The 115,343-nt window shown below is 45.6% G+C and carries 99 protein-coding genes and 1 pseudogene (1 of these 100 cut by a window edge); 31 read left to right on the forward strand and 69 right to left on the reverse strand.

The window, feature by feature from the left end; all coding sequences use genetic code 11:
- Positions 1 to 590, reverse strand: a 590-nt coding sequence (locus tag BM210_RS03460; RefSeq protein ID WP_177237623.1) for a hypothetical protein, incomplete at its 3' end; no start/stop codon positions are given.
- Positions 591 to 767: 177 nt separating this feature from the next.
- On the opposite strand from BM210_RS03460, the gene BM210_RS03465 reads away from it, so the two are divergent.
- Positions 768 to 995 (forward strand): DUF3951 domain-containing protein, encoded by a 228-nt coding sequence (locus BM210_RS03465; protein WP_091164381.1) that lies wholly within the window; start codon positions 768 to 770, stop codon positions 993 to 995.
- Positions 996 to 1,120: 125 nt separating this feature from the next.
- On the opposite strand, the gene BM210_RS03470 is transcribed toward BM210_RS03465, so the two are convergent.
- The 6 genes from BM210_RS03470 to BM210_RS03495 all read right to left on the reverse strand — a co-directional run bounded on the left by BM210_RS03470 (position 1,121) and on the right by BM210_RS03495 (position 9,044).
- Positions 1,121 to 2,008 carry a 5'-3' exonuclease gene (locus tag BM210_RS03470; RefSeq protein ID WP_256223219.1) on the reverse strand — a complete coding sequence of 296 codons (888 nt, stop codon included), beginning with the start codon at positions 2,006 to 2,008 and terminating at the stop codon, positions 1,121 to 1,123.
- 226 nt (positions 2,009 to 2,234) lie between these two features.
- Complete coding sequence (locus BM210_RS03475; protein ID WP_177237600.1) at positions 2,235 to 3,857, reverse strand: helix-turn-helix domain-containing protein; 1,623 nt, start codon at positions 3,855 to 3,857, stop codon at positions 2,235 to 2,237.
- Positions 3,835 to 5,649, reverse strand: a complete 1,815-nt coding sequence (locus BM210_RS03480; protein ID WP_091164386.1) for a cache domain-containing sensor histidine kinase — start codon at positions 5,647 to 5,649, stop codon at positions 3,835 to 3,837. The genes BM210_RS03475 and BM210_RS03480 overlap by 23 nt, the downstream gene beginning before the upstream one ends.
- Positions 5,650 to 5,772: 123 nt before the next feature.
- Entirely contained in the window at positions 5,773 to 7,107 is a 1,335-nt protein-coding gene (locus BM210_RS03485) for an ABC transporter substrate-binding protein (protein WP_177237601.1), read from the reverse strand.
- Positions 7,108 to 7,244: 137 nt separating this feature from the next.
- A complete protein-coding gene (locus tag BM210_RS03490) occupies positions 7,245 to 8,084 on the reverse strand; it encodes a carbohydrate ABC transporter permease (RefSeq protein ID WP_371263408.1) in 840 nt (279 codons plus the stop codon).
- 15 nt (positions 8,085 to 8,099) lie between these two features.
- A complete protein-coding gene (locus tag BM210_RS03495) occupies positions 8,100 to 9,044 on the reverse strand; it encodes a carbohydrate ABC transporter permease (RefSeq protein WP_091164393.1) in 945 nt (314 codons plus the stop codon).
- A 551-nt stretch (positions 9,045 to 9,595) separates the two neighbouring features.
- On the opposite strand from BM210_RS03495, the gene BM210_RS03500 reads away from it, so the two are divergent.
- The 3 genes from BM210_RS03500 to BM210_RS03510 all read left to right on the forward strand — a co-directional run bounded on the left by BM210_RS03500 (position 9,596) and on the right by BM210_RS03510 (position 12,578).
- Positions 9,596 to 10,651: an SIS domain-containing protein gene (locus BM210_RS03500; protein WP_091164395.1), complete on the forward strand. Its 1,056-nt coding sequence runs from the start codon at positions 9,596 to 9,598 to the stop codon at positions 10,649 to 10,651.
- Between the two features lie 90 nt (positions 10,652 to 10,741).
- Positions 10,742 to 11,608, forward strand: coding sequence for a class II fructose-1,6-bisphosphate aldolase (gene fba / locus BM210_RS03505; protein WP_091164397.1), 867 nt, complete (start codon positions 10,742 to 10,744; stop codon positions 11,606 to 11,608).
- 10 nt (positions 11,609 to 11,618) lie between these two features.
- Positions 11,619 to 12,578 (forward strand): 1-phosphofructokinase family hexose kinase, encoded by a 960-nt coding sequence (locus tag BM210_RS03510; protein WP_091164399.1) that lies wholly within the window; start codon positions 11,619 to 11,621, stop codon positions 12,576 to 12,578.
- Positions 12,579 to 12,610: 32 nt separating this feature from the next.
- Here the strand turns inward: BM210_RS03510 and BM210_RS03515 are convergent, their stop codons facing one another.
- The 12 genes from BM210_RS03515 to BM210_RS03570 form a co-directional block, all read right to left on the reverse strand.
- On the reverse strand, positions 12,611 to 13,618 hold the full coding sequence (locus tag BM210_RS03515; protein ID WP_091164401.1) for a LacI family DNA-binding transcriptional regulator: 1,008 nt from the start codon (positions 13,616 to 13,618) through the stop codon (positions 12,611 to 12,613).
- A 49-nt stretch (positions 13,619 to 13,667) separates the two neighbouring features.
- Positions 13,668 to 14,300, reverse strand: a complete 633-nt coding sequence (locus BM210_RS03520; RefSeq protein WP_091164402.1) for a hypothetical protein — start codon at positions 14,298 to 14,300, stop codon at positions 13,668 to 13,670.
- 143 nt (positions 14,301 to 14,443) lie between these two features.
- Positions 14,444 to 14,962, reverse strand: coding sequence for a hypothetical protein (locus tag BM210_RS03525; protein ID WP_091164404.1), 519 nt, complete (start codon positions 14,960 to 14,962; stop codon positions 14,444 to 14,446).
- A 24-nt stretch (positions 14,963 to 14,986) separates the two neighbouring features.
- The gene (locus tag BM210_RS03530; protein WP_091164406.1) at positions 14,987 to 16,126 is read right to left on the reverse strand and encodes an ATP-binding cassette domain-containing protein; all 1,140 of its coding nucleotides are present in this window, start codon (positions 16,124 to 16,126) and stop codon (positions 14,987 to 14,989) included.
- Positions 16,127 to 16,128: 2 nt separating this feature from the next.
- Complete coding sequence (locus BM210_RS03535) at positions 16,129 to 17,133, reverse strand: ABC transporter transmembrane domain-containing protein (RefSeq protein ID WP_091164409.1); 1,005 nt, start codon at positions 17,131 to 17,133, stop codon at positions 16,129 to 16,131.
- Between the two features lie 185 nt (positions 17,134 to 17,318).
- Positions 17,319 to 18,551, reverse strand: coding sequence for a Bcr/CflA family multidrug efflux MFS transporter (locus tag BM210_RS03540; protein WP_091164412.1), 1,233 nt, complete (start codon positions 18,549 to 18,551; stop codon positions 17,319 to 17,321).
- An 83-nt stretch (positions 18,552 to 18,634) separates the two neighbouring features.
- A complete protein-coding gene (locus tag BM210_RS03545) occupies positions 18,635 to 19,024 on the reverse strand; it encodes a hypothetical protein (RefSeq protein WP_091164413.1) in 390 nt (129 codons plus the stop codon).
- 172 nt (positions 19,025 to 19,196) lie between these two features.
- Entirely contained in the window at positions 19,197 to 21,257 is a 2,061-nt protein-coding gene (locus BM210_RS03550) for a glycoside hydrolase family 65 (protein WP_091164416.1), read from the reverse strand.
- Positions 21,258 to 21,370: 113 nt separating this feature from the next.
- On the reverse strand, positions 21,371 to 22,726 hold the full coding sequence (gudD, locus tag BM210_RS03555) for a glucarate dehydratase (RefSeq protein WP_091164418.1): 1,356 nt from the start codon (positions 22,724 to 22,726) through the stop codon (positions 21,371 to 21,373).
- 49 nt (positions 22,727 to 22,775) lie between these two features.
- A complete protein-coding gene (gene gucD / locus BM210_RS03560; protein ID WP_091164421.1) occupies positions 22,776 to 24,242 on the reverse strand; it encodes an alpha-ketoglutaric semialdehyde dehydrogenase GucD in 1,467 nt (488 codons plus the stop codon).
- 194 nt (positions 24,243 to 24,436) lie between these two features.
- Entirely contained in the window at positions 24,437 to 25,360 is a 924-nt protein-coding gene (gene kdgD, locus BM210_RS03565) for a 5-dehydro-4-deoxyglucarate dehydratase (RefSeq protein WP_091164423.1), read from the reverse strand.
- A 56-nt stretch (positions 25,361 to 25,416) separates the two neighbouring features.
- Entirely contained in the window at positions 25,417 to 26,115 is a 699-nt protein-coding gene (locus BM210_RS03570) for a FadR/GntR family transcriptional regulator (protein ID WP_091164426.1), read from the reverse strand.
- Between the two features lie 330 nt (positions 26,116 to 26,445).
- On the opposite strand from BM210_RS03570, the gene BM210_RS03575 reads away from it, so the two are divergent.
- Positions 26,446 to 26,940, forward strand: a complete 495-nt coding sequence (locus BM210_RS03575) for a class I SAM-dependent methyltransferase (protein WP_256223220.1) — start codon at positions 26,446 to 26,448, stop codon at positions 26,938 to 26,940.
- Complete coding sequence (locus BM210_RS35550; protein ID WP_256223221.1) at positions 26,940 to 27,173, forward strand: hypothetical protein; 234 nt, start codon at positions 26,940 to 26,942, stop codon at positions 27,171 to 27,173. Before BM210_RS03575 ends, BM210_RS35550 begins: the two co-directional genes overlap by 1 nt.
- A gap of 154 nt (positions 27,174 to 27,327) precedes the next feature.
- On the opposite strand, the gene BM210_RS03580 is transcribed toward BM210_RS35550, so the two are convergent.
- Entirely contained in the window at positions 27,328 to 29,277 is a 1,950-nt protein-coding gene (locus BM210_RS03580; protein ID WP_091164428.1) for an ABC transporter substrate-binding protein, read from the reverse strand.
- A gap of 136 nt (positions 29,278 to 29,413) precedes the next feature.
- Here BM210_RS03580 and BM210_RS03585 point away from each other — a divergent pair, with 136 nt between their 5' ends.
- A complete protein-coding gene (locus BM210_RS03585) occupies positions 29,414 to 30,424 on the forward strand; it encodes a DMT family transporter (RefSeq protein WP_256223222.1) in 1,011 nt (336 codons plus the stop codon).
- Positions 30,425 to 30,536: 112 nt separating this feature from the next.
- Here BM210_RS03585 and BM210_RS03590 read toward each other — a convergent pair whose 3' ends face one another.
- The 3 genes and pseudogenes from BM210_RS03590 to yqeK form a co-directional block, all read right to left on the reverse strand.
- Positions 30,537 to 31,517 (reverse strand): aldo/keto reductase, encoded by a 981-nt coding sequence (locus BM210_RS03590; RefSeq protein WP_091164430.1) that lies wholly within the window; start codon positions 31,515 to 31,517, stop codon positions 30,537 to 30,539.
- A gap of 144 nt (positions 31,518 to 31,661) precedes the next feature.
- Positions 31,662 to 32,201 (reverse strand): hypothetical protein, encoded by a 540-nt coding sequence (locus tag BM210_RS03595; protein WP_091164432.1) that lies wholly within the window; start codon positions 32,199 to 32,201, stop codon positions 31,662 to 31,664.
- Positions 32,202 to 32,289: 88 nt separating this feature from the next.
- Positions 32,290 to 32,910, reverse strand: a pseudogene (yqeK, locus tag BM210_RS03600) (bis(5'-nucleosyl)-tetraphosphatase (symmetrical) YqeK).
- A 528-nt stretch (positions 32,911 to 33,438) separates the two neighbouring features.
- Between yqeK and BM210_RS03605 the strand changes: the two are divergent.
- Positions 33,439 to 37,368, forward strand: coding sequence for an S-layer homology domain-containing protein (locus BM210_RS03605; protein ID WP_091164435.1), 3,930 nt, complete (start codon positions 33,439 to 33,441; stop codon positions 37,366 to 37,368).
- A 95-nt stretch (positions 37,369 to 37,463) separates the two neighbouring features.
- On the opposite strand, the gene BM210_RS03610 is transcribed toward BM210_RS03605, so the two are convergent.
- The 12 genes from BM210_RS03610 to BM210_RS03665 all read right to left on the reverse strand — a co-directional run bounded on the left by BM210_RS03610 (position 37,464) and on the right by BM210_RS03665 (position 53,665).
- Positions 37,464 to 38,312 carry an SDR family oxidoreductase gene (locus BM210_RS03610; protein WP_091164437.1) on the reverse strand — a complete coding sequence of 283 codons (849 nt, stop codon included), beginning with the start codon at positions 38,310 to 38,312 and terminating at the stop codon, positions 37,464 to 37,466.
- A complete protein-coding gene (gene uxuA / locus BM210_RS03615; RefSeq protein WP_091164438.1) occupies positions 38,309 to 39,385 on the reverse strand; it encodes a mannonate dehydratase in 1,077 nt (358 codons plus the stop codon). Before uxuA ends, BM210_RS03610 begins: the two co-directional genes overlap by 4 nt.
- Before the next feature lie 167 nt (positions 39,386 to 39,552).
- Positions 39,553 to 40,239, reverse strand: a complete 687-nt coding sequence (locus tag BM210_RS03620; protein WP_091164441.1) for a GntR family transcriptional regulator — start codon at positions 40,237 to 40,239, stop codon at positions 39,553 to 39,555.
- Positions 40,240 to 40,403: 164 nt separating this feature from the next.
- Entirely contained in the window at positions 40,404 to 42,479 is a 2,076-nt protein-coding gene (locus tag BM210_RS03625; RefSeq protein ID WP_091164443.1) for an alpha-glucuronidase family glycosyl hydrolase, read from the reverse strand.
- Positions 42,480 to 42,500: 21 nt separating this feature from the next.
- Positions 42,501 to 44,033 carry an extracellular solute-binding protein gene (locus tag BM210_RS03630; protein ID WP_091164445.1) on the reverse strand — a complete coding sequence of 511 codons (1,533 nt, stop codon included), beginning with the start codon at positions 44,031 to 44,033 and terminating at the stop codon, positions 42,501 to 42,503.
- A gap of 27 nt (positions 44,034 to 44,060) precedes the next feature.
- Entirely contained in the window at positions 44,061 to 44,909 is an 849-nt protein-coding gene (locus BM210_RS03635; protein ID WP_091164447.1) for a carbohydrate ABC transporter permease, read from the reverse strand.
- An 18-nt stretch (positions 44,910 to 44,927) separates the two neighbouring features.
- Complete coding sequence (locus BM210_RS03640; RefSeq protein WP_256223223.1) at positions 44,928 to 45,839, reverse strand: ABC transporter permease; 912 nt, start codon at positions 45,837 to 45,839, stop codon at positions 44,928 to 44,930.
- Positions 45,840 to 45,881: 42 nt separating this feature from the next.
- On the reverse strand, positions 45,882 to 46,970 hold the full coding sequence (locus BM210_RS03645; RefSeq protein ID WP_091164449.1) for a Gfo/Idh/MocA family protein: 1,089 nt from the start codon (positions 46,968 to 46,970) through the stop codon (positions 45,882 to 45,884).
- A 31-nt stretch (positions 46,971 to 47,001) separates the two neighbouring features.
- The gene (locus BM210_RS03650; RefSeq protein WP_091164451.1) at positions 47,002 to 48,576 is read right to left on the reverse strand and encodes a glycoside hydrolase family 43 protein; all 1,575 of its coding nucleotides are present in this window, start codon (positions 48,574 to 48,576) and stop codon (positions 47,002 to 47,004) included.
- Between the two features lie 19 nt (positions 48,577 to 48,595).
- Complete coding sequence (locus tag BM210_RS03655; protein ID WP_091164452.1) at positions 48,596 to 49,750, reverse strand: Gfo/Idh/MocA family protein; 1,155 nt, start codon at positions 49,748 to 49,750, stop codon at positions 48,596 to 48,598.
- Positions 49,751 to 49,956: 206 nt separating this feature from the next.
- A complete protein-coding gene (locus tag BM210_RS03660) occupies positions 49,957 to 52,083 on the reverse strand; it encodes a glycoside hydrolase family 52 protein (protein ID WP_091164455.1) in 2,127 nt (708 codons plus the stop codon).
- Positions 52,084 to 52,135: 52 nt separating this feature from the next.
- Entirely contained in the window at positions 52,136 to 53,665 is a 1,530-nt protein-coding gene (locus BM210_RS03665) for an extracellular solute-binding protein (RefSeq protein ID WP_091164457.1), read from the reverse strand.
- A 252-nt stretch (positions 53,666 to 53,917) separates the two neighbouring features.
- On the opposite strand from BM210_RS03665, the gene BM210_RS03670 reads away from it, so the two are divergent.
- A complete protein-coding gene (locus tag BM210_RS03670) occupies positions 53,918 to 54,835 on the forward strand; it encodes an AraC family transcriptional regulator (protein WP_091164459.1) in 918 nt (305 codons plus the stop codon).
- 107 nt (positions 54,836 to 54,942) lie between these two features.
- Here BM210_RS03670 and BM210_RS03675 read toward each other — a convergent pair whose 3' ends face one another.
- The gene (locus tag BM210_RS03675) at positions 54,943 to 55,137 is read right to left on the reverse strand and encodes a hypothetical protein (protein WP_091164462.1); all 195 of its coding nucleotides are present in this window, start codon (positions 55,135 to 55,137) and stop codon (positions 54,943 to 54,945) included.
- 302 nt (positions 55,138 to 55,439) lie between these two features.
- Here BM210_RS03675 and BM210_RS03680 point away from each other — a divergent pair, with 302 nt between their 5' ends.
- From BM210_RS03680 to BM210_RS03695, 5 genes are all read left to right on the forward strand, one after another.
- Positions 55,440 to 56,069 (forward strand): DUF1796 family putative cysteine peptidase, encoded by a 630-nt coding sequence (locus tag BM210_RS03680; RefSeq protein WP_091164465.1) that lies wholly within the window; start codon positions 55,440 to 55,442, stop codon positions 56,067 to 56,069.
- A gap of 224 nt (positions 56,070 to 56,293) precedes the next feature.
- Positions 56,294 to 56,530, forward strand: a complete 237-nt coding sequence (locus tag BM210_RS34215; RefSeq protein ID WP_143100984.1) for a hypothetical protein — start codon at positions 56,294 to 56,296, stop codon at positions 56,528 to 56,530.
- Between the two features lie 16 nt (positions 56,531 to 56,546).
- Positions 56,547 to 57,647, forward strand: coding sequence for a GerAB/ArcD/ProY family transporter (locus BM210_RS03685; RefSeq protein WP_177237602.1), 1,101 nt, complete (start codon positions 56,547 to 56,549; stop codon positions 57,645 to 57,647).
- Positions 57,648 to 57,680: 33 nt separating this feature from the next.
- The gene (locus BM210_RS03690) at positions 57,681 to 59,195 is read left to right on the forward strand and encodes a spore germination protein (protein ID WP_091164468.1); all 1,515 of its coding nucleotides are present in this window, start codon (positions 57,681 to 57,683) and stop codon (positions 59,193 to 59,195) included.
- A gap of 2 nt (positions 59,196 to 59,197) precedes the next feature.
- Positions 59,198 to 60,397: a Ger(x)C family spore germination protein gene (locus tag BM210_RS03695; RefSeq protein ID WP_177237603.1), complete on the forward strand. Its 1,200-nt coding sequence runs from the start codon at positions 59,198 to 59,200 to the stop codon at positions 60,395 to 60,397.
- Between the two features lie 108 nt (positions 60,398 to 60,505).
- Here BM210_RS03695 and BM210_RS34620 read toward each other — a convergent pair whose 3' ends face one another.
- The 6 genes from BM210_RS34620 to BM210_RS03710 all read right to left on the reverse strand — a co-directional run bounded on the left by BM210_RS34620 (position 60,506) and on the right by BM210_RS03710 (position 67,229).
- Positions 60,506 to 60,658 carry a hypothetical protein gene (locus BM210_RS34620; RefSeq protein WP_177237604.1) on the reverse strand — a complete coding sequence of 51 codons (153 nt, stop codon included), beginning with the start codon at positions 60,656 to 60,658 and terminating at the stop codon, positions 60,506 to 60,508.
- Positions 60,659 to 60,728: 70 nt separating this feature from the next.
- On the reverse strand, positions 60,729 to 61,931 hold the full coding sequence (locus tag BM210_RS35555; protein WP_256223224.1) for an Lhr family ATP-dependent helicase: 1,203 nt from the start codon (positions 61,929 to 61,931) through the stop codon (positions 60,729 to 60,731).
- Positions 61,865 to 65,128, reverse strand: a complete 3,264-nt coding sequence (locus BM210_RS03700) for a DEAD/DEAH box helicase (RefSeq protein WP_256223225.1) — start codon at positions 65,126 to 65,128, stop codon at positions 61,865 to 61,867. Before BM210_RS03700 ends, BM210_RS35555 begins: the two co-directional genes overlap by 67 nt.
- A gap of 15 nt (positions 65,129 to 65,143) precedes the next feature.
- Positions 65,144 to 65,317 carry a hypothetical protein gene (locus tag BM210_RS34625; RefSeq protein WP_177237605.1) on the reverse strand — a complete coding sequence of 58 codons (174 nt, stop codon included), beginning with the start codon at positions 65,315 to 65,317 and terminating at the stop codon, positions 65,144 to 65,146.
- 269 nt (positions 65,318 to 65,586) lie between these two features.
- A complete protein-coding gene (locus BM210_RS03705; protein WP_091164472.1) occupies positions 65,587 to 66,366 on the reverse strand; it encodes an SDR family NAD(P)-dependent oxidoreductase in 780 nt (259 codons plus the stop codon).
- Between the two features lie 59 nt (positions 66,367 to 66,425).
- On the reverse strand, positions 66,426 to 67,229 hold the full coding sequence (locus BM210_RS03710; RefSeq protein WP_218184887.1) for an aminoglycoside adenylyltransferase domain-containing protein: 804 nt from the start codon (positions 67,227 to 67,229) through the stop codon (positions 66,426 to 66,428).
- A gap of 215 nt (positions 67,230 to 67,444) precedes the next feature.
- Between BM210_RS03710 and BM210_RS34630 the strand changes: the two genes are divergently transcribed.
- Positions 67,445 to 67,618 (forward strand): hypothetical protein, encoded by a 174-nt coding sequence (locus BM210_RS34630; protein WP_177237606.1) that lies wholly within the window; start codon positions 67,445 to 67,447, stop codon positions 67,616 to 67,618.
- A gap of 511 nt (positions 67,619 to 68,129) precedes the next feature.
- Here BM210_RS34630 and BM210_RS03715 read toward each other — a convergent pair.
- The gene (locus BM210_RS03715) at positions 68,130 to 69,644 is read right to left on the reverse strand and encodes a hypothetical protein (RefSeq protein WP_091164478.1); all 1,515 of its coding nucleotides are present in this window, start codon (positions 69,642 to 69,644) and stop codon (positions 68,130 to 68,132) included.
- Positions 69,645 to 70,001: 357 nt separating this feature from the next.
- Positions 70,002 to 70,547, reverse strand: a complete 546-nt coding sequence (locus tag BM210_RS03720) for a TetR/AcrR family transcriptional regulator (RefSeq protein WP_091164480.1) — start codon at positions 70,545 to 70,547, stop codon at positions 70,002 to 70,004.
- Between the two features lie 315 nt (positions 70,548 to 70,862).
- Here BM210_RS03720 and BM210_RS03730 point away from each other — a divergent pair, with 315 nt between their 5' ends.
- Positions 70,863 to 72,032, forward strand: a complete 1,170-nt coding sequence (locus BM210_RS03730) for an MFS transporter (protein ID WP_091164484.1) — start codon at positions 70,863 to 70,865, stop codon at positions 72,030 to 72,032.
- A 76-nt stretch (positions 72,033 to 72,108) separates the two neighbouring features.
- Here BM210_RS03730 and BM210_RS03735 read toward each other — a convergent pair whose 3' ends face one another.
- Positions 72,109 to 73,272: a Gfo/Idh/MocA family protein gene (locus BM210_RS03735; protein WP_091164486.1), complete on the reverse strand. Its 1,164-nt coding sequence runs from the start codon at positions 73,270 to 73,272 to the stop codon at positions 72,109 to 72,111.
- Between the two features lie 147 nt (positions 73,273 to 73,419).
- Between BM210_RS03735 and BM210_RS03740 the strand changes: the two genes are divergently transcribed.
- Complete coding sequence (locus BM210_RS03740) at positions 73,420 to 74,274, forward strand: AraC family transcriptional regulator (RefSeq protein ID WP_091164488.1); 855 nt, start codon at positions 73,420 to 73,422, stop codon at positions 74,272 to 74,274.
- A 31-nt stretch (positions 74,275 to 74,305) separates the two neighbouring features.
- Here the strand turns inward: BM210_RS03740 and BM210_RS03745 are convergent, their stop codons facing one another.
- From BM210_RS03745 to rpiA, 8 genes are all read right to left on the reverse strand, one after another.
- Complete coding sequence (locus BM210_RS03745) at positions 74,306 to 75,031, reverse strand: SDR family NAD(P)-dependent oxidoreductase (protein ID WP_091164491.1); 726 nt, start codon at positions 75,029 to 75,031, stop codon at positions 74,306 to 74,308.
- Positions 75,032 to 75,739: a ThuA domain-containing protein gene (locus BM210_RS03750; protein WP_177237608.1), complete on the reverse strand. Its 708-nt coding sequence runs from the start codon at positions 75,737 to 75,739 to the stop codon at positions 75,032 to 75,034.
- Positions 75,740 to 75,819: 80 nt separating this feature from the next.
- Positions 75,820 to 77,349 carry an extracellular solute-binding protein gene (locus tag BM210_RS03755; RefSeq protein ID WP_091164495.1) on the reverse strand — a complete coding sequence of 510 codons (1,530 nt, stop codon included), beginning with the start codon at positions 77,347 to 77,349 and terminating at the stop codon, positions 75,820 to 75,822.
- A gap of 68 nt (positions 77,350 to 77,417) precedes the next feature.
- The gene (locus BM210_RS03760) at positions 77,418 to 78,296 is read right to left on the reverse strand and encodes a carbohydrate ABC transporter permease (protein ID WP_091164498.1); all 879 of its coding nucleotides are present in this window, start codon (positions 78,294 to 78,296) and stop codon (positions 77,418 to 77,420) included.
- A gap of 17 nt (positions 78,297 to 78,313) precedes the next feature.
- A complete protein-coding gene (locus BM210_RS03765) occupies positions 78,314 to 79,207 on the reverse strand; it encodes an ABC transporter permease (RefSeq protein WP_256223237.1) in 894 nt (297 codons plus the stop codon).
- Positions 79,208 to 79,717: 510 nt separating this feature from the next.
- Positions 79,718 to 81,268 carry a class I SAM-dependent methyltransferase gene (locus BM210_RS03770; RefSeq protein WP_091164501.1) on the reverse strand — a complete coding sequence of 517 codons (1,551 nt, stop codon included), beginning with the start codon at positions 81,266 to 81,268 and terminating at the stop codon, positions 79,718 to 79,720.
- A gap of 179 nt (positions 81,269 to 81,447) precedes the next feature.
- Positions 81,448 to 83,706 (reverse strand): helix-turn-helix domain-containing protein, encoded by a 2,259-nt coding sequence (locus BM210_RS03775; protein ID WP_218184888.1) that lies wholly within the window; start codon positions 83,704 to 83,706, stop codon positions 81,448 to 81,450.
- Positions 83,707 to 83,837: 131 nt separating this feature from the next.
- The gene (rpiA, locus tag BM210_RS03780) at positions 83,838 to 84,506 is read right to left on the reverse strand and encodes a ribose-5-phosphate isomerase RpiA (protein ID WP_091164505.1); all 669 of its coding nucleotides are present in this window, start codon (positions 84,504 to 84,506) and stop codon (positions 83,838 to 83,840) included.
- Between the two features lie 116 nt (positions 84,507 to 84,622).
- Between rpiA and BM210_RS03785 the strand changes: the two genes are divergently transcribed.
- Positions 84,623 to 85,270 carry a hypothetical protein gene (locus BM210_RS03785; protein ID WP_143100985.1) on the forward strand — a complete coding sequence of 216 codons (648 nt, stop codon included), beginning with the start codon at positions 84,623 to 84,625 and terminating at the stop codon, positions 85,268 to 85,270.
- Between the two features lie 3 nt (positions 85,271 to 85,273).
- Here the strand turns inward: BM210_RS03785 and BM210_RS03790 are convergent, their stop codons facing one another.
- Both BM210_RS03790 and BM210_RS03795 read right to left on the reverse strand, forming a co-directional pair.
- Complete coding sequence (locus BM210_RS03790) at positions 85,274 to 85,900, reverse strand: DUF2812 domain-containing protein (protein ID WP_091164511.1); 627 nt, start codon at positions 85,898 to 85,900, stop codon at positions 85,274 to 85,276.
- An 18-nt stretch (positions 85,901 to 85,918) separates the two neighbouring features.
- Complete coding sequence (locus BM210_RS03795; protein ID WP_091164513.1) at positions 85,919 to 86,230, reverse strand: PadR family transcriptional regulator; 312 nt, start codon at positions 86,228 to 86,230, stop codon at positions 85,919 to 85,921.
- A 248-nt stretch (positions 86,231 to 86,478) separates the two neighbouring features.
- Here BM210_RS03795 and BM210_RS03800 point away from each other — a divergent pair, with 248 nt between their 5' ends.
- From BM210_RS03800 to BM210_RS03830, 7 genes are all read left to right on the forward strand, one after another.
- Positions 86,479 to 87,147 (forward strand): response regulator transcription factor, encoded by a 669-nt coding sequence (locus BM210_RS03800; RefSeq protein ID WP_177237610.1) that lies wholly within the window; start codon positions 86,479 to 86,481, stop codon positions 87,145 to 87,147.
- 3 nt (positions 87,148 to 87,150) lie between these two features.
- Complete coding sequence (locus tag BM210_RS03805; protein ID WP_091164519.1) at positions 87,151 to 88,566, forward strand: sensor histidine kinase; 1,416 nt, start codon at positions 87,151 to 87,153, stop codon at positions 88,564 to 88,566.
- 62 nt (positions 88,567 to 88,628) lie between these two features.
- The gene (locus tag BM210_RS03810; RefSeq protein WP_091164522.1) at positions 88,629 to 89,414 is read left to right on the forward strand and encodes a DUF3919 family protein; all 786 of its coding nucleotides are present in this window, start codon (positions 88,629 to 88,631) and stop codon (positions 89,412 to 89,414) included.
- Positions 89,415 to 89,438: 24 nt separating this feature from the next.
- Complete coding sequence (locus BM210_RS03815) at positions 89,439 to 90,473, forward strand: ABC transporter substrate-binding protein (RefSeq protein WP_177237611.1); 1,035 nt, start codon at positions 89,439 to 89,441, stop codon at positions 90,471 to 90,473.
- A gap of 84 nt (positions 90,474 to 90,557) precedes the next feature.
- Entirely contained in the window at positions 90,558 to 92,216 is a 1,659-nt protein-coding gene (locus BM210_RS03820) for an ABC transporter permease (protein ID WP_177237612.1), read from the forward strand.
- An 18-nt stretch (positions 92,217 to 92,234) separates the two neighbouring features.
- Positions 92,235 to 93,317, forward strand: coding sequence for an ABC transporter ATP-binding protein (locus BM210_RS03825; protein WP_091164530.1), 1,083 nt, complete (start codon positions 92,235 to 92,237; stop codon positions 93,315 to 93,317).
- Between the two features lie 142 nt (positions 93,318 to 93,459).
- A complete protein-coding gene (locus BM210_RS03830; RefSeq protein ID WP_091164532.1) occupies positions 93,460 to 94,473 on the forward strand; it encodes an extracellular solute-binding protein in 1,014 nt (337 codons plus the stop codon).
- Between the two features lie 272 nt (positions 94,474 to 94,745).
- Here the strand turns inward: BM210_RS03830 and BM210_RS03835 are convergent, their stop codons facing one another.
- On the reverse strand, positions 94,746 to 95,633 hold the full coding sequence (locus BM210_RS03835; protein WP_091164534.1) for a putative protein N(5)-glutamine methyltransferase: 888 nt from the start codon (positions 95,631 to 95,633) through the stop codon (positions 94,746 to 94,748).
- 480 nt (positions 95,634 to 96,113) lie between these two features.
- On the opposite strand from BM210_RS03835, the gene BM210_RS03840 reads away from it, so the two are divergent.
- The gene (locus tag BM210_RS03840; protein WP_091164537.1) at positions 96,114 to 96,296 is read left to right on the forward strand and encodes an aldo/keto reductase; all 183 of its coding nucleotides are present in this window, start codon (positions 96,114 to 96,116) and stop codon (positions 96,294 to 96,296) included.
- Between the two features lie 297 nt (positions 96,297 to 96,593).
- On the opposite strand, the gene ytaF is transcribed toward BM210_RS03840, so the two are convergent.
- Positions 96,594 to 97,199 (reverse strand): sporulation membrane protein YtaF, encoded by a 606-nt coding sequence (ytaF, locus tag BM210_RS03845; RefSeq protein WP_091164539.1) that lies wholly within the window; start codon positions 97,197 to 97,199, stop codon positions 96,594 to 96,596.
- Positions 97,200 to 97,407: 208 nt separating this feature from the next.
- Between ytaF and BM210_RS03850 the strand changes: the two genes are divergently transcribed.
- Positions 97,408 to 98,541, forward strand: coding sequence for an FtsW/RodA/SpoVE family cell cycle protein (locus tag BM210_RS03850; protein WP_091164541.1), 1,134 nt, complete (start codon positions 97,408 to 97,410; stop codon positions 98,539 to 98,541).
- On the opposite strand, the gene BM210_RS03855 is transcribed toward BM210_RS03850, so the two are convergent.
- The 4 genes from BM210_RS03855 to BM210_RS03870 form a co-directional block, all read right to left on the reverse strand.
- Positions 98,529 to 100,760 (reverse strand): ATP-dependent helicase, encoded by a 2,232-nt coding sequence (locus BM210_RS03855; RefSeq protein ID WP_091164746.1) that lies wholly within the window; start codon positions 100,758 to 100,760, stop codon positions 98,529 to 98,531. The genes BM210_RS03850 and BM210_RS03855 overlap by 13 nt on opposite strands.
- A gap of 132 nt (positions 100,761 to 100,892) precedes the next feature.
- Positions 100,893 to 101,501, reverse strand: a complete 609-nt coding sequence (locus BM210_RS03860; RefSeq protein WP_091164543.1) for a hypothetical protein — start codon at positions 101,499 to 101,501, stop codon at positions 100,893 to 100,895.
- Positions 101,502 to 101,531: 30 nt separating this feature from the next.
- Complete coding sequence (locus BM210_RS03865) at positions 101,532 to 102,056, reverse strand: sugar phosphate isomerase/epimerase family protein (protein WP_143100986.1); 525 nt, start codon at positions 102,054 to 102,056, stop codon at positions 101,532 to 101,534.
- Positions 102,057 to 102,208: 152 nt separating this feature from the next.
- Complete coding sequence (locus tag BM210_RS03870) at positions 102,209 to 102,781, reverse strand: class I SAM-dependent methyltransferase (RefSeq protein ID WP_091164547.1); 573 nt, start codon at positions 102,779 to 102,781, stop codon at positions 102,209 to 102,211.
- A gap of 196 nt (positions 102,782 to 102,977) precedes the next feature.
- Here BM210_RS03870 and BM210_RS03875 point away from each other — a divergent pair, with 196 nt between their 5' ends.
- Positions 102,978 to 103,361, forward strand: coding sequence for a DoxX family protein (locus BM210_RS03875; protein WP_091164549.1), 384 nt, complete (start codon positions 102,978 to 102,980; stop codon positions 103,359 to 103,361).
- 97 nt (positions 103,362 to 103,458) lie between these two features.
- Here the strand turns inward: BM210_RS03875 and BM210_RS03880 are convergent, their stop codons facing one another.
- From BM210_RS03880 to BM210_RS03890, 3 genes are all read right to left on the reverse strand, one after another.
- Positions 103,459 to 103,923 (reverse strand): GNAT family N-acetyltransferase, encoded by a 465-nt coding sequence (locus BM210_RS03880; protein WP_091164550.1) that lies wholly within the window; start codon positions 103,921 to 103,923, stop codon positions 103,459 to 103,461.
- A 175-nt stretch (positions 103,924 to 104,098) separates the two neighbouring features.
- Entirely contained in the window at positions 104,099 to 104,674 is a 576-nt protein-coding gene (locus BM210_RS03885; protein ID WP_091164552.1) for a GNAT family N-acetyltransferase, read from the reverse strand.
- A 75-nt stretch (positions 104,675 to 104,749) separates the two neighbouring features.
- Positions 104,750 to 105,277, reverse strand: a complete 528-nt coding sequence (locus BM210_RS03890; protein ID WP_091164554.1) for a P-loop nucleotide/nucleoside kinase family protein — start codon at positions 105,275 to 105,277, stop codon at positions 104,750 to 104,752.
- 246 nt (positions 105,278 to 105,523) lie between these two features.
- On the opposite strand from BM210_RS03890, the gene BM210_RS03895 reads away from it, so the two are divergent.
- The 3 genes from BM210_RS03895 to BM210_RS03905 are packed head-to-tail and all read left to right on the forward strand — an operon-like array spanning position 105,524 to position 107,148.
- On the forward strand, positions 105,524 to 105,964 hold the full coding sequence (locus BM210_RS03895; RefSeq protein WP_091164555.1) for a MarR family transcriptional regulator: 441 nt from the start codon (positions 105,524 to 105,526) through the stop codon (positions 105,962 to 105,964).
- Between the two features lie 4 nt (positions 105,965 to 105,968).
- The gene (locus BM210_RS03900) at positions 105,969 to 106,412 is read left to right on the forward strand and encodes a pyridoxamine 5'-phosphate oxidase family protein (protein WP_091164558.1); all 444 of its coding nucleotides are present in this window, start codon (positions 105,969 to 105,971) and stop codon (positions 106,410 to 106,412) included.
- Between the two features lie 25 nt (positions 106,413 to 106,437).
- Entirely contained in the window at positions 106,438 to 107,148 is a 711-nt protein-coding gene (locus BM210_RS03905) for an alpha/beta fold hydrolase (protein ID WP_091164747.1), read from the forward strand.
- Positions 107,149 to 107,250: 102 nt separating this feature from the next.
- Here the strand turns inward: BM210_RS03905 and BM210_RS03910 are convergent, their stop codons facing one another.
- From BM210_RS03910 to BM210_RS03930, 5 genes are all read right to left on the reverse strand, one after another.
- Positions 107,251 to 108,984, reverse strand: coding sequence for an Ig-like domain repeat protein (locus tag BM210_RS03910; protein ID WP_177237614.1), 1,734 nt, complete (start codon positions 108,982 to 108,984; stop codon positions 107,251 to 107,253).
- Positions 108,985 to 109,422: 438 nt separating this feature from the next.
- On the reverse strand, positions 109,423 to 110,253 hold the full coding sequence (locus BM210_RS03915) for a sugar phosphate isomerase/epimerase family protein (protein WP_091164563.1): 831 nt from the start codon (positions 110,251 to 110,253) through the stop codon (positions 109,423 to 109,425).
- A 256-nt stretch (positions 110,254 to 110,509) separates the two neighbouring features.
- Positions 110,510 to 112,810, reverse strand: a complete 2,301-nt coding sequence (locus BM210_RS03920; RefSeq protein ID WP_177237615.1) for an S-layer homology domain-containing protein — start codon at positions 112,808 to 112,810, stop codon at positions 110,510 to 110,512.
- Positions 112,811 to 112,990: 180 nt separating this feature from the next.
- Positions 112,991 to 113,701, reverse strand: a complete 711-nt coding sequence (locus tag BM210_RS03925; protein WP_091164567.1) for an AAA family ATPase — start codon at positions 113,699 to 113,701, stop codon at positions 112,991 to 112,993.
- A gap of 526 nt (positions 113,702 to 114,227) precedes the next feature.
- Positions 114,228 to 115,343, reverse strand: the 3' portion of a protein-coding gene (locus BM210_RS03930) for a response regulator (protein WP_177237616.1). The gene runs 510 nt beyond the window's last position; 1,116 of the gene's 1,626 nt are visible here — the last part of the coding sequence; its start codon lies beyond the right edge, outside the window; its stop codon occupies positions 114,228 to 114,230.

A 115,343-nucleotide genomic window follows, 5' to 3' on the forward strand; every position in this document is an offset into this window, starting at 1 on the left:
CCCGTCACTCCCGTCGGACCTGTTGCTCCTGTCGCACCCGTGGCTCCTGTCACTCCAGTCGCACCCGTCGGCCCTGTCGCTCCCGTGGCTCCCGTCGCTCCCGTCGGTCCTGTCGCTCCCGTGGCTCCAGTCGGTCCTGTTGCTCCTGTCACTCCTGTCACTCCAGTCGCACCAGTGGCTCCCGTCGGTCCTGTCGCTCCCGTCGGTCCTGTCGCACCCGTGGCTCCTGTCGCTCCCGTCGCACCAGTGGCTCCCGTTGGCCCCCTGGCTCCCGTCACTCCTGTCGTACCCGTCGGCCCCGTGGCTCCCGTCGGCCCCGTCACTCCCGTCAGCCCTGTTGCTCCTGTCACTCCCGTCGTACCCGTCGGCCCCGTCACTCCCGTCAGCCCTGTTGCTCCTGTCACTCCCGTCGCACCCGTCAGCCCTGTTGCACCTGTCACTCCCGTCGCACCTGTTGCCCCTGTTGCTCCCGTCGGTCCTGTCGGCCCTGTCGGACAGCTCTTGCAGCATCCACAGTTGCTAGAACATGGACCATAAATAATTCCAGAATGATGAAATTGTTCACAATGAGTGTAAATTGGAGCTGCCATCCTCCTTCTCTCCTTTCCTTACACTGTAGCTTCCAATATTTGTTTTTCAATTTTTGCTAGCATAAGATATATAATGTGGACAGCTCATATTTTGATTGTACTTTGGCGTTAAAAAGACACATCACAGGGGAGTCGTCATGTTATTACAGCGACTAAATCAAACTAAGGAGATTTGATATGGAGGATTTTGGGCTATATGTCGTTCTCTCGCTCATTGTTCCTATTGTGGCCTTGCTGCTGATCATTACTTACAAAATAATAACCGGTAAAAAAATTCCGAATAGTGACTACACTCCACTTGACTACATTACCGGACAAACCACCGTTGAATTTCATGAAGAAAAAAAAGAAAAGGAACAAAAGGACCAGCAAGGCGATGATAAAGACAAGCATCCCATTACTTAAATCACATCTGTTCTTTTCTTACTTCACAGCGCCGCTAGATAGTTTGCAAGACATCAAAAACCCCTTGACCGTCGCAGCCATTATTTTCGGCAAGCGCACTTTCAAGAGGCTGTACTTTCTTTGTGTTAAATAACTATTTTAATCAGTCCGCCGAACTCAAGCTCATCAAACTTGCGAATCGTAGCTTCCTTCTGAATTCGCCATATGCATTGCTCCAGACTGCACGTTAGCGGCACATCCAGGCGGATCGTAGCCAAATCCTTGGATAACATCAGCATGTCTCTATCCGACTCGATTTTGGTACGAACACCTTTGGGCAATGATTCCAGAGCATCCAATACGCCTTCAACGGTTTGATATTCCTGAACTAATTTTAAAGCAGTCTTCTCACCGATTCCCCGAACGCCGGGATAATTATCGCTGGTATCGCCCATAAAGCTTTTCAACTCAATAATCTGATAGGGGTGCAGCTGTTTTTCCTCCCACAGAACCTGCAGATCATAGGTTAAGTAATTCAATTTGCCTTTTTTCATAATAATGACATGGATTCGCTCCGAAATCAGCTGCAGCATGTCATGATCTCCTGTCAAAATATAGACATGCGCTTCCTCGCTTATCGCTTTAGCCACCGTACCGATACAATCGTCTGCTTCATATCCCTGAACACCCAGATTGAGAATCCCCATCTCTGCGACAACTTCCTTCACCAGCTCGAATTGAGGAATCAACTCTTCAGGCGGGGCCTTTCGATTGGCCTTGTAGGAATCAAACAGCTCCGCGCGAATCGTAGTACCACCCAAATCCCAACAGCACACAACATGAGTAGGCTCGAAGGTCTTGACCGCATCAAACAAATATTGAATAAAACCATACACCGCATTGGTAGGCAAACCCGCACTGGTTTTTCGAATATATCCACTATAAGAAGTTGCATAAAAGGCTCTGAATAATAAAGCCATACCGTCGACAATTAATACTTTAGGGTTGATTGGTAAATCAGGTTTTGTTTCCACTTCGTACACTCCACTCTATCACAATCTGAACTAATATTTTTCTATTGTACCAGATTTGAGGTCATAAAGTGAACGGCTGCTATTTAGAGGGCGCCTCTTCTATACAATATCGATTTAACTTGGGATTTATTGGTGGCAATTATAGCATTGAATATGTTTCATACGTTTTCGAAAGCCGGTTGCCCTTGATCGCATTCAGCAATAAATGGGCAGTCGGATTCATTTGTTACCCCTTTAGGTGCGCAGCTCGGTAACCATTTGGCACAGTACCTGTGTGTGCTTTAAACAGCTTGCCAAAATAATTTTTATTGTCATAGCCAAGCATTTCAGCAATTTCCTCAACTGATTTGTCGGTGATCTCCAAAAATTCTTTCGCTTTTACCATTTTTATCCGGGTTACATATTCGACGAAATTCTCACCAGTTTCCCGTTTAAACAGCCGGCTCAAATAACTGGGATGAAGATGAAGGTGAGCTGCCGCGTCTTCCAGCGAAATTTTTTTGTCCAGATGGTTGTAAACAAAACGCTGGCATTCCACAATCTCTCGGTTATGGGATTCACGGTATACTTGTCCAGCCCATTGAATGGCCTCCCACAAATAATCCTTCAACCATAGCTCAAGTTCACGAACGGATGTCAATTCGAGCAAATCATGGTGCAGCAGCTCCGAGGAGAACGTTGAATTGTAGTGCTGCAGCGATTTGAGACGCAGACGTACATCAAGTATCATTTTTAGCAGCCATTCCTTTACTTCCATGGGACGGAACCGATGATATTGTATGAAATCAATCCACTTAGATACGTAGTCGTCGATCATCTCATTGCGCTCCTCAAAAATCGCACGACGAAACTCCTCCAGTGCCGGCATATATTGCTCCAGCAGCAGATTGCCTTCCCCAAAGCTTTCACTCACATGCTCCAACTTCATCACAGATGATTCAGGCAAGTAAAAGCGTGGATTTTTCGTTTCTACCATATGGAACAGTTGATCCTTGAGAGATCGGGCATCCTTCACCGGACTTCCTGTAAGAAAGGAGAAGGGGATTTTTGTATACTGAAGCAAGCAGCTCTGGATTTCTCTCAGCGTCTGAGCTACCTTCTGACTGTTATTTACATGAAGCTGCGAGTAGTGAGGGAATAGCAGAACGATTTCCCCCGTATCGTAAGTAAAGAATACCGTTTCTTCGTGATCGACCAGAAGTTCCTCCATAATATTCTCAATGGTATATACGAACAAATCTTTTGATTGAAATCGATTCACGGCCTCTTTGAGCTGATTCGCATAACCGAAAACAGGCAATACCGCACGTTGCCCCCACTTAATACCGAATTGTTCAGCCTTGCGATTCCACTCCACGATATCCAGAAGAGGATCATTAACCGTACTTCGGATAAAATGTCGCTTTGACGCGCTTCGGCTCAACTCAACCTCCCGCTCCATCTTTAGGCTCTTCGACAAAACACCAGCTTCCACATCCAACTGCTCCTTCAACTGTACGAGCACCTCAGAAATGATGCGTGCATTCATAGTTTCCTTTAGCACATACTCGCTTACCGACAGCTTGACTGCTGCTTGAGCATATTGAAAATCATCATGGCAGGATAAAATTACTGCTTTCAGCATGGAATGATTCTCTCGCAAGGCTCGGATCAAATCAAGTCCGTTCAGACCCGGCATACCGATATCGCTGATCAGCACATCTGTCTTGTCCTTACGTCCTGCCTCAAGTGCTTCTAGAGGATCGTGATAAGTTCCGGCAAGGCGGAATCCAAGTTCCTCCCATTTGATCGAAGCCTCCAAAAATTCAAGCACAGGTATATCATCATCAACGATCATAACCGAATACATCTTTTTCCCCCTTTTCTCCATTATCGGGAAAACGCAGCACGATACTCGTTCCCTGATCTGGCATGCTCTCGATGTCATATTCAAACCGATTGCCGTAAATCAACTTTAAGCGTTCAAATACATTATGGATTCCAATACCGGATAATAATCCTTTTCTGCCGTCTTCCGTATTGCCGAGTGATTTGGCCTCAAGGTGAGCTTTTAGGGTAGCAAGATTTTCTGCTGTCATGCCGATGCCTGAGTCTCGAATCTCCACCTGCAGCCGTCCATCCTCACACTTGCGCGATGCAATAATAATTTCCCCGGGCTTGCTCTTCAATCCGTGAATATAGGCATTTTCGATCAGCGGCTGGAGCATAAATCGCGGTACTTCTAGCATGAGCGTATCGGAAGCAGCCTCAATATGCAGCACCACTCGATCTCCATGGCGAGAGTTCAATAACCGAATATAATGTTCATTAATCTCGATCTCCTCATGCAGCATGATGAACTCATTGTTCCGATTGATCGTCATTCGCAGAACCGAGGATAGCGAGCTAATCAGCTCAGCATTTTCCTCATCACCCTTCATAATGATTTTCAGCCTGATCGAATTCAGCACATTGAATAAGAAATGCGGATTTATTTGGGCCTGCAGCATCGCAAGCTCCGCCTTACGCTTTAACTCCTGCTCGTGGAGATTTTCTTTAATCATCCGTTCAATACGGCCGATCATCCGGTCAAATACATAGCCAAGCCGTCCAACCTCGTCGCCTCCAGTTATATTGGAACGCTCACTGAGCTGCCCGGACTCGATTTGGACGACGGTCTGGACAAGCTTTGCAATCGGTTTAGTCAACGCACGCACCATATAAAGAAGAATAACTGCGAATAAAATCAGAAATAGCAGCTGAATCAGAAAATCCGTCTGTCGAAACGATTCTATTTTTTGAGCCGCCTTCTTATAAGGGCTTACACTTACGATCTGCCACTCCGGTGTTATTTGCTCGCTAAGCAAAATAAATTCTTCGCCCGCTACCTTCGGGAATGAAAAGCTATCGCTCGTCGGTAATTGTTCAAAATAAGGAAAAGGCGTCCCGATGGAGCTGTAATCCTTGTCAACCACTACACGGCCTTGACGGTCGATAATTACCATAACCTCATTAGCCTTATATTGATCAAACAATTGCTGGAAAGCATCCATCTCTGAACTGACTATAACATAACCGTAGGTGGATGCATTTGTGCGAAGTGGCTTGGCTGCAGTGAGCAAATAAGGTTTGTTGGGTATCTGAAGACCATCATTAGGCTCCGCTCCAACCCACATCACATTATAACCAGATACTTTGTCTATGTCCTGAAACCAGCTTTTATCGAAAATAGCCCGCGGATCATTACTAAACGTTGAATAAGATGCGACATACTCCTTGTTGGGCAACAGAATCGTCACATTCAAATGTCCGAGTGAATTAATGACCGTATCCAGTCTTTTAGAAATCTTTTGTTTGTGGTACAAAATATCTCCTTGAGTCGTCGACTCATTCATTCTCCCCAGTTCCCGAATCGATAGTTGCAATTCCTCGTCAAATTGAACAAAATTCATTACGTAAACCATGTTTTTAATTTGTCCCGCTGCAAACTGGTTGACAACTCTCATCGCTTCCTGAGAGTTCTCCGTCACCTGCGAACGAATGACATCTCTTGTAAACAGATTGGATACATTCACGGAAACAATTGATGGCAGAACGAGACAAACCAGAATGGTTAGCACCAGTTTATTGCTGAGTGATAAGGTACGAAGCCAATTCGGCACTGCAAACCGCCTGCCTTTCCTTTAGGATGAGAAAAAGAGGAGGCTTTCGCCTCCTCTTTTTATTATAACATTAGAATGCAAGATTATCAGCGCAGCTGATCCATTCTAATGTTTCAAGAATAATTATTTGTTGCTTTTCTTAATTTCTTCAATTTTGCTCTTTGAAGTCTGAATTGTTTTTTCTAGATCTTGCTTGCCGACCAGGTAGAGCTCTACTTGGTTCAAGAATTCTTTTTGTTGCTCTAATGCATAGGTCGGAGGTACAACCAGCTTAGTCGGTTTATTCACCTTAAGCGTGCTCATAAGCGAATCTCTATCGATCAAGCTGACCAGTTCCGGTTTGCCACTTTTCAGAATAGCGTCAACGTTTTGATTAATATCAGCTTTTTTCCATCCGGAGAAGAACAAGCCTTGTGTCATAATACCTTCAGTTGTATACCATTTAATAAAGTCATAAGCTTCCTGCTTATGCTTAGAGGATGCAGCCACGCCCAAGAAGTCAGCGCCAATTTCGGTTAAACCATTCGGGTCTTTAGCATCAAATTTTGGATAAGGTGCAAATGCCGTTTTGAATTTACCGCTCATGGAGAGCTCGCCAACCATCCAGTTTCCAGTTGCAAGCATTGCTGTTTTACCAGCAAAGTACACGTCACGGTAATTCATTTTTTGTGACATTACTTCAAAATAAGGTACGGAAGTCTTGTCTACATTCTCCATCTTGTTGCGCAGATCAAGAGAAAAACGAACTCTAGGGTTGTCGATATTCTCAGTACCGTCTGCTTTAATGAGATAAGGATTTTCTGGCTCGTTAATTAACGCGAGAGTAGCGTATTCCTTCCACGTATGGAAATACGAACCGTATGACTTGGAAGCACCATCGCCCTTGGTCAATTTTTTCGCATATTCAGCATAATCATTCCAAGTCCATTCTGTTGGAACCGGCAGCTTCGCTTCATCCAGCTTGTCCTTGTTCAGCATCACAAACCATTCGATCATTTTACCAGGCAAAGCGTAATATTTGCCGTTAACGATAGGATCGATTTTGTATTCGTCTTTAACGACAATGTTATCTTTCTTCAAATAATCATCAAGAGGCTCCAAAATTCCTGCGCCAACGCGCTGAGCGAAATCCGTCGGACTGGAGTACATCACTACGTCCATTTGATCGCCGGAAGCTGCCAGAAGGTCCATCTTTTTCATACCTTCTTGGGAATCACCCTTCTCAGACATACTTTCGTAAACCACTTTAACGTTCGGATGAGTCTTATTGTAAGCTTCAACCGTGGCATTCCAGTTTCCTTGAGCTTCGGTATACCAGGATTGTACCTTGATCGTCACTGGCTCCTTGGATCCTCCAGCACCAGCTGTTGATCCAGCGTTATCAACTTTCGCTCCACATCCTGCAAGTGCTGTTGTAGTCAATAGAACACCGCTAAGCGCTAACAAACTCTTTTTCATATTATACCCCTCCATATATGAATTTTTTTTATGAAAACCATTACATTCCTGATATTAGCAGATGCAAGAATTGATCATAAGTCAATTTCTTAACCTATTTGACTCTTATTTTGACATCTTCATACTGCATTAATTTATTATCCCTTGACTCCGCCCATCGAAATACCTTCGATTACATGTTTTTGACCGATGATAAAAATAATCAGCAACGGCAAAATGGCAGACACCGCTCCGGCCATAATAAGCGAATACAAAGCTCCATTCAATGTTGCAAAAGATTGGATACCGAGCTGAATCGTAAACAATTCTTTTGTTTTCAGAAAAATAAGCGGATTTTGATAGTCGTTCCACGTCCAGATAAAACGCAGGATGGCATAAGTCGCGATCGCGGGACGAACAAGAGGCGTACATATCGAGAAGAAAATACGGATATGCCCTGCTCCGTCCATTTTGGCCGATTCAATGTATTCATCATGAATCCCCAGGTAAAATTGCCGAAGCATGAACGTTCCCAGTACGCTGAATGAACCCAGTAATATTAGACCCAAATGGCTGTCGAACAGGCCAATCCAACGAAATATCAAAAACTGAGGAACCAGTATCGCTTGATGCGGAATCAGATAGATGGCCAATATAATCATAAAAAACAAAGCACTGCCGCGGAACTTGATTTTGGCAAAGGCATACGCCGACATGCAAGCAAGCGTTACGGATAATAAAGTCGTTCCCACTGTAACCTTGATCGAGTTCCAGTAATAAAGCGGGAACTTCGTTGTAGTCCACACCGTCGTATAATTCTCAACCAAATTCCAATGCTTCGGAATCCACTCGATCGGGAACGTAAACACATCTATTTCCGGCTTCATCGATGCGGAAATCATCCATAGGAATGGAGACATGAACACGAGGCCCAACATAAACATAATCGCTGTCAAAATGACTCTTCTAGTAACATTCCAATTGTTCATTGAGCTCATTCATCCTTTCCCAAATTAATAATTGACCCATTTACGTTGACCATACCACTGCACAAGAGTGATAAGCAGAACGAATACCAAAAGTACTATAGCCATTGCAGACGCATAGCCTGATTGCAAATTAATGAAGGCTGTCTCATATAGTCGATACACGACCACAGTTGTGGAATTGGCCGGTCCACCGCCGGTAAGCACCGCGATAACATCGAACACCTTAAATGAACCGATGATGCCGGTAACGAGTAGAAAAAATGTAGTTGGCGACAATAGCGGCACCGTAATGCTGATAAACTGTTTCAACTTCGAGGCGCCATCAATGTCCGCGGCCTCATAAAGATCATTAGGTATGGATTGCAGCCCTGCCATGAATACAATCATGTTATAGCCGATATTGACCCACACCATCAATCCCATTACACAATATAAAGCCACATCAGGGTCGGCTATCCATTTGGGTGGATCTGTAAATCCAAGTGACATTAGCATCTGATTAATCGGACCGTAGCTCGGGTGGAACAACACCTGAAACACAATCGCAACGGCGACAATACTCGAGATGTACGGAATGAAGTAAATAAGCTTGAATAGATCCTTAAAGTAAATTTTCTTATCAATGATAACTGCCAACACCAAGGACAGTATCAAGGTAATAGGTACAACGAACAGCAAAATAAGATTGTTCTTGAGTGATAGCAAAAATATACTATCGTGTGCGAGCTTAATAAAGTTGTCGAAGCCTAAGAACTTCATTTTGGAAAAACCCGCGACAAAATTCCAGTTCGTGAAGCTCAGAATAAAGGACGCAATGATTGGAAAAAGTGTCAATATAAACAGGCCGATTAACAACGGACCAATAAATAAGTACCCGGCCAAATCCTCACGCCATTGTTCTTTGGAGCTTTTCCGTTTTTTTTGTGCCTTTTGCAGATGGTTTGAGTGTGTTTGTGATTCGGTTGCCATGAAGTTCACCCCAAGTTCTCGTTTTTATTTATTCTACCTTCCCAAAACCTTGAACGTAAGAAATTATATTGACTCATTCAAGTAAAGTTTTGACCTTAAGCTTCCCCATTCATTAACCTCACCTATTTTATTAGCATCTGCATGGCCATGTTTAATCGCGGAATGGATAATCCATTACATGTATCAATTTTTCTCTATCTTGTCATTTCCTAATCATACCTATAATTGGTTGCAGCTTTCAGCTTTGATATTTAGCTGTTCGGTTCCCCTTCAATGACCATAAAAATATCTCCTTCAAGTTCCTCGGACATTGTATTTTTCAAACCCCTGCCCGACACTACAAACTTATGTTTGCACACACGGTCAAATGGTGCTTCATTTGGCTTGGCACACAGCAAGCTCTGAGGAGAAACTTGTGTAAAAACTAAAATCTTTGAAGGTGCCTCTGTTAATGTCGTACCTTAAGGGTATCGATTTATGGCACCAAATAAATGATTGAATAAATCAAAATTATGAATTATAATTTCATTATAACGAAAGGAGCTGTGAAAATGTCGACAGTAGGACAACACACCTATTCAGAAATTAACGCACAAGCCGAAGCAATTACAGCGGCATGGAACCAATTGGAGCTTCAACAGGATTGGATTGAACGTTACTTGAATAACGCTGCCTATGAAGAGATCGTATTTATCGGATCCGGCTCTTCTTATTATCAGGCACTCACAATGGCTGCAACCTGCAGAGCATGGCTTGGAAAAAGCGCAACGGCCTATCCTTCATCAGATCTGCTGCTGTTCCGTGAACAAACAGCTCCCTCTCATCGCAACTACCTGGTTATCGGGGTTTCCCGTTCAGGTGAATCGACTGAGGTTGTATTAGCGCTGGAGTCCGTACAATCGCTTTCCAACTGGACGATCGCGGGGATCACCTGTTATGAAGAAAGCTCGATGGCCAAGCTGGCGGAATGCCTCGTCTCCCCACTTGGAAAAGAAACGAGCACCGTTATGACGAAATCACTCAGCAGCATGACATTTTTGATGCAAGCAGCGATTGCCAAAGCCGCAGGCCGCACCGACCTGTTAGAGGAGTTAGCCGAAGTTGTGAAGCAGGATGGAGCAACCGTTCTGGAAGCAAAGCCTTTTATTGATACTTTAGTGCGTGAGCAATCTTTCAATAAATATGTATATTTGGGTATGGGAGCGCTGTACGGGCTTTCACTGGAAGCTTGTTTGAAAATCAAGGAAATGTCCTATGTATGGACAGAAGCCTATGGAACACTGGAGTTCCGTCATGGTCCCAAATCGATCGTTGAGCCCGGTACGCTTGTCTGCCTGCTTTTGTCAGAGCAAGCCCGAGATTATGAATTGAAGGTTGCGCGCGAAATGCAGGAGTATGGGGCCTTTGTACTGCTATTGACAGCCAAAAAAGGTGAGGATACCTCATTCGCAGATGCTGTATTTGTTGTCGGTGGCAGCGAAATTTCGGATGAAGCCAGAAGTGTGCTCTACTTGCCTGCCTTGCAATTTTTAGGTTATTACACAGCTTTAAACCGTAATGTTGATCCGGATTCGCCGCGCAATTTGACACAGGTAGTGAAAATATAACTACGCTTACGAAGTCAGTTTTGCCAAGGCAAAACCGAGCTTATGCTTACGAAGTAAGTTTTCCACGAAAACTTTTAGGAGGAGTCATCCATGCCGTTAGTTTCATCGACAGCCTTATTACAAGTTGCCCGCAGCCGAGGCTATGGGATCGGCGCTTTTAACGTACACACCCTAGAAATGCTGCAGGCCGTCGTAGATGCTGCGGAGGAAACGAATTCACCGCTCATTTTGCAATCGACAGTTGGGACGGTCAAGCATCTTGGGGCAGATTATTTGGTTGCTGCCGCGACCACTGCCGCCAATCGTTCCAGCGTGCCCATCGCGCTTCATCTGGACCACTGTACGGACTTTGACATGATCATTCATTGTATCCGTGCAGGCTACACCTCTGTAATGATTGATGCGTCCATGTATGCTTTTGAGGAAAATGTGGCTCAAACCAAACGAATCGTGGACATCGCCCGCGCTGCTGGTGTGAATGTCGAAGCCGAGCTTGGAAAGGTTGGGGGCGTTGAGGACGATATCGTTGTTGCCGAGCATGAGGCCTTATTGGCGGATCCAGAGGAATGTGCGCGTTTTATTGAACTTACGGGTGTTCCCACATTGGCTCCTGCCATTGGAACCGCACACGGTATTTACAAAGGAGATCCTAATATCGATTTTGAGCGAATCCGTCAGGTCGCTGATCGGGTATCGGTTCCTCTGGTACTGCATGGAGGCTCGGGTATTCCCGAAGAGCAGGTCAAACGCTGTATTTCGCTCGGCATGTCCAAAATGAATATCGCAACCGAAATTCGTATCGTCTTCTCAGACGCCATTAAGCAGGTATTCGCGCACAACCCGGATGAAAACGATCCTCGCAAATATATGGTTCCCGCCAAAAAAGCTGTAAAAGAAGCCGCAATGGAAAAAATGCGGATGCTCGGCAGCATTGGTAAAGCATCCGATACCCGCTAAGGAGGCACTCATGATTACTACCGTAACCCTGAACGCGGCCATTGATAAAACCTACTATGTGCCAAGCTTTCCGCTCGGACAAGTATCTCGGGTACGGCAAATGTATGCGGAGCCCGGAGGCAAGGGGATCAATGTTGCCCGTGTCATTCAGCAGTTGGGCTATCCGGTTACAGCGACAGGCATTGTTGGCGGCCATAATGGGAGGTTCATCGAACAAACATTGAGTTCTCAAGGAATAAAGCATGATTTTGTACGTATCGAGGAAGAATCGCGTTTATGTTTGAACATAATTGATGAATCGATCGGTTCTTCAACTGAGGTTCTCGAGCAAGGGCCCTCGATTTCGACTGAAGTCTGGCAGCTTTTCCAAGCCAGGCTTGCCGATCTGGCTGCACAATCGCGTATTGTATGCTTCTCAGGAAGCTTACCTCAAGGTGTTCCCTCCGATGCCTACGCGCAGCTGATCCGCATCGCGAAGCAATCCGGCGCTCTGGCTTTTCTCGATACGAGCGGTCATGCATTGCTGCAAGGGGTAAGTGCGCAGCCTGATTTCGTGAAACCTAATGAAGATGAGGTCAAAGCTCTACTTGGAGCTTTCTTTGGAGGCGAATCTGAAGCTGAAGGAGATGGTGATGGTGATGGTGATCGGGCCCATGGCCTGCTTCGTTTGCATCATCAAGGGGTACCTCGGGTGACCGTCTCTCTGGGAGTGAAGGGCTCGATCAGTGCTTATGAAGGAGCTCTCTATCGAGTGCATGCTCCCTCTATTCAAACGGTCAACACCGTTGGCTGCGGAGATTCCTTTGTAGCTGGCATGGCGCTCGCTACCGCTCAAAATCTCACGTTTCCTAATTGCTTGCAATACGCTGCGGCTGTTGCATCAGCGAATGCCCTAACGGAACGGGCAGGATATGTGCAGCTCCATGATGTGGAGCGTTTGCAAAAAGAAATCAATGTAAAGCTTGTATAGACGCAGACGTCTATGCAAGCTTCTTCTTGCTTCTACTCCACTTTCTTGGTTACCGATGAGCGAATGATGAGCTCTGGCTGCAGCACCATTCTCTGATTCATCGTATGACCACCATTGATATGCCGGAGGATCATATTAACGACCTGAGCGCCCATATCCTGAATCGGTTGGGCTATCGTCGTGAGCGGTGGATCAACAATCGTTGCCAGAATCGTATTATCGAATCCTACGACCGATAAATCGCCCGGGATGGATAAATTCATTTCGCGCGCTGCCTGAATTGTGCCGATGGCCAACAAATCATTACAAGCAAACACCGCGGTGCATACTTTCCTCTCCTCCAACAGCTCACCAGCAGCTAATTTGCCGCTTTTCACACTGAAATCACTAATACGCACCAGCTCCGGATTAAACGGAATACCGGCTTCCTCCAATGCGTGCCGATAGCCGCGAATACGCTCCTTGCTGCTCATCACTCTGGTATCTTCGGCTATCACAGCAATATGCTTGTGGCCATTTTGGATCAAATAAGAAGTTGCCAAATAACCGCCCTGAAAATCATCAACAAGCACGATATCCACAGCTACGGCTGGCATATCGCGCGCAATGAGTGCAACGGGAAGCTTTTGGCGAACCAATTCCTTCAATAAAGCATCATTACGAACCCCTGTTGCGATAATGATGCCATCAACGCTTTTTTGCTTTAACAATGAAATGTAGCGTTCTTCCTTATCCAAACTGTTATCCGTACTGCAAATGACGACGTTAAAGCCCATTTCCTGAGCACGGTCCTCTATACTTCTCGCAATCTCCGCAAAAAAAGGATTCGCTAAATCCGGCAGCAACAATCCCAGCGTATAGGTCTGCTTGCCTGTCAAAGCCGATGCGACGACACTGGGCTGATAGTTCAGCTCATCCATAATTTTAATCACTTTATTACGGGTTTTTTCGCTTATACGTCCTCCACGGTTAATAACCTTGGATACAGTTGCGATAGACACGCCCGCTTCCTTGGCAATATCGTAGATAGTAACCTTCATGCCATACCCAACTTTCCAGCAACAAATTTAAAGCAGTCGATTAAGCGCTTTACCTAAATATAAGAGAATTATTATGATTTTGCAATGCGCCTTGAGACTTCAACGAAAATATAAAAAAGGCACCCCACGGGTACCTGAGTCCTTGCTTATGTTTTAGCCATTCACCTGGGGTCTCGCAATCGCTTGCAAAAAGACTCCAGTTCTTAAATGGAATGGTGTAAAATGCCATATTGTTCACGATGGACTTCGTTGCATGAGGCAGTAAAGTGAATTTATCCAAAAGCCTGTCCAGCTCCAACTGATCAACAGACGTCCAGAACTGAACCTGCTTCACAGCTTCATTATCCGCTTTAATGGCATTAACCAATTCTTTTAAACCCTGCACAAACACGAAAGTGCGACGATAAGCCTTTTTGATAAAGGCTACCTCCACCTGACAAATATGCTGATCCTCATAATCATGAGCACCTGTTCCATAAACAAAACCAGCAGTCCCGATTATCTCATATGGCTCTTCATTGAAAATCATCAATGCTTTACCCAAGACCAAAGGACTGGCGATAAAGCTCAGCTTCATTGCAAACGAATAAGGTAAATTCAGTTCATCATGGTGTTCGAGCAAAAAAACGATATATAACTCCATATCCATTTCAAACTGACTAAGACGGAATTGAAGAGACATTATTGTGGTTGTACTCTTAGGCTGTCATTGGTTTTCACGATTTTCGTAAAACCGCCGCCTTTAGTGGTATCTTTTAAGTTAGGAGCTACCGGGAACATAGCATACGCCTCCTTTGTGGATAAGTATATTTCCTTGTATCTTGATTATATACTAACGAATCGATCCAAAAAAGCCCTTAATTTGTTAATTTCAACACTATATATGTCCTCGGTACCCATTGACCCTTCCCGACTGCCTATGAAGCTAGCAAACTTGGGATAGAGCTTTTGTAAATACGTATTCTCCGAAAGTGCGACAAATCGAAATTCTTGTACTTCCCGATTATCCTCGATAATCTGGCTCATCAAATATCGAAAACCGCGGATAAACACACGGGTGCTTCGATATGATCTGGCTACGATCACATTATCGACCAACGCAACCCGCTGTTTATCCGCAAATTCCTGTTCAGGTGTACCCATATAGTATGCACCTACAGCCAGCATATGTTCGTTTGTATCCATAACCATAATCAGGCTGCCAGCAGTCAAATAATTGTACAGTAGCGTAATAATATCCACGGTTGTTAAGCTGGGATGCAGCTCTCTCTTATTCTGCAGCATAAACAGACTCGCTTTGGCATAATCATCATCGGTCGTACAGCGTTTACAATAAATAGTCATGGGGATCGTTCAGACTCCTTTCGATTAAATGCGCTCATGCAGGGTTCGCTCCACAATGGTAAGAATCTGAGGGTACTTCACGGTCAGTTCCAGAAACGCTTCCCGTCTCACCGAGAGTAACACCGAAGGCCCCCTTGCCCTCACCGTGGCAGTCCGGGGAATCCCTTTCAGCAGGGCGATTTCGCCAAAATGATCTCCATCCTGTAGCGTCGCAACCCGCTGCAAGCTACCACTCTGAAAGCTCTTCAGAATTTCAAACTTACCTCGAACGATGATGTAAAATTTGTCTCCCTGATCCCCTTCGTGGACGACGGTGTCGCCTTCTTTGAAGGTTTCTGTAGAAAACAGGGTGGAAATGTCCTGAAGGAGCAACGAATCAACTCCAGAGAAAAATGGAAGCTTGGCTAGTCGGTGGCCATCGACGGTGGCATGAAGTCCGTCCTGGGACAGCATAAACCCATGCTGCTTTTCCCACATTTCATGGTAAAGTCCCGTCCTCTGCAGAAGCTCTTGATGAGTTCCTGATTCCACGATCCTACCCTCTTTAAAAACAAAAATCACATCTGCATTCACGATGGACGACAATCGATGCGTGACGGAAATAATCGTTGTATGATACCTCAGCTGTTGGATAGTTTGATTGATGTCAGCCTCAGTGGCAGGGTCCAGAGCCGAAGTAACCTCATCCAGCAGCAGCAGCCTCGGATTTCTGAGCAGTGCCCTTGCAATGGAAAGACGCTGGCGCTGCCCGCCCGAAAGCGAAGCTCCTTCATTGTTAATGAGCGTATCGTAGCCCTCCGGCCAGCCTATCAAGGTTTCATGAATGCGGGCCAGCTCGGCCGCTTCCATCATCTCGGCATCTGTAACCAGTTCGCTGCCAAGCCGCAGATTATCTCGGATTGTCGTATTAAACAGGAACGTGTCTTGAAACACAATGTCCATTTGCTTCCTCAAGGAAGCCTCGCTTACGGTTCTCAGATCATAACCATCGATACTAATGGAGCCATGCCTTGGATCGTAAAAGCGAGACAAAAGCTGTAACGCTGTGCTTTTACCAGAGCCGCTTGGACCTACAAACGCCGCATAGCTTCCGGCAGCAATGCGCAAGCTGACCTCCTTGATCTGATCTGTTCCCTCTGTAAATCCGAAGGTTAACTGATTCATTTCTATGTACTTGTCAAGGGGAGGCAGAGCAACGGGAGCAGACGCTTCCGGCACACTTGCTGATGATTCAATATTTCCGCTATTCGTTTGAAGCTGATGCTGGAATCAATGAGGTTGGGTATCAAATAGGAGAGATTCGATGCAGATTGACCGACACTCAAAAATAAAGTAAAGAAGGCAATAAAGTCACCGACGGTCATCTCATCATGAAAGATCAGGTAGCCTCCAAAGCCGATCATCGTCCCGTTCAGCACCAGAAGCACAGTTAAGGGCAGTCGTTCAAGCAGGGAGTTCAAAATGTGCATGTTCAAACCAAAAGATAGCAGATCGCGAATTTGCCCCTGGGCACGCTGTAGGAGTCTTTCCTGTTGGTGCAGCGCTTTAATGGTTTTATAGCCTTTGACCGTTTCATCGATCATATTGGAAAACTGTTCCTGTGCTTCTTTATACCGAGCGTTACTGGCTTCTGCCCTGCCTTGCAGCAGCTTGGGGCCGATAAACATCAATACAGACCCGATCAGCATCGCCAAGGTAAGCTTCCATTCTAATACCAACAGCAAAACTAACCCCATCACAATGCTTAATGTTTCTTTAATGAGAAAGGGAAACGATTGACATATCACTCTTTCAATGGAAGCCATATCAGACGAAAAACGGGTGACAAGATCGCCTACCCGATATTTTTCAAAAAAAGGAAGCGATTGCTTCTGCATATGGGTAAATAGCTCTGTTCTGAGCCTCTGAATGACCCTCCCGCTCAACTTGTTAAGGGCATAATTACCGCCGATACCAGCACAGATGCTTAACGCACCGCCCATGACCAAAATGCTTAATATGACAATGAAAACTTGAAAATTTTTGGGTACGAACGCTTCATCTACCAAATATTTCAGACTTAGAGGCGCTGCTACTGCATAAATAACTTCAACTATAACACCACAAATAAAAAATATGCCCAATAGCTTATTTTGCAGCAAATAGGGCATCAAGGTTCGAAAAAATTGCATGAGAATCGCCCGCCTTCCAATAGCTATAGATTACAGCAGTTCACGACAGCTGTAATCTATAGCTTGGTCGGGCGGCGATCCAATAACTATGAGCATGAACGCCCACCATTTTTTATAAAAGCGACCCTACTGCAGGCGCTTGTGTGCTTATCTTCCTTACAGCAATAAGTCTTGTGTACGAGCTCTTAGGATGTTGATGCTTTGCGACGCACCATAAAAACGTATACGAGCACAGATCCTACGGATGTGCAGGCAATGACGAGGCCCATCGGCACAGCAGATTGACTTCCTCCCAGTCCAACAAGCGGAGCTACAACGCCACCCAGCAAAAGCGAAAGTACACCGAGCAAGGCCGAAGCTGTGCCTGCGGATTTGCTTTGATTTTGCATCGCTAATGAGAATCCGGTTGAGGATACGATACCCACACTCGACACGACCATAAACAGAGCAGGAAGAATCGCATATAATCCCGCACCCGTTACGATCATGAGCAGCAGCAGCACACCGCCACAAGAAGAAATTCCGAGGCCCGCGATCAGCAGCTTCGTTTCACCTAATCGACCGACCAGCCTGCCCGTAATTTGACCTGCAATAATGATACCAAGACCATTGATTCCGAAAAATACGGCGAACATTTGCGGTGACACAAGGAAAATTTCCTGTAGGACGAACGGGGACCCCGATATATAAGCAAACATAGCGGCAAAAACAAGCCCTTGAGCAATCGCGTACCCCATAAACACTCGGTCTACCAGAAGACCGCGAAAGGTTGACAAGGTATTGCCGATGCCACCCTTGGAACGCATTTGATTCGGCAGCGTTTCACGTAAACCGAAGAACACGGCGGCAAGCATCACGATACCTAACACACATAATACGATGAATACGCCGTGCCAGGAGGTTACCCGCATAAGCTGTCCTCCGGCAATCGGAGCAAGGATCGGTGCTACACCGTTCACCAGCATCAAAAGTGTAAAAAACTTCGTCAGCTCCGTACCCGAATACAGATCCCGTACTATGGCACGAGAGATGACGATACCTGCAGAACCAGCGAGTCCCTGGACAAAGCGGAGTACGATCAGACTTTCAACTGACGGACTGAATGCACATAACAGGGAGGTTAGGGCATACAGAGCAAGACCGATCAGAAGCGGCATTCGACGGCCGCGGACGTCACTGATCGGACCGGCAAATAATTGGCCAAGTGCAGATCCAAGCAGAAAAAAAGTAAGACTAAGCTGAACGAGAGACGCACTGGTGCTGTACTCCCCGGCTATTGCAGGCAATGCCGGCAAATACATGTCAATGGACAGCGGGGCAAAGGCCGCCAGAGAACCGAGCACAAGCACCATCCACAGCCGATTCCCTCGAGCGACCGGCTGAGGTGCTGCTTTAGCAGTATTGATTGAACTATTCATTCTAATTCGTTAACCACCTTTATAGAAAATAACATTTTCAAAGCTTACTCGATGAAGATACATTTGTGTAATAGTTCCCAATATTATAAAGTATCGATCAAAAATCGTATCGCTTCGGATAAGTCCAGCTTATTCTCTTGGCAATAGTTATTTAATTTCGCATAAGCGGCATCATCCAGACGCACATGAATGGAGTGATTCATCTTTTCGCAGCTGGACTTCTTCGGTCGTCCTCTTCCGATTCTTCGTTGACCTTGCTCATCCTTCCAGACGAGAAGTGTGATATACCCCTGCTGCTTAATGCAGGTATCGCCATCATTCTCTGCCCAGACCAAAGCGGCATTCTGCTCATGCTTCTTCATGTACTCCGCAAGTGAATCACCTTCCAGACCTTTAGCATGGCCTTTCTGCATAAACTTTTGCTGTATAAACGCCCGGTACTGCTCCCATGATTCGAAAGTGAGCTCCTTCATAGCTCCTCCTTTATTTATTGTTCTACAAAAAATAATATCACGTTTTGGCTGATTTGCAATGGTTTTACACAATGAACATGAGATGAACGATGTTTTCTAACTCACAGTACGCAGCAACACCAGATCTTATACAAAAAAAAGACGCTCAATGAGCGTCCTACATCCCAATTGCCTATATCCATTTCGACAAGCCTTCAAAGCGGACCTCCCACGTGCCATCGGTCGGAAAACCTGGTGCATGTATGTCTGGACCGTCATCCCATCCGCATGCCATCATGGCAACCGCAGTTAATAGCCCACCATTGCCAGGCAGGTACGCCATCAGACCCGCATTCTGATAATTATGTCCATTAGGTAAATACGTATTTTTCACTTCGTCCCGCAGTAAAATATTTACCGCTAAACGCCCATCCTCCAAGCGACCTGCCGTCATTGCGGCCATCGGGAAGTCCCAGCCCCAAGAGGTGGGCCAGTTCCATTCCTTCATCACCTTGAGTAGAGTTGCCTTCATCACATCACGGTCCACCTTTTTGCCTGGCAATATGCCAAAAGCACCTAGCATCGAAGGATGATCGGTATTGTCAGTCAGGAACGTATCAGGACGATTTTCGTGAGCGATATAGACACCGTCATGGACAGGAAGCTTGGACAGTAGCTCGGCAATCCGATTCCATTCCGTTGATGTCTCCAGCCCGAGCCGCGAAAGCCATTCCTGGGCGATCTCCAATCCTTGCTTCCAGTACTCCAGCTCAAAGGTCGGATTCCACGTTTCCTCTGCAGCAAAGTTTTCCTGCGCTGGAATCAACGGCGGGCCCAGTACATAACGCTGCTCCTTCTCCTCCCATACCGCATATGAAGCCATAAATTCCGCTGACTGCAGGACGATATCGGCGAAATCATTCAGTGTTTCCTGTGTAGGCTCGGAACGATAGCACAGCTCTGCATAAATAATAGGGTGAGGCTGCTGCCAGATGAGCAAATTCCCGATCTGGGAAGGGCTTTGCCGGCCATCCGGACCCACCATCTTGGGCCATCTGGCTCCCGAATATCCTTGATCCCGTGCAAGCTTTTGCGCTACTGGCAATATATCGCGGTACCAACCAAGACTCTTTTTAAGCAAATGAGTACGTCCCCACAATGCAAAATGCACTGCATGCCACCAATGCATTTCCAAATGAAATTTGCCATACCATGAATTATATAATAATCCGGTTTCCTGAGGGGGAAGCGAACCGGCACAGTGAATCGCCGTAACGAATTGTGACAGCACAATGCGTCTTTCTAACTCATAAGCACCCGCATCAGAGCTGCCTGCGAGCTCGACAGCTCCGCCACTCAGCCAAAACTGCTCCCAGTGCTCGATACTGGCAGCCCGAATCTCATCAAAGGTAAGCGCTGTCAGTTCGAGTGAATCGGGCATAAATCCGAGCACGATGGAGAACGTATGGCCATTTCGGCTTGGAACAATCCGATATTGATGAGACCCTTCCTGCTCAATCTCCCCTTCATTCCAATGACAAGCTACTTGATAGTGGTCTTCGTCCAAAGTCCGTTCAAATGTACCGCTGCCGGCTGTTCCCTCTACCCAATCTGTACGGTGCGTTTCATGCTCCCATTCCAGGTCAAGTGCGTTACGCCATTCCTTGGCAACCATAGTTGACGAAGGAAACCGGATGGACAATTGCAGCAAGCCCGCTTCAATTAACGGGGATTCGATATGTATACCCAGCTGATCAGAATCAGGATGGCAGCAGGTGATGACCTTGACAGAAGCTCCTGATACCCTAAATTCACTTGTCAGGACACCTTCCCACAGGTTCAGCTGCTGCACGGTTTGCTCCAATTGTTCAATACCGATCCTTTTGCCATCTGGTGTCAAGAGCACAAGTCCGATCTGTCCCAGCTGCAGACGATGTGGGTTTTGTCTCAGCCAGTGGAAAATATCCGGCTTATTTCCCGGCTCAAATGGGTACTCCACTTGACGACCATTGGTTTCAAAGGACTGCATGGGAGCATCATCCAGTGTATACTGGCTGCCTCCTGTTTGGTGCCAGCCCCACTGTGATTGTGTGCCAAGCGGCATTTGATACGACTCTGGAAAGCTTTGCAAGCCAGTGAGATCGGCTGTAAAAGCAAACTCGCCATTTCCGACAGTTAGCGGAGATAAAGGGTTCAATTCTTTGATAATGGGATGATGCCGGTTTACTAATGCTTTTCTGTCAATGGATTTCATATGGACCTCCTTCAAATAATGGTAAAAGGATATATGGTTACCCTTTCCAGTATAAGCCTGCCAAAGTATAAAGACAAAAAAGGAGAGCCAATGAGCCTCCTCTTTGTACCTTTTTAGTCGATCAGGCAGGGACGTTTATTATTAAACTTCCAGCCTGGTTTTAGATACTGCATGGCTATAGCATCGTCTCTTGCTCCCAGCGCCTTCTCCAGATAGAGCCGATGAGCGCTTTCAAGCTGCTCCATATCGATATCAATGCCAAGTCCTGGCTTTGTCGGAACCGTGATCTTACCTTCGATAATTCGCAAAGGCTCCTTGGTCAGTCCTTGACCGTCCTGCCATATCCAATGCGTATCAATCGCCGTAATATGTCCGGGTGCTGCTGCGGCAACATGCGTAAACATGGCCAGAGAAATATCAAAATGATTGTTCGAATGCGAGCCCCACGTCAACCCCCACTCGTTGCACATTTGCGCCACACGAATTGAACCCTGCATCGTCCAGAAATGCGGATCGGCCAAAGGAATATCGACTGAGCCTAGTTGAATCGCGTGACCCATCTCCCGCCAATCGCAGGCAATCATGTTGGTAGCGGTAGGCAGTCCGGTTGATCGTCTGAATTCAGCCATGATCTCGCGGCCGGAATAACCTTTCTCCGCACCGCAAGGGTCCTCGGCATAAGCCAGCACATGCTGTTGACCACGGCACAGACGGATTGCTTCCTCTAACGACCATGCGCCATTCGGATCAAGTGTAATTCTCGCCTGTGGAAACCGCTCAGCTAGTGCCGTAACCGCCTCCAACTCCTCCGAGCCGCGAAGCACACCACCTTTTAGCTTAAAATCGTTGAAGCCGTACCGCTTATGTGCGGCTTCAGCCAGCCGTACAACAGAATCTGTCGTAAGCGCTTCCTCATGACGCAGACGCAGCCAATCATCCTCGGCATTCAAATCATCTTGGTAAGGCAAATCCGTCTTGCTGCGGTCCCCAATGTAGAACAGATAACCGAGCATTTCCACGGACTCGCGCTGCTGGCCCTCACCCAGCAGTGCGGCAACAGGTACGCCAAGATATTGTCCCAGCAGATCGAGTAATGCAGCCTCAAGAGCAGTAACGGCATGGATCGTAATCCGTGAATCAAAAGTTTGCAACCCCCGTCCACCAGCATCCCTATCAGCAAAGCTCCTGCGTACTTTGCCGAGAATATGGTTATACGTACCAATGGATTGACCTACGACAAGCACTCTCGCATCCTCAAGCGTTTGCCGAATCCGTTCGCCTCCAGGCACTTCGCCAATCCCCGTACGTCCTGAATTATCCTGAAGAATGACCACATTTCGTGTAAAATAGGGGCTATGGGCACCGCTCAAATTGAGCAGCATACTGTCATAGCCCGCCACAGGAATAACTCGCATTTCCGTAATAATCGGTGTTCCCTGTGCGCTGTCTTGTTTCAGTTGAGCATTCATAGTTTCACTCCACTCCTATTCAAGTTTGGAAGAACGGTGAGCCCGCAAGTCAGGATTTGATAAAGACTGTTTTAATCGATGTATAAAACTCTATGGCAGCGCGTCCCTGCTCACGAGAATGAGAGCTCGATTGCTTCATCCCACCGAACGGGGCCTGCAGCTCAACTCCAGCGCTTTCCGCATTGATGCGCACAAGCCCTGCTTCCATTTCATTGATAAAGGACAGCATGTGGTCAATTCGAGTTGTGAATATGGAGGCACTCAGTCCGTACTCCACATCGTTAGCAAGCGCCAATGCTTCTTCTACGGAATCGACCTTCATCAGAGCAAGCACAGGTCCAAAAATTTCCTCCTGAGCAATTGTCATTCCCGTGGTTACTTCTGTAAATACCGTCGGCTGAACAAAATACCCATGGTCATAGCCTTGGCCCTGCAACCGATGCCCGCCAGCAATCAGCTTCCCACCTTCTTCCTTGGCTTTTTCTATATAGGAGAGTACTTTATTCAGTTGATTTTCGTTCGCACAAGGACCCATCCAGATGCCGTCTTTCATGCCATCGCCTACGGTAATTTGCTGTACCTTTTGCAGCAGCTTGTCCTGAAAGGCCTCAAACACCTCACTTTGAACAATGACCCGGCTTGTTGCCGTACATTTCTGTCCAGTGGAGCGTAGGCCCCCGCTAATCGTTGCATCCACGGCAAGATCCAGATTGGCATCGGCTGTGACAATAACCGGATTTTTGCCACCCATTTCCAGCTGGTATTTGGCACCGCGCGCCAGAGCCCACTGCCCGATCCGTTTGCCTACTGCTCCTGAACCGGTAAAGGTAATACCGTGAACATCAGGGTGCTCAACCAGCCCTTGACCGATGACAGGGCCAGAGCCGTTAATCATATTCACGACCCCAGCAGGAAAACCTGCTGCTGCAAAGCACTCAATTACCTTGGCGCAAGTAATTCCCGTTTCCGCCGCAGGTTTAATGACTACGGTATTGCCGTAGATCAAAGCCGGAGCCATTTTCCAGATCGGAATCGCAACCGGAAAGTTCCATGGCGTTATCACGCCTACTACACCGAGCGGAACCCGCGTGGTCAGCATCAGTGCTTCACTGTCTGTGGAGGGAATCACATCTCCGATTGAACGCATGCCTTCTCCTGCATAATAACGTAAAATGGCAACACCTCTCGCGGTTTCACCCTTGGCCTCCGGAAACGTTTTGCCCATTTCTCTGGTCATCGTTTCGGCAATTTCATCTATTCTGCTCTCCAGAATAGCGGCTGCCTTGAATAAGTAGTCACCGCGTGCGCTGCCAGACAGCTTTTTCCATGCTTGGGATGCTTGCTTCGCACTCGACACCGCCAGATTCAAATCGTCCAGAGAGGACATAGGGATCGATCCAAGCTTATCGTTCGTATTAGCTGGATTGCTTCGGACCTCCACTTCACCTGTGGATGCTGACGTCCATTGTCCATTGATATAGTTAAAGTAAGTCTGAATTTCAGTCGTGCTGCTCATGGTTGGTCTCCTCGTCTTATAGAATTATGATGCTATATAAGTTGAAGCAAAAATCCGGATAGCAGGTAGGCGCTGCGAAAGCAGACCCTTCCTCCCATCGCTGTTGCAGCTGGATTGTTTGTATTCATATCCCCATAGGGGTAACAATCCGTCTGCAAGGTGAACACTTCGTTTCTCTAGAAGTAAACTTCGGTTTATGATTTCACAGCCTTAGGAAATTTCTCAAAAGCAATCTGGATAATTTGGGCTAGCTTGTCGTAATGATCTTTTTCCACCTGAATGATCGGTGCCCGAACTGTCCTACCTACCGGATGACCGACGATTTCCATTCCCGCTTTTATTAATGCAACGGCATAGCCTTTTCTTTGCTTGCGAATTTTGTTGATCGGCAGAATTACATGCTGGTACAGCTCATGGAGCAGGTCGTCATTGCGGTTCAGCAAAGCATCGAAGAACAGCGCCGAGATGTGCGGAATATAATTGGAGATCGCAGAAGAATACGATTTGAAGCCCAAGTTCACATAGGCAGGCATCGTGACCTCCGCCATCGGCATGCCATTCAGCCACTCCAGGCGCTTACCAATGGTTTGTGTCAACTCAATATTCAAATCCATATTGCCCAAACCGTCCTTCAAGCCGACAAGCTGAGGAGCTTCTACCAACCTTTGAAGCGTTTCCAAAGAACATATACAGTTATCACGCAGGTATACGATGGCATTCAAGTCCGTGCTTTTGATAATAGTATTCAAATATTGATACAGACCCTCCTGCTCAGGCTCGATCAAATACGGTGGCAAAATTAAATATCCGTCAGCTCCGAGCTTAGCGGATAGCTCGGTTAATTCCAATGCATGGCTAATATTGCCGCCAACTCCGGTATAGACAGGAACCTTACCTTTTGCAGCAGCAACAGCTACTTCAACCATAGACTTGTAATCATGATGAGACAGCGCGTGGAATTCGCCCGATCCGCAGGCTATGAATATCGAGGACAGTCCCTCTTTGATCAAAAATTGGATGTTCGCTTCCAAAGCCTTCTCGTCCAGCTTTCCATGTTGATCCATCGGCGCTACCGGAAATCCCAAAATTCCTGTTGGTGAATGTCTTACCTGATTCATGCTCATTGCTCCACCTTTCATAATTTCATTCATTTATTAAAGCGGTTCACATGGGTTTATCCCAGACTTTTCAGCACTTTCGATCTTACATGGTTGAGATGATGATACATCGCTGAATGCGCTGCAAGCGGATCATGCTGCTGAAGCGCCTCAAATATCGCTTGATGCTCCCGCATCGTAGCCGTATGATCGCGATCCATCATAGGAATTTGCTTCTCTATTTCATCAAACATGTTCAGGAGTGGGTCGATACTGCCTTCGAGAATCGGATTGTTGGCGCTGTACGCTATCGTGCGGTGAAATTCTTTGTCGAGCCCCACATAGCCCTGTTTGCTTAGTGAGGTAGCACGTAAAACTTCAGCCAATTGTTCCAGCTGACTATCGGTAATTTTCTCAGCAGCCATCGTGACCAAGCCTAACTCCAACGACATTCTCGCATCCATCACAGCAGGAATATCTCCCGCTGACAAAGCCAGCATAATCGAAAACGGCTTACTGCCAATCTTATTGGAAAAAAAAGTGCCTTCACGCGTCTTTCTCTGGATCATCCCCATCGTCTCCAATGAGCTTAACGCTTCACGGAGAACCGGTCTGCTCACAAACAGCTTATCCGTAAGCTCTGCCTCCGTCGGCAATTTATCTCCCGGATGAAGCTGTCCGCTTGTCAGCAGCTCAATAATTTGATCAACAACCTGCTTGGACATCGTTTCCCGTTTAATCGATTTCATTGTTACTTCCTTTGGACCGGTTCCCATCCCTATCCCCCCTTTGAATCATACTTGTATTTATTAATTAGTCATATTGTAAGACAAATTAAATTGTGCGTCAATTATAAATTTGGAGTTCTGGTCATCTGCATGACCCAATCAGCCAAACAGGAAGTTATGCCCTATATATTTTGTATTTGGCCGCACATCGGGACTTATTCACTGGACATCTAAAAGGAAAAATTTAGGATTTGTCGAATAAGTATTTCTACTAAAAATAAATAAATGAGCCTGCTGGTATGAATGTAGGTCTGAGCATGGTTTATGAGAGTCCGTTTAAGCGTATCATTGTGCATTTTAGATGGAGGGTGTGAGGATATGAAGGAGAAGGTTCTCGAAGCTTACGACAAACTTGCTAAAGATTACGAAATACATGTGGATACTCAAAGTGGGCATAACGCTTATTACGAACGACCCGCCATGATGAAACTTATGCCAAGCGTTATGCATAAACTTACAGTCCTGGATGCTGGTTGTGCCGCTGGATGGTATACAGAGCAGTTTATTAAACTTGGCTCTCAGGTTACGTCAGTTGATCTAAGTCCTGCAATGGTAGAAGCTTGTAAAAGGCGAGTCGGCAATGATGCAGCAGTATTCACTTGTGATTTAACTGAAACTCTTCCGTTTAACAACGAGACATTCAACCTTATTTTAAGTTCATTAACCCTTCACTACATAGATGATTGGGTGCCCACCTTTCGTGAATTCCATCGTATCTTGAAACCAGGCGGACAGCTGATTTTCTCCGTACATCACCCTTTATGGACTTTAAACATTTTGAAAGAACCGATTATTTTGCCCATGAGCTGCTGATGGAAATATGGAACAAGAAGGAGTCCGGTCCAGTGGAGGTCACTTTTTATAGGAGGCCACTACAAGAAATTCTTAACGTGACCGCAGCGCAATTTACAATTGACCGAGTCGTCGAGCCGCAACCCGATCCAGCTTACAAAGACAAATCCGAGTCCATGGATTGGTATGCGCGATGGTTCGAACGACTTTCGACCCAACCACATTTTTTAATTGTGAAAGCACAGAAGGAATAAACTGAAACCACCGATAAGAAATCATGGAAACTGTCGGGTCATCTAAGTAGAGCAGCCGCCTTAATAAAAAAGGAACTTGCTTTTAATGTACATCGATTAATAGGGTAAGCGGATAATAACCCCCTTATCGTCAACATGCGAAAGCCTTTGAAAGCTACTCAGGCCGCAGCGACAGTTCACGAAAATCAACCCAGCCGTACGGGTTGATTTTTTCGGTTCCAAGCAGTTTAGGCTGGTAAAAAGAAGCATGGCGCAAATGGTAAAGAAAATGCAGTGCATCATGTCGCAGCAGCAAACCCTCAGCTTCTTGTAAAAGACCTCGACGGGCAGCTGCATCTGTTTCCTGAGCGATTGCCGTATACCTATGTTCAAGCTCGATGGCCAATAACGGGTCAACGAAATTATGAATCCCGTAGCTTTCATTGAGCAGCACATGCAGCAGCGACCACTCCCGATTATCCGTTGTAATCGCATTAAGCAGCAGAATATCCGCGTCATCTACTGCGCCAGGTTGACTGAATTGTTTATAAGGGAGCACATGGATGTGTATAGGTATACCTGCGGATGCACATTGCTGATGAATCCAATGAGCAGTCTGTTCAAGCGAATTGTTCAAAATAGAGTGCGTGTACAGCTGAAGCGACTCTTGGTAACCATTGGTTTGCATGGAAATCAACTCACTGCATTCTAACTCTTCCTGTCTAGTCTCAATCCATGACTTTATCTCCGCATCCATATCTGTATCAGAAAAAGTCCCTATCTCAGTCGCTATATTGAACGCTGTATTCATCTCTGTTTCTACCTCTTTTTCAGCCGTAATAGCTGCACTCCAATCCGGGAAAAAGCTGTGAGCAGCTCCGCTCCGGTTACCCCCAAGCTCTGCCACACACCGTTCAGGCTGCAGGAGCTTGCGCAGCCTGTTCCGCAGAGCCGGATTCCGCAGAGAACCTTGCTTACGGCTGTTCATAATCAGGAACGCACAGCCCCCTTCCGTCTGCTCCATGATTGGAGCCCCTGTTGGAGCATGGGTGTGAATTTGGAACGGATGTGTGTAGAGGATCGGTTGTCCGCCTAAACCGCCAGCCGGCATATTTTGTGTGAGCAGCTCCTTCAATATCCATATTTCAACCTTATCCAGCTGCGCCCTCTCCCGATAGTAGTCCTCGAACACTTCCAGTACAACCATCTCCGCATCGTTACGTACCAGCTTAAAAGGACCGGTGCCTACCGGGTACCGCTCCCTACCTTCATGAGCCTGACAAGAAATAATCGATGCCTTAGGTGTTGCCAAATAATGCAAGAGCAAGGAGTTGGGTGCATCCATTTGGATTTGCAGCGCATACGGGTGTACAGCCTCTATGTTGCGAATACGAAGTAAATCCCATTCACAGTGAAGCCTCTCCCCATCCCGGTTTCGATTAGCAAGATCCCGCTGACAAAGGCGCATAAGCGTATGATGGACATCTGCCGACGTAAGCTCTCTTTTATTATGAAAATGAACACCTTTACGCAAATAAAACATCCATACCGTACCATCGCTACTCCGCTCCCAATGCAAAGCAAGTCGGGGTACAAAAGCTTGATTCAAGCCATCCCATTCTACAAGCGTGTCAAAAAGCTGAGCCGCCATATGCAGCTCTGTCCTGCGCGTGGCGTTGATTGGATCCAGCATGGGCATTTCCCGGTAAAAAGGGAGTCGCAGCAAATCAATGCCAGCTTTACCCTTCGTGGGTGGCGTAGACTGGATGCCAAATTGCTTATAGATCGATTCGGTGATTTGTTGTTGAATAGGCGCATCTGGATCGTACTTACGCATTAGATCCATTGCTTGCGAGTACTGGCCTTTTTCTATTTTCGTCTGTACCGATGCAAGCATTATGTTGTTCGATTCGATGTTAAATGTAAGCTTGGAGCGGTTTCCTCTGCCGCGCCCAGGCTGCCATTCGATCCAGCCAAGTTCCAGGCATTGCTTTAAAATTAGCTTCACATTGCGCGGGGTACAGCATAATACTTCCGCAAGCTGCTCCAATGAAACCTCGATAGGTTCTTTAACAGCATGGGCAAAAAACTCTCTTAACCTCAAGTAGTGATAAGCAATTTGCATACAAGACTCCTTATAAAAGAGGTTATTTAAAAAGGGGAAAATTATTAAAAGAAAGTCTACTCTTTTTATCCCCTTTTGACAAGACTACTATGGATTTACCAAACAGCCTTGTGAAAGAAGGGAAGCTCAACCCACTATGGATGCAGAAAAAAGAGTAAATAATAAAAAGGAATTGCCAGTGTGGCTGTCGCCGAGCGGGGGACTTTCGATGATTCGCGCTCTTGCTATTGCAGCGGCTGTCTTCGTAACGTTATTGTGGTCCTCCTCTTACATTTTGAATCAATATGCGTTTGCGGAGGGGGTCGGTCCCTTTACACTTGCAGGTATGCGTTACAGCGCAGCGGCGTTGACCTTGTGGATCGTATTACGATTTCGTGAGCGAAAGGTCTATAAGGGGGCAAATTCAGTACCTATTATGACTTCAGAAGTAACACAAGCAAAATGGAAGCTGACCTGGAAGCACTATATGTTTCTTGGACTTACCGGCTTTATTCTAGCTCAAGGACTTCAATATGCAGGCCAATATTATTTGACACCTACCCAATCCAACATGTTTCTGTCGGTGGGAAATACGCTGTTTCTATTAGTTATTGATGCCATTTGGCTGCGCGAATTAAAGAGCCGCACCACATTCCTCGCTGTTCTCGCAGCTATGGCTGGCATCGTCATTTACTATTATCCTTGGCATTTTGCCCAAAGCAGTCTGATTGGCATTGGCTTGATCCTGCTGTCCTGCATTGGCTATGCTGTGCATTTGACCTATTCCCGTTATTTGCTTACCCGCAAACAAACAGCCCCTTCTGCACTCGTTCTTACACCAATGCTGATCGGGGCCGTAGGTATGCTGTTAACTGGATTCATGCTAGAGGGGATTCCGCCTTATTCTGTGAAGCTGATCCTCATCCTGCTCTGGCTGGGCCCCATCAATGGTGCACTGGCATTTACGCTTTGGGCTTGGTCGCAGAAGCAGCTGCGTGCCTATGAAAGCAGCCTAATCAATAATTTGATGCTGCTGGAAGTTGCCCTGATGGATATTATATTACTAGGACGCAGCTTGACCTATGTACAAGCAGGATCGTTGATTATCGCCGGAACGGCTATTCTTTCTGTACAGCTTGCGCCGTTGTTACAGAAGCGGAAACCATAATCCAAGCTAAAAGTCCGGTGAATAAGATCCAAAGGCGAGAGTTTACGCATCTCCATGATCATTTTGAATACTCCGCTCGTTCTTCACCGGACTTCAACCAAACCCATCCCTGTTAGGACTGTGGCAGCCGAAAATGCGCAAATGGCTTGCCATAACGGGAAAATTCGCTAATACGATCAAGCTCAGTTAATTGATCTGCATCCAGCTCAATGGATAAGCTTTTGAAATTTTCCTCCAGCTGCTCAGCGCCTGTAGCTCCAACAATAACGGTTGAAACGACAGGGTTGTGCATCAACCAAGATAACGACAGATTGCCTGGCGTGCAGTCCCACTTGGCAGCCATTTCACTAACGCTTTGACTCAGCTGCAAGCGTTCATTATTTAGGAATTTGCCAAAGTTCGGATCTTTATCGGCCCGTGAGCCTTCAGGAGCGGAACCTATCGATGTATATTTCCCTGTGAGAATACCACCGGCCAGCGGGAAATACGGAATAATGCCCACACCTTGATCCAGAGAAATTGGAACAAGCTCTTGTTCAGGGGTCCGGTCAGCAAGCGAGTAACAAATTTGATGGGAGACAAAACGGTTCCAGCCCTGCCGCTCGCTGATCCCCAATGCTTTCATCAGCTCCCATGCGGCGTAATTGGATGCACCAATGTAACGTACCTTGCCTGAACGAACCATGTCCTCCAGCGTTCTGAGCGTTTCCTCAAGTGGTGTCTCAGGATCAAACGTATGTATTTGATACAGGTCCACATAATCCGTCTTCAGCCGACGTAAACTGTCTTCGAGCTCCTGCTGAAGATGAAACCTCGAGGATCCCCGTTCATTAGGGCCGCTACCACGGACGAGTCCTGCCTTCGTTGCCAATACAACCTCATGTCTCTTACCTTCCAATGCCAAGCCGATAATACGCTCAGACTCGGATTTGGTATATATATTAGCGGTATCGATGAAATTAATGCCCTTGTCTATCGCCTGTCCAATAATCCGAAGCGACTCCTCCTGATCGGCTCTGCCTCCAAAAGCATTGGTCCCCAGTCCGAGTAGTGAAACCTTTAATCCACTATTGCCTAGTTTACGATATTTCATCTGATTGTCCTCCTAAAGATTTCAATTTGGATCGTTTCCATTAATACCATTATACATCAAACGGTTGTGTTGGCGGTAGATCAGCTAAGATCCCTGCTCTTCTCATAACTGCAATCCCTTCTTCTCGTCTTTCAATTTTTCGGATCATTTCAAGTATTTATTAATCACTTTATCATCCCAGACCTGTACTTCTATATATCGTTCCGGTCCCTTACTCCCATCTCGATTCCATTCCTGAGGCATTCCATATTGTTCAATAATTTCAGCCATTTCTTCTATTCGATAAAGCTTTTCCCTGTATGGTTTTCCATCTTTATATCGCATAGTGGGGAATAAATCTCCATATGTAAAGCTAATTATATCCGGTTCAAAATCATTCAAATTTATTTGCAATTCTTTACCTTCTTTATACCACTGTTTAATCCAGGTGCACGGGCCTAATGTCATATAATGAGGGAAATTTTTTGTCGGTTTTCCGCCTTTATGGACGAACATCATTTTTGCCTTCTCTTCCAAGTCCCGACGAATTAACATATAATCATCGGAACGTTTACTAGCAAACACCAAACCTTCTTGTTTGAGCTTAGTCATTATTTCATTGGCTTCTTCCGGGGGTTGTTCAGATAAATTCTTGAAGGGACCGAGCTCTGACTCGTAATAATGGTACAGATAATAATTCTTCATTCGAATCGCCCCTTAGGGTTTGAATAATCCAATTAGGTCTTATGGGAGCACGGTATTCACAGAGGTGAATGTCTTCTACGAATACTCGTCAAATATTCACAACATGCTTTATTTCCTCGTAAGCTTCTTTCAACCATGGATGTACGACCTTAAGTGTGTCCTTGCGCTGCCATTAAAAATCAATATATGAAAAAGCCCCGTGAGTTAATGAAATAGTCAAGCTTCTGTTAAGCTCTTGAATATAGGGTGGTTCGCCTGGTTGATCCCAAGCTATCTTGTCTGCAACGAATACTACTTGATCAAGTAACGTAGAATGAGCTCTTAAAGTAGTATGACAGCCCACCGCATCCAATATCTCTGTATCTGTAATCTTAAAGATATCTCTTGCCATAACTTTAGAAAGCTTCTGATGAATAATCATTGGAAAAATCTCTTCTTCAGGTAAAATTTCAATCTGCAACTCTCTCGACACAGCGATTCGCTGATTGTTTGGAAAGACTATACTAATATCGTGTAACCATCCGGCAATTTCGGCTGCATCGGGATCCGCTTCATAAATCAAAGCTAACCTCCGAGCTTCTGCACCTACATCCATGCAATGTTCTGCTGTTTTGGTGCAGTTATGGGTCGATAGAAACAATTGAATATCCTGCTTGAGATCACCTGTAAATTCGATATTTTGGGTAAGGTTTCTAAAAATTGAATGCATGACAGCACCACCTCGATCATTATAATTTGTATTAACGGGAGAACAGGTTCATCCTGAGCTTCTACTATTTTGCATAGCACTGTAATTGGTGATCTTCTATAAATGCTATATTTCTTCTATTTCTTGAATATATCATTATATCTCCCAATAATAAGTAAAATGATTAAAAATATGTAAAGGTGATTTCCAATTCCATGGTATCCCCCCTACCTAATCATCGTCAAGTTTTATAGCATCATACCGCAGGGATTGGATGAAGAACGATAAGTATCTCACGCTTGGAGATGTGGTGTACCCAAATAACGATAAAAACCAGGCCAATTTATGACTGATGTTAAAAATAATCTATTGAGTATTATTCTGGTGGGATATATACTACAAGTGAAGTTTCCAGAGATATCCTTTTCGGAAACTATAATTATTCATAGTTTTGTAAGCGAATACATAGTTGGGAAGGAGGATTAGGCTCCAACCGATATAAGTACGAAATTGCAAAATGCCCTCTAATTTTGAAAGGAGAAATGCAACATGAGACAACCAAAACGGTTGTTGGCATTACTGATGTCTTTAGTTGTATTATTTGCAATAGTTCCGATCACTGCCTCTGCTGAACAAGCGGATAACTTGACATGGAAGTCGATTGTATTCGGACAGTCTACAGATCTTTCCTTTGCGCCTAACGTGTTACCGGGTAAGGAGGGAACTAACTATGCCACTCCGCAACAACCGGGCACAATCAATGGCACAATCGTCTTGGAAAGTCGTGGTGGAAAAATCGCTCCAGGGCACGACGGAATGACATTCTACTACACGACATTGAATCCAAAAATACATAACTTTGTGCTTCAAGCAGATGTTACGATCGAACAGTTTGGGCCTGAAACGAGCTCTGGACCCAATGGCCAGGAAAGTGCAGGCCTTATGGTTAGGGATATTAATGGAGGACCACGTCAGGATCCTATGATTGTAGGCTACGAAGAGGTTCCTGCTGCATCTAACTTTGCCGCTGTCGGTGCGATGCGTGTATCGAGCGCTGAAAAGAGCAAGGTTAGAATTAGTTCACTTGTAAGAACAGGAGTTCAATATCCTTGGGGGAATCTGGGGGGTAATGCAACAATAACAGCTTTTAATACAAACACCGCCTATGATGTGCCAGTTGGAGCTTCAACTATCGGGAAGCCGGTAAGACTTAAGCTTGAAAGAACAAATGACAAATTTATTATGACTACTACATTTACACATGTGACTCCACCAGTAGAATTTAAAAAAGAAGTATCGGGATCTGACCTGGTTCAGGTGATAGATCCTGATAATATGTATGTAGGCTTCTATGTTGCTAGAAATGCCAAAATGATCGTTGAAAACGCAAGCCTGACCTTAAGTGCAGCAAATACGGTTCCAACTCCGGTAACTCCGCCCGCTGCCGTCAATGCTTCCATGAATATCGTGTCGGCGCCCCAATCCGGATCTTCTTCATATGATCTCAAGACATTGGCTAATTTCAACGGAACCCTCACCGTTACTAAAGATGGAGCTGCAGTTGTAACCGACGCAGCAGTGAAAAAAAATGAACCCTATGTATTCAATACTTCATTGGATAAAGAAACAACCGGTTTCAGTGTAACGTACACACCAACAGGAGCTCCCTCAAACGCTCCGATCACCAAAACAATTACAGTCACCAAGAAAATTTACAATATGGGTGCAGGGCTATATGTTTCACCTACAGGTACTACTACAGCAACCGGAACCATCAACGATCCGATGGATTTGGCAACAGCGATCCGATATGTACTTCCAGGTGAAACCATCTTTATGCGTGGAGGAACGTACACCCCATCAGCGACGATAAATATTGGAAAAGAATACAGTGGAGTTAAGGATAAAATAAAAACATTAACTGCCTATAATGGTGAAAAGGTGCTGATCGACGGACAGGGGAAACTCAGTAACGTACTTCAGCTAAACGGCGACTATTGGCGTATAAATGGAATTCAAATTACAAAAGCGACCTCTGGTGGGATGAGAGTAAGCGGAGATAATAATATTGTGGAGCAAATGCTGTTCAACTTTAACGGAGATACGGGTCTTCAAATTAGTGGCAGCGGTACGGACCCGGATTTTTGGCCAAAAAACAATCTCATCTTAAATAGTGAATCACATGATAATCGGGATATTAGTGATGAAAATGCGGATGGTTTTGCAGCTAAACTAGGTGTTGGCGTTGGAAATGTTTTTAGAGGAAATATCGCGCATCACAACATTGATGACGGCTGGGATTTATATAACAGAACCAATGAAGGCCCTAATATGCCGATTACATTGGAAGGAAATATAGCCTACTCCAATGGCAAGCTAAGCAACGGCTATAACAAAGACGGGAACGCGGGTAACGGATTTAAAATTGGCGGTGAAGGCTTGCCTGTTCCGCATATCGTCAAAAACAATATTGCATTTGATAATAACATGGATGGATTTACGGATAACTTCAATCCAGGTAAATTTGTTATCGAGAACAATACATCGTTTAACAATAAAAGATTTAACTTTATCTTTAGACTAAATCCGTATTTCAAAGCTGAGGACATGGGAATATTTAAAAACAACCTTTCCTTTAGAACAGTGACGGAGAGTACTTATAAAGATTCCAATTCTGGAACAGTGACGGTGAGTACTTATAAAGATTTTATTTCCGGAAAAGTGGATGCAACCGACTTCTTTTTTGACGGACAAAAAACAGTGAACAGCAATAACCGTGTTGTCACTGCGGCTGATTTTGTAAGCCTAATCATTCCTGATAAGTTTGAAAGAGACGCAAACGGTTTTATTAAGAGCGATTTCCTGAAAGTTGCCACTAACAGTGCACTGAGAACGGCAGGTACGAATGGTAGTTATGTCGGGGCTCTAGTTACTGTTCCTTCTACTCCAACGGGATTGACAGTAAGTACGGGATATAAACAAATTCCACTTACTTGGGACAGTGTAATGGGAGCAACCTACTATAACGTTTACCGCAGCACCGACAATATAAACTTCACCAATGTAAAAACGACAACAACGCCTGGGTATACGGATAGCAGTTTGATGGACTTCGTATACTACTATTACAAGGTGTCTGCTGCTAATTACCTTGGCGAAAGCGCAAGTTCGGCAGTCGTAAGTGGGCGAACGCTAGTACTCGATAATTCACCATCGTCTGGGTCTTCTTCAACATCGACAGGCGGTGGTACAACCAACACTGGTAGTCAGTCGGGCTCCGATCCACAAAAAACAACCGTAGGCAGCAAAGCTGCGGATAAAGTGATCATGGATGCAGTCAAATTAAGCAAGGCTATTGAGTCTTTATCTGCAAACGAACCCAAAATCAGCATCGAAGTGAAAGGTACTGAACAAGTGTCAATCGTGCAAGTTCCAGCCGCTTCATTCTCCGAAGCTGGATCGAAAGTACCTAACGCCTATCTGTCCATCAAAGCTAACGGAGTCACTTACGACTTGAAAGTGAAAGCGCTTGACGTAAGTGCACTTGCCAAATCACTTGGTGTGGATGTGAAAGATGTAACAGTAAATATCATCATTGAAAAAGTAAGCGGCGAAACGGCAACCGCGATCGAAGCGAATGCGAAAAAAGAAGCACTTACCACGTTAACAGGAGCTTTCGACTTCAGCATAACAGTTGAAGCGAACGGTAAGTCGCTGAACGTCACTGACTTCGGCAAAATATATGTATCCAGATCGTTCGATGTATCTGGCTCCGTAGACACGAACAAAACATCGGGCGTCCTATACGACCCGACCAATGGTACCATGTCGTTCGTTCCGACCCTTTTCACAAAGAACGGTAACAGCACGACAGTTACGATCAAACGTCCGGGCAACAGTATTTATACCGTGATAACGGCGGACAAAACATTCGCAGACTTGAAAGGCCACTGGGCGAAAGCTGATGTCGAGCTGCTTGCATCTAAGCTGCTTGTGAAGGGTTCGAGCGACACGGCATTTGCACCGCAAAACCAAATTACCCGTGCCGAATTTGCAGCCTTGCTTGTTCGTGCAGCAGGTCTTACGGAAGAAGCAACAACGAAATTCCCTGATGTAACAGCCAACGATTGGTTTGCAGGCGCAGTAGGTGCCGCATCGAAAGCCGGCCTCATAGATGGGTTCGAAAATGGTACCTTCCAACCGAGTGCTACAGTCACACGTGAACAAATGGCTGTAATGATTTCTCGTGCAATCGAATTTACTGGTAAGAAAGGTGACTCGGATGGAAAGAAACTAGCAGCATTCGAGGACAATTCCAACATCGCCGTATGGGCTAAAGATGCAGTAGCTACTGCAGTTAACGCAGGAATTGTCAATGGCACGACGGACAAAACGTTTGCGCCAAGCGGTCAAGCAATCCGCGCTGAAGCCGTGGTTATGCTCAGCCGTTTGCTGAAATTCCTAGAGTTCATGAATTAATCCCCCATAGGCGCAGTTGTACAAGCAAAAGCAGGCGAAAATGATTCGCCTGCTTTTCTTTATACTTATGTGCCACATCTTCACTCAACCCTTGATTACACGCCCGAATAAGCCATAAATCCGCCATCCACCGGCACCGTAATACCGGTCACAAAGCCGGACAGATTAGAATCTGCCAGCCAGAGCAGAGTGCCCAGCAGATCGTCAGGAGTACCGAATCGTCTCATAGGCGTATGTGTGATGATTTTGTGCGATCTTTCCGTTAACGAGCCGTCTTCGTTCGTCAGCAGCTTCTTATTTTGCTCAGTCAGGAAAAAGCCCGGTGCAATCGCGTTAACTCGAATTCCGGAATCAGCCATATGTACAGCCAGCCATTGGGTAAAGTTTTCGATAGCGGCCTTCGCTGCGCTGTATACAGGTACCTTGGTCATCGGGCTTGGTGCACTCATGGAGGACATGTTGATCACCACCGCGCCAGGTCGATTTATCATATTTTTCGAAAATATTTGTGTCGGCAAAATCGTCCCCAGAAAATTCAAATTGAATACATATTCAATGCCTTCCTGGCTCAAGTCGAAAAACGTCTTCAGCTCTTTGTTGTCAAGATCCTCAATCCTCAATGTTTCATTGGTTGTGATGCCCTTTGGATGATTGCCTCCTGCGCCATTAATCAGAATATCGCAGATGCCGAGCTGTTCGGTGACCTGCTTCTCTGCTGCTTTTACACTTTCGATATCGACCACATTACAAGCGACCGCAATAGCTGTGCCTCCAGCTTCACGGATTGCAGCAGCAACAAGCTCGCCTTTGTCCACCGTACGATTGAGGACAGCCACCTTGACGCCTTGACGTCCAAGCTCTTTGGCCATCGCCGAGCACAGCACTCCGCTTCCTCCGGTGATAACAGCAACTTTTCCTTTTAAATTCTCATTAATAGTGATCATACCCTTGCCCCCCGTTTCGTTCTCTCCAATGAATCCCAAATCCCCCATAGGTACATAATGCCGAGTGCACGATCGTACAGACCATAACCTGCCCTGCATTTCTCATCCCAAATGTGTCGACCATGATCCGGTCGCGCGTAACCTGTGAAGCCTTTCTCATGGTAAGCCTTCACGATATCGCAAATATCTACGGTTCCGTCAGAAGCTCTGTGCGAGGTTTCGATGAAATCACCATTCTCATAGAGCCGTACATTACGAATATGAGCAAAAGGAATCCGATCGGCAAACTCTCTGACCATCTCAGCAACATTATGGTTCGGGTTCACGCCAAGAGAACCGCTGCACAGCGTCACACCGTTATACGGATTATCGACGAGCTTCAAAAGCTTGCGGATGCTGTCCGGACCCGTCATAATTCTCGGCAAGCCAAAAATCGACCACGGCGGATCATCCGGGTGAATCGCCATCTTGATGTCGTTGGCTTCCGCCACAGGAATAATTTGCTCCAGAAAATATTGCAGGTTATTCCACAGGTCTTCTTCGGTTACGTTCTTATACGACTCGAATACCGAGGACAAGTGAAGCAATCGGGATGGCTCCCAGCCTGGCATCGTAAAGTCAGGATTCTCGTTGATTTTCTGCACCAAATCCATGGGGTCCATAGCATCAACCATCGCTTTTTCATAAAATAACGCAGTGGAGCCGTCCTCCAGCTCTTTGAACAGATCGGTGCGAATCCAATCGAATACAGGCATGAAGTTATAGCAGATCACCTTCACGCCTACCTTCGCCAGCTTCTCAATCGTACGTTTGTAATTCTCAATGTAACGGTCCCTTGTCGGCAATCCCAGCTTAATATCCTCATGGACATTAACGCTTTCAACTACCTCCAGATGGAAGCCGTAAGGATCAGCCAGTTTTTTGTACGCCAAGATGTCCTCCATTGGCCATTCTTCGCCTGCGGGCAGATGATGAAGCGCCCATACAATGCCTTCAACTCCGGGAATTTGCTTGATTTGCGGCAGGGTTACGGTATCATTGCCTTCTCCATACCATCTAAATACCATTCTCATCCTGATTCCTCCAAACTTTTAACAGCTAATCTTACTGATATGACTAGTATACTAGATTAAATATAGTTTTGAATACGTTTTCTTTAAAAAAGATAAGTCCGCTGAAAAACGAGTCCAGCAGGACTTATACACCGATTATTCGCCGGTCTTTTTACAGCTTAATGATGCTATTTAAAGTATCCGGGATACTTCTGTTTTAATTCCTCTTTTTCAATGACAACCCGCTCCAAATGATCTCGTAAGACCTGTTCCGCTGCATCAGGATTTTTGTCCTTGATCGCTTGAACAATGCCACGATGCTGGGAAAGGATGATTTTCCAGTCATGATTCGTAGCCAATCTCAAAAAACGAATTCGGTTATAATGCGTCGTAACCTGCTGAATCAGACCCCAGGTGCGGGTCCTTCCGCAGCCTACAATAATGGAGCGATGAAACTCCTCGTCCAACTCGAACAGACGTTCATAATTTTCTTCGGATTCACACAGCTCCTGCAGCGCAATCAGGTTGTGGAGATGCAACACCTGCTCGCTGGTCAGCTTAACACAAGCCTCGCGCACAATCGCGGATTCCAGAGTTTCTCTGAGAAATCTGGCTTCCTCCGCATGCTGCAAATCAATCAGTGAAATCACGGAGCCTTTTTGCGGCGTGGTTTCAATCAATTCATCCTGTGACAATTTAACAAGCGCCTCGCGAATGGGCGTTCGGCTGACCTGTAGCATTTCTACCAGCTCTTTTTCCGAGATTAAGCGTCCAGGCTCCAGCTTTAATTCCATAATATCTTTCTTCAGGTTTTCGTACACATGATCCCGAATGAGCCCCTTCTTATCTTTTAAAGTTGTTAATAGAGTAGCCATTTAAAAACCTCCCGGGCTCATTCGAGCTCATGCTGTATGGTATACGAATGCAAAAGAACCATGTGACGGATGATCCATGCAATGCGGTTTTCTGCTCAGTATTCATCATTATTATATACGAATACTTGTCAACGACATAGCAGAATTATATTCTGACCATCCCTTTAGTAAATCGTACGGTTATGCTCGTCAGGGATACCCGATTTGCGGAGAAAGTAAGTGTTGATGATATCCCGCCATTCTTTGGCATGCTCAGCTTGTCCTGTTAAACGTGTTAGCACCTGTTCGTAACGATTGGTATCTACTTTGTCTTGAAGCGAGCTCCACGCCTGCACAAGATGTGACGCTTGTTCCACCCCTAAAAAATGAGTGTCATATATATGCTGGATGACCGTTTTACCGGATTTCAGCTTATGCGTATAAGGAACAAGGTGGAAAAATAAAAGCAATTCGTCCGGGCAGCTTTCCACCGATTCATACAGATCGGATTGTGGACGATGATACTGAGCGGTATAGCCTGTACCGGATTGGACTGTCCGATTTACGCCAATGCCCTGGTTATCTGCAAAATGGTACGTTCCCCATTTCGAATATTCATATCCATCCACATTGGGACCATAATGATGGCTTGGGTTCACCATCCAGCCGACGCCCAGCGGAGCTGTATAATTCTCGTAAATACCCCATGAGTCAAGCATGATGCGGGATATCGTCTCCACCACTGCTGGGTCGCTGCCAAAGGTTAAAACAATCCATTCCTTCACAATTTGCTCAGAGGTAAGAGCGGGATTCCAGGTCAGACGACCGAAGCCGTACAGGTTGGCCTGGGCCAGAATATGGCCGGTCCAGTTCATATCGTCACCGATATTGGATACCGCTGCGATACCGCCCAGCTTTCTGCCGAACAACGAGCCGCTAGCGATCTCTGCAATCGTTGAGCCGCTCCCTTTGGCATGGGTGTCGAAATCCAGCACCTCTTTCCACTGAGGCACCAAAAAACACACATGCTTTTGCTGTCCTGTATATTCCTGCGTAATTTGCAGCTCCAGCACTTGGTTTGTGTTCGGCAGCACCCCGAGCAGTGGTGAGACAGGCTCGCGAACTTGAAAATCCATAGGACCGTTCTTCACCTGCAAAATCACATTATCAAGGAATTTTCCATCCAACGGTTTAAAGTGATCATGCGCCGCTTTGGCTCTGTCGGTCGATCTGTCACGCCAATCCTGAAGGCAGTTGTATACGAAGCATCGCCAAATGACGAGACCTCCGTGAGGCTCCAATGCCTCCGCAAGAACGTTGGCACCATCAACATGATCGCGGCCATAGGTGAAAGGACCGGGACGGAATTCAGAGTCGGCTTTAACCAGAAAACCACCGAAGTCTGGAATCTGCTTATAAATATCGGCTGCTTTATCAGACCACCACTGCTTTACGCCAGGATCGAGTGGATCAGCAGTAGACAAGCCGCCGATCTGGATCGGACTGGCATAGTTGATGCTGAGAAAAATCTGGATGCCATAGGCCCGAAATACATCCGCAATGCGGGCCACATCCGGCAGCAATGCTTCGGTAATTAGCCTGGACTCCACTTCGTGAACGTTGACATTATTGATCGAGATGGCATTGATGCCGATCGAAGCGAGCAGTCGGGCATAGTCACGAATACGCTTCATATCGGTAACGACTTGATTGTTATGGTAAAATATCGTTTTTCCGGCATATCCACGTTCAATGCTGCCGTTCATGTTATCCCACTGGTTGATCATCCGTAAGCCGTTTTTAGGATTTTCAACAATGTACAGATCATTCAGACTTTCACCGCTCTGCAGCAGTCTTAAAAAGTGAAATACTGCATACAGTGCACCCTTGTCGCTTTTACCTGCCAACAAGATAGCCTTACGATTAGGAAGATCCACGGTTTGGATGACGTAGCCCTCATCCTGCAGCGTGGCCGAGATTTGCAAGTCAAGGATAGCATCGATATCCGCCATATGACCCAGTACTCCCAAGTAAATAGCAGAAGATTGCTGTGCTTCCGCTGAACGAGCAACGGTGGTTCCAAGAATAGAAGTAATGCCTTCCGACAGCTCTCTTGCCGCGGTTTCCATTACAACAGATCGATCTGCTGCGGTCACGAGGCTGGAGCACCAAGACTGGTACTCCTTCCGTTTGATATGATCCTCTACAGGTGCTAGACGAAGCCAGCATTCATATCCGTTGTGCTCTTTCAATAAAGCCATCCCGCTTCCTCCTGACATGATTTATTTCTTTTGAGCTTTGGCATAAGCATCCGCATATTCTTGTGCGGCTTGGTCTCCGCCAGCCTTTTTATATTTCTCGATCGCTGCTTTCCAACCAGCTTCGTCTATTTTGCCCATGATATACTTGACCTTGGCATCTGTTAATGTAGTCAGCAGTTCCTGCCCCTTCGTCGTCCAGGTCGGAGAAATCAGCACCATCGTCGGATCAACGACTGCATACTTGCTGTTATCAGCTTCTACGTCTAGTTGTTTCTTCACCATAGGATCCAGCTGGCCCGGAGTTTTGATAGCTTCCAGCGGAACGGTAACCAACGGTTTGTTATACGGAAATCCGACTTCGTTATCGTAGGTTTCCTGATTCGTGCGGACCGCTTTACCGTCTTTCAGATCATAATGCTTGCCCTGAATTCCCCACTCCAACAAATCGGCCATCGGTTTATCGGACAATTTATCTATAAAGCCCAACAGCTGTTTTAATTCCGCTTCAGTTTTAACGCTTGCTTTAGGGAACATCAGAATTCCGTTAGAGCCGCGTTCCCCTTGAACAAACTTGCCTTTTGGCCCTTCCAGCGCACTCGATGGTTCCAAGATTCCGTTCGGGTTATGGCTTTGAACTCGGCTTTGGAAAGCGATCAGGTTGTTGGTAGCTGCACTAATAACACCTGCCTTGCCGTTTTCCAAATCCCCTTCGTTTTTCGGAATATCAATTGAAGCGAAATCCTGATTCATTAATTTTTCATCATACAATTTCTTCGTAAACTTCAGACTTTCCAGATATTCAGGCGTTTCTTCAGCCTTGATGAACTTGCCGTCCTTCACACCCCAAGTGTATGGTGCACCGAACAAGACCCCAAAATCCGGGCTTAAGGATGAATTCTTGATCATCGCCGTAATACCAAATGTATCATTTTTTCCATTTTTGTCGGGATCGTTATTTGTAAAGGCTTTTAACATGTTATATAAATCGTCAACCGTCTTAGGCTGCTGCAGCCCTACATTATCCAACCAGTCTTTGCGATAAGCAAATGTATATCGGGAAATCGGACGATACCTCGGTACTCCAAATACTTTGCCGTCAATCTTGATATTGTCGTAGACCAACTGCGGCATTTGCGCCAAATTTTTATAATCTTTTATAAAAGGTGTAATATCCCAAAAGGCTCCGCTTTGTACGGCGCTGATCAGATACGATTGGCTCGGGGTTCCACAGCTTGCAATAATTTGCGGCAGATCGCCGGAAGCAATCATAACCGGAAGCTTGCTGCAAAAGTCATTACTGGATATGGCGCTAATCTGAAGCTTCGTATTCGTGTATTTCTCTATTTCCGTTTGAGCCGTGTTTCCAGGCTGCGGAAACTCCTTACCGTCAAAATTCAGTACCATTTTAATAGGTAAAGGTGCCGTTGCTCCTGGAGCTGCTGTACCTTGTGCTGGTGCGCTGGTTTTGGAATCGCCGCATCCGGCTAATACGGATGTCACGATGAGGGCTGCTGCTGTGAGTGTGCCTAATTTTTTAACTTTAACTGCTTTCATGTTAAGTCCTCCGAGTTGTAATTTTTTTTAACCTTTTACTGAGCCCATTAAGGCACCCTTGGCAAAATGCTTCTGCAGGAACGGATAAACGATCATAATAGGAATCGTGGACACGACGATAACCGCCATTTTCACGGATTCACCATAGAAGGCCACCGATTCGCCGCCATCGCCTAAACCGCCGGACGCCAACACAACGATCTGTCTGAGCAGTACCTGGACCGGCCATTTATCCGGTGTATTGATGAACATAATCGCATTGAAATATTGATTCCATATACCAACGGCATAAAACAAACCAAAAGCGGCGAGCGACGGCAGCGAAAGAGGTAAAACGATTCTTAACAACACAACAATCTCATGAGCGCCGTCCATCTTGGCGGATTCGATCAGCTCGGTCGGCACGCTGGAAAAGAAATCTCGTAATATGATTAAATAAAAAGCGCTAACCAAGCCGGGAATCATAAGCGCCCACAGCGAATCAATCATATGCAGCTCTTTGACCACGAAATAAGTGGGAATAAGTCCGCCTTGAAAAAGCATAGTGAATAACACGAGCAGCATGATTTTGCTTCGGCCGGGAAGCTGCTTATAAGACAGTGAATACGCCATCAATGCAGTCGTAAGCAAGCTTAGAGCTGTTCCCAGCAAGGTAATGTAAATCGAAACGCCTAAGCTTCTCACAAATGTTTTCGTGGAGAAGATGTAGCGGTACGCGTCCAGATTATAATCACTCGGCCATCCCGAGGTATCTGCAGAGAAAGAAGTGATAATGACGTATACGAAAGGTAAAAACGTAAGCAAGCCGATCAATCCAAGTAGGACGTAATTGCACATTTCGAATATTTTTTCACCAAAAGTCTGATTGTGATGCATGGTGCTCTCCACCTTTGCTTAATATATTCCCTCTTCGCCAAACCATTTGGCGATCTTGTTTGCCATGAGCACCAGGACGAGTCCCACCACTGATTTGAACAGCCCGACCGCAGCGCTATAACTGAATTGGCCTTGCTGTAAACCAACGCGGTACACATAAGTATCAAACACTTCGCCGACTTCACGGTTAACCGAATTGACCATCAGGAAGATCTGCTCAAATCCCAGATCAAGAAAGCTTCCAAGTCTCAGGATGAAGAGAATCACAATAACGCTTCGAATCGCCGGCAGCGTCACATGCCAAAGCTGCTGAAACCGATTCGCGCCATCCATACGGGCGGCTTCATATAATTGCAGGTTCACTCCAGCGAGGGCTGCCAGGAAAATAATCGTACCCCAGCCCGCGTCTTTCCATATCATTTGAATAACAATCAAAGGCCGGAACCAGTATTCGCTAGTTAAAAATTCAGCAGGTTGATGCCCCAGCCCTATTAATATCTGATTAATGATACCGCCCTCTGTAGTCAGCAGCACGTAAGAGATACCGGCAATAACTACCCACGAAAGGAAATGCGGAATATAAACAAGGGTTTGCACAAATCGTTTGAACATCTCTCTGCGTACTTCATTCAGCAGCAAAGCCAGAACAATGGTTATCGGGAAAAATATTAAAAGGCTGTACAGCCCGATAACGATTGTGTTTCGGAATAGCATCCAAAACTCCGGCATCCCGAAAAACCGTTTGAAATGCGCCAATCCGACCCATTCGCTTTGCATCAATCCGGCAAAAGGCTGGTAATTTTTGAATGCCATGATTACGCCCCACAAAGGGACATATTTAAATAGAAAGAAATAAATAATCCCGGGAACCATAAACAAATATAACCAGCGGTATTTCCACATTTCTCTCATGACCAGCTGTACCTGCATGATGTTCTTCACCTCATCCTGTTTGAATTCTGCAGCTGTCCTTTAATCACTCTCAGCCCATGGTTGACGAACCGATACTACAGTTTCCCCTGACTCTATTGCCTGCTGAATCAACATCCCGATGTAATGATCTTGGGACGCTTCTGGCAGTCCATAGAAACTTGGTCCGCCTGCGGCGTAATCAGCCATTTTTTTCAGGCAGGCTGCAATGGCGATCTCATCGTCATACAGCCTTGCAGGCAAAAAAGGATTTTCGTATACCCAACGTTCTCCCGCCATAATACCCTTAAGGAAGTAACCCTCTGCATTCTCATATTCACCCTTGTTGATGCGCTTTAATTCCGATTGAATCTGCGTGCAGGAAGCGTCCTGTATGCTGATACGGTTATCGAATATTTCTCCGCGCTCTCCCCTGATGCTCATATGATTGGAACGTGTCCATGAACGATGCTGATCCTTCGTAAAATCGTAAATACCGAGCTTGCCGCCAAAATCCAGCCAGGCTAAATCTCTCTCGGATTTGACTAATTTATCCTCTGTAGGAGGACCGCTGCGGTTAGGACCGGCAACCCAATTGGATTCAAATCGCATCGCCTTTATTTTGACTTCCTCAAAGCGGACTCCGAGCATTTTCCGAATTAAGCTTACAGCATGATAAAATTGAGTGATGGATACAGTCACCTGATTCACGCTGCCTAATTGTCCTGACTGAATAATAGCTGTCCGTGCTTCTTGTACCGGATGAAACTGATACTGCTCGGCTACTTGAATCCGCGCTCCATGGCGGACAAGCTTGTCGTATACTTGGTATAAACCGTCAAGATTGGGAGCCGGAGGCGTTTCCGCAAGTACGGGTATGCCTCGCTCTGTCAGCTCCACCATATAATCGAAAGCAGCGGATGCACTTACGGATAATACAACGAAATCCGGCTGTTCATTTGCCAAAAGCTGTTCCAGATTTCGATAGGTCGCTACATGCCATTGTTCTTCCATGTCCCGACCTTTGGATTCGTCACGAACAACCATTCCACTGATACGAAATTGCTCTGGCAGTGCTTGCGCTATTCTCAAAAAATATTGTGCGCGAAATCCGCTGCCGCCAATGATGCTGAAAGTTGCTGGTTTTCCCATCGATTCCACCGCCTTTTCCTTTAATAGTGGTTTAAACAATCTCTATATATGAAAATGAATCAAAATCAGCATGTTTTCGGGTCCCACTTAAATCCTGAGCGCACATGCCGATAAAGGTTCCCGTAAAACGAATATAATCAGGAAAATCATCCGATAAGTGACAAATGTCTATGACTGGACCGATAGCTGTCCATTCTGCACCTTCGGCTGCATAATAAAACTGCAGCGTTTCGCGATTGATAATTGCTTTTAGCTTACACCGTGTGATGTTCTGCAGTGGGATATCGCTATCCAACAGCTCATCATACACGCCATTGACCGATTGAATAATCCCCAAGCATTTCCCATGTGTCTCATGGTGAGTAATCCGTAAATAGATGTAATCCTCCGTATCGTAGTAAAGAATCAAACCCGCCATCTGCTGGAAATTATTAGGTTCAAATTCCACTACGGTTTCAGCTTCGCAATGAAATGCTTGCTGCCTGCGGGCTACAAGACTTTGCCTATGAAGTGAGCTCATCGATTCCATACCCTTCAGACGCAGAAACCCAGGTCGCTCGGTCAAGGAAAGCCAATCCGGTTCCGGGGCAATCCGCAGTGTATTCCACACGACGCCAAGACTCGCAGCATCAAAATCATCCACTGCAGGTTCCGCTTCAAACGCAAACGGCTCGATCCTCGGAGCCTTAACGCTGGATTGTGGCCAATTGCCCTCATCAACCCTAAGCCAATGATCCTCCGTCCAATAACAGCGCTGTAAAGCTGTCTCTCTACCTAAATTGCAGTATTTATCCTTAACCGGTCTGGCACATAGATGGGCTAAATACCATTCTCCGGTATGTGTTTCCACCAACGAGCCATGCCCCGCTTTTTGCAGCTCCAAATCCGGTTTACCGGCGGATGTGAGGATGGGATTGGTTGGGTCCACCTCGTAGGGTCCTTCAATGGACTCAGCTCTCGCCATCGTCACCGCATGGTTATATTGGGTACCGCCTTCAGCGGTCATTAAATAATAAAACCCGTTCTTTTTGTACAAATGCGGCCCTTCGGTGAGCTTAAGCTCCGTCCCTTTGAAAATATTGATGACCGGACCGATCAGCTTGCGTTCTTTCACTGAATATTCCTGCAGCGCTGTGCCTGCGAATTTATTGTTTCCTTTGCGATGATCCCACAGCATATTGACCAGCCATTTTCGTCCATCGTCATCATGAAAAAGCGAAGGATCGAATCCGCTGCTGTTCAGAAAAATGGGTTCCGACCACGGGCCCATAATATCAGGAGCGGTTACCATATAATTATGGGTATCCTTAAATGCCCCTTTTCTGCTCTTCACATCCGTAAATATTAAATAGAAAAGACCCTCATCATAGGTTAGGCAGGGAGCCCATACGCCGCCTGAATTGAGCTCCCCCTCCATGTTCAGCTGTGAAATACGGTTCAAGGGTCGAGTTAAAAGCCGCCAATGCACCAGATCCTTCGAATGATGAATCTGAACACCAGGAAACCACTCGAACGTCGAGGTTGCGATATAATAATCTTCTCCAACTCTAAGAATGGAAGGATCGGGATTAAATCCTTTCAAGATCGGATTCGAAATCGTCTGCATGGTAGGTAGGCCTCCTCTATTAATATTTACCGCCTAACGTAATATCGTTTTTGGCAAACCCGATTACCGAATTCTTCTTTTCGTAGAAATGGGTAGCATTTGCCATTATACCTTCTCTTGTATAGAACGGACTGTCCGGCTGTAGAGGCAATTCGACCTGTTGCCCTGTGCTAGCTGCCATATAAATCGCGGTAATCAGCTCAAGCGTCTTCTTTCCCTCATAGCCATCGACCAACACGGTCAAAATATCATTTTCTATAGCTGACAGTACATTATCAATTTGTCCTTGATGTCCACTGTAAGGTACCGAAGGCAGCTCGTTGTACAACTTTTCAATTTCGTTTTCCAAGTCTACATTTTTGATAGGGAATCCATTTTCTTTGGGAACGGAAGCGTATACTTTCCACGGAGCGGAGACTCTCGCCTTTTCCCCTTGAAAAATAAGCTGCTGTTCTTCACCATGATGCACAACCGAGCTCGTGATTTGCGCCAGCGAACCGTTGGCATAAGACAATACGGCGATAGATAAGTCTTCTACTTCCGCATTGTCATGTGAAGTATTGCTCATGATCGCTTGCACCTTGGTCGGCATCCCCATCATCCATTGCAGCATGTCAATGTGATGCACCGCATGATTTAACGTGCAGCCTCCGCCTTCCTTCTCCCATGTGCCTCTCCACCAGAGATCGTAATAAACATGTCCGCGCCACCAGTACGATTCCACCTGAGCATGTACCACTTTGCCCATTTTCCCTGAATCCAGCACCTGCTTCAATTTCATGATCGGATCGCGGAAGCGGTTTTGACCGACTACGGACAAGATTTTCTGCGCTTTCTCTGCCGCTGCAATCATCCGATCGCATTCAGCTAACGAGGAGGACATCGGTTTCTCCACCAACACATGCTTGCCGGCATTCAAGAATTGAACAGATAAATCAGCGTGTGTATAAGGTGGTGTACAAATAGAAACCAAGTCGATATCGTCTCTTGAAGCAATATCTGCGGAATCACTGACGATGTCGCAATCCAGGTTGTATTTCTCCTTTAAAACAACTGCCTTTTCCGGATAAATATCGCATAATGCGACGATCTGGCATCGCTCTGGAAAAGAAGTATAGGCTGCCAAGTGAGCTACCGATATACCGCCTGTACCTACTACCGCTACTCTGATCATGAATAAAAACCTCCTGTTATAAATTGATCCTACTAATAAAGGGTACTCCACTACTCTTTTACAACACGCTCTAACCATCTAGAAGTCTGGTGAACATAGAGCGGAGTGGCCAAATGATCTGGGAGAAGCGTTAGCGTTCGCCTTTGTTTCCCGATATTGGCCGCCCAGCGGAGACTTCTTCACCGGACTTCTAGACGTTCTCTAATTTATTCGTTTCCTTCAATTTCTGTCTGTTCCAGCAGCCACAATATCGCCGTTACACCACGAGGATAATATTTGCTGCCAATAATAACCCCGGCAAGAATTTGGTCGCTCCAGCTCCAATAGGAATGCTCTGGATGCTTCAACCAAGCAACGTGCGCTGCATCAGCCTTCTCATCCTGCGGGAAACCCATCATTTTCCGGGAAATAAACTGGCATAAATAAATTTTACTAAGCCATGAATTGCTGCTGGTTGAAGACAGCTTCCAGCCTCCATCAGGAAACAGGCAAATGTCTGGGACCAAAACGGCAGCTAAGTGCTGCTTCAAAGCCTGAATATATGGACCGAACCTGCCATTCTCAGCCAAAGCTTCCCTGCACCCCGCAAAATAAGGGAAAATCATCCCCTCAATGGCCGGAATAATTTTCGAATCGTTATTCTCACTAATTACTGCTGGAATATAGCCTTGATCTGTCATGTTGGAGGTAAGCGTTGCTGCACATCGCTCAGCTTGTCTGCCTGCTTCAGCAGATAATTGTTCTTCACCAACACTGCTGAACAGCTTCTCAAGTGCAACATAAGCGGCCCAGCATTTGCCTGCCATATAAATGTTGTTACGCGCCTGCCCCAGTGAAATGTCCAAGCTGTCGTAGGTTGATATTTCCGCTCCACCCATCGTCCGGCTGCTGTCAAGTCCCATGATCCCATTGCGCTGATCGGGAATAGGATGATCCCGGTTCAGCATGCTGTCGAAGCATTGCTTAAGCGTTGCCAGATGACGGTTCAGAAAATCGCTGTCCCCTGTCTGCTCAATGTACACGACCGCACAGCATATCCAGTTGACCAGTTGCTCATGAGTCATGTAGGAGAAGCAATCTTTAATACCGGATATTTCGTAGGATGAATACTGTGGTCGGGAGAACACATTGGCTACACCCATATCATGGGTAAAGCTGATACCGCCGAGATATAAGGTTGGATCATCGGGAAAGCTTACTTGATCCTCATAACTGTACCGTCGCACAAACATATCCAGCTCGTTACGCACGGTCCATGGGTTCATCTTCAGCTCATAGAACAACTGGTCTGCCGTTAAATCGAAGGTGTTCATCATCCGATACTCACCTTCGTTGACAACCCAGAAGGGATCGCCTTCATAATCCAGCAATTGTGTATTGCCGTAATAGCTGCGGATAGCATGAGCAAGCATAAACTTTTGGTCATCAGATAGTCGTGCGGTATCAACCATTTCATTCGATTGTTCACACGATAAGACCAGTGCATCATAATTTTCAAGTGCGTAAACCGAAACTTCTTCGATATTTTTGAAAAAGCGCGTATACAAGTAGGACGTATCCATCCCAGCCGTGACAATGCCTCCACGATAAAAACAGATCGCATAACGCACTGTTTTCTTCTCCCCAGCCGCAACATCCGTAATTAGGGCACCGCATCCGCCAAGACCGAATGTCCAATTTTCTTTAAGAGGATTGCTAAGAATCCTCTCCATCGTGAAGCCTTGCGCGGAAGAAGTATCTGGATCCAAGGATACAATAGCCGTGTTAAGCCCCTGCCCTACTCCTTTGAATCGCCCTTTGCTTGTATCATCCAACCTTCTCATCGCACTATAAGGATCATTGCCCTGATAACCGAAGAATGCCCGCCTTGTGTGGGTGCCTTTCGTATTATCTATTGTCAGCTCGGCAAAAACGGCAGGAACGAGCGCTTCTTTCAATAGATCGGCTGCGGCTGTCAGTGGATCGGGAACACTGCGTACCGGTGAATAAATCCGAAATGTAAGCTCCCCGGCTTTCCATGTATCCGTACCCACTCTGTAATCGCGAACGATGCTTTGTGCAGGGAAACCTACAAGACGCTGCTTGTTTGTAGGTTCGGTCTCTTCCGCTTTTTCCACGTCGTATCTTGTACTTTCATCCTCGGCATCCGCAAAGAAAGGCAGAGCCTCATACAAGCTGCCATCATCGGATTGCAAGCCAATGAATACATTTTGGTCGGCAGGCTTGCCGAGCTCAAGTCCCAACCCGCCCTTTGCGCCGCGAAATCCCAAAGTAAAGCTGGCAAATGCACCGATAGGTGAATGGTGCGCATTAAAAAATATTCGATCCGTCATGAAGTCCTCCCAAGTTAAAAATAGTTGCAAATTACTGAATGTCTATGCTTACTTATTTCTTTTGTGTCTTAGCGTAAGCTTCTGCATATTCTTTGGCAGTTTGATCTCCGCCTGCGCCTTTAAATTTTTCTATGGCGGCCTTCCAGCCATTCTCATCAATTTTACCCATAATGAATTTCACTTTTGCATCCAGTAAAATCTGTGTCAGCTCTTGGCCTTTGGTTGCCCACGTCGGCGAAATCAATACTATCGTTGGATCAAGAACCGCGTATTTATCGTTATCTTCTTCGAGTTGGATCTGCAGCTTAGTCATAGGGTCGAGAACGCCCTCAGTTCTGATTTTGGTTACAGGTATCGTTTCAAGCGGAAATTTATACGGGAATCCAACTTCGTTGTCGAAGGCATCCTGGTTCGTTCTGACCGCTTTTCCATCCTTCAGATCATAATGCTTGCCTTGAATGCCCCATTCCAGCAAATCGGCCATCGGTTTATCCGACAGCTTGTCGATAAAACCAAGCAATTGCTTTAAGTCTGCTTCTGTTTTGACACTCGATTTGGGGAACATCAGAATGCCGTTGGAACCGCGTTCGCCATTAATGAACTTTCCTTTTGGGCCTTCTACAATACTGAAAGCATCCATTACTGCATTCGGATTATGGCTTTTTACACGAGTTTCAAAAGTCAGTATTTTGTTGGTAGCCTCATTAATGACACCGCTTTTGGCATTTTCCAAGTTGGCTTCAAATTTAGGAACATCGATCGTAGCAAAATCCTGATTGATCAATTTTTCATCATACAATTTTTTCGTAAACTTCATGGCCTCGAAATACTCCGGAGTTTCCTCCGATTTTATATACTTACCATCCTTCAACGCCCAAGCATTAGGGGCGCCGAACGTTACGCCAAAATCCGGTCTTAAGGAATCATTCTTAATCATCATTGTGAGCCCGTAAGTATCGTTAACCCCATTTTTATCCGGGTCATTGTTTGTAAACGCTTTAAACATATTGTATAAATCATCAATCGTTTTGGGCTGCTGTAAACCGACATTCGCTAACCAGTCTTTCCGGTACGTATAAGCATAGCGGGCAAAAGGGCGATACCGCGGAATTCCGTACAGCTTGCCATCGATCTTCACATTATCGTACACAGCCTGCGACATTAACGACAAATTTTTGTAATCTTTGATATAGGGACCAATATCCCAGAAAGCCCCATTCTGCGCTGCACTAATCAAGTACGATTGATTCGGAGCTCCACAGCTTGCAAGAATTTGCGGCAGGTCGCCCGAAGCGATCATGACGGGAAGCTTGCTGCAAAAGTCATTGCTCGATATTAAGTTAATGGAGAGCTTCGTGTTCGTATACGCCTCGATAGCCTTTTGTGCCTCATTACCGGGCTGCGGAATGTCTTTTCCGTCAAAGTTCAAGGAGATTTTGATGGGTAACGGCTCTGGTCCTTGTGCTGCACTACTTGAAGGAGCGGAATTGTTGGAATTGCTCGTACAGCCGGCTAACAACGACATTGTGAGGATTGAAGTAATGACAACAGCACTTCTTTTTTTAGTGTCCAATGTACGCATGGTTGACCTCCATAATTTTAATCATAAAGCGATTTTCTCATTGAAATCGTTTTCATTAAGTGAATAAAATGCTCCAACCCGCTGATTTGTCCTTTCTTGTTTAGTAGTAATACTAACATACCACTATACTCTGCGATTGACGATACACTAATCATGGATCGAATTTACCCTTTTCGCGCATTTTTTTCTAAACGAAACCGGTGTTATACTATAATAGACAACATGGATTTCAGTAAAAGGGGCTTGAAAACAATGAAAAGCTATTCCGATCAATTCGAGATGGGACGGCTTCCCGACCTTCGAATTACCGTTCAGCTCATGGGGCTGCATGGACGAAAAGTTGATTCGCTCTGGAGCTATCCATCGCATGAGCACCCTATGTATGAAATCCATTGGGTCGTTGATGGGGAGATGGAGATGGTCGTCGATGGGCAGACTTATCATCAAACTAAAGGGGATATTCTGTTTATTAGGCCTGGTGTTACCCATTCCTGTAAATCTTCAGGGCCACAGGGCTTCACTTACTTCTGCGTGCACTTCAGTGTCATTGACCGTATTTTCTCCAAAGAGCTTGAACATCATCAGACGACCTCTTATCCCGCATCCTCGCAGCTGGCAATAGGCATTCAACCTGCACTATCGGCTTTATACGATCTCTCCATTGAGAGCAAAAGCACGATTTTGTCCACCTCCAAAAGCATGAAGGTTCATTCCGCCGTTTTTGATCTGTTAGGAAGCCTGATTGACGAGCTATCGCAATCCGATAATGTCATGCTAACCAAAAAAGAAGTTTTAGCCAGTCAAATTGCCGAGCAGATTGAAGACTCCGTACAAACTCTTTTGCTGCATGGGCAGACTCACGAAAATGGACGAACCTGGGTACAGGATATTGCCAAATCGGTTAACATGAGTCCTTCTCAAGTCAATCGCATTTTTCATCAGGTGTATGGCAAAGCCCCGCGTAAATATTTGTCTGAAATTTTGTTGAACGAAGCCCAACGCCTGCTGCTGCAAACCGACTTATCTGTGGACCATATTGCGATGATGCTCGGGTATCGGACCAGTCCCCATTTTAGCCGTCAATTTAAAAGATGGACTGACATCACACCAAGCGAATACAGAGAGAACACGGATCCACAGACGCAAGCTTCTAGATCGAGATCTTTGTAGTTTGGGATGTGGATTCACATTTTAATTATTTTCGTGCGTCTGACCCTGACATACTTCTGTCAGGGTCAGTGTTTTAATATAAGAAGTGTAATGTGCAGCTCCATAGTTCAGGAAGCATTTATGGTACCATTCATGATTTTGTGTAAGATCTTTTGATAGTTTTCAGCACGAACTACAATAGCTTTCAAACTAATAAGCACTTCGCGAGCTTCCTCCAAATATTCCTTGTCCCCAAAAATTTCATACAGGGTTATGTAATCATTATATTCATCCAGCCATTCGTTAAAATAAGAAGATGTCATATTTATCACTCCTTTGTAGCAAAGCTTATCAATCCAACATTAAGCTTTTATGAGAACAAGATGAATGCTTCCTATATTTTTATCCAATCCCCGTCTTACTCGCCGCTAATCTCCACGCAGACAAACCTGCACCACTCCGCTTTTATTTGCACACGTTCAAATCATTTAGTCATATGTCATTAGCCGTTACGCAGACTGCTGTGTCTTTATATACTATTTTAGGTGTAAGCCTTGTGTACCCCTGCTTTCCCGACAAATGTGTTTATATTTATTAATTTGCTACTGTGCCAGGAGTGAGCGCCATGAAATGGAATGAATGCACAGGCTTTTATAAGGCCTACCTGAGCTTAGGTTCGACTTGTCAAACCGCCTATCAGTTAAAAAGACTGGGATTGCGTCAATTTGCAGGTCCCTTGGATTGGTTTATTTCTGATTCCGTACCTGATTTGGTCCAGCTGATTCGCAAACGCTTTTATGGATTTATGGAGTTCGACCATCTTCAGCTTATTGACCGAACCTACGATCATTTTGTTGTAAGAGATAGTGATTATGAGGTGGTCTCTTTTCACGATTTCCCACGGTACCTAACGATAGAGCGGGTTTGGGATGCCTACCCCCCTTTCAAAGGGAAGATCGACCGGAGGGTGCAGCGTTTTTTGAAAACTGCAAGGTTCAGTAGTCCCGTTTTATTGGTAAGAACACAAACGTCAAGAAAGGAAGCGATACAATTAAAAGCCGCTTTAAATACAATGATGTACGGTAAATATCGTTTATTAATAGTTAACAATCATTCCAGCGGCTTGAATTCGGTGGTGCACGAAGATTGGGGAATCGACGGGGTGTGCTCAGTAAATGTACCAAGCGGACGCGATTGGAGAGGATCGGATCAGGCTTGGAATACCATTATGAAAGGCTTCATGCTAAGCCATTAAAAAGCAGGCAAGAGGCAGGAATGCTACCTATTTAGATGCAGTATGGATTGATGGCGACCGATGTCCTTGTCTTCTTGCAAGGTTCAAACATCGAGCGCTTTTTTTTGCGAAATAAAAATATAGCTCGCTCGTCTGAAGCAGCAGGTAATGAAACTGGAAATTTTGGTTAAAAAAACTTGTTTCGGAGAATCTTAACAATAATATGCAGGAAAGGATATGCAACTATGGCATGGATCGTAACAGGAGTTTTGGTTGTCATTATGCTTATATCCTCGTTAGAGGCACCTGCTTTATGGAGAGCAAGCAAATTTAAAGAGCTTTCCCTATTCCTGCTATTGATGTGCGGTGCTGGTATCTTGAGCGTTATGGAGGCACTCCAATACCCATTACCCAACCCGCTCGAATGGATCAATGCCACATTTGAACCATTCAATCAGGTCATTTATTCCGTATTTGAATGAAGAGGACGTGTGGACAATGGATTCAAAGGAAACCATAAAGGCGCGTTCTTTTATGAATCTCGTTATTATGTTTGCGGTGGGGACATCGATTCTAATCGCACCTAGCGGTTTGGTAACCGATGCCAAGCAAGACGCCTGGATGGCAAGTATCTTAGGAATTTTTATAAATATCTTGCTGGTGCTGCTGTACACTACACTCGGAAATCGTTATCCGAATAAGACATTCGTTGAATATTGTATAATCTCACTCGGTCCCTGGATCGGAAAAATCATATCACTGCTGTTTGTAGGTTTCTGCTACATCCTAGCCTCCCTTATGCTCGGAGATGTGGGGATGTTTCTGACCTCGCAAATCATGCCTGACACGCCTATGGAAATATTAAAAATCATCTTTACTTTCGTTATCATTATGGCTGTACGAGCAGGACTGAAGGTATATACCCATGCGGTCGAAATTTTTATTATATGGATGTTGGGGCTGTTTATCCTGCTCATTCTTCCTTCCATTCCAAAGTTCCACTTTGACCAACTGTATCCGCTGCTCGAATTCGGTATAAAACCTGTATTTAAAGGTGCTTACAATTTTCTGGTCCTGCAGGAAATGTTTGTGCTGCTGATGTTTTATCCCTACGTATCAGCTGGCGCCAAGGAACGCAAAAACAGCTTTATTAAGGGAATGGGGATCGGCGGCAGCCTCATTATTATTATGACCCTCTCCAGTATTCTTGTTCTCGGTCCCGCGCTTACAGCCAATCAGTTATTTCCTGCCTATGCGCTGGCCAAACATATTAACATCGGAGAGTTTCTTGAACGCATCGAATCCCTGATGATGTTTCTCTGGATTTTATCCATATTCGTAAAGATTACTTTGACGTTTCATGCCACTGTCCTCGGAATAGCCCAAATATTCAAAATCAAGGATGAAAAACCATTCATTTGGCCTTTAGCCATCGGGATGATTGTGCTCTCGTCCATGTGTTATCCCAACACGATATTTGTCATCCATCTGCTCTCCCACAGCTGGGCCGCCTTTTCCCTTACGTTCATGCTGGTACTTCCGTTGCTGGTATTCAGTGTATCGCTCATTCGCGGCCAGCGAGTAAACAGCGATAAATAATTTTTATTACGAAATGGGGTGCCTTCCCTACCTATGCACAATCCTGCCGAAACGAACGATAATCTATTCGTTCAGCTTGAGTCTAACCTGCAGCATATCAAGCAAACCTTGGGCAACAGCGGCGATATCAAATTCAGGGATTTTCAGATTGACGGAATCGAGAATACGTATCTGAAAGCTTCCATTATCTATGTTGAAGGCTATTCCAATTCACAGATCATGCTGCAGGCTCTGCTTGCCGATGCTTATGAGCCGCAGGATTTGTCCGATCCTGAGAGCCTACTCCATCACTACAAGGTTAGTGTCATTTCTGAGGGTGATGTCAGAGAGGTCTTAGTCTTTGAGGAACTATTCAATGGATTGCTTACCGGAAGCAGTATCCTGCTTATTGACGGCTGCTCCTGCGGCCTGTCCGTCGGTACCAAGCAAGTAAAGGCTCGTACAGTTGAAGAGCCGAATGTACAATCCGTCGTACGCGGTCCTCGCGAAGGCTTTACAGAGGTGCTCTCCTGGAATACTGCGATGCTGCGTCGTAAAATTAACAGCCGTCATTTATGGATCGAAACGTTTAAGATCGGCACCATCACCCAAACCGAGATAGCTCTCGTTTATTTAAAAAATCTGGTCTCCGATGAACTGGTAGAAGAGGTGCGCAGCAGACTTAGTCAAATCGATATCGATGGTGTGCTGGAAAGCAACTACCTCGAAGAATTTCTTCAAGACCAGCGTTATTCCCCATTTCCGACCATTTACAATACAGAGCGGCCCGATGTTGTCGCAGCTGGATTAATGGAAGCTCGAATAGGGGTTATGGTAGACGGCACGCCGTTCACGCTGCTTGCTCCAGCCATATTCACACAATTTTTTCAATCCAGCGAGGATTACTACCAACGAAGTGATTTTGCTACCATGATCCGTTTACTGCGGTTTGTATGTCTCATTATCGCAACATTAACACCCGCTCTCTACATTGCCTTGTCAACGTTTCATCAGGAATTGATTCCTACAACCTTGCTATACAACCTGTCAGGCCAACGCGAAGGGGTACCTTTTCCAGCCCTGATTGAAGCCCTGATTATGGAGATCACCTTTGAAATCCTGCGGGAAGCCAGCGTCCGTATGCCCAAGACGATCGGACAGGCTATCTCTATTGTGGGAACGCTGGTCGTCGGACAAGCAGCCGTTGAAGCTGGATTGGTCACCGCAGGTATGGTTATTGTAGTCTCCATAACTGCCATTGCCAATTTTGTTATTCCCGCTTTCAATATGGGGATTGCAGCGCGCATTATACGCTTTTGTTTGATGCTTGTTGGGGGGTCCTTCGGTCTGTTTGGCATTTTTATGGGGATCATCCTGCTTGTTATTCATATGTGCGGCCTGTCCTCACTTGGGGTCCCCTACATGTCACCTTTTGCTCCCTTTCAATTATCAGATCAAAAGGATACGCTCGTCAGATTTCCGTTGATGCGAATGATTACCAGACCCAAAAGCCTGAAGCCCCGTAATCTGGTTCGACAAAAAAGGAGCCGTACCCAACAGGAGGAATGAAGATGAGACGACTCCCTGCATGCTTGATCATAGGCTTGCTGATCCCACTCCTTGCTGGCTGCTGGGACCGCAATGAATTGAATCAGATCAGCATTGTTGTCGGACTTGGCATCGATAAGATTGACGGTATGTATAAGGTGAGCGTTCAGATCGTGAATCCTACCCGAGTCGCTGCCAAAGGCGGGGTGAGCAGTAGTTCCAGTCCGGTCGTTACTTTTGAGGAAAGCGGCAAAACAGTACCTGAAGCACTGCGACGTATGGAGGTTAAGGCACCGCGTAAGCTCTATTTTGCGCATTTACGGATGATTGTGCTGGGGGAAGAGCTGGCAAAATCGGGAATCAGCAAACCGCTTGATTTTATATCCAGAAGCCCGCAAATGCGGACAGATTTTTATCTGATCATTGCCAAAAATTCATATGCCTCCGAGGTATTAAAAATCTTCAGCCGCATGGATCCGATTCCCGCTAATAATTTATATACAACGCTTGAGGTCTCTGATAAGCTCTGGGCCGCAACGGGTAAAATCACACTCGACAAGCTGATTCAGGAACTTAGCGCTAAGGGCAAAAACCCTGCGTTGACAGGTGTTGAAATTGTCGGGAATAAGAAAATTGGCGAAAGCACCATGAATACTGAGATAATTTCGCCCCCGACCTTATTAAAATATTCAGGCATGGCCATTTTCAAGTTAGACCGCATGGTAGGCTGGATTGGCGAGGAAGAGACAAAAGCGCTGAACTACGTGCAAAATACGGTCAATCAAACGGTTGGTTATCTTTCCTGTCCTAACCAAGATGGCAATATAACCGTTGATGTTGTAAACGTACGATCGTACATGGATACCCGAATCAAAAATGGAAAACCGATTGTTGATATTAAGGTCCGTGTGGAGCAAAATATATCTGACATCGAGTGTGATATCGATATTACACAACAGCCAGTGCTCAATAAATTGAAGGAGGAAAGTGATCAGAAATTAGAAAAAATGATTGAAAGCTCCATTCACAAGGTACAAAAACAATATGCAACCGATATTTTCGGTTTCGGTGAGCTCATTCACCAAAAAAATCCTAAAATCTGGTCTCAATTCAAAGACTGGAATGAGGAATTTAAACAATTGGAGGTAGATGCGCACGTGGATACCATATTTAGACGCATGGGAACCATTGTTCAATCCGTTGACCACCAAACCGAAGAATAATCATGCAAAAAAAGCTTAACGAACGCGAATTAACGCAATCGTGTTAAGCTTTAGAAATATTTATATTCATACACTTGCCGCTTCGCTATACGCCTATATCTACACCCTCTATAAATCCATGGTTTTGAGTGTATGGGTATAAGCTTTTTTCATAAACGCAGCTTTTAATTCCCTATCCATACTATTATCATGAAGGATCAAGTAAAAGTTGGACAGGAAATGATGCCAGTTGATTCTGGTTTGTTTCATAATTTCGTCCATATTTAGCCCGCCTCACCTGTAGTTTGATAAGGTATCTTACCCATATCCAGGGTTGTCTAATCAGATACGTTTAACCCAAGGTGCTCGGCCAAAATACAAGTGAATTGCGATCCCGCTCCGCCCCGCGTTTAAGCAGCAGTTGACCTTCGGGTGAATTGACCGCTTGTTGGCCGTTCCACGAATCGATCACGATTTTGCGGGATTTGCCGTAATCCAGCATCTGACGGAAAATCGGCAGCAGCAGCTCAGGATTCTGATTATACTCGTCCTTCAGAAACACGATTTTGCGCCCGTAATTTTCCAGCCAGCACACCCACATTCCCTTATGATACACAAGAAAATTACCTTGTTTGCGTGTAAAGTGAATCCCTTCTACCTCCGGCCACGGCACAACAGTTCCGAATACATCGGTGGGATCTGCCGCATGGATCGCCACAGCACGCTCGGAACCCTCAACAGCAGTTTGCACTTCGCTTGGCTGACGGAGCATACCAATGACATCACGCTCCATAAATTGCATCGAGTTAATTCCTTTGACGAACAGTCCGCGAGTGAGCGTTCCGAGCTCCTCCAGACGCTTGAGCACCTTCAGCATGTTCTCCCATAAAAAAGGCGCATATTGGGAGACGACCTCTTTAGTAATGATTCCGTGATTAAGCAGTAAATGTCTGACCCAGGCAAGCGCCGATTCCTCAAGGGGAATGGAAGTACCCCCCAGTGATTCAACAGGATACCAACGTCCGAGACCCGAGCCCATTTTGGGATTCAGCTTGCCTTTGGCCGCGCTGTAATTTCGCAATGGAGACCACTGATCGTTCGAGATATGACCCTCCCAAACGAGATCGAACAGCTTGGCCAACATAACGGAAGGGACTAGACCTGATTCAGTGGACAGTCGGGTTAAAAAGCTTGCACCTCTGGCACGAAGCAGAGCAAGCAGCTCGGGATGTGCCGTTTCCGTTGTGGTCGGTATAAAGGGACAGTAGAGTGAGACCGAATCTGCTAGAAAAAAGGCGATCTTTCCTTCCTTTTCGTTAGCCTCCTTACGGCCCATCCATATGACCTCGCCTGAAGCGCACAGCAGATCAAGATCAGACTTCTGGTAACCTGCTACCCTAGATGGGAAAATCAGCTGCTCCCATTGCGAATAAGGTAAAAAGATTCCCTGCAGCAGGGTCACCGCATGGCGCAGACTGTCGATACCCTTTAATTGCTGACCCGGCAGCAGGTGGTGCCGCTGCAGGAGCATAAGTCCAAGACGAGCCGATGCCACAGGCTCACCCGCATTACGGAAGTGTTGGAGGGAAAGACGCGTGATCCGATCGCAAACCTTGCTGCCTGACCACTGCCTTTCAGCTGAAGGCCACCACTTCTCGGTTGATTCTCTACCTGCCCTTCAATTAAATAGACGAGATCAGCTTCGCTGAATGGAGTACGCTCGATACGCCGCTCCTGCTCCCATTTCCCGATCAGCTGCTGAGATTGCCCCTCATTTAGAAGATATCTTCGTCTCAGCTCCGCTTCCGAGAAAGACAGTCGGCCATCAATATAACGGTTAAGCACGAATGTAACCGAAGTGGGTTCAAGTGGAAACTGCTCATAGGTTTGCTGTTCATCTCGACTGATCCATCTCGACTCACCGCCCACTTGGCAACGGATAATGATACCTTGCGCCTCAAGCTGCTGAACCCAAGTTTCAGCATGCTCTCCGCAAGTTTCTTCCAGCTCGTTCGAAGTTAGATCGCCTCGTCTTTTCAGCAAGGCAGCCAATTCATTCGGGCCTTGTGGCTTTCCTTGCAGTCGCTGCCGCTCCGCTGCCAATACTTCAGGCTCATACACAACTCCAACCGCAGAGGCCCCGAATACAGCACCTGCCAGCTCGCGGTTAATATTCATCACCTGCATTTGCAGCTCACTGCTGAGCGCATCGGACTCGTAAATTTGAGTATTCACGTAGTCCCACATAAATTGATTAGCCCACGGAGAGGGGAAGCGGCTTTCCGTGATTTTGACCTCAATACTTCCTGACTCCAGTCCGTTCAGCACATATTTGAGACCATCGGCATCCAGATGCTCCTCGAAGCATTCTGTAATTGCCGCCTCAAAAAAAGGAAACTGCTCGGCATAAGGCAGCACTTCCTTTAGCAGCTCCTCGCTGCGCAGGCGCTTTTGCCACATCGGTGTCCGTGTAAACTGCCGTGACAGCAGCAGCCCCACCTCCGCCATCCGGCGAAAGGTGATAGCAAACATCGGTGAACGGCCCATCGCCTCCATCAGAATCGGGTCAACCGATGCTGCTGCAGCCTGCCAAATCGAGGATAGCCACTCCGGGTCCCACTCCCGAAAAATCATCTCGATTCCATTATCCTTTGCTCCCATATAAGGACGGTATTGCAGCTTGCTCTCTATTAAATGCTCCAGCACAATCTGCCACGTCCGATTCAGCCTGCGTCCCCACACATTGTGGAGAATAACGTGGGTTTGGTTCATTGCATCCTGATACTGCTCAATCACAATCGAGCGGTGAGTCGGAACCGCGCTTGCCGCCTGCTGCTTTCTGATCAGCTCAATCAGACTATTTGCCGCAAGTGCATCAAAGCCATACAGTTGCTCCAGCCAATCGACGGTAGCCACATCCGCCTGCCGATCCTCCAACCGAGCACAAATTTCAGCCAAAAATGTACCTACCTGCTCTCCAAGCTCAAAGGATCTCCCAAGACCCTCACTGCGCCAAAAAGGAATCTCGCTGATCCGGTTAGCCGTTTCACTGACCAAAATACGATCATTTCGTATTTCCCGAATCGTCCACGATTGAGCCCCCAGCTGAAACAGCTCGCCGACCTTGCTCTCGTGTACATATTCCTCATCCAGCTCACCGAGCTGGATCTGATTATCGATATGGTAAACCGGATAATTACCGCTACCCGGTATCGTACCCGTTCCCATAACGGCAGCCATCCGGCTGCTGCTTCTGCTGCTCAGCTTCCCCGTGTCCAGATCCCAATCAATCAAAGGGCGGACAAACGGATAATAGCCGGAAAGCACACGCAGCAGTGCTTCCAGTTTGTCGCGCGTCAGCGTATGGTAGCAATCACTGCCTCGCACAAGCAATAACAGCTGATCAACAGTCCAATCATCTGCTGCCACCATCGCCACAATCTGCTGATTCAGCACATCGATTCGATTGCGCCGAATGACGATTGGCTCAATATCCCTCTCCCGAATCATCCTGCTGAGCACAGCCACCTCAGGAAGCGTGCTGCGCTGACGAACGATAATCACACCACGGCTGACCTCCCCTACACCATGTCCAGCGCGGCCAATTCGCTGTATACCCGTAGCGGCTGCCAGTGGAGAATCAATTTGAATGACCAGATCGATCTGGCCCACATCAATTCCAAGCTCCAGCGAAGAAGTGGCGATTAGGCATTTCAACTCACCCGCTTTTAGACGCCGCTCAACCTCCAGCCTCTGCTCGCGCGAAATGCTTCCATGGTGTGAGCTGGCGAAATCGCCGCCGCAATAATCATTCAACTGCTGAGCCAGCCGCTCACACAGCCTGCGGTTATTGACAAAAATCAGCGTCGAGCGGCAGCCTTCCATTTCCTTGAGAATACGATCCATGATCGCAAACCATACCGCCTCTTTATCTTTAGCGGAGTCATGATCGAGTACTGCCACTCGCAGCTCAAATTTTTTATCACCGATGCTTTCTATAATGTTAACGGGCCTGACTGAGTCATCTACCCAGCCTCCCAAGAAAGCAGCCACTCGCTCCAAAGGCTTTTGCGTAGCAGACACGCCAATACGAAGAAACGATTTCTCGCACAGCACCTCCAACCGTTCCAACGAAAGCGATAGGTGAGTGCCTCGTTTATCGCCTGCGATATAATGAATTTCATCGACAATCACTTGCTCCACAGATCGTAGAATTTCCCGAGCCTTCTGGGAAGTCAACATCAAATACAACGTTTCCGGGGTCGTAACGAGAATATCCGGCGGCTTACGCAAAATCGAAGCACGTACCTTTTGAGGTGTATCTCCAGTACGAACCGCAGCTTTAAGACCAAGCCAGCTAAGCTCCGTCCGTTCGGCCAGCTTATCCAATTCCGCAGCAAAAGAAACCACATGATGGTGAATATCATTATTTAATGCTTTGAGCGGTGTGATATAAAGCAGCTTGACACCAGGCCGTTCTTCGCCTTCAGGATGCAGCTTGGACTGAATAATACGATGCAAGCCTGGCAGCATGGCGGCTAAGGTTTTACCTGAGCCCGTTGGAGCAGCGATCAGCGTATGACGATCGGATTCAATGGAAGCCCACGCCTGAACTTGAACGTCCGTAGGCTCATTAAAGCTTTCCTTGAACCACGTAGAACAGAACCGGATGAACTCGCTGTAAATAAGCAACTGTTCCCATCTAAGCAGAATCCCCCTTGTATAGATCGGATTGATATCATATAAATTCATTTGGTTAAGCTGAACCTACCGTCTGGACAGCAGGAAGACTGCGACATGCAGCCCCTTATTCCAATCGCTGTTGGCAAATGGATTCTTTCTATCCTTAGCCCATGAGGTAAGACCCATCTGCATAGGCAAATACATCGTTTTCCAAAAGAGTCCGCTTTCTCCACTCGGGCTGTGTGTTTCTTGGTTCATCTAAAATAAATTGAATCTTTGCATCATCGTTACCATTATTATACACCTATAAACGTAACCACGATAATAACTGGCTTCACTGGACATTTTGATTTCCAATACATTTTGTTGAACAACTGCAGCAACAACAAAGAAACGGTCCCCTGGAATCCGCGGCACCGTTTTTTAGTCATTTCCTTTTGTTATCCCTATTTGTTATCTCTGATTAACTTGGTATGACCTGCCTTAGTCTGCAGTCATCCTCCGAATGGATCTATCTCGCGTTATGGCTACAACACCGTATACCCGCCGTCTACCACGAATACGCCTCCTGTTGCGTAAGCGGAAGCCTCGGAGGCCAGATACACGACAATCCCGCCCAAGTCCTCAGGAACTCCCGGCCTGCCGAGTGGAGTCCGTTCCATCCACAGCTTCGTCATATCCCCGCCGTTATCAAAAAAGGGCTGTGTCAGCTCTGTTTTCATATACCCTGGAGCAATCGTATTCACCCGGACCGAATGAGCTGCCCATTCTGCAGCCAAGCTTTTCGTCAATGAAATGACGGCGGCCTTTGAAGCATTATAAGAGCTTTGGCATTGAGGCGTATTGACGATTATTCCGGACATCGAGGAAATATTCACGATTGAACCTTTGCGCTGCTGAATCATCACTTTCCCTACCGCTTGTGCCATCAGAAAAACACCATGCAGATTCACATTAATGACATCGGACCAATCCTTAAAGGACATCTCCTCCGCTTTGGCGTTCCGCACGATACCAGCATTATTGACCAGCACATCAATTTTACCGAACACAGCGAGCGACTCCTCGACGATACGCTGTACATCTTCAGGATGGGTGACATTCGCCTGAATAGCCAGCACCCGAACTCCTTTTGCCGTGCGTAGAGCTTCCGCCGTTTGCTCTGCCCGCTGTAAATCCAAATCAGCTATGACGATATGCGATCCCATATCTGCAAGCGCCTCAGCCATCGCTTTACCGAGTCCGGTCGCCCCTCCAGTAACGATTGAACAATAATCCTTCATCGCAAACTTTTCCCAAATACTCATCGGTTTTTCCTCATCCTTTCATCTACAAGTACACTTCTACTATTGAATATTTATGGTAATTAATCAAGCAGCTTATAGGTTTCATTACAAATATGAATCATATAGTTGACGAAGCTTTGCGTCTGGATTGCCCTTTCCTTGTTGGACACAAATACACTGGGACTCCCGTCCCCTCTACGAATCCGAATCGCTTCTTGAATCAATGGGTGCCATTCATCGGATACCAGCTGCAGCAAAAATAGACCACCCTGATCCTTCGTAACGATTTGCTTGTGCTCAAGCGTATACATAATCCGACCCAGCGTAAGAACCGTATCATCGACCCAATGATCTTGCACAAAGCTTTCGTAATGTCCGGCCTTTTCCGTCCAGTACTTATGTAAATTATACTTCATCGCGATAAGCAAGTCAGGCCAATCAACGTCGATAAGTAAATGCTGAGGCTTGGCTCCGTGCAGGGTTATTCCGTGATTTTTTAAAATCCATAAGGAAGTGGAATCAATATTCCCGTTCGTAAGCCCTTTGTATTCACCGTAAAAGTATTTAGGAAATTGTATCATCGGCGTCTGGATCGAATGGCTTAAATGAGCGCTTGTCGTATATTGACCTTCCATGACGCTATAGCAGCTATGCTTCGCTTTGAGCTGTTCATGAATCGCATGCAGCTCTCTTAACTCTTCCTCAAGCAGTTGCCTGCTGATTACGGTAATAAAATCAATATCGCTTCTCCCGGGAATAAAGCCATCTAAAGCAATGGAACCTTGAAGGTAAATTCCGCTAATCACATCAGGTAAAGCTGAACAAATCCCTGCAGCATAATCCTGTAAAAGCGGCTGTAACTCGTTTGGAATTCGAGATATCAAGCTTAACACTCCCCATGCATTCATCTTTTTCATAATGTCAGCCTTTATCCTGCTGCTAGTTCAGCGATTCTCTCCTTCTGTCTAATTTACAATACATGGCATTTAGTAAGCAACGAATTAAACCTCCACGATGACGCTTGATGCGCTGGCAGTGCGGCGTTGTTAAGCTTTTGTGTTATAATGTCGAATATCATACGTTTGGAGGATGGATATCAATGAAAATATACGTCATTCTTTCCTTTAATGGAGAGTCAATGGACAATGTATATGTAGGTGCAGATGAGGAAAAAGCGCTGGCTTTACAGCCATCGGATTTCGAAGATTGCGATGCGCTTTTCGTAGAAATCTGGGAGGATGGGGAAAAAACCGACGATTACCGTTTGCTATAACCAAGGTGATTATCCCCATAGGGTTGAAGTCTGGGCAGATGCAACCTTTAGCAGATTTTATCCGCTTATTTATAGGCAGCATGCAGCCTTCAATTAATGTGCAGGAAGGTTACACCTGCTCCTGTTGTAAGAAACAGTAAATACAATCTAACCAAAAGTATAGACTATTCTTTCTGAATTATCATGATATTGAGTAAGGTCTTGAAAAAAATAGTCCTACAAAAAGCCTTTGGATTTTATTCCAAAGGCTTTTTTTGATGAAAGTCCCCCACTGCCCGGAATACCATCTATAAAAGATGAACAAAAGAAACACACAGCCCGAGCGTAGAAAGCGGACCCTTCTGGAGAAACGAAGTGTCCGCCTTTGCAACAGCGATTGGAAGAAGGGTCTGCTTTCGCAGCGCCTTTTTGCTGTCATGATGTTTAGTTCATCTTATATAGTTATGGATAAGCCAGTTAGTTCAATGAATTGCGACTAAAATTTGGCAATTATCGAATGAGCTTTCATTTATTAAGTAGCTAGAATTTGATCGTCATACCACATAACAGAGGTGTTGTCAGTGTAATTAGCGAGATCGTTGTTTTTCCGTATCAGATATAGCTTTCCGTCGATTCCCCTATAAACAGGCCATTCTGAACGGTAGGTTGGTAAAAACGGCGTTTCCTGAGCGAGTTGGTCCAAGGAGTCTACCTTCGTCATTTGGAAGCTCTTATCGATCAAATAGTACCCCCTGCTTGGTGTGGTCTGCGGATCGTAGCTGATTTGATGCACATAAATCAAAAGCTTCCCTTCGGCATCCAAAAAATTTGTAAAACTTGGATTATCGGCTCCAGGTACCGTGATATCGTAACCATCCATCCATGCATTGGCTACTTTAAGTTCTCCTTGGGGCGAAACAAGCGCCAGCTTCCGGCTGCCGGGGATAATTCGGCCGTGCATCATGCTCGTACCGTCAGACGCTAGCCAATAGCTACCATCCGAATTCGCGATGATACAGTCTGGAGATTGGGGGAATTCAGTTACTTCTTTCGCCTGTCCGTTTTCGATGAGATACGAATAATAAGTGGTTAAGCTGTTGCCATAATTATAGGCGGTCACCTTGGTCACGGTTAAGAACGCCCGCTCAGATCCTAATGGGTGTAAGACTCCTGTTAATTGTCTAATGAAGGGGTTACCTGCACTGTTCGAGTCGACCGTAATTTCCTCCTTGGGCAGGAGCTTCATGTTGTCATAATAGAGACCATTGTCTTTCTGTACTAAGGTCACCGTTTCGGCCGCAAGCAGGCTTTGTTTCTGCTGAATATGCTTATTCAATGCTTCTGTTTCTTCAATAGTCATCCACTTAGGCGGTTCATCCATCGATTTTTTCACCTTAAGGCTGCCCTGACCTTTTTCAGTAACGAGTGTGGGGTATACGTACAAGTACTCTGCATCGTCGTAATAAATGCGTTCAAGCACCTGTTGCTGTCCGCCGATGATCTGAAGGCCCTTCTCCTTATCCCATCGGAGTCCGAGATCCAATAAGTCATGGGCATATTTCCACGTTAACGGCATGTAGGTAACATCATTCCAAACAAGTAAGGGATACGGCTCCTGTCCGTTATCAATTAAGCTATCGTTGATCGCCAGCCCAAAGCTCGGCATAGCTGCCGTGTAGTTCTGTTTCGGGTTATTTGAACCGGAAGTATCCAATGGGAAACGCTCTTTCTTCCAGCCCAACCATCCGCCACTCCGCTGTCCACCGCCCTTAAGAAGGGTCAACCCTCCTTCGCTATAAACGAGGTTCAATCCCAACGATTGCGTAACCTCCCAGGTTAGCGGCAGGTAAGTGATGTCATTATACACGAAAAAAGGGTACTTTAAATGTGCATTATCGACAGGCTGCCCGTTGATTTGAATGGAAAAAGAGGGCAATGTCAGTTTCTTTTGAGATCCTGCTGCGGCCTCCGTACTCATATGTGGGAAACAAGCGAACAACAAAACAATTAAGGACGCCAAGATTAGACGACTTTTACAAACCACCATAAGCACATCCTTGCTTTTGTATTTTACTTTTTAGACGTAGAATGCTTGCAAAAGTTGCCTCACTAAAAGATACAGCTGGGAGTTAGAAAAAGTCCCATTTTTATTATATGGTCATCGCATGAATAACAAGCGCTCTAAAGCTATAAGTTTCTTAACTATATAAGATGAACCAAAGAAGCACACAGCCTGAGAGGAGAAAGCGGAACCCTTTGGAGAAACAAAGTGTTCGCCTTTGCACACGGGTTCTTACCCCTATGGGACTAAGAATACAAAGAATCTGGCTGCAACAGCGATTGGAAGAGGGGCCTGCTTTCGCAGCGCCTCTTATATGGAGCTTGAGCTATCGTCAGAGACCGATTATATATTTCTTTCTAGCAATGCCCCCAGTTGCTTTGCCAAGACGTGATGGGGAACAGGCTTTTCATTAGTAAACCACCATTCCACAACGCCTACGAAAGCAGATGCGACAAACCTAACTAGCAGATCTTCATTTAACCCCTCGTTCTTTCCATTGGTTACATCGGCCTCGTTGGACAATTCTTCGATAAGCAAGTCAAGAAACCGACCACGAAAATAAGGAGCACCTTTACTCGCTAACATCATTGAAAAGAATGAATAATTACGTTCAAAGTATTCGGTCCAGATCAGAGTCGATTCGGTAAAATCCAACTCAGAAGCCGCTCTGCACATTTCCCTTAGAACGTCTATATGTTCTCCAATGAGATTATCCAGCAGATCAAATTTATCTAAATAATGAAGATAGATGGTCCCGCGGCTCACATTCGCCCTGTCAGAAAGATCCTGTATCGTAATGTCATCAAAATTTTTCTCTGACATCAGTTCAATAACAGCTTTTTTTAACGCTTCCTTCGTTTTAAGTATTCTTCGATCCACTTTAGCCAACTGACGGTCACCAATCTTTCTTAAATAATTAACAATTATCAAGTAGCTGTTCATTACTTAACAAATCAAGCTCATTTAACAATTGCAGATGTTCTGTTTCTGTTTATAATTATAGACGTAAGTTCATTAATGTATCAATGATTATTATAAGTTCAATGTTTGAAAATACCGGATTGGAAGTATCCCGTATTTGTCTTGACTGTATGGGTTGTGGTGAAGCAGAGGGATGGAATCATAAGTGGGTACTTGATGAGGAACGCAGGCGTCCAATCCTTAAAAAGCATTGGAGCAGCCTGCTCTCAAGGAGGATGAACAGTGGAACGTTTATGGACGAAGCAGTTTACTCTCATGACTATAGGAAATCTATTCCTATTTAACGCATTTTATATGCTGTATCCGACCTTGCCGCCTTACATCAAACAGATGGGTGGCAACGAATCGCAGGTCGGTCTGGCGATGGGCGCGTTTATGCTGTCCGCCGTTATTTTCCGACCGCTCGTCGGTGGGCTATTAGAAAGGTTCGGCAGGCGTCCGTTTATCGTCTGGGGGCTGCTTCTTTTCACCTTGGCGATGTATATGTATGAATGGGTAGGGGGAATTGTCGTTTTGATGGGGCTCAGAATCTTGCACGGGATGAGTTGGGCCGTTTCCACAACCGCCACGACCACGGCGATTACAGATATGATCCCGTCCACCCGCCGCGGCGAGGGAATGGGGTGGTTTAGCACGTCCATGACCCTGGCTATGGCAATCGGCCCGATGTTCGGCATCTGGGTTACACAGAACCTATCGTACAGCGCCTTGTTTTTATTCGGCGTCGTCCTTTCTGCAGCAGCGCTGCTCCTGACGTTTGGTGCAAAAATGCCTTTCCAGCCGCATAAGGGCGCAAGAAAAATCGAATTGTTCGAAAAATCGGTCTTGCCCATTGCGGTATCGGTCTTTTTTCTATTTATCGCTTATGGCGGCATTACCACCTTTGTTCCGCTGTTCGCTGACTCGATCCAGATCAATTCCGGAGCTTTCTTTCTGGCTTTTGCAGCAACGCTTGCATTGAGCCGTCCCATTTCGGGCAAACTTTCCGATCGGTACGGCGAGATATTTGTTATTGTACCAGCACTTATAATTACGATTTGTGCATTAATTGTCTTGAGCCTCTCCACCGGTTTGATTGGCGTTCTAGTATCAGCGGTGCTATTTGGCATCGGCTTCGGTTCCGCGCAGCCAGCTCTTCAAGCGGCAACGATACGTCTCGCCCGTTCGGACCGTAAAGGGGTCGCCATCGCCTCTATATCGACTGCTAATGACCTTGGCATTGGGCTAGGTGCGATCATGCTCGGCTGGGTCTCCCAGTACACAAGCTACCATGTATTGTTCGCGGTCAGCGCCTTGTCCGTTGCGTTTTCCTTGATACTTTTCACTTTTTTTGTAAAACGTTTGTTGAAAAACAAACAGTCTCTGAATGCCGATTCTGTTCCCTTCGAATGAATTTATCAAATTATAGTCTAATAAACAACAATAAAAGCAGCAGGACAAGGAAAGCCCTTGCCTGCTGCTTTATCATTTAACGCCCTGCCTTCAAGCTGCTTCCTGTTGTAATCGCCTGATCCTGAAAGTTCTCAACCGATGCTTTCTTCTCGTAGAAGTGAGTGGCATTCGCTTGAATCCCTTCACGTGTATAGAAAGGATCGTCCGCGCTAATAGGGAAGGTAACCTTTTCCCCTGTGCTTGCAGATTTGTAAATCCCAAGAATCAGCTCAAGCGTACTGCGGCCGCTAATCCCATCGATGAGCAATGGAGCACCGGTTTCGATCGCTTGCAGCACATTATCTATTTGGCCCATATGGCCTTCGTACGCAACCTCCGGCAGTTCCTCATACAGCTTGGTAATTTCCTGCTCCAGCTGAACATTCGGCTCAGGGAAACCATTGGCTTTCGAGCTCGAAGCTTTCAGCTTCCATGGTGCCGAGACACGCGCCTGCTTGCCTTGGAAAATAAGCTGCTGCTCTTCGCCATGATGGACGACCGAGCTTGTGATTTGGGCTAATGCACCGGATGGAAAGCGCAGCATAGCAATGGACAAATCCTCAACCTCGGCATTGTCATGCGAAGTATTGCTCATGAATGCCTGAAGCTCGCTCGGACGACCCATCATCCACAGAAATGCATCGATATGATGCACAGCATGATTGAGTGTGCAGCCTCCGCCTTCCTTCTCCCAAGTGCCCCGCCACCACAGATCGTAATAGCAGTGTCCGCGCCACCAGAAGGAATCGACCTGAGCATGGACAATCGGGCCCATCAGTCCGCTATCCAGAACCGATTTCAACTTCATCATTGGCGTTTTAAAGCGATTTTGAGCGACTACCGAAAAGATTTTACCACTCTTACGGGCGGCTTCATTCATTTCATCGCATTCCTGCAGCGAGGATGCCATCGGCTTTTCAACCAGTACGTGCTTGCCTGCCTGCAAAAAATCTACAGCAATCGGCGCGTGGGTGTAAGGAGGTGTGCACACGGATATGAGGTCAATGTCCTGCCCCAACAGCTCTTTATAATCGGAAACAGCTTTTGCGTTGGTCAGTTGGAATTGATCAATACGCGACTGTGCCTTGTCCACATAAATATCGCAAATGGCAACAATTTCACAGCGCTCCGAAAATTCCAAATAAGCTTTGATATGAGACGGGCTGATCGCTCCCGCTCCGATAATGGCTACCTTCAACATAGCTGAATCCCTCCAGATTAATTTTTCATATCTTCATCATAATCGAAGAGGGGCTTATTTTATGCAGCGATGTTGTGATAAAATGTTCATATCTTGCTATTATTAAAGCGATTTCATTATTATTGCAAAGCGTGGTGAATTCAGAGGATGAGCATCGTCTCCGATCCGTTCCAATTTGACTATCGGCGAACGTCAGAGCTGCAATTTAGAGAAGTGTTTCATGCCCACCCCCAAATGGAATTCACCTATGTACATAGAGGGAGCGGCAATTTAATTATCGAGGGCAAAACCTATTCCATCGAGCCCAGCACCTTAATGATATTCCAGCCTTTTCAGCTGCACCGCGTTCAAATGCATGTCACATCCGATTCACCATTTATCAGAACCGTCATGATGTTCGATCCTGCATTGCTGAAGCCTTATTGGGCCAGCTTTCCTGTCATTGAACGTTTTTTTCTCGATTTGCAGAAGCAAGCGAGCGGTAAACCCATCCATAGCATTCGGGAATCCGAGCCGATTATCACACATTTAGGAACATTTAATGAGACACGTTCCAAATTGAACGAACACGAAATCAAGGAAGAATTCCATTTCTTCCTGCTTGGCTTCCTTCGTCAATTAAAGACATTATGGCACAAGCCTGATGACGATCCCTCCATTCCTGCGAGAAGGCATCATCATCGGGCCGAAGAGGTTATGCAGTGGATCGAGGAGCACTATCAAGAGGCTTTCAACTTGGAACAGCTGGCTAAAGAGCTGCATTTGTCCCCTTACCATATCGCCCATTTGTTCAAGCAGGCTACCGGAGCGACTATAGTGGCTTACACGCAGGCAACGAGAATAAGGCACGCTTGTGTGCATCTGATCACTTCGTCATTAACCGTTCCTGAGATCGGTGCTCGAGTCGGAATTCCCAACCCTTCTTACTTCTGCCGTGTATTTCGCCAAACAATGGGAAGCACACCGCATCAATATCGGCTGCATATTCACAAAAGAACCTGACTCTTCAGGATATATCGCAAACGGATGCGGCCTACCAAGGCAATTCTTCACCGGTATCCGCTTCAACATAAATCGGCTGATCACGCTGGTGATCCTTCAGCGCTTCGATCCGGTTCCAGATATGTACGGCTGCTTCCTCCGGCGTATACTTCCCTTTATCGCTCCAGGCTCCATGCATGAAGGTTTTCACCCAGCCTGGATGCAGCAGAAGTACACGTCCACCCTGCTTGCGAATGGTATTGTGAATAAGGGAGGAGCCCATGTTTAACGCTGTCTTTGCCATGCAGTATCCGAACCAGGCTTCACGTTGATTGTTCCCGATGCTGCCTGCCTCCGAGGAAATATTGACGATCAGCTTGCCGCCGTTCATGATCGTGCCGATTAAGGCATTCGACAAGCGGATTGCGCCGACTGCCGTAATATTGTACACACGCTGGATTTCATCAAAGTCTATTGTGTCCTCCACCGTAGCCAGTGTATCGCCAAGTATCGCTGCATTATTGATCAGAAGGTCGAGCTTGTCTGTCTTACTCTCAATGAATGCAGCGGCTTCCCTTACGCTCTTGTCGCTGCCCACATCTAGTGTGATTACGTGCAGCTGCTCTGGAAACTGTTCTGTAAGCTGCTTCAACCCTTCATTGTCAGGCACGATACCGCCCGCAAATACCGTATGGCCCGCAGCAAGTAACTGTTGGGTCAATGCCAGTCCAATTCCTCTGTCGGTACCCGATATGCAAACCGTCTTGTTATTCGCCATTTATGGTCTCTCCTTATCAGTTACCCAGACCACAGATCGCCTCAGCATTTCCCGCACCTCGGGTACGAGATAAGCGTTCCGATCATGGCCCAGCAAGGTTTGATATACTCTTGAGTTTCGATATTGGCTTACCCAAGCAAGCGGTTCTTCCTTACCTGTAATCTTCGATTGTGCTGCATACAAGGGATGGATATCCACATCACCCTCTTGGTCAAAATATAATTCATCTGAAATGATAAAAGATGCGATACCCTCTGTAATGGGGTGCGTATCGTCCGTCATAAACACTTCAAATTCGCCATACTTGTCATGCCGGCTTTTTCCATGATGATTCCAAGCTCGAGGCACGATACTGTGGTATTCCGGCCATTCCGACTGCCCCGCCTCCGGCAGGGAGAAATGAAACGCGCCGTTAGCAAAGTGCAGAATCACAAACCCGCCGCCCTTTTCACCGAACTCAATTACATTCGCCTTGGCCTGCTCGCTCAGCTCGGTTGGGTCCTGCCAATTGCAGTAATTGAAAGCAATCGCATCATAATTAAGCAAGCTTTCATCCGCCAGGCTTTCAATATCATAAGAAATCGTTACTTGAATTCCGCTGTGTTCCTCCAGCGCTTCCTGGATGAGCGGTGTTGTTTCCTCCCAGTTGTGCCATTTGTGATGGTCATTTCCTGAAATCAGCAGTACGTTGATGAGCTTACTTGTCATAGTTCTCTCTCCTCGCATCTAAGCATGATGGATCTGAATGTAAACTCAAGAGAGGCATAGCTGCCCCTCTCTGTGAATGTCTATTTTTTTCCTATTTTTGCATATTGCGCGCTGTACTCCTCAATAACCTTATCGCCGCCTGCTTTTTTCCACTGCTCAATCGCTTGCTTCCAGCCTGCCTCATCCAGCTTGCCCAGCACGAATTTGGTACGGGCGTCATCAATGATCGGCTTTAATTCATTGCCCTTGGTCGTCTGTGTATCGGATACAAGTGGATTGGTCGGATTATTAACGGCAATCGACTCATTCTCAATAATCATCTTACCATATTTCTCCATGAGCGGTGTTTCTTTACCTGTTGTTTTCGCGGAATATTTCGCTACCTGCAATTGAAGCAAGCTGGAGCCGATCTCTGTATCGAACAGCTTTTGATCGATGAAGGCTGGTTTATTGTCCTCCATCTTATAATGTCTTCCCTCGATGCCCCATCCGAGTAGATCCAGCATCTTCTGATCGGACAGCTTATCAAAGAATCCCAGAATCTGCTTCAGCTCAGCCTCCGATTTCACACTGGATTTAGGGAACATAAACACGCTGTTATAACCTTGCCCGCCTGGTGATCTTTCCCCAGCAGGTCCTTTAATGCGGCTAACCACATCCACGTCGGCCCCAGGGAAGGATTTGGTCAAGGATGCTTGATAGTTCGGCGCATCCAGCATGCTAGAGATAACTGCTCCCGATTTGCCCTGGTTCATATCATCCTTCTTTTGCTGATTGTTCAGCACAGGGAAATCCTGCTTGATCAGCTTCTCATCGTACAGCTTTTTATAAAATTTCATCGCTTCAAAATAAGCAGGCGACATGAAATCCGGGCTCAGCTTGCCGTCCTTTGCTTCCCATCCGTTCGGTGCGCCCATATACGAAGCGACGACCCCGAAGCCATCCATCGTTTTTTCATCGGTCAGCCCTACGGTATCCGCTTTTCCATTTTTGTCCGGATCGTTCAGTGTAAAGGCTTTCAGCACGTTATACAATTCGTCGATCGTTTTCGGCTCGCTCAAGCCGACATTTTTCAACCAGTCACTACGGAAAATAATACCGTTAGGTGCCAGGTCACGAGCGCGGAACACTCCATATATTTTGCCGTCCACACTGATATTATCGAATACGGACTTATTCATTTTGGATAGGTTCGGATAATCCTTCAAGTACGGGCCAACTTCCCAGAACACGCCGGAACGAACGGCGGCCAGGATGTTGGAATCCTTATTATTTTGTACAAGCAGGGCCTTCGGCAGCTCACCGGAAGCAATCGTGACATTGACCTTTTCTTTATAAGAGGAATTGGGTACCCAGGAAATATCAAGCTTGGTATTGGTGTATTCCTCGATCCTCTTTTGCGCTTCGCTATCTGCTTTGGGTGGCTCGGAATACATAAGCGTCATGATGCTGAGCTTCAACGGCCCCTTATTTTCTGTTGGCGCACTGCTGCCAGCGGTACCCGCCGCAGGAGTCTGGCCGCTGCCGCAGCCCGCTAGCAATGCCGCAGCACCTACCATGATTCCCATAGTGGCGATGCCTGCTTTTTTTATACCGTTACGTCTGTTCATTGTGAATTTGCCTCCCCTAATCTAATTGTATGTGAACGTATCCCGAACATCAATCGTCCGAACGCGTTTCAACCTTTTACGGAACCAAGCAGTACCCCTTTGGCAAAATGCTTCTGTAAAAAAGGGTATACGAGCAAAATCGGTACGGTTGAGATGACGATAACCGCCATCTTGATAATTTGCGGCGGCAGCGCCACAAAGTTCTGATCAAACTGGGTCGAGTCGCCAATCCCGCCTTGAGACAGGATAACAATTTGCCGCAGCCATACCTGAATCGGCCACATTTTCGAATCGTTAATGTACAGAATGGCACTGAAAAAGGTGTTCCAATGGCCTACCGCATAAAATAAAGCGAAGGTTGCCAGCACGGGCGCAGATAAAGGAAGAACGATGCGCACCAATATGCCCGGATCACTGCAGCCGTCAATTTTGGCCGCTTCCTCCAGTCCTTCCGGCAGCTGCCGAAAGAAACTGACGACCACGATCAGATTAAAAGCGCTGATCGCATTCGGAATGAGCAAGGCCCAGTAGGTGTTCAGCAATCCCATTGCTTTCACGACGATAAAGGTCGGCAAGATGCCGCCATTAAACAGCATCGTGAACACAATCAGGATCATGCACAGCTTTCTTCCGTCAAAATCTTGTCTGGATAACGGATAAGCCAGCAGCGAGGTAAAAATCAGATTGATCAACGTGCCCGCCACGGTAATGCCTATGGTCACCAACAGACTGTGAACGATCGTATCTGTCGAGAATATATAACGGTATCCCTCAAGTGAGAAGGTCGTCGGAAAAAGTATAAAGCCACGACGGAGCACCTCTTCCGGTTCTGCAAAGGACACCGACACGATGTAAATAAACGGGATTATCGTGATTAAAGCGAATACGAGTAAAAAAGTATAATTAAAGCCGTCAAAGATACGGCTGCCCAAGCCTTTATTAACCATCCTGCACCATCCCTTTCTTAATACAGGCCGCTTTCACCGAATTTTTTAGCCATACGGTTCGCGCCCACTACAAGCACCAGTCCGATCAACGATTTGAACAAACCCACTGTTGTGCTGTAGCTGAATTGTCCCTGCTGGATACCGACATTGTAGACATACGTATCGAATACTTCCCCGACCTCGCGGTTCATGGAATTCAGCATCAGGAAAATTTGTTCAAATCCGGTATCCAGAAAGGATCCCAGTCTTAGAATGAACAGAATAACAATAACACCGCGAATCGCTGGAAGCGTGATATGCCAGAGCCGCCTGAAGCGTCCTGCTCCGTCAATCGTTGCCGCCTCATACAGCTGAGGGTCAACTCCTGCCAATGCTGCCAGGAAAATAATCGTTCCCCAGCCAGTTTCCTTCCATACGACCTGCGATACGATCATCGTTCGGAACCACTCGCTGGAAATCAAAAAGTCAATTTTGGGTATTCCCATGGATGCCAGCATATCATTGACAATTCCACCTTCGGTTGTGAAGAAGATATAGGAAATCCCGACAACAACGACCCACGATACAAAATGCGGAATGTACACAATCGTTTGAATCGTTCGCTTGAAAGCTTCCTTGCGAATCTCATTCAACAATAAAGCCAATATAATCGGCAGTGGAAAAAAGAACACTAAATTGTAAATAGCCAATATCAGCGTGTTCTGGAACAGCATACCGAAGGAAGCATCAAAGAAAAAACGTTCAAAATGCTTCAATCCTACCCACTTGCTATTCATCATGCCGAGAGCCGGCTGATAGTCCTGAAAGGCAATAAGCAGCCCCCACATCGGAAAATATCGAAAAATAATAAAGAAGAGCATACCCGGAAGTGCCATCAGATACAGCCACCTGTTTTTCATCAGACGCTGCATCCTTCGGCGGGCCTTGCTCCTGTTGGCCGTTTGAGCCGGTACGGAAGTCAGTTCCACCAATCATCGTCCTCCTTCATTCCTGTTGATAGCGTCAGCATACCAAGGACCTCGAATTGCCCTCAATAATCAACAGCGCTCCAATTGATTTTATCCAGAGATATCAAGGGTTTAGCAGCCATTATAATCACTAGCGTCCCTGATCCGTAATCATTGAAAGCACATTTGTCTTACCAGCTTTAGCCTACTTGCCTAAACCCTATTTATGGTAAATAGGATTAGCTCGTTGCTTCAGATCGATTCCTTAAATCTAACTTCGCTTTGCACCAAACCAAAAAGCTGTCAGGGACATTTGTCCTTGACAGCCTTTTGGATACCCAAGCGTAGTTCCTATTTACGATACGCTGTTAGAAAATGGTAACGTAATCAGCCAACAGACGCTGATGGTGTAACTCTTCGTTGGAAGTTACTTATGCAGGGGTAGTCAGCTTTATCCATTGCTTTCTGCAGCTGTTAATCCAGCTTCAAAAGATCCAAGAGTGCCAAAGCCCCTTCATGATTAGGCTCCAAAGCAGCAGCTCTATGGGCATAGTTTCTAGCAGCAGCTTCTTTACCAGTCTCATAACAGCAGATCGCCATCGTATAAAGTACATGGGAATCTGCTTCATCAATATGACGCGACCGTTCAAAGAAGATCAACGCATCTTCGAACAAATCCATTTGAACCAGCAGCATGCCGCAAGCCAAAGCTAAATCCGACTTTTCCTCTATGGGGTAGTAGCTCCTCCACATCGCATGCAGCCCCATGCAAATATCATTCATTTCTTGCTCACTGCTAGTGGGCAGCAGCTCCGTGATGCGCTCAGCGCTATGAAGAAACAGCTGAGCATCGTAGCCACCCAATCTCCAAAAGGCATGCAGCTGCGACAGCTCTATTACATCCGTCTGCTCCTCAAACCATGCTTTGAGATAAAAAAAATCACCCGGCCAAAAGCGATCTACAAACCGCCGATAAGCCAAACGGGTATGGGCATAGTTGAACGGTTCTTGAAGCATAAGAATGCAGCCTACATTCAAGTTTTTATATTGATGCTTGGTGAACAGGGTCAAGGCTCCCTTTTGCTCAAAAATATATTGAATCGCATGGTAGTTGGCCTCCAATGAAAAGCTCCCGTGATGAATAAGCTTGGGGGCTTCTGCAAATTCCCAGCTATTTAACCGATGGTCACCCTTATCCGCGGTAAGCAGACAAAAGCCTTCCTGCGACAATTGTCCAAGCCGTTCCAAGCATGCGATTCCAACAGCTGGAAGAAGAACATGCGAATCCTCTAGCTTATGCGCGTACAGCTCGATAAGACTGTGGTAAGGATACGATTCCTGCTCGTATTCAGCCGCTCTGCGATAATGGTACTCAGGGATGATGGTCACCAGCAGATCGGACGGGGCCATATGGGCAGCTTTATCCGGAAAATGCAGTGAAACGTCGCATTCAAATATTCGTGCCTCATCCACATACAGCAGCTCTTGCGGGATGCTGTCAAAAAAGTAATTAGCAATGATAAGCAGCGGCTGTTCCAAATCAGCCGTTCTTATGCGCAGGCCAGATTGCGTCAAGTACAGCTCTGTACCCAACACGGCATCAAACTGCGCGAAATCCAATACTCCCTGCTCGACAAAGGGAAGTAAACACTCATGCTGCTGCCAATAAGAAATATTACGGATTGCCAAGTCACTCATCACATAGCGAAAAGGAGGAAGCGTGAGGCCCGCATAGTCTATAAGCTCGCATAGCTCCTTAAGAACCTGAAACGCTAATCTGCCCGAGCCCGCTCCAAGCTCCAGAATCGTAACGGGTGCAGATATGTGGCCTAACCTAGCTCTATCCTGAAGAAACCCAAATATGATTTCGGCATAAGCATTGGCAATAACCGTATTGCTCGTAATGTACTGTGGAACCTCTTCGCTCTGCCAAGCACGAATGCCTTGTTGTTCATAATAGGATCGCTGCAGCTCCCAAATAGGTGCTTCGCTGAAACGGTATATTGACGGATCGTTGTGAATCATGCTTGATTACCTACTTTACTTAATGGATTCAATACAACAAAAGGATCTATATAAGGAGACTCTGCTCAATCATACGCGGACCCCGATGGACAAAAGAAAAGCTCCTAATCGGAGCTTATTCGACAAAAATACATCCGTGTCTATACGATGTCAATATTACGTACCACTTCGGCTCGTCCCTACAGCTCACTCATTTTCTGCTCGCGATACTGCCCCGGTGTCATTCCCTCCAGCTTACGGAACTGCCGGATAAAATTTTGCGCATTTGTATACTGCAGCCGCTCAGCCACTTCCGTGATTTTCATGTCCGTTCCGCTCAGCCAGCTCTTGGCCATGTCATGTCGATACCCAGCCAAATAGTCGCTGTAGTTCATTCCGGTTTCCTTGCGGAACATCCGGCGAATATAGTGCGTGCTATAGTTCAGACGATGCGCGCACTGCTCAAGTGTCAGGTCACTGTCATAATGCTCATGAACCAGATCCATCACGGAACGGGATATGCTTTTGCCTGACGATTCATGCCGCTTGCGGGTCAGCTCCATCATGGGATAAATAATTTGTTTCTTGAACCAGGCTTCAATTTCCTGCGGCGTCCTCAGGCTGAACAGCTGCTCATACTCATTACGGTGATCTTGGGAGAACAGCTCTCCGGTATCTCCCATATCATAGAGTATACGGGCTAGATCTGTCAGCAGCATCGCGAATGACATCCGATACAGCTGAGGATCGGTTTCGACGCGAAGTACATCCTGAATGAACTGCTCAAGCAGTTCTCCGGCCTTGTCCTTATCGAGAAAAGAGATCGCTTGTGTGAGCTCGGATACCAAATGATGCGGATAATAATGACGTGACTCCTGCTGCGGCTTCAGATCATCCAAATACAGGATCGCCTTTTCACCCAGACGAATCCGGTATTGAAGAGCCTCTTTCGCTTCCAGAAACGCTTGCGGCGTTGTGTAAAGCTGTTCATACGGCCTGCTGATCCCGATACTGACTTTCAGCTCCAAATATTCAGCAGTTGCCCGTTGTATCGACTCGGCCAGGCTGCCCAGCTCACTTAACAGCTCGCTCTGACTGTCGGCATCACTTCCGACAAGTGTCACTTGATAATTGCCGATGGGCATGGCATGAATGCGCTGCGGGGGCGGAATCAGCTCGGACGCCATATTATTAATCGCAAACAAGAGCAGATCCTGTTCATTCACATTGTAGCGTGTTTGCGCCAACGTATCGATTTGCAGCACCAATACGCCATAACGGCGCCAGACGGGGAGCTGGAACTTCGCTGCTTTGTCCTCCAGCTCACTCCGGTACAACTCGCCCTGAAACATCTTCAGCATAAAATAATCGATAAGCTGTCCGGATTGGATCTTCATTTGCCCCTCCAGCTGTTCATTCGACTGATGCAGGGAGGCAAATTGCGTACCAATCCATTGCAATTCGTCCTTAACTGCAGCGCCTCCACTGGACGGCTTGCTATGGCGCATTGTAAATTCCATTAGGCTGCGTACCGGAAAATACATCCGTCTGGAACCCCAATACGACAGCAGCCCAGTAAAAAGCAGCAGCAGCACACAGGCCGTCAGCGTAGCCCAACCGATCGATGCGGATTCCTTCTTGGCCTCCTCCAAAGGAATGATCGATACATAAGTCCAGCTATTGTAGCGGGATTGGTTATAGATAACACTGTATGAGTTTCCATGCGAGGTGCTGTTAATAGAGCCCTGTGTATTTTCGGCGTTTTTCAGCTCTTGCGACCACGGCTCGGATGCCACGCTTTGGCCGATTCTTTTCACATCGCTATGTATAATAATATTCATCTTATCATCCAGAATCATCGATTCCCGCGTTGAAAAGCCTTGCGTGAGCAGCTTGGCAAGCTCCGTATTGGATACACGGACAGACAAGTAGCCCTTGGGCTGGGCAGACGTGGCAGGAATGGTCTTTACCAGCTTGATACCGGAGAAGGTTGAACTCAGCTCTGGCATCCATCGGGAATTATAGGCGGAATTCAGAGACACAGCTTTTTTCGTTGTGTCCATTCCAAAGTAAAAGCCGGTTTCCTTGATATACCATTCGTTCTGAATACTATGCAGCTCTATGTCCTTCACTCCGAGCTCATAGGTTTGAACGCCGAGAAGCCCCTTAACGAGCAGATCAATATCTTGGAAATCTTCAATCTCCATACGCTTGGATACAGAATTGACAACTAAAGGCGTTTCTGCGAATCGCCCGGACACTTGCTCAATGACCTTCAGAATTTGCTCGACACGGTTTTGCGACTGCTGCAGGATGAAAACATTCGCTTCATTAACTTTAGTTTGAACCGTTGATGTGGATTGGAAGAACGAATAGATGCCGAGAAATAGGAGCGGAATCGTACTAATCAAGGTGGTAAACGTCATGAGTTTGATAAAAAAAGAGTATCGCGAGGGCATAGCTTCCTCCATACGGCAAGTATAATGCTTCCCATTGTATCATATACTTTCGCTTTTGAGGACAAATCTTAACGAAGCGAAAGGAATCAGGCAGCTCCAGAGGAATGCCTGATTCCTGGATGCACACCCACTCAGTCGGACATCACTTTCGTAGTCCCATCATTATAGCCAACCACGACCGTACTTGCCATTTGCACGAATAGTCCATGCTCCACAACGCCCGGTATCGAATGGATTTGAGCTCCCAGCTCCTGCGGCAGCAAAATATTATCAAATTTGCAGTCCACAATCCAATTCCCATTATCTGTAATAAATTCTTTGCCTTTATCCAGACGCAGCTGCGGCTTGCAGTTGATTTCTTCGAGACGGCTGATCGTCAGGTTGGAGGCAAACGGCACAATTTCGACGGGCAACGGAAATTTACCCAGATGCTCAACCCGCTTCGATTCGTCAACGATGACAACAAAACGTTTACTATGAAATGCGATGATTTTTTCCCGAAGCAGCGCACCTCCGCCACCCTTGATTAAATTCAGCTGATCATCAACCTCATCGGCCCCGTCTATCGTAAGATCAATACTATTGATTTTGGAAAATTCGACTAGCGGTATCCCTGCTTGTCTGGCTAGATCCTCTGAGCTTTGGGAGCTTGCCACTGCGCGGATATGCAGACCTTCTTTGACTTGCTGCCCGATCTTTTGAATCGCCCAATAGGCAGTAGATCCGGTGCCGAGCCCAACGATCATTCCTTCTTCAATGAATTGTATGGCTTGCTGAGCGGCAATCTCTTTTGGATTCACAGTTATCACTCCCTATTATTTGCATGATCGATCTACTTGATTATAAATCAGGTAAGGCTGGAAAGGTAATTTCAATATGGTACAATAAGGAAAATGCCTTGGAAAGGATGGATCCCTTGAACAAACGCAACCGTTTAATTATCTCTTTGACATTGATTATACTCACTTTGGTTTTATCCTGGAAATATCCTGACGTGACTACATTAGGGGAACAATGGTTCACAGCGTTAGGTTTACCTGTATGGTCAAATGGCCGAGACGGTTTCAACTATTTGGGTATTCTGCTAATGCTGATCGCATTTGCTGGCTTGTATTTACTGAGCTCATCCCTAAACAAGCATAGACGAAAAATAGTAATTGCAGCTATCATCGCGATTGTATGGCTGCCAGCCAACCTTGTTATCGGCTATCAAACTGTATTTGCAAAAGGCATTTATACATTGGAATACGACAGAACCAGCAGCAACTGCACTTACAAAAGAGAAGAGCAATGGCTGACAGGCAGCTGTACCTTAACGTTTATCAACCATGGACGGGATGTTGATTTTTCAGTTGCCATTCGGAGAGGACCTTTTCTCAATAATTCTTTTTTAGAGCAGTTGGATGTGCTAGGAGATCAAACTTTTCACATGGCGGCCCATGATAAAAATTCCATAACGGTACCTTTTAAAAAATGGGCACAAGATGTCGAGACGCCTTCAAGCGGCAGCATGTCGGGCTTTGATATTACGGTTAAGAGTGAAACCTCACAGCGGCATCTGTAGCCTTCAGACCTTATACTTATCTTCTTGTGTTTTCTTAAATAGCTTATTCGCTTTGGAGCCAATACTAAAGCAAATAGCGATCATTATCGGTATGACCATCCAGATAAATCCTCTGACAAATGCAAACGGTGTTTCAAAAAGAAAAGCCTTCCAAAAGATTTCACCGCTTTTATCCCATAGTCCCGGTGTAACATACAATAATTTCGGATTCAGAAAAGCCTTCACATCAATGGAGTGTGTACTAATCAGTACGGCAAACAGAGTAATAAAGGTAGTCGCAGTGGACATCCATATATCCGATATTCTTTTATATCGAGCGGCTTTGGAATCAACATCCGAAAAAATATCGTCACTTCCGTTAACAGCAATTTTTTTGAAATATTGAGCTCCCGAGCTTTTTGTTCCTACGACATGCTTCCAGCCGCTGTCTTCAAAAAGCGTACAATAATCTTCAAAATCTCTTTTGTTTTTAAATTTGCGGTAATCCATTTTTATAGGTGCATGATCGGGTATGGCAGGTTGAAATTCATACCTGATCGATTTTTTGGTGAATATGTAGCCCTGCTTTGCCATTTCATTGAGCCATTGCTCTTCCTTGTCAAAATTAATGAAAAACTTGAATATCCTCATGTCGGTTTCCCCCATTTCTCATCTCAAGGTATGTTTCGTAACCGCAATCATGTGATTCATTCGTTCAAAGTCAAGACGTAGCATTTCCAAACCTTTCTCTGTAATCGCATAAACCTTACGCCGACTATCCTCACTTGTGACAGGCTGTATAAATTTCAGCTTCAACAAGTTCTCAACAGCTCCATAAAGCGTTCCAGCCGCCATTCTTACCTGCCCGCCGCTCAGCTCCTCCACCTTTTGCATAATCAAATAGCCATGCGCCGGCTCCACCAAGGATAAAAGAATATAATAAACGGTTTCGGTAAGCGGTAAATTTTTTTCTCTGCTCATAGGTTATCTCCTTCTACTCAGCACAACTGTATACAGTTCAAGTATATAGTTATACTATATACAGTTAGGCTATATATTGCAACTCTATTCTATTCGGTACGTCATTGATCTGCTTTACGACCGATTCCACAGGAACTTATTAATGGCTCCATTTACTTTTAGGCAAGGCGGCGTTATGTAAGCTATAATATAATCCGTAATCGACAATGGCTGCTTTTTATACTACGAGGTTTGGAAGGTGTGCAACTATGCATATATTAATTATCGAGGACGACCCCAGTATACAAATGCTGCTTAAGCTCAGCCTTGAGGTGGAAGGCTTTCAAACGACGCTGGCCGGAACGGCCTTAGCAGGTATGGAACAATTGGCTGCTCAGCAGATGGATTTGATCCTGCTGGATTTGATGCTGCCCGATCGTTCCGGCTTTGAACTCCTCCAAACGCTTCAGCAGCACTACAAAACAATTCCTGTTATTGTACTTAGTGCCAAAAATGAGATGAACGATAAAATACTCGGTTTTCAGCTGGGGGCCGACGATTATTTGACCAAACCTTTTGAAACTAGAGAGCTGATTGTACGCATCCGGGCTGTCATCCGGCGTATGACTACAGCTGCCCCAGCGCCTGAAACCATTCAAATGGACAAGATCGAAATCGACAAACGGGAGCGTTCTTTAAAGGTCGGCGGCACACTTGTCAAAACGACCAGCAAGGAGTTTGATTTTATGTGGCTGCTATGCAGCCATCCCAAAACCGTATTTACGCGTGAGCAAATACTCGATCAGGTATGGGGCTATGAATTTTATGGACAAACACGCTCCGTCGATATGATGGTTAATCGTTTGCGGGAAAAGATGAAGCCCTTTGACCATTTAGTCGCAACGGTACACGGAACCGGCTACAAGCTGGAGGTATAGGCCATGGGACTGCGAAATAAACTGTTTCTCCAGCATACCGTTACCATCATCATGCTGCTAACCGCTATGTACTTTATCGTAAATTATACGATTAGCAAAAGCATGATTGAACGCGATATCCGCACTTTAAGCCAATACAACACCCTGCACCGCATTGAAGCGTTGAAAATAGTCAATGATAAAAGAATCAATATTGAGCAGCTATTTTCTGGAACCTACGCCCCGCTTATTGCTTCGCATTTGGCCGCGAACAGCAACTTCCAGGTTCAGCTGTTTGCATTAGATGAGACGATAGTCGGCAACAGCGGCGATAAAGAAAATTTACTTAAACGAAATGATATCGAGACCGCATTGACCGGACAGAAGGCTACTGTCATTACGGAATCCGATGATACACAGTATTTAATTTATTCAGCTCCTTTTTTGTATGAGGGAAAGATTGTCGGCGGTTTTCGTTACTTGCTAGATCTCAATCAGCATGTCCAGACGCTTAATGAAATGAGATATTGGTTTATTGGTGTAGCCTTGGGATGCCTATTGTTATCTCTACTCGCGAGCTACTCCTTTTTCTCGATCCTCATGAAGCCTCTGCATGATTTGAAGCAAGCGCTTAAGCTTGTATCAGTCGGCGATTTCAGCAAAAAAATTGTGGTTAACAGTCAGGACGAAGTCAGGGAGCTGGCTAAAGACTTTAATCACATGTCCGATTCCTTGCAGCACCACATTGAAATGCTGCATTACGAGCAAAGTAAACAAAAGACATTTTACGACAATATGACGCACGAATTGAAGACCCCTCTCACCTCCATCATTGGCTTCTCCGATTTGATTGCCAAGATGGATAAGTTGGACGATATTCGCAATTGCAATGTGTATATCCACAAGGAAAGCGGCCGTCTCTTGAACATGGTGGAAGAACTGCTGCAGACTTCTCTCAAAGGGGAAGAGGCGTGGCGGGTAAAGCTTAAGTTCATAGATGTAGCATCGGTTCTTACCGACAGCTTGCGGATACTGGAGCCCACCCTGCAAAAGTCATCGATTTCAACAACCTTGCAGGTATCTCCCTGCGATGTTTATTTGGACCTGGAGCGCACCCAACAGGTGCTGTTTAATGTGATAGATAATGCCATCAAGCATAGCGAATGCACGCATCTGGATATCCTGCTGGAGGAGTACGAGGGGCAGGGCTGTGTTCGTATTGTCGATAACGGAAAAGGAATCTCGGAGCAGGACATGCTCACGTTGTTTCTGCCTTCCGAGCATAAGCAGGATCGTGTTATATCCGCACAATCTCATGGACTGGGTTTACCGCTCTGTAAACAGTTGATGGAGCTGCAGGGCGGCAATATCGTAATAAACAGCCGAGTAGGATTAGGAACTGAGGTACAGCTCTATTTTAACAAAGGCCTTTTCTGGTGAATGTTTGTTACAAAATTGATACAAACCTACAATTTTTTTGAGATAAGAGGAGTGTAAAGTAAATGCCAGAGGAAAAGAAAAGGCTTTCATGGTTTCGTCTCATATTATTACAGGTCGTTGTTGGCTGCATATTGATAGGCGTGTGCGCTTATACCTTTCGAATCCCTGTTGATGAAGTGCGCATCGTTGCACCTGAACAGGATGGACGCGACAAGGTTGCCGGTGTACCTATGCGTGTCAATATCACCTACCCGGGCCTCGGCACGATCTCGATTGATGATCCGAAGGAGCTTCTGAAACTATCCAACACCTTTTATGGGCTATTGACCGTAGGCAAGCAGCAAAATCCGGTGAAATCTCCACGGCTTTTGCTTACAGGATCAATGGCTTATCTGGATCAGGAGAATATTCCCTTTCAAGTCGAGACAAACGCCTTTCGCTTCGGTGACGAGTCGGTCAATTCGCTCAATGTCAGCGCGGAAATTCGTAAACTGCAAAGCACGCTCATCGATAAAACGCTTACTTCAGATACGATAGGTGCTGCGATGGACGATGTTCGTAACGATGTGTTTTCTTTGCAGCAGGGAGAGCTTACCCTTCTCACAAGTGTCGAACGGGAAGCACTTACCGCGAAAATGCGATCAGCTGTCCGCGTCATTGATTTTAGCCATTTTGATTATTTGGCTCAGCGGCCTGACGCCCATTATGTTGTACGGCTTACAGATGACCCCAAGTCCAAGCAGCATTGGCTTCATCTGGACCGTTACAATAACGCTTACATTGTCGTGTTCGACCTGTTGGATGAGACCAACCAAAGAGCCTATTTCAAATTGAACGATGCCTCATAACAATTTGAAGGGATGATGGATGGCATGGCTAGAAAGAAAAATAACACTCCTGTCATTATTTTAGCAGTAATTGTAGTTGTATTGATAGCAGGATTCTTTATGTACAAATCCGGCGTGTTCGGCGGCAAGGCTCAAGGAAAAGTAACGGTATATTCGATTTTCCAAGAGGAAGAAGCACGTAAAATCATGGATAAGTTTAAAGCGGATACCGGTATTGATTATGATATTTTACGTTTGCCAAGCGGTGAAGCGGTTTCACGTGTACAAAATGAAATGGGCAAACCGCAAGCTGACTTCTTGATGGGCGGCCCCGCTGATTCTCATGAGGTATTGAAAAAGGCAGGCGCATTGGAAGCCTACATTTCTCCGAATGCAAAGGATATTCCTGAGAATATGAAAGATAAAGACGGCGCTTGGACTGGTTTTTATTTGAATCCAATCGCAATCGGTATTAATACACAACGTTGGAAAGAAAAATACGGAACAGCTCCTTATCCGGAAACTTTCAAAGAATTGTTAGACCCTAAATTTAAAGGCGAAATCGGGATGTCCGATCCGGCTACATCCGGTACGTCTTACACAGCTGTTGCCTCACTAGCTCAAGTATGGGGCAAGGATGAGATGCTGAAATACATGACCCAGCTATTGCCGAACTTGAAAGAAAGACCTAAATCCGGTATCGAACCGATTCAAAAGGCTGGTAAAGGCGAATACACGATCGGTATTACCTTCCTGGGTGACCAAATCAAAGTAAAAAATCAAGGAAATCCGATTATCAGCATCGTACCAGAAGCAGCAGGCTATGAAGTAGGCGGTCTAGCTATCGTGAAGAACGGACCTAATACCGCAGCAGCCAAGAAGCTAATGGATTATATGTTAACGGCTGAACCTGGGAAAATTTATACAGAGTCTGCTTATTCTGTCTCGGTTAAGCCAGGCGTTCCGGTTCCACCAGGCGGTGTTGATATCAAAACGACCAAATACAATAAATCATACAGTCTATGGACTGCAGCTGAACAAAGAAAAGTATTGCAGGATGCTCTAAAAGATTTGAAATAAGTTGAACCATAGAGACATAGCAGGTCTATGAAGATCCTGCTGTGTCTCCAATGGAAGATTCAGAAAGGTGGTAGCTCTCCCCCTATGATGAAAGAAAAAAAAGGCATCGGGGAGTCGATCGGCCGGCTCGTCAGGGATCCCTCTTCACTCATGCTTGTATTGATTAGTTTTGTTATTTTGCTTCTATTTGTCGTCTATCCACTCGTGTTTGTCATTTTTATTCCTAGTGGCGAAGACTGGATAACCTTTTTTAGCAAGGGCCGCTACGGCACAGCACTGCTGAATACGGTGGTTAGCTCCTCGCTATCCGCAATCACAGCAACCATATTCGGGTTCATTTATGCTTATGCTATTAATTACAGCAACATCAAAGGTAAAAAGTTTTTCCGCTTTATTGCCTTCTTACCGCTGCTAGCTCCTTCAGTCATGAGCGGCTTGGCTTTCCTGCTATTATTCGGTCGGGGCGGCATGGTGTCCCAATATCTGAAAATGTGGTTTAATGTTGAACTGGACTTATATGGGTTACCTGGACTTTGGATTGTTCAGACCATCTCCTATTTCCCGCTTGCGTATATGACAATAACCGGCGTCCTGCGTTCGATTTCTCCGAACCTGGAGGTTGCTGCACAAAACCTGGGTGCTCGTGGCTTCAAGCTGTTTCGCTCCATTACATTTAAGCTTGCACTTCCGGGTGTGATCAACGCCTTCTTGCTTGTAGCCATTAACTGTTTTGCCGATTTTGGGAATCCGAAGCTCATTGGGGGCAATTATACCCTCTTAGCTGTTGAAATTTATGGTGAAATCATTAATAACCAGCCTGGACTCGCTTCTGTTATGGGGATCATCCTGGTCATTCCTGCCCTGCTGGTTTTCGTTATTCAGAACAAACTATTGTCTAAAGGCTCTTATTCGACCATTACAGGTAAACCTGTTTCCGGCCTGAATCGGGTGACAACTTCCAAAAAGACCGATATCATGCTCTTTTCGTTTAATACGTTGATGTCTATTTTCATTATTGCAATGTTTGCCATTACGATCCTGTTTGCTTTCACGAAAAACTTTGGCAGAGATAATACGTTCACGCTTGATCATATGATGAAGGTGGTATTCAGTACTTCCAGTCCTGCGGTGCTTAACAGCTTGGTGCTCTCTTTAATCAGCTCTCTGCTTGCTGTCGCGTTTGGGCTCGTATTGGCGTATGTCGTCGTACGCAAGCCATTTCCGGGCAAAAAATTGCTGGATTTCACCGCTGTGCTGCCTATCGCTTTACCGGGTACCTTCGTAGGACTCGCTTTGATCGTAGCCTTCAGCTCCGGACCGATTATTCTTCAAGGGTCTGCTGTCTTGATTATCGTAGCGATGCTGCTCAAGCAGATGCCCGTTGGTTACCGTGGACTCAGCGCTTCCTTCAAGCAAGTGGATAAATCCATTGAAGAAGCTTCCATGAATCTCGGCGCTGACAGCCGCAAGACACTGACAACGATCGTATTTCCGATGCTGCAAAAAACAATCGTCGCGAATTTCGTTTACGCGTTTATGAAAAACATGAACACCTTGAGTACCATTGTGTTTTTAATAACACCTCAATGGGTCGTTGCGGCCGTGTCCATTTTCAACTATGCAGAGACAGGCACTTATTATTGGGCTGCCGCTGTTGCTGTGGGACTAATGGGAGCAACACTCGGTACACTCGGTATTATTAAATTGATTTTCGGTTCAAAAGTGAAAATTTTTGATTTCTAGAGGTAGGGAGTGGGAATAATGGGAACAGAAGTGTTGCTGGATCTCAAAAACGTGAATAAAGTGTTCGGTGTCAATCACGTTTTGAAAAATATTAACTTGCAGATTGAACGAGGCAAATTCATTACTTTCCTGGGTCCAAGCGGCTGCGGAAAGACGACCCTGCTGCGTTCTATCGCAGGCTTCTATACAGTGGATGAAGGTGAAATCTGGATAGATGGGAAGCTAATGAATGATCTTCCTCCTTATAAACGAGGAACCCCCATGGTATTCCAGGAATATGCGCTGTTTCCTCATATGACCGTATTCGATAATGTGGCTTACGGATTGGATGTTCAAAAGCGCCCTGAAGGTGAAATCCAGGATCGGGTGAAATCAGCCTTAGCCAAAGTGAAGCTAACTGGACTGGAGGAACGTTATCCGCACCAGATGTCCGGTGGCCAGCAGCAGCGTGTAGCTATGGCCCGTGCGCTCGTCATGGACTCTCCGATTATTTTGCTGGATGAGCCGCTAAGTAATTTGGACGCCAAGCTGCGTGAAGAGGTACGGGTTGAATTGAGAAATATTCAGCTTGATTTGGGCTTAACGGTCATCTACGTGACCCATGATCAGGTTGAGGCTTTATCGATGTCGGACCATATCGTCGTCTTTAATAAAGGGGCAATCGATCAGTACGGCACACCTCATGAAATCTATTACAAGCCGCGTACCCAATATGTAGCTGATTTTATTGGAACAACGAATTTTGTCGAGGCCGTCATTTTGCAGATTGATGGTGATAAGGCCACTGTAAAATACGGCAAAAATAATGATACCGTTACCGTCCAAACCAATGAGCAGGTTACGATTGGAGAGAATGTTCTGTTAAGTGTCCGTCCGGAGTCGATGCGTATCAACGATCCAAGTGAGGATGGCTTTAACATCGCTGGAGTCGTCGTCACTTCCTCCATGTTTCTCGGTGAAAAGGAGCGTTATTTCCTTGCAGGCGATGAAGGTAAAGAATGGATTGTCGATGTGTATGACATTGGTCAGACTTCTTACGAGGGTATCGTAAAAATACATGCTGCAGCTAATAAAATTCATTTGATTAAAATCAGCAATTGAAATAAATTAAATGAAGAATATCTTATTTTAATAAGAAAAGCTTCTGATCGAAAGCTTTACGACAAGGAAACATGCGTGTGATTAAAAAAGGAAAACAGTCGTTTTCCTTTTTTAGCTTTTTATGTGAAAGGAGGCGGTTGGCATGTGGAAAAAGGGAATTGGCATCTTGATTTTGTTGGCCATCATACTTGCAGGATACTCCTATTTCTCTGTAAATAAAAATAACCAGCCGCTAAAAGTTTACGTTATTTTTCAGGAAGATGAAGGCCGGATTTTGCTGGAAAAGTTCAAAAAACAGACCGATCAAGCGTATGAAATCATCCGTATGTCAAGTGGAGAAGCCAGCTATCATCTAATGACGATGAATAAAAGCGGAATTGATGTCGTGCTCGGTGGACCCGCCGATCTTCATGAACAATTAAGAAATAGCGGCAAATCCGAACGCTACTTCTCCCAGATGAACGATAAAATTCCGCTGCAGTATAAAAATAAAGAAGGCTATTGGACAGGCATGTACATGGGAGCGCTTGCGATCGGTGTCAATCAACAAGTATGGCAGCACGATTCTAAGCTGGCCTCGATTCCGCTGCCGCAGCGATATGAAGACTTACTCCTCCCTGAGTTAAAAGGAAAGATAGAAATCCCTGACCCGGAAACCTCCGGCACCGGATATACGCTATTGGCCTCTCTTGCGCAGCAGCGGGGAGAGGATGAAGCTATTCAATTGATGCAAGCTTTAAAGAAACAAAGCTCATCGACTACATTCGCGGGAATTACCTCAGCCCAGCGGCTTGCTGTAGGCGATGTAGCCGCCGTCGTGTGCTTTTTGGGTGATCAGCTTCGCTTTACGAATTCAGGCTATGACATCAACTCCTATATTCCTCCTCAGGCTGGTTGGGAAATCGGAGCCGTGTCCATCCTGAAAAGCGGGAACAACACGACAGCAGCCAAAAAGCTCGTCGATTTTGTTCTGTCCAAGGACGCACAAACCGATTACATGAATGCCGCGTTCTCGCTCCCTGTACTTCCAGACATTCCGGTTCATCCATTGCTATCCCATGTGAAGCTGGAGAACCTGCTGGTTACGTACCGCTTTGATGTTGCCGCCCAGCGTCGGGAGCAGCTGCTGAGCCGGTGGCGATCTGTTAAGGAATGACATCGCACACAAATCTGGACCTGACACGGATTCAGCATGAGCTATCTGAGAAATGTACGAGACGCACGGCTAAGGGTTGGCACAAGCAGTTATTTTTAATTTTCAAGTCCCAAGATATACGCACTGATTTAGAAAAAATAACCTTCCGATCCACTTTCACATTGGATCAGAAGGTTATTTACATTTTATGGGATAAATTACATCATTCCGCAACTTTGATGAGGTCATTCCCAATTGTACAGTTGTAGATAGGGCTACCCGCCCGATCGGCTCTAGAAATCCGGTCTAGTGCCAATCACAACGGTGGCGTCCAGTTCGTCAGAACTGGTCATCTGCGGAATCAACCCGTTGCAAGCGAAGATCTCGACTGTCTGCGGTGCCTGCCTCTGACTAGTCTCGACCAGCAGGTGACCCCCTGGCGCCAGCCAGAGTGGCGCCGCTGCTGCCACTCGCCGCTGGACGTCCAGTCCGTCCGCACCCCCGTCGAGCGCAATCCACGCCTCATGGATGCGAGCTTCCGGGGGAAGCAGTCTGATCGCTTCGGTGGGTACGTAGGGAGCGTTAGCGACCAGAATATCGACACGACCCTGCAGTTCGACGGGCAGCGGATCATAGAGGTCACCTTCGTACACGTGACCGCCGACGGCCGTGACGTTGCGATGGGCACACCGTACTGCAGTAGGGTCGATCTCGACGGCGTACAGCTCGATCCGATCTAGAGCTGCCACCAGCGCGGTGCCCAACGCGCCTGAGCCGCAGCACAGGTCCACTACCACAGCCCTTGAGCGAGCGAGGGCGATTGCCTGGCGGACAAGAAACTCGGTACGTTGGCGGGGTACGAACACTCCGGGGTCCACCGCTATCCGCAGACCGCAGAACTCCGCCCAGCCGATGACGTGCTCGAGGGGCAAACCAGCGGATCTTCGGTCCACCATCGCAGCGAGGTCGGCCAATGTCTGTGCCGCGGAAATGAGTAAACGGGTCTCATCTTCAGCAAAAACACAACCGGAAGCCCGAAGCCTATTGACGATGATTGAATAAGTGATATCTCCATGAAAGTCGCCACAATTAACCAATGATGCCACCCTAGCTTGGAGTGCTGTACCACCATCAACATCAATGTATTTTCCGATGCTCGATGCTGCTTTTCTTAAGTCCATAAATTCCCCCTTACTAAAAATGGATAATAAATTCATTTTATCCCCATCGGAGTTTACTGGACAGGTACAAATTCGTTATAAGAAACTATACTGTCCGATCAAAAAAAGAGAACGTTCCCGCGCCTTGGCTCGGGTAAAGTCCTCTACAATTTTTGATCATTTTCAATAAAGCATATACGCTTGCCGTTTATATTTTTTCGACAAACTCGGTAACAAGGTCAAAGAAAATGGGATGTTAATCACACCACAAATCGCCGCAGAGCAAATCATAAAATTATTATTAAGTGACCGATTTACACAAGGAGCTATCATCGAAAATTTATACGCATGACTTCGAGCGCGTTCTAACTTGTATGATCTATTCATGAGGAGGCCCTTGACTATGGATCCGAGTTAACGATTCAGCAGGTTGCATCCCGAACGGGTTTAAGTGTACATACTTTCGTTTTTATGAGCGAGTCGGTTTGATGGACCCGATCCATCGAACAAGCAATTGACGGAAGCCTGAGACGGCTCGGTACCGATTATATCGATTTATATTTTGCCCACATTGATGATGTAGAAACTTCGCTTGAGGAGATATTGGAAGCATTCGATAGGCTTGTCCGTGCTGGAAAAGTAAGGGCAAGCCAGAACAGCTTCAGGAGAATCTGGATCCCCTGAACATCCAGCTAAGTCAGGAGCATCTTCACAGGCTTCGAACAGCTGGTTAGTCAAACGGCTTCCAATAATTCCGTCTGGTTAAATCGGCCGTCACATTGTGGCGGCCGCAATCCTCACTAACACCTTCTTAGCTATTTAGCAATGACCCTCAATATTAACAATTGCTGTAAAGCAGCTTCACGTATCCCCATTATTTTGATATGCTTTAAGTACTGTACAACCCTTAAAGACGGCAGTATACTGAGAAGAATGCCCTCTAATAACAATGTGGCTTACACCTATGACAAACTGATCTGCCTACGCTATCATTTCATAAATTCCTATTACAATTAACAAAATGCCACCAATCCTCTCAGCATACTGGCTCACCCAGGTTTTCGCAGCCATAAAGCCTAACCGCGTGCCGCCATATATAAAGAGAATTGAAAACAACCCTGCAGCAAGTGTCGTCCATAGAGGGGAAACCCCTGTCGCTCCTGCTCCAAATCCGGTTGCCATATTGTTCAGAGCCAAAGCCAAACCCAAGGTAAGTGATTCCTTCCACGAAATTACCTTATTAAGATCAATGTCAGCAGTTGAAGGGTGATGGATAACATCAATCAGATTAGGGCTGTCAGAAGCAGGTGGTTCCGGGAGCTTAGCACGCCAACTGCTGATTAAACCCCAAATCCCGATTATGAGGATCATGCATGCACCCAGCAAGTTTGCGGCAAATCCTGAAATAAATTCCGTCACGTAATCCCCAAGTGCTATGGATACATATGTACCCAGCATCGTAATAACGGCAATAATCCCATTGGATAACGCTGGTATCTTGGTCGAGCGGATACCAAATGAAATACCTATCCCCAGATTATCCAGATTTGAGGCTAAAGCAATGAAGATTATGGAAATCCAATGCATGCCGATGTCCCCATTCCATTAAAATGAATACCATCTCCTACCATATGCTGCCCCGCCCAGATGGTGAATGATTGGGATCATAAGCGCCCACATTTTTGGGGGTAGCCAGCGGAAAAGCATATGAAAATGAGTCCATGCATTGGGGATTGCATGACTCAGAGCATGCTGGGACATGTAAATACAACATCATGGTTGACGGAGTGATTAAATGAAAGAAAAATTAAAACGGCTGGATCAACCCATCATTTGGGTTTTGCTCAGCTTTCTCTGCATAAGTACGGCTGTTATATTCAGTGCCACTACAGGAACCAGCTACAATGGTCTGCATATTAACAATGCCATTACCTTCGGTATACTTTTTTTCGTTATGATCGGTATCGCACTTATCGACTACAGGATTTTCGTCAATCATCTCTCGATTATTATTTACGTTGTTGGCCTCATCCTGCTCTTGTTAGTCATAGCGAAGGGAATGGATATTAATGGTTCCAAACGTTGGTTGAACCTCGGTTTTATGGCCTTTCAGCCTTCGGAAATCATGAAGATTTGTGTTATTTTATTGCTCGCCAAATGGATGAAAAAAAGAGAGGGCGATTCTTTGCACCTACTCAAGGATCTCCTTCCGATGGGGATTATCGTATTTATTCCTTTTTTCATTGTGCTTCAACAGCCCGACCTTGGAACATCCATTGTATTTGTATCGATATTTATTGGGATGATCTGGATAGGAAATATTCGTCTGGCACACGTGGTCATTGGACTTATTACGATAGGTATCCTTGCTGCAGGAATAACATCCCTGTATTTGTCCGAGTCTCCCCTATTTTCTAAAATCGTGAAGCCGCACCAGATGCAGCGGATTCAGACCTTCTTGGATCCCAAAAATGACCCGGACAATAGCTGGCATGTGGTGAATTCTATCAAGGCGATTTCTGCCGGGCAGCTGACTGGCGACGGTTATCTTAAGGGAGCATTGGTCCACAGAGGATACATCCCCTATGATTACGCAGATTCGATCTTTGTTGTAGTAGGCGAGGAATTCGGGTTTCTTGGAGCCTCCGCTCTGCTGCTGCTCTATTTCATCTTAATTTATAGAATGATTCGGATCGCGATCGATCGCTCTGAATTGGAGGGTACTTACGTTGTTATTGGTGTCATATCCATGTTTACACTGCAAATATTTGAAAATATTGCTATGCATATCGGTTTAATGCCATTAACCGGCATTGCGCTGCCGTTTATCAGTTATGGCGGCAGCTCTCTTTTAACGAATATGATCTCGATGGGCCTTGTATTAAGCGTTAAAATCCATCAGACTCCTGAAAGAATCTATTCAGACTGATGGTTTCCATCCGCAGGCTCCAACACGCCAAGCTCCATGCACATGTTGATGGATAAAACCTTAATTCCCGTTTTAAAACGAATCTGTACCCGATCCTCCTCGATGCTGATAATTTCCCCATAGCCAATAACCCGATGCTTCACGAATTGCCCTACTCCCAGGTCTGCCATACGTTTGATCGCGTTAGGATTGTCGGGAACGTTCGGTTGACTCTTCACCTGTTTCACGGGTTTACTCTGGGGAGGGATCGGTTTGGGTGGGTTCAGTATATGCTGAATCGCCGACACAAATTGTGACTCTTTGACCTTCTCTCCATCACGCTCTTTATAGGTAACCAGCTCCAGCTTGGATTTGGTTCGTGTCATACCTACATAAAATAAGCGGACTGCCTCCTCCATAAGCGCCACGTCACCTTTAGCCTGCTTTTCTATATCTTCCGTGGAAGGCAGGATTCCATCAATCAGATCGATCATATATACCCGTTCAAACTCCAGTCCCTTGGAGCTATGCAAAGTTGAAAAGGTTACCACATTGTGTTCCCTTTGGAATTTGGACTGCTTCATGACTAATTCCAAATGCTTAAGCCGCTGGGCAAAATCAGTCATCGTATCCAAGGTGGTGGCGATCCCCTCCAGCGTGTTCAGAATCCCGATCACCACATCCTTGCGGAATCCAAGGCGCTCACTTAGCTTCTCAATCGCCTTCTCGTAGCCCAGTCGGGTACGTATCACCTGGATCGCATGCAGCGGCGGCATTTCCTTCATTTGAGCCAAGGTTTCCTTGCATTCCATCAGAAGCTTACGCTGATAGTCCTGAAGCTCCACATAATTCAGTAAATTATCAAAGACGGATTCATTGTTGTTGATTTCCTTCAGCGCGGACATTTGCTGCTTGGTAATATATCCGCTGATTTTGGTATGAATGGCTTCCATAATATCGGCACGCTTGTCCGTAAAGGCCATCCGCATGAAATTCAAAATATCCTTCACGACCCAATGGGAGAAAAAGCGAAGATCGTGATCCTTCATATAAAATGGAATACCTGCCCGCTCAAATTCATTAATTAAAATAACGGATGAAGCATTATTGCGGTACAAAATGGCGACATCCCGGAAATTTTCCACCTCTTGAACCTGTTCAATCAAATACTTGACCTGATATTGATAATCAGCAAAGCTCCTGATCTGAATTGGTTTGTGTGAAGGGTTGGTAGTAAACATATTTTTGTCGTAACGATTCTGATTTCGCTTAATAAATTGATTGGTCACACTCACAATGTCTTGAGAGGATCTGTAGTTCTGCTCCATAAACAACGTAACGGCTTTCGGGTAAGCAGCTTTAAAGTTGAGCAAATACGAAGGCTCGGCACCTCTCCAGCTGTAAATCGATTGGTCATCATCAGCAACTACACACAGATTGCCATGCTCACGTACCAGCTTTTCGATAATGGCATGCTGCACCATCGAGGTATCCTGGCTCTCATCGGTCAAAACATGATCATACCTGTGCTGGTATTTCCCAAGCAGCTCCCGGTCTCTTTCCATAATCTCATTGCAAAGTGTCAGCATATCATCATAATCGACCAGCAGCTTGTCGGTACCTGAACGTTTAAACCGTTCATATTCCCACAGGATTCGATCGGCTTTGGGCACCTCGCATTTGACCAGCGGCCACGATTCTTCAGGAACCATTTTATTTTTGATGTAGCTGATGTAGGTGGTCAGCTCGTCCATTTGATCCTCGGTAATGGGTTCATTATGGAGCTTGGAATACAAGTCCCTCAGGATCAGCTTTTTATGCAGTAGAGGCATGCCTTCCAACCTCGGCTTCCCCTGCTCCTCAAGGTCTATATTTCCCTCAATTAATTGATAGGACATTCTCGTTTTACGAAAATGCTCCCGAACGACCTCAAAGGCTAGACTATGAATGGTTGAAAAATCGATCGGTGGGAGGTCAGGAAAAAAACGTTTGAACCGCTCTTTCATATCCGCCGCCGAGGCACGACTGAAGGTAACAGCCTTGATGCGTGTAGGAGGAACTCGCTTTTCTTCAATTAAATAACCGATCCTCATAATGATGGTGGTCGTTTTCCCAGATCCCGGCGATGCCAAAAGAAGCAGGGCTCCCTCCGTCTGAAGGACCGCCTGCTTCTGAACCTCACTGAGAGATACATCGATCTCGTTAAACTTGCGTGCAAAAAAATCTGCCTGTTTACTCATTTTGTTGATATTCCCTTTCAAAAGACCCCTTGCTGAACATGTACAACGCTAATACTTTCAGTGGTCATTATGCAATCTTATAGCCCTGATTATAGCACTAACCCGAGAGGAAATAAAAAAGAAAACCGAATACTACTCAAAAACAACTTCCTTATCCAAGATCATATCCTTTGGTGGAATTTCCATTGGAATCCCATACGGAACTAATCCCAAGCCAACTTCATTGATGTTATGAGGTAAAGGCGGCATGACCATAAAGCGCATCTGCGTTTGTCCCCCACCTCCATGAGAGCCGGTTCTACGAACGTAATATTCCTGGTTTCCTTTTACTTCCAAAAGCAATTGTGGGCGAATATGAGCATGCATGTCATCACTTTGTAATTGCTCAATTTCAAGAAATACAATACTTCCGTTCATATGCTGCATGGCATGTGTCAAATGGTATTCAAAACCGTCAACAACGGTTTTTTTCATAATAGGCATCACACTCAGCAGTTCACCTGGCTCATTCGGTATCTTTGGATGGATTCCTTCATTAAAGCTGTGCATAAGAAAACTGATTGCGGGAATGTCCATTTCGTAGTTGATTGCCCATTCCTGCATGATTTCTTTTGGCGGAAAGTATCGCTTGCCTTTAGCAAGTAGCTTTCGTTCTTTAAAGAGTCTTAGGATCGTTTCATCAATTGACCTGAATTCATCATTATATTCGTTCGGAATCCGCTGTATTTCACCCCAACCCATCGTAGTGTTCCCCTTTCTAGTCGTTTCCTTTTATTTAAAGGAATTCTTCAATCTGGCTACAGATTCTGTTAATGACTCACTGGTTTTAACCTCAATTACTACAGAACAATCATGTTCCCGGGCAAAATCCAAGCTGTTATTGATCGGTACGATTCCTGAATATAAAGCTTGTTGGTCTAACTTGCCATTATAATCATGAAGGTGCATATGCTTAATACGATTTTTGAAATGATTGAAGACAGGTTTTTCTTCAAAGCCCGCTTTGGCATCGTGTCCAACATCCCATGTGAGATAGAAGTTATCGAAGATACTTAATTGATCAAGAGCCTTTCGAATATAAGGGATATAGAAATTGCCTGTGTTCTCAATACATAATTCAACATTATAAGTTTCAGCTAAATGATACAGCACTACATACGACTCGTAAAGTAATTCCAGAAAATTGGATTCATACTGTTCATTGATCCAGACTCTTGTGTGTGGCAGGGTAAAATAAATCCCAGTATTCAAATGCATGTTTAGAGTTTTGATGCCTGCTAAATGGGTCCATTCCAAAGCTCAATCCAAGTTTTCTACACAATTGAACATTTTCGCTTATGGATGTATATTGTACCAAAGTAGGCATTCCGAGCTTCATATGACACCCTCGATTCATGATTTAGTGTGCTAACCCACATTAGGGAATTATGGAATGGGAACAAGTACGATTAAACGGGTTTTATTGCATCTATGATTAGAGATACGAAACCAAGTTTTCCGTCTTTATTTCTGTGGTCAAAACGTTTGGATCGGTATATAAAGCCCTTCCGTTCATCCCATTCCTGATAATGAAAATCCCCGTCTTCATCACAATATTCCAGCAACTCAATTGTATATCCACAGGTTTCGAACATCGAACTTAATGTTTTATAGTTGTGCAATATTTTATGACTTGCCGCCGGATGGTCTATGGGTCCAGGCCCACCCACCTGAACAATTCGTTGGTATTCTTCATTTGGAAAATATCCATCAGGCACCGCACAGCGAATATATCCACCAGGCTTTAGAAAAACATAACAATGCTTAGCCGCCTCAACCCCCTCATCATACGTTAAATGCTCCCACACATGTTCGGCTAAAACCGCTGATAATGAATTCGGTAAAAAAGTATTGGCCCAATCATCAACATGCAGCAAGTTTAATTCGGCTTCCTGAGTCTGGATCCAACCTGGATTGTTATTTTGTTGTCCAGCACCAATAACAACCTTCAATTCTTCATTGTTATTTATGGAATATGTCATCAATTTGTCCTCCGATCCTATATGGAAACATCTTACCGTGCACACAAGGATGCAGCTTTTTGAACGCAGCACCCTTCGGTTATTTCAATTTGAGTGAAATCATAATAGCAATCCATAAGAAACCCAAACATATGTTTCATGCTACAATTAGGTTATAGGATTGAAAAAAATAAATACGCAAAAAGGAGATCACACAATGAAAAGCGGAAAAATGAAAACGATCTTATACTGGATAACAACCCTATTCGGTCCGGCGAGCTTCGTCATAGGCGGTTTCCTGTTCGTAAGTCATGGAGATCAGCAAGTGGCGGTAATGAACCAGCTAGGTTATCCGATCTACATAGCCACCATTCTGGGCGTCTGGAAGCTTCTGGGTGTGATTGCTATTGTGATCCCGCGCTTTCCGCGTTTGAAGGAATGGGCCTATGCGGGGTTTTTCTTCGATCTCACCGGTGCGGCTGCATCTCATGCCTTCTCAGGTGATGGTATATCTCTTATCGCCCAGCCGCTAGTTTTTCTCGCACTGGTCATCGCATCGTGGGCGCTACGCCCGCCGAGCCGCAAGCTCATGGCTCGATAAGAACTGACTCACTGACATTAAGCTCATCAATCTTGGGAACTGTTTCAAGGATTATATGTCTATGCTGATTGCAACCTCATAAGAGTCGTATCACTTATTAAGTATTTTTATGGATATCACTTAAATGGAGAACATGGCTATTATGGGTCGATTCTAAATCAACTGAAAAACCCAATAATCGATAAAATATATCGGCTGCAAAATTATCCGTTCTGAGTACAAGCCTGTAATAGTACTTTCTAGCCTCTACAATAACAGCATCCATCAATAATCGTCCAACACCAGAACGACGAAATTTGGGAGAAACATAGAGTCGACGAACACGGCCGACTTTTCCCTCAGTAACATAGGGATCTTGATTTAATCCGCAAACTCCAACGATATCGTTATGATGATAGGCAACAAAGAGTGCTTCCCCAAGTTTATCGAATTTGTTGTGTCCACTTTCATAATCAGATACTAACCGTTTAAGATGACGAAAACCCTCATTCGTGCTTTCTTCAACCAAGGATAATAATGGTTGAGTAGGTAGCTGATTAACCTTTTGCAATTCAATACCCATAATCTCACCCTTCCGTATAAGCTTAATAATATTTTTACATAATTACCCATAAAAATCTAGACTCCCTAAAACGCAAAGGATTGCTTATAGTAGTTAGCCCTGTATTATGAAACGGGGTGTAACTCCAAAGCAATCCTTTTTTTGTAATGAACCTGCTTTTACACGATTTTATAAATCAAATAACTTTACGCTCGATAAACCGTTCCTTTGTAAGCACATGTAACAGTTCACCGTTGCAGTCTTTGTAATCTCCTGTCAATCCGCTCAGCACGCGGTCAAATACAAAGCCGAGCTTCTCAAAGATTCTCAGCGACGCCGCATTCCGAATATCTGCTTTGGCGTATAATCGGTCTAGTCCGATTATATCGAAAGCGTAAGCTGACATAGCGTTAGCTGCTTCAGTTGCATAGCCGTTGCCCCAATAGTCGCGTCCAATCAAATAATACAATTCTTTATCAGGCGCACTAAAATCAAGTACACCTACACCACACCAGCCGATAAAAGCGCCTGTCCCTTTGCTTCGAATCGCAAACGAATACTTGAACGACTTATCAAAAGGTGTATTGTAGCTATTCATCAACCAATTGAACAACCCTTTATAAGCTTCAAGCGGTAAGACGCTTAAATCCATGTATCTAAATAACTCTGGATTCTGCATAAGTTCAAACGATTCCATTAAATCACTTTCTATGTAAGGACGGATAACTAGCCGTTCTGTTTCTAAGCGCATCACAGATAATTCTGAGTGCATCTGGATTTTCCTCCTATACCTGATGAACTAAACCGCATGACGGCAAGCAGGGGCTGTGTAACTCTCTTGTTCATCTTATATAGTCTGTTTCCACTTTAGGATGACATATCTTTTTATATGCTCAGCTACTTCGGATGGTGGCGTGGAAGTAGTGTCGATTGTAGGCATCGGTGGATTGTATGCGGTCTTTGCGTTGTTAAGGAGCCACTGGGCGAATTCTTCATGAGATGCAAGCATTTCATCCGTCCAAGTATCTTTATCCTCACGGTTACGAAGACGATTATTTCGGGTTGTGTCATCGCAATGCAAGTTAATAAAGCAGAGCTCACTGAAATTATTGTAGGTATCACATTTCTGGGCATCCCATGGCATAAATGTGCCGCAAATAATCGTTCCTCTTCCGGATTTGGCAACAGAGTTAGCAAAATGAAGCAATAAGTTAAATCGATCTTGGTATTCCAGCTTTGAAGCAGTTGTTCCAAAATTATCATTATCCGTACTGAATACATCAAAATCTGGCAGTAGAACTCGTAGCTCCTGCATAACCGTTGTTTTCCCAACACCACTAGCTCCTGTGACAATAAATAAAGGTAACTTTTGCATCAAAGCTTGTCCCCCCTCTGATATTTCGTATAACTCCATGTTATATACACAATCATGTGAGGAAAAGGGAAAGTTTGCCTATAATCAACAGAATGAATGGTAACGCAACCTTCCCTCTGAAGTAAATCAGCCGGACCATCAGGGTCAGCTTGCAGCAGTACTTGGTAGGTGGTGCGGATGAGTGAATAAACTTGACTTTTGGTACTATATGGTATTATTCTATATAGTATCGTAAGGATGGTGCAAATGAATAGAGATACACGTGGAGGCTTTTATATCTCTCAGATTAAACAACTGGGCAGCAGAATATTTGAGAAGCTGTTAAAAGATAATGACATCGAGGACTTCAATGGTGCTCAAGGTCGTATCTTGTTCGTGCTTTGGCAGAAGGATAATTTGCCAATAAGCGAGCTCGGAGAAAAAACATCACTTGCCAAAACTACACTTACCAGCATGCTTGATCGAATGGCTGAACAGGGTCACATTCAACGTAATCATGATCCTAAGGATCGCAGACAAACCTTAATTACGTTAACTGATAAAGCTAAGTTGCTTAGTAATAGCTACGATGTAGTCTCCGACCAGATGAACCAGCTGTTCTACAAAGGATTTTCGGATGAGGAAATGAAGCAGCTGGACACAATGCTCGTGAAAGTGCTCCATAACCTAAAAGAATATGAGGAGTAAACTTATGGATCCTACTACGCATAATCAAATGATGGCTTTAGTAAAGGATGTACGCACCATTATAGTCAGTTCTATTGATGAGGACGGCTATCCGAACTCAAAGCAGATGTTCAAGATGAAACATGACGGATTGAATAAGTTCTGGTTCTCTACTAACACTTCTTCTATACGTGCACAGCAATTTTCGAAAAATTCAAAGGCAAGCCTTTATTTTGTTGGCAAAAATAATGGACTTATGCTTATTGGAGAAATGAAAGTTTGCCTGGATCGCGATAGCAGAGAAATGCTTTGGGTAGACGGTGCTGAGAAGTATTACTCACTTGGTGTTGATGATCCAGACTATTGTGTATTCGAGTTTACTTCAAAGCTTGGAAACTACTACTTCAATTTGGAAAAGCACATATTTACAATCGAGGAGTTGAGACAGATTGCCACATCTACAGTGTAACAACTTGGAAATGTATTATGAACAAATGGGCGTCGGGGACCCGGTGTTGTTTTTACATAGTGGCTTTTCGCGGGGGATCTTAGCTTTTGCTAGTCAAATACTTGATTTTCAAAGCAAATATACGTGTTATTTCCCAGATTTCCGAGGACACGGTCGAACGAGGAGTCACAGCCTCGAATGGAGTACTCCACAGCATGCCGAGGATATGATTACATTTATGGACCAACTACAGATTTCCAAAGCACATGTTATTGGATATGGTATGGGAGGGGGAGTTGCGCTTTATTGTGCGGTCAATCATCCTCAAAGAATGGCATCGTTGACTTCAATTGGTCAAAGTGGCTTTGTCGCCTCCATGGGATCTGAGGAATTTGAACCCGAATGGCTTTTACAAAACGATCGCCATGATTTTATCAATTTGATGAAAGAAAGACATCTGGAAGCACATCGAGGAGATTGGCAGCAATTCCTGCGGCAAAAAGTAAAGGATTGGCGAGTGTACCCGCAGCTTAGCAACGAGCAATTAAGCAGCATCCGCTGCCCTGCTTTGTTTATTGCTGGACAGTATGACGAGTTCGCCCCTGAGGAGGATCTTAAGCGGGTATCCACCCTTATTCCTAACTCTCGTTATGTTGTAGTCCCAGGCTGCAGCCACAGACCTCATATGATTAGGGAAAATCCGGTATTTGTAAATGATACCATCTTGCAATTCATAGAAAACCATACTCTACGGTAAGATTTTCTTCATCTTTTCAATACAATTCAATATGTAGGTAGGAAATCGAAGACGATAAGCCCACCTATTTGGTTTTCACTTAGGTGGGCATTGATAGATTGCTCATTTTATAAACAAAGGTTCGATCTGAAGCAATATCTCTCTAACATCATCAGCATCGAACTTCCCATCATGATTACTGTCATACATCGAGGAAATTTTCAAAAAAGCTTGAGTGACACCCAATCGCTCTCCAGAGGAACGCATGACAAGGATGGAGTAAGTCCTTTTGTTCACACCGTCTTGAGCAGTTACCTCAACGGTAATCAGGTTGCTCCCGACATCAAGATGAATAGAACTGCTCGCTTGGCCTTGGGACACGTCGATGCCGTTCACTTTTACCTTTGAATCACTGCCTGATGCCGTAGGTGTTACCGTAACACTATAGACGCTATTAGACACCGTTGAGGTGTAAGCCAAAATCCCGCTGCTGAAGGTCGGATTCAATACTCCGCCGCTTATCGTCAATGCATTAAGCTCCGTGTTGTCCGATCCTGCACGTGTCACCACTACCGTATAGCTGGTTTGTGCCACCCCATTCTGTGCGGTTACAATAATATGAATGGCATTTGTACCTACGGTGAGGTCGATAGGTGTACTGATTTGTCCGTTGGATAAAAGCGTGCCCGTGTGGCTGTTTACTTTTACATCTGCAGTGGAATCTTCTAATGAAGTAAGTACATTGATTGCGTAAACCGTATTACTTACTGTAGCTGCGTAGGAGAATACCCCTGTTTGGAAAGTTGGATTCAAAGAGATTCCTTGCAACGTTAGATCACTCAGATTCGCGTTGCTTCTCAAATTCATTTGCAAGGGAACAGCGCTTGAAACACTGCTTAAAAAGATGGTATCGCCTGCATATTCGGCTGTTATTAAATGGCTGCCTGGGCTTAATGCAGAGCTAGAAATAGTTGCTATTCCGTTTGATAAAAGACTCGTACCCAGTGTTTGACTGCCATCCTTGAAAGTAATTAACCCCGATGGAGTCCCGCCACTCGGAGCCGAGACTTTAGCAGAAAACGTAACGGAATCACCATAAGTTGCTGTGGTATTGCTCGAAATCAAGCTAATGGACGATGAAATGGCATTCACGTTATGAATAAATCCAGAGGACGTACTCCCTGTATGGGTGTCATCTCCCAAGAATACAGCCGTAATCGAATGAGTGCCAACAGCTAACGAGGAAATCGTGAAGCTTGCACTCGCATTTGCATTTTCCAGACTCGCCCATTCAACTACGATAGTTGCATCGTCTTGCCCCCAAAAGGTAATCGTCCGGGCACTAGAATCAATCGTGATCTTTGATAAATAACGAGAGCCTGTTTTTTCCCACTGTTTTACGATAGAACCGGAAGCATCAAAAGCAACAATTCCCATGGAATCTCGATTATCCATATAGCTAAAGGCCCAATAGGTATAGTACCCCCACTTCACAACGGGACAATCGATTAGAGTGCAGGTTACCTTCATATCGGAAGGGATTAAAGGGGCAGTGCTTGCTGAAACAACAGCAACGGTTGGAGCCGTACTCGACAAAGTCGCGGTTCCAATATCAGTGGTCCCGTCTTTAAACGTCACCATACCGCTCGGTGTAGTTCCACCAGATGCAGAATCGGTTACCGTTGTTGTAAACGTCACTGAATTACCATACGTCGATGCAGCCGAACTGCCGGAAATCGTCGATGTGGTTACATTTTGGGCAAAAATAGGAGCCGTATGTATAAAAGCCAATAATAAAAAAAGTATGACAAAGCCAACCAACTTCATCCGTTTGGTTACATCATGAAGTCTAACCATATCAAAGACCCCTTTACAATAAAAATGGTTCATACTATTAAATTATACAGTATTGTTGTAATAAAAAGGGGAATATTTTCTTACTTCGCATTGTAGTGCTCATAGGAAAACAAATAATGAACGACAAAAAACCGCCTTCGATCAACCTGAAGGCGGTGTGATTTATATTCTAGATAAAAGCACGGCTAATAATAGCCAACAAAATGAACAGAACGAGAATAGCACCAGTACTAGTTCCCAAACCAAATCCACCGCAACTTCCAGCCAATCCAGCTCCTAAACCCATGTTTGCTCCTCTCTCCATCTTGCCTTCAGTATCATATGAAAGCCAGCAGTTATCGGATTGGACAGATACTGAATTGGTTGTTAATCAAACGGCAGTGAAGGTTAAGCGCTTTTTCTTTGTGCGGATGCTATCTTCATTTATACACTTTCCACTCAGGAAAAATATTTACGGATAGCTTGCTCTGTCGTTTCTTTGCCTGTCCGAATCGTTCTCTCAATATCCCAGTCCCAATACTCCGGTCTGAACAATTCCACAGACACCATATCACTGTAACCGATCTCACGAAGCGTTCTCAGGATAGCATCTAAGTCCACGCATCCCTGACCTGGCCATACACGATGTTGATCCCTCAAAGCCCCTACAGGCAAATCTTCGCAATCGTCAATATGGAACACGAAAATTTTGGCAGGATCTGCTTGGCGTAGATCTTCAAGCCTGGAGTTCATTGCATGGAAATGGAAGCAATCCAGCACAACACCTACATTGTCGCGATTAGCTGCTTGAACAATTTCATAGGCCTGCCCAAATGTATTGACCGAGCAGTTAGGATAACCAACGAATTCGAAAGCTAGGCTTACACCGTAAGGCTGCGCGCGATTTGCCAAATCATGCAGGACCCTGACCGTTTCCTCTTGGATTTGTTGACGAGTGTAATCGCCAATGTCGAAGGTAGGAACAACGATAATTTTTTTACAGTTAATAACAGAGCCAACATCACAAAGGAATTGTAGATCCTCTACAATTTGCTGGTAGCCAGCTTCATCCCTGAAGCTGATGAATTCAAGTGCATTAAATGCGAACGGTTTCATTCTGCTGCTTTCAAAGAATTTTTTCAAATCTTCTACTGTGTTTTCCTTTAAGTAGTCCTTCAACTTATCCAAACGAATTTCAATCAGGTCGTACCCGTATTTCTCGCAATATTCCAGGTCGATCTGAAGCGTTGAATTTTTCATCGTGGTTGCTTGATTAAAAGCAATTTTCATCGAAATTCCTCCAAAAATAGTAATCGTGCTAGTAGTTGGTATGGGCAGCTTTCTCTGTATAGAATACCACACAATTCACATATTTCCTTCCAAGGCAATTGCGAATTTTATTACCCATCAGCTGGTGCGGGAGGAAAGATCAGTGGTCCGGTTGCTCGTGCTTTCGCCCGACTGACCCATAACAAAAAGGGTGATGTCCGAAGATAACACCCTTTTTGTTACGGAGTCCTCCAGGAGAAATGCAAGCCAAGGTGGTTTATGGTAATAAATCGAGCATCCTAACTATCGCGGTTACCGCTTCGGCTCGGGTAGCCAATGCTGAAGGCGCAAAGTTGTTACCCTCAGTACCGCCAAGCAGATTGTTCTTGCCTGAAATAGCCGCGGCCGGTTTGGCCCATTCGGGAATGTCTGCATCATCGGCATAAGCGGTAGCTACTCCGGGCGTGAGCGCAAAGCCTAAGCCTTTAACGACCATTGAGATCATTTCCGCATGCGTAATATTCGCGGTTGGCCGGAATGATCCATCAGGGTATCCACTAATGATGCCTTTCTGGACTGCTTGCTTCACTGACTTGGCCGCCCAATCCTCGATACTATCCGTATCGCTGAACGTTAGAGTAGAGCCTTCTATCGCAGGCTTTAGACCGTTCATCAGCATCACGGTAAATTCGGAGCGGGTGATGTTGGCGTTTGGCCGAAATGAGAAATCCGGATAGCCACTGGCCACTTTACGCTCATAAGCGCGCATGATCATAGAAAATGCCCAATGTTCTTTAATATCGATGAATGGGCTAGCGCCTGAAGCAGCATCTGCCGTACCCGCCATGACCACGACCTTGCTCTTGGCTACGAAATTCCCGTCCTGAGTTGTGACGGTAACATCTGTCGAGCCCGTAGAGATTGCAGTTATTTTACCATTAAGGTTCACCGTTGCCACACCCGGACTGCTGCTCATCCACGTTACGTTCTGATTCGAAGCGTTAGCTGGGTTTACCTTGGCTGAGAGCGTCTCACTGTCACCGACTTGAAGGAAAAGTGCGGTTTTGTTCAGAACTACGCCGCTAACATCGATTGTTTGATCCGTTCGTTCAGTGACGGTTATTTTACACTGTGCAAAAGGGCCGTCTCCTGAGCTAGCTGTGATCGTTACCGTACCCGATATAAGAGCGCTCACTTTGCCCATACTGTCTACTGAAGCTATGTTGGGATTGCTGCTTTTCCAGGTCACTTTGGCATTGGATGCATGACTTGGCGTAATAGTGGCAGTGAGACTGCCGCTTTGCCCCTCTGTCAGATTTAGCGATGTTTGATTCAAGGTTACCGAACTCACAGGAACCTTAAGTGCATATATGTACATAACGAGAGTGTGTTCTAAATCATCGTAATTAACATCTTTTACCTTGGGGTAATTGGTCGATACATCAATCAATGTGCCGTCAGTTCTTACTGCCAATGGCAACGGAGCTTCTGTTTCGATTTTATATTGCCACCGAATGTGGCCGTCTGGGTCTAATGCGTAAATAGCCTTATTGCTCACGGATTGTGTATATATCATCCCATTCGGGCCAATGACCGGAGGATTGCTGGAGCCGCCTGAAGCAAACTGCCATTTCAATTTTCCATCAGGAAGTACGGCATTCAGCTTGGCATCCTCTGATCCAAAATAGACGCTGCCGTCAGGTCCTACCGAAGGAGCGAATACGCTGCTGCCCTGATTGAATTCCCATTTTTTTGCCCCACTGGGTAGTATGGCATACAGCTTGTGATCTGCCGATCCCTCATAGATCGTCCCATCAGGTCCGATTGCAGGAATTGCGCTTACAGCTCCGCCCGTTGAAAATTCCCATTTCTTCGTTCCATTGGGCTTTATAGCAGTTAGTAATTGAGTTCCATTGGCCGCGTACACCGTATCGTCGGGACCAATCGCAAGGAATGCCTGGGATTTCACTCCCATATCAAGCGACCAGATTTCCGATCCATCCTTAGGGTTCAAGGCATGCAGAATGCCATCTTTGGACACCACATAAATGGTGCCGTCAGATCCAAATACAGGAGAAGATTCAATATGATCCCCTGCAGCGAATGCCCATTTCTTTGTGCCGTCCGTACGGATCGCAACAAATTCACCAGAGCTACCTTTAGTGCCGGTACTCGTATAAATCGTACCTTCAGGCCCAACAGTTGGAGGTGTTAAGATGGCCTTATTGAGCAAAAAGGTCCACAGCTTCGCCCCATCCGAATTAAATGCAGAGACCCCGTATTGAACGTTTAAAATCCATACAAACGTGAAGCCCACATAGATCGTATTGTCCTTTCCTACAGCTGGAGCACCACTAAAAATAGCAGCAAGAATCGGTGCTTTCCATTTCAACTGCACATCGCTTGAGTTTTGGAAAATGATTAGATCCTTGATGGCGGGGTTGATCCCCACATTGGGTACCAGGCTTGAATTGACTAACGGATCCACCTTAATTTCAGCGGAGACAGGTAAGGTAATGGACGTGAAACTCATGAACAGAACGATTAGACTGCATATCAAACGCTGGTTCACCCACATAGAAAGCTCTCCCCTTTCTTGCGTATGCCTTATGTTGATCATTGCATTTCCGTTCTTAATCATAAATATAGCTTTCTACTTAATTATGCACCAAGCTTTGATGAAATGACCTCTATTTTAGTATTTCTGGCTGTTCGATGATTGCCTGCCGCGGAGTGAGTTATGGCATACAAGTTTTGATTAATCGTCAAAAAGTTCGTTTAAAACAGCCTTCCTGTTCTCAAGAAAGCGTCTGGTAATGATATAATGCAGCGTATCCTCATATCGAATCCCCGCTACAGGTTGAACATCAAAGTTCAATATTTGGGCATTCGGATATCCGAGTAAAATAGGTGAATGAGTAGCGATGATGAACTGAGCTTCATTCTCCAAATCTTTAATAATGCGCAGCAATGCCAGCTGTCGTGCAGGTGATAGAGCCGCTTCCGGCTCATCCAGCAAGTAGATCGCCCTTTTTCCAAAGCGATGTGTAAAAAGAGAAAGAAACGCCTCTCCATGTGATTGCTCGTGCAAAGAACGACCACCGTAATATTTCAAACCCTCAGGCAGCGTATCCATATGTGAGGCAAACTGGTAAAAGGTTTCGGCTCGCAGAAAAAATCCATTCGTGATTTTGGGCATCCATGAGAGCCGAATATGATCCCCTAGAATAGACCCGGAAGCATCTACATCATAAGAGTTATTTTTCCCTCCGCCAGCCGTGTTAAATCCACACTGATAGGCAATCGCCTCCAAGAGTGTAGACTTGCCCGAGCCATTTTCCCCCACAAGAAAGGTGACATTAGTTTCAAACGATAGGGAGTCCAACTCTTGTATGGCGGGTATGGTAAAGGGATACACTTTCGGGTTATGGTCCTTATTTCTGAGAATTTCCAGACTGCGCAAATACATGTCGCTCAACTCCTATGCTTCTTAATCAGATAAGTCCACATGCTTAATAAGGCGGACACGAATGATTTTATCCCAAATTGGACCGCGCCGAACCTCTTCATATCCCATTTTTTTATTAAGCTCAATGACATGATGATTTGGGGTGAACCCATAATTGAAATATTTCCACAAATCGGCCATCACTTTGAAAAAGAGTTCGATCTAATTCCTGGTATATCGTTTTCCAGGGGTACACGTTCTCCCTATTAGCTATGGAATGACAATATCCTGGCTAATGCGTATACATTTATCTTAGCACAAGGTTGTCTGCGTTTCAGACATAATACGTTTATAGAACAATTCATCAATATAATAAGGAGCTGCAGCTTCAAATTCGATTATGGAAATCACAACGTAGACCATGCAAAAAAACACCGCAACATACCTTTCTTTCAGGTATACGGCGATGCTTATCCAATTACTTACCCTTGCTCAAGAGAGAATATACTAGACCGCCGCGCTGGTGCACATGCAGAATCGACGTGATTTACTTCAAACCGAGCTGCTGCTGCATCAAGGAAGGCGGCAGCTTGTAAATGGACTTGAAGCACTTGTTAAAGTAGCTTTTATTCTCATAGCCAAGCTGAACGGAAATTTCCTCTACCGTTTTGTTTGTCGTCTCAAGCCATTGTTTAGCCTTCTCCATCTTCACCCGTGTGACATATCCGATAAAGCTTTCCTGTGTCTCTTTTTTATACAAACGGCTGAAATAGGCTGGATTCAAATGCAGCAATTCAGAAACCTCCTCCAGTGTGATCTTCTGGTCAAGGTGAGTCAGCACGTATTTTTGTGCTTTAATAATTTCCATACGTCTGGAACGTTTGGACATGGAAGAAATCGATTCGAGCAGCGATTTCCAGAAAAAATTCAGCCAAACCTCCAGTTCATAAACCGATTCCATAGATAAAACAGCCTGATGCAGCAGCTCCTTGGACATTTCAAAATCAAAATATTGTGCTGAAGATCTGACCTTCACATATTGGTCCATGACCAGCCTAAGGATGAAGCTTTTCAGCTCTTCGGGATGAAATCGCTGTTCGATGAAAAAGCGGAACCATTCAGATATCGTATCATCAATCAGTTCCACAGCTTCATCGAGTAATAGCTTCCCGAAGGCATCTGAGACTTCGGAGTAGTACTGAAAAATATCTTTCTGAGCAAATGGGGCCATCAACTGTTCCATACGGGTAACTACCCGATCAGGCAAATAAAATCGTTGAAGCGATAACTCCATTAAGACATTAATTTCCCTCTTAAGTACTTTAACATTGCTGCTGTAAGATTCGCCCATAATAAAAGAGACGTCAATTTTAATGAATTTATGAATGGCTGATTGAATATCTTTTAAAGGCAGCTTATCGAATTCCGTGACCTGATTTCCGTTCATTCTGGAATCGGCGAACAGCAGCAGCAGCTCTTTTGCTCCTAAACGGAAACAAACCGCATCCTGATTATCATGCAAAATTTCATCAATAATATTGTTAATCGCGTATACAAGCACTTCTTCCGACTGAAACCGTTTCAACTGCTTGTCATATTGATTGATGTAGCAGATCACCGAATAATATTTTTTACCGGATAAATCCACACCGAATTTGTCAAA

This window comes from Paenibacillus sp. 1_12 (genome assembly GCF_900114475.1).
Classification (GTDB): Bacteria; Bacillota; Bacilli; order Paenibacillales; family NBRC-103111; genus Paenibacillus_S.

Excerpts from the sequence above, each read along its gene's own strand:
- BM210_RS03495 (WP_091164393.1), bottom strand. The coding sequence starts at position 9,044 with ATGGCAACCGAATCACAAACACACTCAAACCATCTGCAAAAGGCACAA.
- BM210_RS03700 (WP_256223225.1), bottom strand. The coding sequence starts at position 65,128 with ATGAATTTATATGATATCAATCCGATCTATACAAGGGGGATTCTGCTT.
- BM210_RS03660 (WP_091164455.1), bottom strand. The coding sequence starts at position 52,083 with ATGACGGATCGAATATTTTTTAATGCGCACCATTCACCTATCGGTGCA.
- uxuA (WP_091164438.1), bottom strand. The coding sequence starts at position 39,385 with ATGAGAATGGTATTTAGATGGTATGGAGAAGGCAATGATACCGTAACC.
- BM210_RS03500 (WP_091164395.1), top strand. The coding sequence starts at position 9,596 with ATGTCGACAGTAGGACAACACACCTATTCAGAAATTAACGCACAAGCC.
- BM210_RS03575 (WP_256223220.1), top strand. The coding sequence starts at position 26,446 with ATGAAGGAGAAGGTTCTCGAAGCTTACGACAAACTTGCTAAAGATTAC.
- BM210_RS34620 (WP_177237604.1), bottom strand. The coding sequence starts at position 60,658 with ATGGACGAAATTATGAAACAAACCAGAATCAACTGGCATCATTTCCTG.
- ytaF (WP_091164539.1), bottom strand. The coding sequence starts at position 97,199 with ATGCATTGGATTTCCATAATCTTCATTGCTTTAGCCTCAAATCTGGAT.
- BM210_RS34625 (WP_177237605.1), bottom strand. The coding sequence starts at position 65,317 with ATGAACCAAGAAACACACAGCCCGAGTGGAGAAAGCGGACTCTTTTGG.
- BM210_RS03870 (WP_091164547.1), bottom strand. The coding sequence starts at position 102,781 with ATGACATATTCCATAAATAACAATGAAGAATTGAAGGTTGTTATTGGT.
- BM210_RS03595 (WP_091164432.1), bottom strand. The coding sequence starts at position 32,201 with ATGAAGAATTATTATCTGTACCATTATTACGAGTCAGAGCTCGGTCCC.
- BM210_RS03805 (WP_091164519.1), top strand. The coding sequence starts at position 87,151 with ATGGGACTGCGAAATAAACTGTTTCTCCAGCATACCGTTACCATCATC.
- BM210_RS03695 (WP_177237603.1), top strand. The coding sequence starts at position 59,198 with ATGAGACGACTCCCTGCATGCTTGATCATAGGCTTGCTGATCCCACTC.
- BM210_RS03810 (WP_091164522.1), top strand. The coding sequence starts at position 88,629 with ATGCCAGAGGAAAAGAAAAGGCTTTCATGGTTTCGTCTCATATTATTA.
- BM210_RS03760 (WP_091164498.1), bottom strand. The coding sequence starts at position 78,296 with ATGGTTAATAAAGGCTTGGGCAGCCGTATCTTTGACGGCTTTAATTAT.
- BM210_RS03550 (WP_091164416.1), bottom strand. The coding sequence starts at position 21,257 with ATGAAATCCATTGACAGAAAAGCATTAGTAAACCGGCATCATCCCATT.
- BM210_RS03655 (WP_091164452.1), bottom strand. The coding sequence starts at position 49,750 with ATGATCAGAGTAGCGGTAGTAGGTACAGGCGGTATATCGGTAGCTCAC.
- BM210_RS03610 (WP_091164437.1), bottom strand. The coding sequence starts at position 38,312 with ATGATCACTATTAATGAGAATTTAAAAGGAAAAGTTGCTGTTATCACC.
- gucD (WP_091164421.1), bottom strand. The coding sequence starts at position 24,242 with ATGAGCAGCACGACTGAAATTCAGACTTACTTTAACTATATCAATGGA.
- BM210_RS03640 (WP_256223223.1), bottom strand. The coding sequence starts at position 45,839 with ATGCAGGTACAGCTGGTCATGAGAGAAATGTGGAAATACCGCTGGTTA.
- BM210_RS03625 (WP_091164443.1), bottom strand. The coding sequence starts at position 42,479 with ATGGCTTTATTGAAAGAGCACAACGGATATGAATGCTGGCTTCGTCTA.
- BM210_RS03665 (WP_091164457.1), bottom strand. The coding sequence starts at position 53,665 with ATGCGTACATTGGACACTAAAAAAAGAAGTGCTGTTGTCATTACTTCA.
- BM210_RS03605 (WP_091164435.1), top strand. The coding sequence starts at position 33,439 with ATGAGACAACCAAAACGGTTGTTGGCATTACTGATGTCTTTAGTTGTA.
- BM210_RS03675 (WP_091164462.1), bottom strand. The coding sequence starts at position 55,137 with ATGACATCTTCTTATTTTAACGAATGGCTGGATGAATATAATGATTAC.
- BM210_RS03815 (WP_177237611.1), top strand. The coding sequence starts at position 89,439 with ATGGCTAGAAAGAAAAATAACACTCCTGTCATTATTTTAGCAGTAATT.
- BM210_RS03515 (WP_091164401.1), bottom strand. The coding sequence starts at position 13,618 with ATGAAGGTTACTATCTACGATATTGCCAAGGAAGCGGGCGTGTCTATC.
- BM210_RS35550 (WP_256223221.1), top strand. The coding sequence starts at position 26,940 with ATGGAAATATGGAACAAGAAGGAGTCCGGTCCAGTGGAGGTCACTTTT.
- BM210_RS03585 (WP_256223222.1), top strand. The coding sequence starts at position 29,414 with ATGGATGCAGAAAAAAGAGTAAATAATAAAAAGGAATTGCCAGTGTGG.
- BM210_RS03750 (WP_177237608.1), bottom strand. The coding sequence starts at position 75,739 with ATGACAAGTAAGCTCATCAACGTACTGCTGATTTCAGGAAATGACCAT.
- BM210_RS03890 (WP_091164554.1), bottom strand. The coding sequence starts at position 105,277 with ATGCAAAAGTTACCTTTATTTATTGTCACAGGAGCTAGTGGTGTTGGG.
- BM210_RS03680 (WP_091164465.1), top strand. The coding sequence starts at position 55,440 with ATGAAATGGAATGAATGCACAGGCTTTTATAAGGCCTACCTGAGCTTA.
- BM210_RS03685 (WP_177237602.1), top strand. The coding sequence starts at position 56,547 with ATGGATTCAAAGGAAACCATAAAGGCGCGTTCTTTTATGAATCTCGTT.
- BM210_RS03485 (WP_177237601.1), bottom strand. The coding sequence starts at position 7,107 with ATGAAAAAGAGTTTGTTAGCGCTTAGCGGTGTTCTATTGACTACAACA.
- BM210_RS03635 (WP_091164447.1), bottom strand. The coding sequence starts at position 44,909 with ATGCATCACAATCAGACTTTTGGTGAAAAAATATTCGAAATGTGCAAT.
- BM210_RS03925 (WP_091164567.1), bottom strand. The coding sequence starts at position 113,701 with ATGTATTTGCGCAGTCTGGAAATTCTCAGAAATAAGGACCATAACCCG.
- BM210_RS03525 (WP_091164404.1), bottom strand. The coding sequence starts at position 14,962 with ATGACTATTTATTGTAAACGCTGTACGACCGATGATGATTATGCCAAA.
- BM210_RS03765 (WP_256223237.1), bottom strand. The coding sequence starts at position 79,207 with ATGCAGCGTCTGATGAAAAACAGGTGGCTGTATCTGATGGCACTTCCG.
- BM210_RS03520 (WP_091164402.1), bottom strand. The coding sequence starts at position 14,300 with ATGTCTCTTCAATTCCGTCTTAGTCAGTTTGAAATGGATATGGAGTTA.
- BM210_RS03590 (WP_091164430.1), bottom strand. The coding sequence starts at position 31,517 with ATGAAATATCGTAAACTAGGCAATAGTGGATTAAAGGTTTCACTACTC.
- BM210_RS03895 (WP_091164555.1), top strand. The coding sequence starts at position 105,524 with ATGAATAGAGATACACGTGGAGGCTTTTATATCTCTCAGATTAAACAA.
- BM210_RS03475 (WP_177237600.1), bottom strand. The coding sequence starts at position 3,857 with ATGTATTCGGTTATGATCGTTGATGATGATATACCTGTGCTTGAATTT.
- BM210_RS03825 (WP_091164530.1), top strand. The coding sequence starts at position 92,235 with ATGGGAACAGAAGTGTTGCTGGATCTCAAAAACGTGAATAAAGTGTTC.
- BM210_RS03510 (WP_091164399.1), top strand. The coding sequence starts at position 11,619 with ATGATTACTACCGTAACCCTGAACGCGGCCATTGATAAAACCTACTAT.
- BM210_RS03530 (WP_091164406.1), bottom strand. The coding sequence starts at position 16,126 with ATGAATCAGTTAACCTTCGGATTTACAGAGGGAACAGATCAGATCAAG.
- BM210_RS03915 (WP_091164563.1), bottom strand. The coding sequence starts at position 110,253 with ATGAAAATTGCTTTTAATCAAGCAACCACGATGAAAAATTCAACGCTT.
- gudD (WP_091164418.1), bottom strand. The coding sequence starts at position 22,726 with ATGAATGCTCAACTGAAACAAGACAGCGCACAGGGAACACCGATTATT.
- BM210_RS03910 (WP_177237614.1), bottom strand. The coding sequence starts at position 108,984 with ATGGTTAGACTTCATGATGTAACCAAACGGATGAAGTTGGTTGGCTTT.
- BM210_RS03570 (WP_091164426.1), bottom strand. The coding sequence starts at position 26,115 with ATGGGAACCGGTCCAAAGGAAGTAACAATGAAATCGATTAAACGGGAA.
- BM210_RS03740 (WP_091164488.1), top strand. The coding sequence starts at position 73,420 with ATGAGCATCGTCTCCGATCCGTTCCAATTTGACTATCGGCGAACGTCA.
- kdgD (WP_091164423.1), bottom strand. The coding sequence starts at position 25,360 with ATGAATCAGGTAAGACATTCACCAACAGGAATTTTGGGATTTCCGGTA.
- BM210_RS03795 (WP_091164513.1), bottom strand. The coding sequence starts at position 86,230 with ATGAGCAGAGAAAAAAATTTACCGCTTACCGAAACCGTTTATTATATT.
- BM210_RS03860 (WP_091164543.1), bottom strand. The coding sequence starts at position 101,501 with ATGGGTTGGGGTGAAATACAGCGGATTCCGAACGAATATAATGATGAA.
- BM210_RS03905 (WP_091164747.1), top strand. The coding sequence starts at position 106,438 with ATGGGCGTCGGGGACCCGGTGTTGTTTTTACATAGTGGCTTTTCGCGG.
- BM210_RS34215 (WP_143100984.1), top strand. The coding sequence starts at position 56,294 with ATGGCATGGATCGTAACAGGAGTTTTGGTTGTCATTATGCTTATATCC.
- BM210_RS03745 (WP_091164491.1), bottom strand. The coding sequence starts at position 75,031 with ATGGCGAATAACAAGACGGTTTGCATATCGGGTACCGACAGAGGAATT.
- BM210_RS03835 (WP_091164534.1), bottom strand. The coding sequence starts at position 95,633 with ATGGACTTAAGAAAAGCAGCATCGAGCATCGGAAAATACATTGATGTT.
- BM210_RS03850 (WP_091164541.1), top strand. The coding sequence starts at position 97,408 with ATGAAAGAAAAATTAAAACGGCTGGATCAACCCATCATTTGGGTTTTG.
- BM210_RS03690 (WP_091164468.1), top strand. The coding sequence starts at position 57,681 with ATGCACAATCCTGCCGAAACGAACGATAATCTATTCGTTCAGCTTGAG.
- BM210_RS03465 (WP_091164381.1), top strand. The coding sequence starts at position 768 with ATGGAGGATTTTGGGCTATATGTCGTTCTCTCGCTCATTGTTCCTATT.
- BM210_RS03735 (WP_091164486.1), bottom strand. The coding sequence starts at position 73,272 with ATGTTGAAGGTAGCCATTATCGGAGCGGGAGCGATCAGCCCGTCTCAT.
- BM210_RS03770 (WP_091164501.1), bottom strand. The coding sequence starts at position 81,268 with ATGATTCACAACGATCCGTCAATATACCGTTTCAGCGAAGCACCTATT.
- BM210_RS03830 (WP_091164532.1), top strand. The coding sequence starts at position 93,460 with ATGTGGAAAAAGGGAATTGGCATCTTGATTTTGTTGGCCATCATACTT.
- BM210_RS03855 (WP_091164746.1), bottom strand. The coding sequence starts at position 100,760 with ATGAGTAAACAGGCAGATTTTTTTGCACGCAAGTTTAACGAGATCGAT.
- BM210_RS03920 (WP_177237615.1), bottom strand. The coding sequence starts at position 112,810 with ATGTGGGTGAACCAGCGTTTGATATGCAGTCTAATCGTTCTGTTCATG.
- BM210_RS03800 (WP_177237610.1), top strand. The coding sequence starts at position 86,479 with ATGCATATATTAATTATCGAGGACGACCCCAGTATACAAATGCTGCTT.
- BM210_RS34630 (WP_177237606.1), top strand. The coding sequence starts at position 67,445 with ATGAAAATATACGTCATTCTTTCCTTTAATGGAGAGTCAATGGACAAT.
- BM210_RS03885 (WP_091164552.1), bottom strand. The coding sequence starts at position 104,674 with ATGCACTCAGAATTATCTGTGATGCGCTTAGAAACAGAACGGCTAGTT.
- fba (WP_091164397.1), top strand. The coding sequence starts at position 10,742 with ATGCCGTTAGTTTCATCGACAGCCTTATTACAAGTTGCCCGCAGCCGA.
- BM210_RS03715 (WP_091164478.1), bottom strand. The coding sequence starts at position 69,644 with ATGGTGGTTTGTAAAAGTCGTCTAATCTTGGCGTCCTTAATTGTTTTG.
- BM210_RS03875 (WP_091164549.1), top strand. The coding sequence starts at position 102,978 with ATGAAAAGCGGAAAAATGAAAACGATCTTATACTGGATAACAACCCTA.
- BM210_RS03900 (WP_091164558.1), top strand. The coding sequence starts at position 105,969 with ATGGATCCTACTACGCATAATCAAATGATGGCTTTAGTAAAGGATGTA.
- BM210_RS03580 (WP_091164428.1), bottom strand. The coding sequence starts at position 29,277 with ATGCAAATTGCTTATCACTACTTGAGGTTAAGAGAGTTTTTTGCCCAT.
- BM210_RS03540 (WP_091164412.1), bottom strand. The coding sequence starts at position 18,551 with ATGAATAGTTCAATCAATACTGCTAAAGCAGCACCTCAGCCGGTCGCT.
- BM210_RS03630 (WP_091164445.1), bottom strand. The coding sequence starts at position 44,033 with ATGAAAGCAGTTAAAGTTAAAAAATTAGGCACACTCACAGCAGCAGCC.
- BM210_RS03755 (WP_091164495.1), bottom strand. The coding sequence starts at position 77,349 with ATGAACAGACGTAACGGTATAAAAAAAGCAGGCATCGCCACTATGGGA.
- BM210_RS03650 (WP_091164451.1), bottom strand. The coding sequence starts at position 48,576 with ATGCAGACGATTTCGAATCCGATCTTGAAAGGATTTAATCCCGATCCT.
- BM210_RS03490 (WP_371263408.1), bottom strand. The coding sequence starts at position 8,084 with ATGAGCTCAATGAACAATTGGAATGTTACTAGAAGAGTCATTTTGACA.
- BM210_RS03775 (WP_218184888.1), bottom strand. The coding sequence starts at position 83,706 with ATGCCCTCGCGATACTCTTTTTTTATCAAACTCATGACGTTTACCACC.
- BM210_RS03790 (WP_091164511.1), bottom strand. The coding sequence starts at position 85,900 with ATGAGGATATTCAAGTTTTTCATTAATTTTGACAAGGAAGAGCAATGG.
- BM210_RS03670 (WP_091164459.1), top strand. The coding sequence starts at position 53,918 with ATGAAAAGCTATTCCGATCAATTCGAGATGGGACGGCTTCCCGACCTT.
- BM210_RS03545 (WP_091164413.1), bottom strand. The coding sequence starts at position 19,024 with ATGAAGGAGCTCACTTTCGAATCATGGGAGCAGTACCGGGCGTTTATA.
- BM210_RS03880 (WP_091164550.1), bottom strand. The coding sequence starts at position 103,923 with ATGGGTATTGAATTGCAAAAGGTTAATCAGCTACCTACTCAACCATTA.
- BM210_RS03620 (WP_091164441.1), bottom strand. The coding sequence starts at position 40,239 with ATGGCTACTCTATTAACAACTTTAAAAGATAAGAAGGGGCTCATTCGG.
- BM210_RS03535 (WP_091164409.1), bottom strand. The coding sequence starts at position 17,133 with ATGCAATTTTTTCGAACCTTGATGCCCTATTTGCTGCAAAATAAGCTA.
- BM210_RS03645 (WP_091164449.1), bottom strand. The coding sequence starts at position 46,970 with ATGGGAAAACCAGCAACTTTCAGCATCATTGGCGGCAGCGGATTTCGC.
- BM210_RS03705 (WP_091164472.1), bottom strand. The coding sequence starts at position 66,366 with ATGAGTATTTGGGAAAAGTTTGCGATGAAGGATTATTGTTCAATCGTT.
- BM210_RS03820 (WP_177237612.1), top strand. The coding sequence starts at position 90,558 with ATGATGAAAGAAAAAAAAGGCATCGGGGAGTCGATCGGCCGGCTCGTC.